Below are 110483 nucleotides of genomic sequence, written 5' to 3' on the forward strand. Positions count from 1 at the left end.
GATCTCCAAAATCAGCTTTGAATCCGATTTGCGCTCTTTTGGGAATCCCAATCCTTAAATCATCACCACGACCTAGGTCCAAATTTCGTGAGGTCTCAGGGTAACGGCATGCTCGACCTGCTCCCTCCCTTTGGAGGAGGGTCGGGGAGGGGATCTTGCAATCATGTTGTGTACTGTGGTTTCAGGATTTCGCCGTGCACCAATTGCATTGACCTTTCGGCAGGTTCCGGCTCTACACCTTTCTGCCCCTTGTTCTAAGTCCTGAGGGGTGGAGACATGGCATGGATCAGCAATCCCCTCACCAAACGGTGCCTGAAGATGATGAGCCGGAGCCAAGCGGTTGGCGGCAGATCCTTGGTGCGCCCTATGGTCTGCGCCTTCTGGCCATTTCAGCCGGCATCGGCCTGCATGCCTTCAACGAGGTAGCGATAGCGCCGGTTCTGCCCATTGCGCTGGAGGCGCTGGGCGGCATTGCCTATCTGCCTTTCGTCTATGCAGCGTTCTTTGCCTTTGTCATCGTCGGCGGATTGTCAGCATCGCCATTGCGGCGACGGTTCGGCGCGCGCCTGGCGCTCTCCGGAGCAGGGGTCATCTATCTGGTGGGAATCGTCATCCAGTTCACCGCCCTCAATGCGCCCATGCTGCTGGTGGGGCGTGTGGCACAGGGTCTGGCCGATGGCTGGATTGTGGCTCTGTCCTATTCGCTGATTGCCGATCTCTTTCCGCCAAAACTCGTGCCGCGCATCTTTGCCGTGGAGGCTGTGCTCTGGGCGGCCGCCGCCGTACTGGGGCCATTCGCGGGTGGGTTGACGGTGCAGCATGTCGGCTGGCGTGCAGCGCTCGCGGTCAGCGTTCCGGTCGTTGCCCTGTTCTTCATCGTCATGCCGTTTGCCTTGCCGAAGGAGAAGCGGGCCGAGAAGCCTGTGACGCCGCATCGGCTCATTCCGCCACGCCTGTTCACCGTCTCGTCCACGGTCGGCTGCGGCAGTTGGCTGCTGTTTCTGATGATGTGCGCGCAAAGCGTCTCGACCGTATTCCTCGCCTATACGCTGCATCATCGGTTGGGACTTATGCCGGTCAAGGTCGGACTGGTTCTCATCACGCTTTCACTGAGCTGGAGTGTGGCGGCCATACCCATTGGCGGCATCGATAATCTGGCTATACGCCAGCGTATCATGCGCATTGGGCCACTACTGCAGATCTGCGGCGCAGCACTTGTCTCCACTGGGCTTTACACTCTCGTCCTGCCTCTTGTTCTCGTCGGTCAGGTGTTCAACGGCGTAGGCTTTGCCATGGCTTTTGCCAGCGCCAGCCATGCCGTCATCGAAGATGCCGATCCCGAACACCGCATGACGACAAGTGCCCTTCTGCCCTCGCTGGAAACCAGCGGCTTCGTCTTCGGCTCCAGCGTCATCGGAGGGCTCGCATCCCTGTTTGGAGCGCAGGCCCAGCTTTCGGCACAGACCCCGACATCTGCGATCTTCTATCTCTGGGGTGCATCCGCCTGCCTGTCTGGCCTTGCTTTCTTTGCGGCCAGAGGCGTGACGGTGAAGCTGCGTCAGGACTGACAGTCCGCAATCGCCCTCCACATTTTCCCGGATTCCACCCCATGGACATCGGCTGAATTGCTGTTTATGAGCAAAGTAATTGTATAACATTTATGGTGACTCATGTTCAGAAACCTCATGGCAGGCGTTGCTGTCAGTCTTCTCTTGGCAAATTCATCGGTCTTCGCGGCAGAAGATCGCGTAGTGGATGTGGTCGCGCCCTTCGAGATCACCGGTCTCGATCCGGCGAAATCCGGCGATGTGTTCCTGCGGATGCGCATTGTGGAAACGCTGGTCGAGGCGGATGCGCAGGGTAATCCTGTTCCCGCACTGGCCAAGCAGTGGACTGTTTCGGAAGACGGAAAGACGTGGACTTTCACGCTTCAGCCGAATGTCCGCTTCCATGATGGGTCTGCGCTGATGGCAGAAGCGGTTGCCTCCGCGCTCAACATTGCCCGCGCCAAGCCGGGTCTTCTCAGCAAGGCGCCGATTGAGGCCATCACGGCAGAGGGCGAGGCGGTGGTGAAGATCACGCTTTCCAAGCCTTTCGCGCCGCTTCTGCCTTTCCTTGCCGAAAGCCGTGCCCAGATCCTCGCGCCCGCATCCTATGCTGGCGCGGATGTCAAATCCATCATCGGCAGTGGCCCCTTCAAGCTGACAAAGCTGGAAGCGCCGCAAAGCCTCGCGGTCGAGCGCTTCGATGGCTATTGGGGCGCAAAACCTGAGATCGAGCAGGCCCGCTATCTGTCCGTCAGCCGCGCTGAAACCCGCGCCCTGATGGCCGAAAGCGGTGATGCGGATTACGTCTTCAACCTCGATCCGGCCAGCCGTACCCGCCTTGCCAAGAGCGACAAGGTCAAGCTCATTTCGGTGTCCATTCCCCGCAGCGTGCTGATCAAGCTCAATGCCGGCCATGCTTTCCTGAGCGATGTGAAGGCGCGCGAGGCTTTGAGCCTTGCCATAGATCGTGAAGGTCTCGCCACCGCCATCCTGCGTTATCCGGCAGCGGCCACGCAGCTTTTCCCGCCAAGCCTTGGCATCTGGCATGATGCATCCCTTTCTCCGCTCAGCTACGATCCGGAAAAGGCTGAGGGCCTGCTCGCCAGCCTTGGCTGGAAAAAGGGCGCCGATGGCATTCTGGTCAAGGATGGCAAGCGTTTCGCGCTGACCCTCACCACCTATCCGGATCGCCCCGAACTGCCTCTGCTGGCGGCGGTCCTGCAGGAGCAGTGGAAGGAAATCGGCGTCGAGGTGACAATCAATTCCACCAATTCCAGCGAAATCCCCGCCAGGCACCAGAACGGCACGCTGGAACTGGGGCTGATGGCGCGCAACTTCGCCCTCGTGCCGGATCCGATCGGCACCATGCTCTCCGATTACGGCCCGACGGGTGGCGATTGGGGCGCGATGAACTGGACGAACGCAAGCTTCCAGCAGGCGCTCGACGGGCTGACGCGCATTGCCGATGCCAGCCAAGGCGAGACGCTTCGTCATCAGGCGGTTGCGGCGATCCAGGCAGACCTGCCGGTCATCCCCGTTGCCTGGTATCAGCAGACAGTTGCCGTCTCGCCAAAGCTGGAGAAGGCTGCCATCGATCCGTTCGAGCGCACCTTCGGTCTTGAAACCATGCGGTGGGGCAAGTGATGCGAATGATCCTCAACCGTCTGCTTCAGGCGGTTCTGGTTGCCTTCACGGTGGGGCTTCTGACCTTCATCATGATCCGGCTTCTGCCCGGCGATGTGGCGTATCGCATTGCTGCGGGGCGCTATGGCTATGATGTCGTGGATAGCGCGGCGGCAGCAAAAGTGGCCGCCGAACTGGATCTCAACAGACCTGCCATCGAGGCTTTCGGTCTGTGGCTGTATGATCTGGTGCGGCTCGATCTCGGCACCTCGCTGGTCAGCGGGGAGCCGGTTTGGGATGAGCTTGTGATGCAGCTTGGCCATACGCTGCAACTGGCTGTCTCGGCCATTCTGCTATCGCTGTTGATCGGTCCGCTACTTGGCATTCTTGCCGGTCTCAATCGCGGCGGCTTTCTGGATCGCGGCCTGATGCTGGTATCGACTGCATTGAGGGCGCTGCCGCAATTCGTGGTGGGTCTTGGGCTCATCGTCATCTTCGGGCTTATGCTCAACCTGTTGCCGACGGCTGGTCATGCCCATGGCAGCCATCTCGTCCTGCCTGCTTTCACGCTGGCGCTCGGGCTTGCGGCTGTGTCCGCTCAGGTGGCGCGGGATGCCATGGCAGAGGTGGCGCAATCGCAGTTCTACCGCTTTGCCCGCACCAAGGGCCTGCCGGAATGGCAGGTCTTTCGCCGCCATGGCCTGCGCAATGTGGCGGTGCCCATCGTCACCTATCTCGGCGTCCAGTTCATCTATCTGGTGGAAGGCGTCGTCGTGGTGGAAACCCTGTTCGCCTGGCCGGGCATCGGCCATGCCCTGGTGCATGCCATCTTCGGGCGCGATGTGCCTGTCATTCAGGGCGCCGCCCTGGTCATGGGGCTGATGTTCGTGGTTCTGAACGCGGCAGTCGACGGGTTTTGCTACATCATCGATCCGCGTAGGAGGGATGCATGAGCAGTCTCGTTTTCGCGCAAACTCCCGCCTTGCGGTTCTCCCTGCGCAAGTCGCTTGGCCTCTTCATACTCGCAGGTCTCGTGGTCTTTGCTTTCCTGCCGTTGATCATTGGCGGCGCCGATCCGCTGAAGCAGAGCCTGCGGCATTCGCTACAGCCGCCATCCTCTGCCGCATGGTTCGGTTACGATCATCTGGGCCGCTCCATGGCGGCACGGCTGGCTGCGGCTTTGCGTCTCTCGCTCGGGCTGGCGCTGCTTTCGGTCGTCACGGCCATGGTCCCGGGCATCCTGCTGGGCGTTCTGGCAGCATGGCGCGGCGGCTTCATCGATCGGGCCATCGGTGCCGTGTCGGAATCGCTTCTGGCACTCCCCGGCCTTCTGCTTGTCCTGATGCTCACGGCCATCGTGCCGGATAATCCGGCCATGCTCTACCTCGGCATCTCGCTGGTGCTGTGGATCGAATATTTCCGCGTGACGAGGGCACTGGCTCGGCCCATCCTCAATTCACCTGCGGTGGAAGCCTCGCGCCTTCTGGGCTTCGGTCCGGTCTACATTCTCAAGCGACACGTCTGGCCGGAAATCTCGGCTATCCTCCTGCGGCTCGGTGCATTCGGTGCTGCTTCCGCGATCATGGCCATTGCAGCCCTTGGATTCGTCAGCGTCGGCGTTCGTCCGCCCACGCCTGAACTCGGGCTCATGATGATCGAGCTTCTGCCCTATTACGAAGAGGCACCGCATGCGCTGTTGCAGCCCATCGCCGTAATTTTCCTGATGGTTCTGGCCCTGCAATTGCTGGCGGGCAGGCAAAATTCCGGAAAGGAAACGGCATGAGCACGCTGATGGAAGTGCGGGATGCAGCCGTCCATACGACAGAGGCGCAGTTGGTACAGCCCTTTTCCTTTTCGCTGGAAGCGGGCCGTCCCTTCACCATTCTGGGCGAAACCGGATCGGGCAAAAGCCTGCTGGCGCAGGCGGTCATGGGGCTGCTGCCAGAGGGTTTGATGGCGTCCGGCCAGCTCGGCATCGAGGGTGAGACGCTCGATCTTGGCCGTCCCGGCAGCCAGAAGCGGCTCTGGGGACGCAAGGTCAGCATCCTGCCGCAGGAGCCGTGGCTGGCGCTGGACCCCATCATGGCGGCGCAAGCGCAGGTGGAGGAAGGCTATCGTTTCCTGCGCAACGAAGAGAGTGATGTGGCCCGTCAGTCCGCCAATCGGGATCTTCAGCAACTGGGTGTCGCGGAGGCGAGGCGAAAGCTTCCGGGCCAATTGTCTGGCGGCATGGCTCAGCGCGTCGCCTTTGCCGCAGCCCGTGCGGGCGGTGCGCGCATCGTCATAGCCGATGAACCGACCAAGGGGCTGGATGTCGCCCGCCGCGATGAGGTGATCGAACTTCTGATGCGGGAGGTGAGGGCAGGCGGATGCGTTCTGGTGATCACCCATGATCTGGCCCTTGCCCGCCAGATGGGCGGCGATCTCGCCATCATGCTGGAAGGCCGGATCGTGGAGCAGGGGGAGGCGCTGGAGGTTCTGGCGAATCCGGCGCATGACTATACCAGGCGTCTGATCGCCGCCGATCCTGAAAACTGGCAGACACTGGATGTCGAAATATCCAGCGCAGGCGCGCCCGTTCTTGAGGCGACAGGCATAGGCAAGACACGTGGCGGCAAGCAGCTGTTTTCCGGCGTCGATCTCACGATCCGTCCGGGTGAGATCATCGGCGTCACGGGACCGAGCGGGTCCGGCAAAAGCTCGCTGGGTGACATTCTTCTTGGCCTCCTGAAGCCGGATGCGGGTCAGGTGCAGCGGGCAACCGGGATCTCGATCCATCGCTACCAGAAGCTCTATCAGGATCCACCAGCGGCCTTTCCGGCGCGGGCCACACTCAAGCAAAGCCTTGCCGATCTCGTGGCTCTGCACCAGTTGGAAGAGGTGCGCATCGCACCACTGATGCAGCGTTTGCGGCTTGCAGAACATCTGCTGGATCGCCGGCCGGATCAGGTCTCCGGCGGCGAATTGCAGCGTTTCGCCCTGCTGCGGGTGTTGCTGCTCGATCCCGTTTTCCTGTTTGCCGATGAACCAACGTCGCGGCTCGATCTCATCACCCAGCAGGAAACCGTGGAGCTTCTGGTGGAACTGGCGCGTGAACGCGGCTGCGCTCTGCTGCTCGTCAGCCACGATACGGCGCTGATCGAAAAGACCTGTGATCGCACCATCTCGATCGGCTGATAAAGTCATGGCCGCCGAACGCGTTCGCGGCGGCCATGGTTCGCCTTACGATCCGGCAGACACCAGCGAAAAATGCGCGCCTTGCGGGTCGATGGCATTAATGATGAAGCTGCCACCCGGCACTTCCTGTGGCCCGAAGATGACCTTGCCGCCAGACGCTTCGATGGTGGTCACGGCCTGCTGCACGGAAGGCACGTTAACGTAATAGGCCCAGCACGGCACCGGCACCTGCGGCGGCCTTGTCATCATCCCGCCGATCGGCTGGCCGTTATGGGCAAAGATCAGGTATTTGCCCATGTCGCCCATATCCATGGCGTGATCCAGCGTCCAGCCGAAAACCTTGCCATAGAAGGCGAGCGCCTCGTGCGCCTCGCCCGCATAAAGCTCGTGCCAGCCGAATGTCCCCGGCGTTCCCATGGCGGCCATGGGCGGCGGGTTGTCCATTGGCTTCGGTGTCATGATGCAGATCACCGCCCCGTGCGGATCCGCAACCACGGCGAAGCGACCGACATCGGGAATGTCTTCTGCTGGCCGGCGAACGGAACCGCCTTCGGCTTCGAATTGCCGGACAGTCTCATCCACGTCGTCCACGCCCACATAGCCGGTCCAGTTCGGCGGCATATGGCCTGCCATCTCGGGTGGGATTGTCATGAAGCCCGCAACACCGCAGTCCTTGTCACCTGCGCGTGTGTCGAATATGCCGTATTCGAAATTGTCCGCCCCCGGCATGGGCATGCGTTTGGCACTCCAGCCCACGACCTTTGCATAAAAATCGCTGGCGGCCTGCATGTCGGTGGTCATCAATTCGCACCAGATGAATTTTCCATGGGCTGTCGATGGCATGTTGGTCTCCTCCCGTATTCTGTTAATGGCAGCAGCCACCGGTTTTCGGCGCCGTCTCATATTCGTCATGGCGCTTGATGAAGTTCATCGTTTCGCTTTCATTGCGGCCAAGCGGCGCGGTATCGAGGATCATCATGGTCGCCAGCCATTCTTCGCCGCCGCGCGCATAGGACGAATAGGTATGGAAAATCTGGCCCTGGCCATCGCGATAGAAGGCGGATTGACCGGGCAGTTCGTCATGCGCCTGCGGCGTCGGGGTCTCACGGAAGTTGTAGAAGACAGAGCCTGATGCTAGCTGTTCGGGCGTGAACGAAACGCCGAAATCATAGTTGAAGCGTGACCCGAAGGATGAGACCCACGGAAATTTCCAGCCCATGCGGCGCTTGTAGGCTTCGATCTTCTCCAGCGGCGCGCGCGAGACGCACACCAGTGTCACATCGTGATGGTTGAGATGCGCAAGCGTGCCGTCCAGATGATCAGCGAGGAAGGAGCAGCCCTCGCACCCTGCCTCCCAGTCCGGCCCGAACATGAAGTGATAGGTGATGAGCTGGCTGCGTCCGTCGAACAGGTCGCTGAGGCTCTTCTCGCCCGTCGGGGTCTGAAAACGGTAATCCTCCTCCACCTTCACCCAGGGCAGCGCCATCCGCTCGCGGTTGATGGCATCCCGCAGACGCGTCATTTCCTTCTCGCGAACCAGAAGCTGCTTGCGCGCCTCCAGCCATTCCTCACGGCTTGCCACTGCATGCTCCATCGCTGCCTCCTCAGACTGGATCATCTTGACAAATAGGTTGATATCAACATATATAAGCCATGTCAAATGAAGTTGTGATTCCTTTTTCGACAACCATTCATGTTCGCGATACCTGCCTGTGTCTGCATGCACAGCGGGCAGCGCGTGCCCTGGCGCGCCGGTTCGATAATGCTCTGCGGCCCGTCGGTCTCACGAACGGGCAGTTTTCCATGCTGATGTCCCTGAACAGGCCGCAACCGGCAACGATGAGCTCAGTCGCCTCGGTGCTGGATATGGACCGCACGACCCTGACGGCAGCCTTGAAACCCCTGCAGAGGCGAGGGCTGATCGATGTCTTAACCGACCCTAAGGATGCCCGCAGCCGCCTGCTGAAATTGACGAAGGAGGGGCTGCTGCTTCTTCAGCGCGCTTTGCCGATCTGGACGGCAACTCATGCACAGGTGGATGAGGATCTGGGTGAGGGCGGCTCCGAGGCGCTGCGGCAGGGAATGGCAAGGATCAGGTGAGGCGGGTAGCGATCCGCGGATCCTGCGCGAAGTCATCCAGCCGAAAGCCGATGCGCTGGCGCGGGAAGTCGCAGAGCGCCTGCACATGGCGGGCGGAAAAATGAATGCGCCAGCTCTGGCGCTCCACTGGCTCGCGCTTCGCAAAGCCTTTGGCCGTCAGGAGCGCGATGTTCATGCCACGGGCCGGATCGCGAACCGAGCGGTACAAAAGAGCCTCGATGCCTGCCGTCCGCGCGCTATCCGCCAGCGTCTGACAGGCGCTGTATTCTGTCGGATGCGTCCAGAGCAGATCGTCATCGGACAATGGTGGCGCCGAAAGGTCGAGACCTGCCTGCGTGCTGATCTCAACTGCGAAGGCAGTATAGTCGGCAGCATTCGCCGGAAGTGGCGTCAGCGGAGATTCGGCAAAGAACAGCAGTCGGTAAAAGGCCATTTCTGCCACGGCGGTCGACACCGCTTTGGCCGCGTAGAATACGCCCGGAGTTCGGCCCGCACGGCGAAAGCGGGAGCCATGGGGGTAGATCGCACCATAGCGAAACGGCGTGGCCAGCAGATAGTCCAGTCCGATCGCGTCTGGCGGAAGAACAGGCTTTGTATCCTCCAGCAGGCTTTCCAGAAGCGCCTGTTCATCCACCGTATCCACCAGTTTCATGGTCGATACCTGATGCTGCGCCTCCACCACTCGCCAGAAGCGGCCCTCGATGGGCTGTGCTTCAGACGAGAGCGCGTCGGGCGTCCAGATAGGCAAGGACATCGGTCAAACCTGCAATCGTGAGAATACGGTCGATCGGCACGCCACCGAGCGCGCTGTTTTCGTTGCGCATCCAGGCTCGGGCAACGCCCTCGTCGCCCCCGGTGATGGCATCCAGCGAGCGGAAGAGACGGATGAACAACAGGGCCAGTTCGAACGATTTCTCTTCAGGAGAAAGTGTCAGGTCACCGTGCTTGAGGCGCGAGATGGAGGCCTCTGACAGGCCCAGAATGCGACCCAGTAGACGCCCCCGTATCTCCAGTCGCTCGCAGGCGCGCAGCACCGCTTTTGATACCACGACACTGGCGTTTGACGAGTTTGCTCTTTCTGGTGAAACCATTGTGCTCAATCCTTTCTAATGAAAGGTAGTGTGACTTCCAATCTTTGGCAAGTCCCATCGTCAGGGGCAATCACCTTGCAACGCCTTTCATCACCCTCTAATGCGGCGGGGTCATTCTTTAAGGAACTCCCATGCTGCGCAAACTCTACGCCTGGACCATGGCGCTCGCTGCCCGCAGGGCTGCCGCGTGGTGGCTCGCCATCATCGCCTTTGTGGAAAGTTCCTTCTTCCTCGTGCCCGCCGATGTGCTCTTCGTACCCATGGTACTGGCGAGGCCGAAGCGCGCCTATCTCTATGCGGCCATCGCAACGGCGGCATCGGTGCTGGGCGGAATCCTGGGCTGGATGATCGGCCATTATGCGTTCGAGACGATCGCGAAGCCGGTTCTCGTCCTCTACGGCAAGCTCGATACCTTTGATGAACTGGCCGCGTCCGTGAACTGGGAAACGATCCTGCTGCTGCTCGTCACCTCCGGTGCCGCGCATCTGCCACCCATCAAGGTGGTGACCATTCTTTCAGGCGTCGCAAATTTCAGCCTGTTCTGGTTCATCGTCTCGGCTATTGTCGCTCGTGGCGCGCGCTTCTTTGCGCTGGCCTGGCTTCTGAACCGCTATGGCGAGGAAATGCGCCACTTCATTGAAAAACGCCTCAGCCTCATCACTGGCATCGCGGCCGTTCTTCTCATCGCAGTGTATCTGGCCTACCACTTCCTGCGTTGACGTGTTGCCATAATATATGTACAGATTTATGTACATAAAAAGGTGACCTATGCCCCACGTTCGCTTCACGGAATTCCGACAGAACTTCGCCTCGCATTTTGATGCGGTGCTTGAATCGCGTGCGCCGCTTCTGGTGACGCGTCAGGGAGCGGAATCTGTGGTCGTCATCGCGGAAGGCGAGTTTGAGAGCATGCAGGAAACGCTACATCTTCTTTCCAACCCTGCGAACGCGGATCGTCTGCGTGAGAGCATGGAGCAGTTGGCTGGGGGCAAGGTGATCGAGCGGGATCCGGCCGGCGAATGAAACTGGTCTGGACCGAACATGCCTGGGCTGATTATGAATTCTGGGTAGAGAGTGATCAGGCAGTAGTCCTGCGCATCCATCAACTGATCAAGGACATGAAGCGGTCGCCATTTTCCGGCATAGGTAAGCCGGAACCCTTGAAAGGCAGTCTCTCCGGTTTCTGGTCCCGCCGCATCACTGCGGACCATCGCATTGTTTATAATGTTGCAGGCGCCGGAGAAGACCAGCGCCTGCAGATCATTCAGTGCCGATATCACTATGTGAAGTGAGATCGACTGCTCCCCCGCTCAATCCCAATGCGGCGGGCGCAGGTGACCGGGGTTGACGATGCGGCCGTCAGGCTTGGCAAGCTTTGAAATCTCGCCCATTTCCGCGTCCGTCAGATCGAAATCGAAGATGTCGAAATTCTCCTGAAGGCGCTCAACGGTTGCCGTCTTGGACAGCGCGATGACATCCTTCTGCTGTACGGCCCAGCGCAGCGCCACCTGTGCCGCCGTCTTGCCATGGCGCGAGCCGATGTCTTTCAGCACCTCGTCCTTCGGCACGCGGCCATCCGCCATCAGATAGTAAGCGGTCAGGGAAATACCGTGCTTGCGGGCCGCTTCCAGCAGTTTCGACTGGTTAAGATAGGGGTGGAGTTCCACCTGGTTGGTGGCGATCGGCGCATCCGAAAGCTTTGCCGCTTCCTCCATCATGGCGATGTTGAAGTTCGAAATGCCGATATTGCGCACCTTGCCCGCCTTTTTGACGGCGTTGAGGCTCTCCATGCGGCTGGCCAGCGGCACATCGCTTTGCGGCCAGTGCAGCAGAAGCAGGTCCACATAGTCCGTCTTCAGCTTCTTCAGGCTTTCATCCACGGATGCGGCAAAGGCGTCGGGTGCGAATTTGTCGACCCAGACCTTGGTGGTCAGGAAAATGTCGCCGCGGGCCACGCCGGATTGCTGAATGGCAGCGCCGACCTCGGCCTCGTTGCCATAGATCTGCGCCGTATCGATGTGACGGAAGCCAAGTTCGATCGCCTTGGGAACGACGCGCATGACATCTTCGCCCGGCATGCGGAAAGTGCCCAAGCCGAGCGCCGGGATATTGGCGCCATTGGCGGTAACGGTGGGAATCATGTGTACCTCGTGAAACATGGTGGTGAAAAAGGGCCTTTCGGAAAGGCGGGATTGGGACCAGTCATAACTTGGGTCCGCGCAAGGCCAGTTCAAGTCGTCGCACTTGTGTTCGCTGTTGCGGAATTGACGACAATTGATGCAGCGCATAGCGCCTACCGCATTTGAGCCTTATAAAAGTGTAGTGAGTAAATCTTCCTCGTGCTGCCCGGCGAACAAGAGAAGAGGTCTATGCGTATTACCTGGTTCCTGTTGCTTGTCGTTCTCATCGCCATTGTGCTGAGTATTCCGATGATCGACCGCCAGTTCAGTTCGGCAAGAGCGCCTGGCCATGGCTCCGGGCAGGATTCTCCGCTCCTGCCGCAGCCGCAACAGCATCAACGTCAACCATAGCGATGATTAATCACTCGGGCTGATAGGTTTATTTATGCGCCTGAATGATGGAGGCGGGAAATTTCCGGATTTTCCGCTTTGGCGCAATTTTCTTTCAATCAAAAAATCAGCGGCAAAAAATTCTTGACCCTCCCGTCTCACGGGCATTCAGTGGCGTGAAAACGGTATCCGAGGAGAAGAAAAATGTCCGTCAACACAGCGCCCCGCAGCACCACCTGGACCTTCGTCGATGGCGAATGGATCAGCGGCAACCCGCCGCTCATCGGCCCGACATCGCATGCCATGTGGCTGGGCTCCACGGTGTTTGACGGCGCGCGTTGGTTCGACGGCATCTCGCCGGATCTCGATCTGCATTGCCAGCGCGTCAACCGTTCCGCCATCAACATGGGCATGAAGCCCACCAAGACGCCGGGAGAAATCGAGCATCTGGCGCTGGAAGGCGTGAAGAAGTTCGATGGAAAGACCGCCATCTACATCAAGCCCATGTATTGGGCCGAGCATGGTTCGCCCTTCTCCGTCGTCGCTGCCGATCCGGAATCCACCCGCTTCGCGCTCTGCCTGTTCGAAGCACCCATGCACACCGCCCAGCCCAGTTCGCTGACGGTATCGCCCTTCCGCCGGCCGAACCCGGAAGTCGCCATGACATCCGCCAAGACCGGCAGCCTCTACCCCAATAGCGGGCGCGCCATCATCGAGGCAAAGAACCGCGGTTTCGACAATGCCTTGATGCGCGACATGAACGGGAACGTGGCGGAAACGGCGTCCTCCAACATCTTCATGGTCAAGGATGGTGTCATCATGACGCCGGTTGCCAATGGCACCTTCCTCTCAGGCATCACCCGTTCGCGCGTCATCGGCCTGTTGCGCGCCGCCGGTCACGATGTGCGCGAATGCACGCTCACGGTCGAGGATTTCAACGCCGCCGACGAGATCTTCACCTCCGGCAACTATTCCAAAATCGTGCCGATCAACCGCTTGGACGACCTGCAGTTCCAGGAAGGCCCCATCGCTCGCAAAGCGCTGGAGCTTTACATGGACTGGGCAAAGTCGGGCAAGAAAGCCGCGGCTTGAGCAAGAGTTTGGAGGCGCATGCGCGGCGCCTCCGATCCCTCTGTGGTCAGTAGTTCAACGCTCTGCGAGCGGCCGGCGGGTCATTGACCAGGAAGCCTGCAATTCCGGCATCCTTCATCTTGCGCAAGTGAGTGGCATCAAAATCGCCAACCTCGCGGTCCGTGCCCCACCCGCCGACTGTCATCCAGAGCGTGCGATGACCGGCCCGCAGCCGTGATATTCGTTCCAGCGAGGTCATGCTCTCCCAAAGACGCAGAATATCGCCACCTTCCTCAAAAAAGGGTATGTCGTCTTTTTCTTCACCGCTCAGAAGGCCAAGAATGGTTCCGGAAAATCTCGTCCGACAGCACCGGATCGCGTTGAGGCTATGGAGTCCGAGCGTTATGTTATCGCGGCTGCCATTCTTTATCTGCACCAGCAGATCATGAAGCGCGTCGGGACGTTCATCCTTGATATCAAGAAGTATTTCCGTCGTCTGCGGTATCATCTTGAATGCAAGATCGAGCTTCGGCGCCGCTGGCTCGCCTGCTGCCTGATACGCTTGGATCTGTTCTGAAGTCATATCGTTTATGAGGCCGGTGTAGCTCGCAAGTCTGAGATCTGGATCATGGGCGCAAACAAAGACGCCATCCCGGCTCCGTCGGACATCGATTTCAATCCCGTCTGCGCCCGCATCGACTGCCGCAATCCATGCCGAAGGGGAGTTCTCTCTGTAGAGAGCCGAATACCCACGATGTGACAGAAGACGGGTCATTCGTATACCTCCCCATGGATAGATGACGCTACCACGAGTCGCCTCCCTCGCTTTCAGCAATTGACACGCCCAAACATATCCATTAATCTGGATATATGGATGAAAAAAACGTAATTGATGCGCTTGGTGCGCTGGCGCAGTCCACGCGGCTGCAAACCTTCCGGCTCCTGGTTTCAAAAGAACCGGAGGGCATGGCGGCGGGTGAAATCGCCAAGGCGCTGGATGTGCCGCAAAACACCATGTCCGCCCATTTGTCCACGCTGTCGCAGGCTGGTCTGGTTCTGGCCGAGCGTCAGGGACGCTCCATCATCTATCGCGCCGATCTCGATGGATTGCGTGCCGTGACGCTGTTTCTGCTGAAGGATTGCTGCGGCGGAAACTCCCAGATCTGTGCTCCCATCATCGCCGAACTCACGCCCTGCTGCGCGCCGGGTGCAAACACCAAGACCTGCTAGGGACCGGATATCATGACCGAAAAAATCTATAGCGTGCTGTTTCTCTGCACGGGCAATTCCGCGCGCTCAATTTTGGGCGAGGCCATTCTCCAGAAAGAAGGGCAGGGGCGCTTCCGTGCCTTCTCAGCGGGCAGCCAGCCCAAGGGCGCGGTGCATCCGCTGGCTCTGAAAACACTTTCGGTGCTGGATTATCCGCATGAAGGGTTTCGCTCGAAAAGCTGGGATGAGTTCGCCGAACAGGGCGCGCCCGAATTCGATTTCATCTTCACTGTCTGTGATAATGCAGCAGGGGAAGCCTGCCCGGTCTGGCTTGGTCATCCGGCAACGGCCCATTGGGGCATCGAGGATCCGGCGGCCGTGGAAGGCACGGAGGCTGAGAAGCTGCAGGCCTTCGCCAAGGCCGCCCGTTTTCTGAAGAAACGCATTGCTGCCTTCATCAATCTGCCTCTGTCCTCTCTGGATAAGCTCGCGCTTCAGGCGAAGCTGAAGGAAATCGGTGCCTTGGAAGGCGCTACCTCCGGTAACGGCAAAGGCTGAGCATCGTGTCGACCTTCGAAAGATATCTCACCCTCTGGGTCGCCCTGTGCATTGTTGTCGGCGTGGCGCTCGGACATGCTTTTCCGGCAGTTTTCCAGTTAATCGGTGCGCTGGAAGTGGCAAAGGTCAATCTGCCGGTTGCGGTTCTCATCTGGCTGATGATCATCCCCATGCTGTTGAAAATCGATTTCGCCGCCTTGAGAGAGGTCGGCCAGCACTGGCGCGGTATCGGCGTTACGCTCTTCATCAACTGGGCGATCAAGCCCTTCTCGATGGCGCTGCTGGGCTGGTTCTTCATCGGCTGGCTGTTTCGGCCTCTGCTTCCGGAAACCCAGATAGACAGCTATATCGCGGGCCTCATCCTGCTGGCGGCGGCTCCCTGCACAGCCATGGTGTTCGTCTGGTCGAACCTCACCAAAGGTGAGCCGCATTTTACGCTGAGCCAGGTAGCGCTGAATGACGCGATCATGATTGTCGCCTTTGCGCCCATCGTCGCCCTGCTGCTGGGGCTTTCGGCCATTACCGTGCCGTGGGATACGCTGGTCCTGTCGGTCGCGCTCTACATCGTCATTCCGGTTGTCGTTGCGCAGGTTATCCGTCGTGCGCTGCTTGCCCGGGGTTCGGCGGATCCGCTGGACAGGCTGCTGGCACGTCTTGGCCCGCTGTCGCTGGTAGCGCTGCTCGCTACACTCATCCTGCTCTTCGGCTTTCAGGGAGAACAGATCATCGCGCAGCCGGGCGTCATCGCGCTGCTTGCCGTGCCGATCCTCATTCAGGTCTATCTGAACTCGGGTCTTGCTTATCTTCTCAACAGATGGTCGGGCGAGAAGCACTGCGTAGCCGGCCCCTCGGCGCTGATCGGGGCATCGAACTTCTTCGAACTGGCGGTCGCCGCCGCCATCAGCCTGTTCGGCTTCCACTCAGGCGCCGCACTTGCAACGGTCGTTGGTGTGCTGATCGAGGTGCCGGTCATGCTGACCATCGTCTGGATCGTCAACCGCTCCAAGGGCTGGTACGAAGCCTCGCCCCGCGTCGCGAGATGAATCTCTTTCCCCGTCTGCCGTCGTGACAGGCGGGGAAACGGTGTTCACTTAGCCGAGCGAGTTCTGGATCGTCTTCAGCATGGCAAGATGCGTTTCGATGGCCGGTACGGCCACCGTCGAAGCACCGCGCGCCATCTCGTCCTTGCCGGAGCGGGCGTAGTCCTTGTGGATCGCCATCAGCTCCTCATGGCCCGTAATCTGGCCTTCGATGTACATCTTGTCGAATTCCGCACCCTTGGCTGCCTGCAGCTTTTGCAGCATGGCCTTGTGCTTGTCGTCGAGGCTGACTGCACCGGGTTTCGAGCCGAACGCTTCGGCGACCGCCGCCTGTTCGCGAATCTCAAGCTGGGCGAAAGTCTTGACTGCCGGGGAAGAGGCGTTCTGAGCCGCCAGCTTGCTGGTTTCAGTGGCGAATTCGCCGCCCATCAGCGCCTTCATCTTGTCCTTGCCCATGGCGCTGCCCTTCGCGCCTGCTGCCTGACCTGCGCCCTGCGCAAGCACATGGGTCGCAAGCGGGAAGGCGCTGGCAACTGCCATTCCGGCCAGAATGTTGCGTCTGTTCATCATGTCTCTCCTGAGTTTTCCCGCTTGCGCAACAGGCAGCAGGCCCCAAGAGTTCCATCGGTTTCTGTACGGTAGCAGACGGTATGCCTACCGCTTCGGCGTAACCTTCATCTGGTCTGCGGAAAGCTCTGAGCCCACTTCTGCCTTCTTCGTCTTCTTGTCGAACACGCAGATGGTGGAAATGGTCTGCTTGGCTCCCTTGGCCTTGCCGCTGACGAGCGCCAGGCCATAGCTCTCGCTGCCATAGGGATCCACCACGCTCACCGGTTTCTCGATGAGCCGCGATGCCGCCTTGCCGCAGGCCGCCTCCACCTCCTTTGCAAAGCCCGCCCAGGCATCATCCGAGGAGGCATGAGCCGCAAGCGTCGACGCGCACAGCAGGAGGCCGGTTGCGAAGACGACGGTTGGTTTTGTCATAAGAATCTCCTGAAAATTTTCCGGCGTGACGAAGCCTGAGGAGGGAGCAAAACTTTGCTTGAGTCAAATGGCGGATGTGCCGAATTTTCCCCTCTGGCCGGTTGCCTATGGCCGCGCGGGAACCTATGTTCCCGCTCAACCTGATATCCAAAGGTTCTGCCGAAAAAGGAGTAAGATTATGGCCTTCGAACTTCCTGAACTCCCTTACGACTACGAAGCCCTGCAGCCCTTCATGTCGAAGGAGACGCTGGAATACCACCACGACAAGCACCACAAGGCCTATGTCGACAACGGCAACAAGCTGGCTGCTGAAGCCGGTATGGCAGACCTGTCTGTCGAGGAGGTCGTCAAGAAGTCCTTCGGCACCAATGCCGGTCTCTTCAACAATGCTGCCCAGCATTACAACCACATCCATTTCTGGAAGTGGATGAAGAAGGATGGCGGCGGCAACAAGCTTCCGGGCAAGCTGCAGGCTGCAATCGACAGCGATCTCGGCGGCTACGACAAGTTCAAGGCAGATTTCATCGCTGCCGGCACCACGCAGTTCGGCTCCGGCTGGGCATGGCTGTCGCTGAAGGATGGCAAGCTCGTCATCTCCAAGACACCGAACGGCGAAAACCCGCTGGTGCATGGCGCGTCCCCGATCCTCGGCGTCGACGTCTGGGAACACTCCTACTACATCGACTATCGCAATGCGCGTCCGAAGTATCTGGAAGCCTTCGTCGATAGCCTGATCAATTGGGATTATGTGCTGGAAATGTACGAAGCCGCTTCCAAGTAAGGGCTATCATTGAGAGTTCGAAGCCCGGTGAGAGCCATTGTTCTGCCGGGCTTTTCCATGGCCTGTGCGCGGATTGTCCATGGCGATTATATAAGATTTCGCTACATTTTGGCGCAGCGGTTCACAACTTTGTGTGCGCCGAAAAACGCCTTTCTTTCAACGTTCTGGCGTGTAATCTGCGGCTGTTGTCGAGACGCTTCGGGGATGGCCTGTCGCGTCACAAGCGAGAGGGAAAATTCATGAAGTTCCGCACAGCCATTGCCGCCACCATGGCCATCTGTCTTGGCGCCGCTGCAGCCATTGCAGCCGATGAACCGCAGGCCGTCCGCCAGGCGCAGATGAAGCAGATCGGTGCATCGGTCGGCGCGCTCGGTGCGATTGCCAAGGGTGAAAAGCCTTACGACGCCGAAACGGTGAAGAAGGCACTTTCCACCATTGCCGCTGACGCCAAGGATTTTCCAAACCACTTCCCGGCCGGTTCCGAAACCGGTGGCAACACGGCTGCAGCGCCTGCCATCTGGCAGAACATGGATGACTTCAAGGCGAAGTCTCTGAAGCTTGCCAAGGAAGCTGAAACAATCCTCGCTTCCATGCCGGCTGATCAGGCAGCGGTAGGTGCTGCTCTGAAGACGCTCGGCGGCGAGTGCAGCGCCTGCCACCAGACCTACCGTCTGAAGCGCTGATTGAGTTAATTCGCCATGGCCTGATCGTGATGTTCAGGCCGTGGCAAGCTTGCCTGGCTTTAACCAGGCCAGTTATCGGAAATTGAGAGAGCGTTCATGGCGTCCACCCTGACAAAGATTATTCTCGGCTGTCTGGTCGTGGTGGCAGGCGGCGGTGCCGCGGCCTACGCTCTCACCAAGCCAAAGCCGCATCCGGCCGAATATTGGGCCAATCTCGGCAGCCCGGATGTCGCCAATGGCGAGAAACTGTTCTGGGCAGGCGGCTGTGTCAGCTGTCATGCCGCAACGGGTGCCAAGGGCGAGGATCTCAAGGTCCTGTCCGGCGGTCACGCACTGCCGACGCCGTTTGGCACCTTCAATGTTCCTAATATTTCGCCGGACCCCAAGGCGGGCATCGGCAACTGGACGCTGGCACAGTTCGGCAACGCCATGACGCGCGGTGTCGGTCCGGAAGGTGAACATCTTTATCCGTCATTCCCCTACAGTTCCTATGCGCGCATGACGCGACAAGATATCAACGACCTCTTCGGCTATATCAAGACGCTGCCCGCCAGCGCCAATGTCGCGCCCGCGCATGATCTCGGCTTCCCCTTCAATATCCGCCTTTCGCTCGGCGGCTGGAAACTGCTGTTCCTCGATGACAGCCCACGCGTTCAGATCGCCAATGCCAGCGATCAGGTCAAGCGCGGGCAATATCTCGTGGAAGGCCCGGGCCATTGCGGCGAATGCCACACCCCGCGCAATGCGCTAGGTGGTCTGGAAACCGGCAAATGGCTGGCCGGTGGCCCGAACCCGGAAGGGCAGGGCAAGATCCCCAACATCACGCCCGGCTCCACCACCATGGGCAAATGGAGCGAGGATGAGATTGTCAGCTATCTGGAAACCGGCTTCACGCCGGAATTCGACAGCGTCGGCGGCTCCATGGCAGAAGTGCAGCAGAACATCGCGCATCTGCCCAAGCAGGATATTCAGGCCATCGCCGCCTATCTGAAGGCCGTGCCGAAGCAGCAATAGCCCTTCCGCCCGGTCTTCGGATAATCCGATGCAGACAAAGCCTGTTGTCGGAAGAATACGGTGCGACGAAAATCACGCCAAGGCCTGCATATAGCGCATGCCGGTCACCGGGCGCGGCACGAAGTCCATCTGCTCGTAGAAGCGATGGGCGGCGAAATTGCCGGTCGCCGCCGAAACGGAAAGATAATCGCAGCCCTGCGCAATGGCGCAATCGCGCGCGCGGCTCACAAGGTGCTGGCCGATGCCGTGGCCGCGATGCCCATCCCGCACGAAGAGGTGGTGCAGGTCCATGCCGCGTTTGCCTTCCTGTGCCCGGTAGAGCGGCACAAGAATGGCGTAGCCGATCAGTTCTTCGCCCGTATCAGCCACCAGCGCCTGGATCCAGGGCATGGGGCCGAAGAGATCGCGCCGCAGCTTGTCGGGCGTCATGGCCGCCGCATCGCCGTGATGGGCTGCGAGAAGCGCAATCATCTGATTGAGTTCGGGCAGATCACGCGGTTTGGCAACGCGGATGTTGACGACGGCGGGGCGGACGAGGGAAATTTCAGTATCTTCGGTCATTGCGGCATCCTCTTCTAGGGTGTGGTGCCGTCAGGTGCCGTTATCTTACAACAAAGCCGCCTGACGGCGGCTTGTTGACATTGTGATCTGTCGAGCCGCCCGTTACCGGTAGGCCCAAAAATAAATGGCAGCGATTTGTGCGTGTACGATCATCATGCCAGGATCAGTGCGATACAATCGGTTCAAAGTCAAGCGGCTTTCAGTCTTTCAATGCTCGTGATCGCAAAGACCGTGATCCGACAGAGAGCGAATGACATAGCATTCCTCCACCGTATGGCCGCCGCTGCAATGCGAGACGATGCGCTCCAGCTCGCTCTCCAGCTTTTTCAGCCGGGCAATCTTGTCACGCACATCGTCAAGATGTGCCGCGGCAATCCGGTCTGCCCCTTCGCACGGCGCCTTGGGATGCTCGCTGAGCGCAATCAACTCACGGATCATGGCAATCTCGAAGCCGAGATCGCGCGCATGGCGAATGAAGGCAAGCCGCTCCAGTTCGTCGCGCCTGTAGCGGCGCTGGTTGCCCTGTGTGCGTTCTCCTTCCGGCATCAGCCCCATCTGCTCATAGTAGCGGATGGTCGGAACCTTGACGCCCGTGCGTCTGGACAATTCGCCGATGGAATACATGAGCGCTCAAAACCTCTAGGGTGAAGACCCCATCATCTTGTTGAAATGGTGTGAGGCGATCCGGATGAGATACGAGGCGAAAAACGCAGGCGATACTGAAGTATCGGCGAGGCTTTTCACCGATGTAGATCGCCGGATCGACCACATTCGAAGAACGCGTGAACGGCTTCGATCTGCTGTGTCGAAGCCCTTGAATGGGTCTTGAACCCATCCATGCGTGCTTCTCCTTGCATATCTTTGCCGCTCATCGCGCCATTTCAAAAATATGATGAGGTCCTCACCCTGGTCTCTAGAGGATGCATAAATGCTTTCTCACGAAATGCAAGATCGCCCTCGCAAAGTGCATCATGACCTGATAGGGTACCCCCCTATCTTATGGGATCCATCATGTCGCATACCCATCGCAGCAAGGACAAACTGGTTGCCCGCATTCGTCGGCTGAAAGGTCAGATGGAGGCGGTGGAGCGGGCGTTGGAGAGCGAACAGCCCTGTGGGGATGTGTTGCAACTTCTCGCCTCCATTCGTGGCGCTTTATCCGGCCTGACGGTGGAACTGATGCAGGAGCATCTGAGCGAGCACGTGGTGCAGGCTGAAACGGATGCGGAGCGCCGTCAGGCGGCCAGCGAACTGGCGGAGGCACTGCGCACCTATATGCGCGGCGAATAGGAAACGAGAGGCGGACAATGGCTGTTCACTTTGAAGATGCGAAGCACGACCACGTGTTTCTGGGTCAGAACCATGCGCGCAACGAACGCAAGGTCTGGTGGGTCATTGCGCTCACCGCCAGCATGATGGTGGTCGAAATCGTGGCGGGCAGCTGGTACGGGTCGATGGCGCTGCTGGCCGATGGCTGGCACATGTCCACCCATGCCGGCGCCATGCTGATTGCGGCACTTGCCTATTGGTATGCGCGGCGCGAGGCGCGCAACAGCCGCTACACGTTCGGCACCGGCAAGCTGGGAGATCTCGCCGCCTTTGCAAGCGCCATTGTTCTGGCGCTGATTGCGCTGCTGATCGCTGCGGAGAGCCTCGTTCGACTTGCCAATCCGGTGGAAATCGAATTCACGCAGGCCATCCTGGTTGCTATCGTCGGCCTTGCCGTCAATCTGGCAAGCGCATGGCTGCTGCGCGACGAGCCGCACCACCATGGTCACAGCCATCATCACGATCACCACGATCACCATGGCGATCACGCCCATGATGGTAACTCGCATCACGGCCATGCGCATCACGGCCATGCGGAAGATCATAATCTGCGTGCCGCCTATCTGCATGTTCTGGCCGACGCCCTGACATCCGTCCTTGCCATCGGCGCACTTCTCTTCGGTCGTGCCTATGGCTGGATCTGGCTCGATCCGCTGATGGGAATTGTCGGCGGTCTGGTCATTGCCCGCTGGTCCTACGGGTTGATCCGCGATACCTCGCGTGTGCTGCTCGATGCCGTTCCGGAAAAGACCGAGCTTGCCGAGGAAATTCGCGAGCGGCTGGAAACGGACGGAAACCGCATTGCCGATCTGCATTTGTGGCAGGTGGGGCCGGGTCATCACGCGGCAATCCTTTCGATCGTCGCGCGGGAGCCGGAAGAGCCGATGACCTACAAGGAGCGCCTGCGCGATCTCACGACGCTCTCGCACGTCACGGTGGAAGTGGCGCGTGCCGCATGAACGCAAAATACCCGAACCACGCCGCCACGGTTCGGGTATTGAATATCTCCGATTCCGATAGGATCAGAATTCGGAATAGATGTCTTCGATCTGCGAAACCGTATGCGTGCCCGTCTGGACCAGTGGCGCCGCCGGTGCCTTTGGCGGCTCGTCGCCTGTCTTTGCACCCTCAACTGCCCAGAGTGCATTAGCAAGCGAAGATGAAAGCAGCGTGCTGCTGCCGGTGATGCCGCTCAGGGAAATCCGGCTCGTTTCCGTAGTTTGGGGGAGGGCTTCCTCGGCCTTCCGCTCTGCCTTGTAGGGGCGAGCTGAATAACCGTAGCCATTCATTCCGCTGTCGATCTGCATCGCGTTGACCTGAAATATGGTTAGCTAAGTTAACCACTTCTTAATACGCGAAGCTTGCGCGAGGCTTGCGTGGTGCGCGCGGAGCAGGTTTGGGCAGTTGACTTCACGCCAAGCTTGCCGGTTGGTGCTTCGGGTTTAGCGTCAACCCGCCAGACTTTTCCTGTCTGCATGACCCAGACCGGCATAGTCACCGAAGGTTACCATTCGGTTTCGACCGGCAGCCTTTGCCGCATAAAGTGCCATATCGGCAGCCTTCACGGCCTCCTCCATAGTCACTTCGTTCTTGAGCGCCATAAACAGGCCGCCGGAGAATGTCAGGGCCAGATCCGTCACGCCAGGAATCTCGGTCGCAGACAAGCGTTGTTGCCAGCGGGCGGCATGAGCCAGTGTCTCTCTTCGCGTACAATCCGGCAGAATGACCAGAAACTCCTCGCCACCCCAGCGGAATGCCTGACCTTGGGCGCCTAGATCTTCCGTCAGCATGGCGGCAAACAGCTTCAGCACGGTATCGCCGGTTTGATGACCATAACGGTCGTTGAACAGCTTGAAATGGTCGATATCGACTACGGCAACGGCCACACGCTCCCTGGCCAGATCACCCTGGAAGAGGGCCGGGAGAATGTCCTGCGCATGGCGGCGATTGTACAGCCCGGTCAGGTGGTCGCGAGATGCTTCTTCCTTCAGCAGGGTCTGCAACAGGACATTTTCGTGCAAGCGCGCTTCGAGATCGCGGGAGAGGGCGGCCATACGCTCTTCCGCCGCCTTGCGCATTGAAATGTTCCGCATCGCGATCATACGCCCGCCGCGGCGGCCCCACGGTGTCAGGGAGTGCGCTGAGATCTCAAAAATGCCGTAGCCGCCGAGTGTCAATTCACTGCGCTCGCCCTCGCCCTCGCTGGAAGCCAGTGCTTCAAGAATAGGCTGAAATTCCGGCTGTATGGACAGCGAGCTGCCAATCGCCTGGCGTGGCATGCCGGGCAGGGCGGAAGCGGCAGGGTTGAGTTCGAGAATACGATTTTCGGCATCGAGCACGATCACCGGATCGGGCAAGACCTCGAAAATCGCATCGCGGCCGATGGGCGGTAGCACGAACAACTGTCCGAACAGTTGCGCACCTAGCATGAAGGCACCGGTTGCCGCAAAGATGAAGGGCGTCGGATCATCGTTGAAGATGGTAAAGCCGTAAGCGGTATGCGAGACATTGCCGACGAGCGGAAAGAAGGCCGAGGTCAGAAGCGCCCACAATTGCCAGCGATGAATGCCGCGCGCGCGGATCGTCAGCGTCAGGCCCAGCACGAAGGCAATGGCCATGGCCGAATAGGCAAAGATCATGGCGGCCGGATAAAGCCAACCATGCTCGAACAGCATCGTCGTCTCGTCGATCAACCGGATGTACATCCAGTTGTGCCAGTCGTTGGTAAGCGCCAGGATGCCGAAGGCGGTACTGATCAGGCCGATGGCCAAAAGCTGCCATGCCTTTTCCACGCCGCGTCCGCGCGCATAGGTCAGGAAGCTGAGCGACCAGTAGAGCGGCGTGCCGATGATGCCGAACCAGGCAAACTTGCAGGCCCAGATCTTGAAGTCGAGATCGCTGGAAGAGTGCCGCGCAAGAACCGCCGCCGTCCAGGACAGTGCGAAGAGAATGGAGAGGGTAAACGCCTTGCGTCCCGGCGCATCCGGCGCACGGATGGCACCGAGAATAATGAGAACGGCCAGCACCATCACAGAGATGAGTAGCCAGATTGACGTCTCCAAGTGTCCACCTCATGTCGACCGGAGCCTCGGCTCCTGCCGAGGCTCATGATATCGGAACCAAAATATAACGTGTTTGCTTAACGACTCGTTGTTGATCGACCAGAATCGGAGCGTCGCATTACCAATCGAGGCCACATTTATTTACGTGCTGATAGGCTAACCAAAACCGATAGACACGAAAAATGTCAAAAATTGCTATTTATATTTGTTGGAAAATTAAATTAAATTTTACTTAATAATTAATATCTGGATATATTAGAATAATTTAATTAATACAGCGAGGCCCAACTGGGTTAGATCAGGTCCGATAACAACGAGACACCGCTCACCGGAAGCCAGGATGCCTGAGAACAAAGGTTATTCTCAGGCCGCCCAATGCCCTGCCAAAATGTCGCGGGGGAAACGTCTGAGCATTGGATGACAGCACGCAGAGCCTGTGGCAAAGCTGCACGCCATGAGGATTGAAGATAAAGCACCGGCGGGTCTGCTGGGCAGAAGCCTGACTGCGCTTCTGCTCGCCTATGCGCTCGTCCTGCAACTCTTCATCGGGGCCTATTTCCAGCAGAGCATGGTGGTACAGGCGCTGAACGGCGACTTTACCATCTGTTCCACCCATATCGGCTCCGCTGCCGGAGAAGATCCGGCAGGGTCCGAGGGGAAAGCGCAATGTCTGTCGCTCTGTCAGCTGGCCTGCGGCATCGCGCCCGGTCTGGCCAGCTTCCTGCGCATTCTTCCGCCGCATGAACCCACGGCTCAGGCCATCGTCTGGCAGACTCAGGCAGAAACACCGCTCTCTGCCAAGCCCTTCCATGCGCCGCATGCCAGAGGGCCACCGCAGCTTTCGTGATGCCTTGAACGCGGGGTTTTCCCGTCTCTTTTCAAGCTCATGGAGCAAATCATGTCATCTTTTCCGTCAGGCGGATGTGCCAGTCCGCGCGCGCAGTTCTGCGCCAGTCTCGTTGAAACCATCTTCCTTTCTGCTGGAGGTCAGCCATGACCGCAGCACAGTCAAGAAAGATTGCGCAGAAGCCCGTGGCATCTGCCACAGGAGGCGAGCTTCGCGCCTTCCTCACACGCCTGCATTTCTACATCGGGCTCTTCGTCGGGCCGTTCATTCTGGTCGCGGCCTTGTCGGGCACGGCCTATGTGCTGACGCCGCAGCTTGAGAACTACGTCTACAGAAACTACCTCAACGGCGTCTCCTCCGGCCAGCCGCAGAGCCTTGAGGCGCAAGTGAACGCGGCGCGTGCCTATCATGGCGCGGACAAATCCCTGTTCGCTGTTCGCCCTGCAACCGAAATGGGCAAAACGACCCGTGTGATGTTTGCTGATCCGACGCTCGGCGAATCCGAAACGCGCGCAGTCTTCGTCGATCCGGTCACGCTGGATGTGAAGGGCGATCTCGTCGTCTACGGTACCAGCGGCGTGCTACCCATTCGCTGGATCATTGATGTCTTCCATCGCAACATGCTGCTGGGGGATTTCGGTCGCAACTACAGCGAACTGGCGGCCTCCTGGCTCTGGATTGCGACCCTCGGCGGGTTCCTGCTCTGGTTCTGGCGCCGCAAGTCAGACACCGCGAAAACGCGGGCGAAGGAAGGCGCAACCGCCAGCCTCCGTCGGGTTCACTCCACTATCGGGATCTGGATCGGAATTGGTCTTCTGTTCATCTCCGCAACGGGTCTGACCTGGTCGAAATATGCGGGTGATAACATCGATGCGCTTCGCCAGTCGCTGAACTGGGTCACGCCATCGGTGTCGCTGAAGCTGGAAGCCGCTGCGGCGCCCGCCGCAACCCACGCAGATCATTCCGCCCATGCCGATCATGGCAAGGCAAGCACTGCGCCAGTAGGCGCGGGGCTGCCCGATCCTGCTACGCAGATCGATCAGGTTCTGGCAGTGGCAAGATCCTCCGGCATCATCGACAGTCCGCTGGTGGAAATACGGCCGTCCAAGTCCGCCGACAAGGCCTGGATGGTGCGCGAATATGATCGCTCCACGCCCACGCAGGTGGATACGGTTGCCGTGGATCCACGTTCGATGACAGTAACCAGCCGCGCCGACTTCGCCAGCTTCACCATCGTGCCGAAGCTCATCCGCTGGGGCATCGATCTGCACATGGGCATCAAGTTCGGACTGGTGAACCAGATCGCGATGGTGCTGATTGGCGCGGCCCTCTCGGTCTCCATCGTCTATGGTTACATCATGTGGTGGAAACGCCGTCCCGCCGCCGGTGCGCCAGCCCGCACGCTCGCGCAATCCTGGCTCTATCTCGGCTGGCCTGCAAAGCTCGGCGTGCTGGTCGTGGCTGTCGCGCTTGGCTTTGCCTTGCCGCTGATGGGGCTCAGCCTGCTCGCCTTCGTGGTGATCGATCTTCTGCGCTGGAAGCTTGATAAATCCCGCCGCGCGGGCCGCCGCCTGCAAGCTGCTCCTGCCGAGTAGGTTGAGGGAAGGGGCTTCATTGGACGGCTGAGGCCCTGAGACCCCCCTCTGGTCTGCCGACCATCTCCCCCTCAAGGGGGGGAGATTAGCAAGAGGAGCCCGCTCGACCTATCGCACCTTATACTTTCTCCACAATCGGCAGCTTCGCCAGATGCTGAAGGAGAGCCACGAGTCGATCTCCCCCCTTGAGGGGGAGATGTCCGGCAGGACAGAGGGGGGTGAAGCTCCTCGCTCCAAGTAAAAAAAGCGGCGGTACTCAAAGCTGAAAATAAAGAAAACCCGCACGGGCTGGATGGCTATCGTGCGGGTCACATTCTTTAACTAAGCGAAACTCTCCCGGCAGTTAGCGCTGTCGGGAGAACTCCTGAAGACTGGCGCGGAACGAGTAATTCCGCAAGATACTAGAGAATTCCCAGGAAAAGTGAATTTGCGGTTTTCCGTCCGGGAATTCGTAGAGAAAAGCCTCACATCTTGCCCGCAACCTTGATGGCGAAGGCATATTCGAAGGCGATTTCTTCCAGCCGCTGGAAACGGCCGGATTTGCCGCCATGGCCTGCCGCCATATTGGTTTTCAACAAATATGGCCCAGCCTCCGGAGCTGTCGCCCGCAGCCGCGCAACCCACTTCGTCGGTTCCCAGTAGGTCACGCGCGGATCGGTCAGGCCCGAGATTGCGAGGATTGGCGGGTAGGGCTTGTTCGCCACATTGTCGTAAGGGGAATAGGCGGCAATCCAGTTGTATTCCTCTTCCGATTCGATCGGGTTTCCCCATTCCGGCCATTCCGGCGGTGTCAGCGGCAGCGTGTCGTCCAGCATGGTGTTCAGCACATCCACGAAGGGAACGGCGGCAATGATGCCGGCGAACTTTTCCGGCGCCATATTGGCAATCGCCCCCATCAGCATGCCGCCAGCCGAACCACCTTCGGCGATGATGTTGTCGAAGCTGGTGAAACCCTCCTTCACCAGATGATCGGCAGCCGCAATGAAGTCCTTGAAGGTGTTCTGCTTCTTCTCCATCTTGCCGTCTTCGTACCAGGCAAAACCCTTGTCCTTGCCGCCACGAATATGCGCAATGGCATAGACGAAGCCGCGATCGGCAAGCGACAGCGCATTGGTGGAGAAGGAGGCGGGGATCGTCACGCCATAGGCGCCATAGCCGTAGAGAAGGCAGGGTGCGGAGCCATCCAGAACCGTATCCTTCCGGTAGAGAAGCGAAACCGGCACCAGTTCCCCATCATGGGCAGGCGCCATGACGCGGCGCGTCACATAATCATCCGGGTTGTGGCCGGAGGGAACCTCCTGCGTCTTCAGCAGCACCCGTTCACGCGTTGCCATGTTGTAGTCGAATAACTGGCTCGGCGTCGTCATGGAGGAATAGGAGAAGCGGATGACGTCGGTATCATATTCCGCCGCACCGTGCAGGCCCAGCGAATAGGCCTCTTCGTCGAAGGCAATGGCATGCTCTGCACCCGTTGCCCGCTCGCGCACCACGATGCGCGGCAGCCCGTCACGCCGTTCCAGCCAGATCAGATGACGCGCATAGGCGGCGTGGGAAAGGATGAGGCGACCCGGCTCATGCGGCACAACCTCGGTCCAGTTTTCCTTGCCCGGTGCCGTCACCGGCGCTTCCACGATCTTGAAATCCTTGGCATCGCCGTCATTGGTCAGGATGTAGAACACATCGCCGCCCTCGGTCATCGAATATTCTACGCCTTCCTCGCGCTCGGCCACCAGCATGGGTTCCGCGGTCAAATCCTTGGTGGAAAGCAGCCGGTATTCGGATGTCTCGTGGTCGTGAATGTCGATGAAAATGAAATCGTCGAGCAGCGAGCCGCCGACGCCCATGAAGAAGCCGGGATCTTTCTCTTCGTAAACGAGGCGATCTGCCGATTGTGGCTGGCCGATCATATGGTGGAACACCTTGGAGGGGCGGTGGTTTTCGTCCTGCAGCGTGTAGAAGAAGCTCTTGCCATCGGGCGCCCAGACCCCGCCGCCAGAGGTGTTTTCCACCACATCGGCAAGATCTTCCCCGGTTTCGAGATTGCGCACCCGCAGCGTGAAGTATTCGGAGCCCTTGTCGTCATAGCCCCAGATGCCGTGGCTGTGGTCGCGGTTTTGCCCAAGGCCGCCGAGCCGGAAGTAATCCTTGCCGGCTGCTTCCTTGTCGCCATCCAGCATCACATGGCGTTCGCCGCCATCGCGCGGGGTCCGGAAGTAATGCGGCTGCTCGCCGCCGGTGACGAACAGCGTACCATAGGCGTATGGCCCGTCCTTCACCGGAACTGAGCTATCGTCTTCCTTGATACGGCCCTTCATTTCGGCGAACAGCTGCTTCTGAAGCTCTGCGGTATCGCCCAGCGCCGCTTCCATATAGGCGTTCTCGGCCTCCAGATGCGAACGAATCTGCGGGTCGAGAATGGATGTATCCTTGAACATCGCCTGCCAGTTGTCGGCGCGAAACCAGGCATAATCATCCGTACGGGTCAGGCCGTGGCGCGTGTCGGTCTGCGGCTTCTTGGCGGCAACGGGGGCTTGCGGAAGGTTGGAAAAGGCTTTGCGGTTATAGGCCAAGGATCATCTCCGGCATCAATGTGAATGTGCCCCAGAGATAGGCGGAACATCGCGTCATAACAAGCGGGCATCCCGCGTGCTTTCAGCTGACGCCCGCGCCAAAACCTGATCACAATTTACATTTTTTCAGTCTGATGGGTAGCCAAGCGGGGGGCGCCTGCCTAGTTTCCGGCCCGTCCGAGTCATATTGGATGGAAACCGACATGATAAAAACCATGACTGCCGCGGCACTGGTTCTGACCGGTGCGGCGGTCCTGCCTGCCTATGCCCTGGATGACAGCATCATCCGCCAACTGGACCGCCTGACCCCGGAAGAGCGGCGGGAACAGCGCTGCGATATCGAAGCCATGAGCCGGATTGCGAAGCAAGGCGAGGGCTACAAGCCCGACAAGGTGATTGCCTATACCTTTGCCGATACCGAAGAAACCGAAGGCCTGCTGAGAGCCCCCGGTGCCGTGTTCCGCAGCGCAGGCGATTGGTATCGTCTGAAATACAAGTGTAAGACAGCGGAGGATGGTCTGACCATCCAGTCCTTCGATTACAAGGTCGGCTCCAAGGTCCCGCGCGAAGAATGGGGCGAGTATTATCTGTATAATTAGGAAAAGCCGGGGTTTGTGTGCCCCGGCATTCTCCCATTTACAAATTCATCCCGGCAGCTGCGGCACCGTTTTGCGTTCGGGGAAGAGTTCCTGCGCAATCGTCATCACGATCAGCGAAAGCGGCAGGGCCAGCATGGCGCCGATCGCGCCCCACATCCAGGTCCAGAACAGGATGGCGATGAAGACGAGGAAGGGGTTGATCTCCCATTGCCGACCCATGACGGCCGGAAACAGCAGGTTTTCCATGATCAGGTGAATGGTGAAGAAGGCAAAGGCCGGAAGAAGCCCGATCAGCAGTGTATCATGCGAAAGGACGCCCGCCACCGCAACGGAAAGCGTCATCAGCGTAATGCCGAGATAGGGCACGAAGCTGGAGAGGAAGGCGAAGATTCCCCACAGGATGGGCATGGATAGCCCGCCAAAATAGGCAATCAGCGTCATCACCACGCCGAGGCCGAGATAGATCAGGCTGGCTGTCGCGAAGTAATAGCCAAGCACTTCCTCCACCGCGTTGAGAATGCGGATCGTCAGCAAACGCTGGCGGCGCGAGGGAAAAGCCATGATGATGGCCCGGCGCAGTTTAAGTCGACCGTACAGAAACAGAAGAAGACCGGCGAAGAAGATGAGCGCCTGAATAATGGCCGGTGTGACGCTGGAAGACAGGACCCCTAATATATTGGTGCTGTTTTCCATCAGCTTTTCCATCGACATAGGACCGGTCTCGAAGGTCGCTGGTGTAATGTTCAGCCAGTGATGCTGCTCGAGAAAGGGCGTGATACGCGCCAGCGCCTGTTCCACGATCGTTGGGCCTGACTGGACGAAGGTGGCGACGGGTTCAGCCAGCGCATTGGCGATCAGGAAGATCGACACCATCACGAGGCTGGACAGAATGAGGGCGATGCCGAAGCGGGGAATGCCATATTGGCCCATGCGCTCGGCCACCATGCCGAGAATCATGCCGACCACGATGGCGAGCGTCACCGGCTTCAGAATGAGCGAGAGGTGCTGCACAACAGCAAAGCCGATGATCAGGAAAATGCCGATCACCGCCCAGGCCTTGGCCACTTCCAGCGCTTCGCGACCTAGCGGGGAAAACTCGGTCGTGTCATTGTTGTAGACCGCAAGCTCGTCCTGGCGCGCAGCCTCGTGTTCCAACACCTGACGCTTGTGCCTGGCATTCTGCCGGTTTTGACCGGCGATCGTCGTACCCATGGAAGACCCCCTGAATGATGGCCGACAACGCGCGAACAGGAGACAGGTTCCAACTTGTGGGTGAGGGAGGATTAGGGTGCGGTTTACCTCAATAATCCGCCGAATAACCCCCCTCTGCCCTGCCGGGCATCTCCCCCTTGAAGCGGGGGAGATTGGCAAGACGCACTCTCTCTTCCCCTCTCACAACCTCAAAGACTGCGCTTTTCTAATTCGTCGAGAAGGGCAGGTCGGTAACCGCGATTCGATCTCCCCCCTTGAGGGGGAGATGTCCGGCAGGACAGAGGGGGGTGTTGAAAGGGATCGATCAAGACCGGGACATGCCATGTCTTGCGGTTACCCTTAAGCCACGAGATTGAGCCCGATGCCCCAGGGGTCTTTCAGCGCCCAGCCGGAGGCCGTCTTGCGGGTGGCAATTTCCAGTTTCTCAAGCGCAGCCAGAGCATTTGTCAAAGCGGCCTCATCGGCAAAACGCAGGGTGTAATCGGAAAGGCCGCTCATCGCATCCTGTCGAGCCGCCGCACCCCGGCTGTTCCAGATATTGGCCGCCACATGATGGTGATAGCCACCCGTGGCAAAGAAGCTGGCGCCCTGATAGCGGGCCATGATCTTCAGGCCCAGAACGTCGCGGTAGAAGGCATCGGCTTCCGGAATATTGCCCACCTGCAGGTGAATGTGGCCAATGGCCGTGCCAGCCGCCATGCCGGCGAAACGCTCCTGCGGTGCGCTGTCGTAAAGCGCCTGGAGATCGAGCCGACCGGTTGCCATTTCGACCGTGCCATCGTCATGATAGGTCCATTCCATCGGCGAGCGATCCCGATAGATCTCGATGCCGTTGCCCTCCGGATCAGACAGATAGATTGCCTCGCTGACGAGATGGTCTGATGCGCCCTCTAAACGGATACCGCTATGAGCGGCATGTGCCAGCCAGGCGGCAAGCTCCCGGCGGTTGGGCACCAGAAAAGCGGTGTGAAAAAGCCCGGCTGCATTGCGGGGCGCGGCCTTCACCTGTCCACTGGTGGAAAGGGTGAGAAGCGGTGTGCCATGGGCACCGAGAACCATGCCGCTCGAGGTCTTCTCCAGCACCGACAGGCCGATTGCCTGCTGGTAGTAGCCGCTCACAAGGTCCAGATCGCGCACCACCAGATGCGCCGCATCCACATGCGCGGGTCGGGTCAATGCAAAGGGCAGGGTCGTATCGGACATCGGATAAGCCTTGGGCCGTGTTCAAGATGAACTGAATATGCGCGCACACGTTCGTTCAAGAAAGATGGTTGATTGGCGAAACTTCGTTCACCAATAGCGAACGATAGTCCGTAGAGCCGACTTTGATTTCCATCAAGGCGCCTTTCACTCTCAAGACGGAGAATGGCTTCATCAAATCTCGGGAGATCACGCACATGTACGCATCCATCGTCGTCGCCATCGATATCGCCCAGCTGGATCGTGGCGAACAAATTCTGAAGAAAGCCGTCGCGCTTCTCGATCAGGGTGGCAAGATCGCTCTCGTCAACGTGGTGGAAGAACTGCCGAGCTATCTGGCCATTGATGTTCCCACGGATCTTCTGGGGTCGGCACGGCAGGAAGCGATGACCAAGCTTCAGAACCTGCGCGAACGTGTGGGCACCTCAGCCAGCATCGATGTGCGCACGGGCGCACCGGCCCACGAAATTCTGGCCGCAGCGCAGGCTTATGGCGCAGATCTCATCGTGCTTGCCTCGCACAAGCCGGATTTCTCCAACTATCTCATCGGTGCGACGGCGGACCGCGTCGTGCGCCATGCCAAGTGCTCGGTTCTCGTAGACCGCTGATCAGGAGGACCCTAATGGATACGCAACATTACCAGCAGGTGCTCGAAGCGCGCCGCAACGAACTCGACCGCCGTCTGCACAAGATCGAGGCGGACCTCGATCAGCCCGGCAATCCCGATGATGACGACCGGGCAATCGAGCGCAGCAATGACGAGGTGCTCGAAGGTCTGGGCGAGGCGGGTCAGAAGGAGCTTGCCTCCATAGAGGCAGCCCTTGCCCGCATCGAGGCTGGAACCTTCGGTGCCTGCGCCAAATGCGGCGAGCCGATCAGCGAGGCGCGCCTTGCAGCGGTTCCGCATGCGGCGCTTTGCTGTACCTGCATGAAAGAGCAGTAAGGGAGAAACTGACGCTACCGTCAGTTTTGACGATGTTTGAACGCGCATGATACAAAGTGATGCGCGTCTTCATATTTCCTCCGTTGCATCATTTTATGCTCTTCGGCATCTTGAGGGCTGATTTGAAGAGTGTTGGGACGATATGACGGAACTGTTTGCCTTCGGGCGCAGATATGATTTTCATGAAATCGTGGCCGATGGCGTGGTGCACGGCATTGGCATCGTGCTGGCCCTGATCGGGGTCACCGCGCTGATTTTCTATGCAACGCTGTGGGCAAGCCATGGCGAACTGGCTGCCGCCTGGGTCTATGGCATCGGCCTGCTGCTCTGTCTTTCGGTCTCTTTCACCTACAATATCTGGCCGCACACGCGCACCAAATGGATATTGCGCCGGTTCGATCACTCGGCAATTTTCGTTCTGATTGCAGCCACTTACACGCCGTTCCTGCAAAAGGGCGCGAATGATCCGCTGATCTTCGGCATGCTGATCTTTGTCTGGGCCGTGGCGGCACTCGGCATAACGCTGAAATGCGTTTTTCCGGGGCGGTATGACCGGCTCGCCATCCTGCTCTATCTCGGCATGGGCTGGAGTGGCATCGTGGTCGTGGCACCCCTGTCTCAGCTTTTGCCGTCCATCACGCTATGGCTCATCGTCATCGGCGGTGTCATCTATTCGCTCGGCGTCATCTTCCATGTGTGGGAACGGCTGCGCTTCCAGAATGCCATCTGGCACGGCTTCGTCATCTCCGCCGCCATGGTGCATTATTCTGCTGTGCTCACCTGCTTCAGCCTCACGCCCGTAAGTGCGTGAGGCCTTTGCCAAATTTCATTTGATCAATAATTTTTTGTATGTACAATAATGTTCAAGATAGTTTGGGACGAGCGAAAGCGTCTGGTCAATCTCGAAAAACACGGTCTCGATTTCGAGGACGTTATCGATTTCGAGTGGAGTTCCGCCAAGATCCTGGAAGGGACAACGGACGATTTCGGTCGTCGTCGTCTTAAGGCAATCGGGCGTTTCAGAGACGGTACGACTGTAGTAATTTTTGCACATCTTGGCACGGAGGCGATTTCCATCATCAGCTTTCGGCACGCAGGTTCGCGGGAAAGGGTCTGGTATAATGGTTACGACACCTGATCGATCAAATCACTTCGTCGAAGGGCGAGGGTATAGCCAAGCTGACTGGGACAGTGTCGACTCCGCGCCTCTGACAGAAGAAGAGCTTGAGGCTATGCGTCCTGCACGCGAAGTTCTCCCTGCTCAGTTTTTTGAGGCGCTCGATGTTGAACGCAAACGCAGGGGCCGTCCTGTTTCTGATAGTCCCAAGATCGCAGTGACCCTTCGTGTCGATGCTGATGTTCTCGAAGAATATCGCAAGCAAGGGAAGGGGTGGCAGACGAAGATGAACGAAGTCCTTCGCAAAGCAGCAGGCCTCTGAGATCCGCTGGACGCGTCCCCATATCATCTGATAAGCGAGACGAAACGTTTATCATAGTGGACAATCCCATGAGTGTTGCGCCCGTCCTCCGACAGGCCACCGAGGCCGATCTTCCCGCCATCCTTGCTATCTATAACGATGCCGTGGCGAACACGACGGCCATCTGGAACGATAATCTGGTCGATCTCGAAAACCGGCGCCAGTGGTATGCGGTGCGCAAGGCCAGGGGCTTCCCTGTTCTGGTCGCAGACCGTGACGGCGAGGTCGCCGGTTACGCGGCCTATGGAGAATGGCGCGCCTTCGAAGGCTTCCGCCATACGGTCGAACACTCGGTCTATGTGCACAATCAGCATCGCGGCGCGGGCATCGGTCGGCTGCTGATGAGGGAACTGGTGGAACGCGCGAAAGCGGGTGGCATCCACGTCATGGTCGGCTGCATCGAGGCGGAAAACAAGGCCTCCATCCGCCTGCATGAGGCGCTGGGCTTCCGCCATGTCGGAACCTTTGCGCAGGTCGGCGTCAAGTTTGGCCGCTGGCTGGATCTCACTTGCATGGAACTGAGAACCGGCAGCGGCGATCCGGTCTGAGCGTTTGGAACTCGGTGCCGTGTATTAAGAGTTCCCCTCCCCAACCCTCCCCACAAGGGGGAGGGAGCAGGTTGAGTATGCCGCTACTTTGGTAACCAGTAATTTTCGCAATCGAATGCGAGAGTCGGCCGCATATGCCGGCGGACTACCTCCCCCTTGTGGGGAGGGTTGGGGAGGGGTCCTTCTAAGGCGAAGCCATCCGCATCGCGACATCCTGGACTCTGGAAATCGCGAGACGTTCTCATACTGACGGAACCGAAACTCGAAGCCGCAGCAAGCTGAAGTGTAGCCGAAACGCCTCAATCGACATCCTGCCGGTCAAGGATATCTCGCGCCCGCCGCAGCGCCTCTTCCGGGCTGCTGCCGCGATGATAGTCGTCCGTGATGATCCGGCGAAGCCGGGATTTCAGGTCTGATTGTCCGTCCTCGCCCTGGGGTGCTGTAGGCGCGGGAAGAGAGCGATTTCCGCCGGAACGCAACCCGCTCTGAAGATCGTTGCGCAGATCGATCAATGCGCCGAGCACCTGCTCGCCAACTGGCTCCCCCGGTGCATAGGCCGCAGGCGGTCGATGAATGGCACCTGTGCCCCTGTCTGTGCCCCTGTCTGTGCCCAAGCCTTTGACCTGAAGACGATACCACAGTTGAAGAGCAAGAATGCCAATCAAGCTTGCGGGCGGCGTGAGGATTGTCAGCGCCTTGATCCAGTCGGATGATGCCTGCCACGTATCCAGCAGGTCGCCCAGAAATTGTAATCAGGCATTCCCTCTATCTCCCCAAAGTCACCTCGCAAGACGAAGCGGCCACCGGAGGCGAGAGCCTCTGGTGGCCGGGGAGCTAGAAAAATCGCAACAGAAACGACCGCCCTGACCTTTAAGCCGAAGCTCTGGACATAGTCAGGACCTCCCCGACCATAGAGACTGGTGGGAAGTGGACCTTATAGACATAAGACCACCGCCTCAGCCACGAACCTATGGCTGAGGGGTGTCATTTTGACGATCGACACCGACCGTCTGTTGCGGAGGTTTCTAGGCTCCGGGAAAGGCCCGTTACTGCCCTTCCTGACACAACCATAGGATATACGCGCTCAGCGTGAAAATGAATTTTCCTGACAGCGGATGCTCGCCAGTTGCAGAACACACGGCGGCCTGAACACCTCGCAGTCATTTCAATTGCGCTGCTTGCTCCTTCAGGCGAGCCTGCATGGCGACGGTAAGGCGGCCGCCGATGATGGGGCGATTGTGTTGGTTCGAGAAATAGATCGGTGACCAGGGTAGGATCATGTTGTCTTGCAGATCGAAGACTGTATCGACAGTCAGCCCGCAGGCTTGCTTTTCTGCAATATCAGAAACGTGGAAGCCTTGGGGAGGATCAAACTTGTCGATCTGCTTGGTGCCGTAAACCACATTGACATAGCCTACAACGAAATGCGCCCCTTTGATGAGAGTGCTTCTTGTGAAGGCTTGCCGAACAAGGCAAGGCCGGGCAGCAGGTCCGGGTTCTTTACCGAGTTGGCGATATGGATACTTGCACCACACCATGTCGAAAGCGACCGGAAGACCGGTCGCCTCGATATCGAAAATGTCATTCGGCCCAAGTACAGGCAATGTTTACCAGCCAGCGTCACCGACTGGTCTGAGGTCGTCCGGCGCTGGGCCAAAACGCTCTTCAACATCCTTGTGCAAAGCAGATTTCCACTCAGACAGAGGCATGCCGTTGTAGTCATCGAAGTCTGAAACGGAGCCCGCGATCTGCCCTTCACCATTGCTCGAATTCTTCGGGCTCTGGTGCGTAGGTCCGTTTTTGCGTGCGGGAACTCCCATTCGAAACTCCAGTCGGTTTTTCAACCAAAACAATCCATGAACATACTATCTGTTCCGGACCTACGTGGCAATGGTCGCTCCCGGCACGACCGGCTCACACCGGCTCGAACACCATCGAGTGACCGTTGATGCAGTAGCGCAGGCCGGTCGGTGGCGGGCCATCGGGGAAGACATGGCCGAGGTGCCCGTCGCAAGATGCGCAGCGGATCTCGATCCGCACCATGCCATGCGAGGTGTCGCGCAGTTCACGCACGGCATCGGGCTTCACCGGCTCGAAATAGCTCGGCCAGCCGCAGCCGGAATCAAACTTGGTATCGGAGAGAAACAGCGGTTCATTACATCCGGCGCAGCGATAAAGTCCCTTGTCCTTGGAGTTCCAGTAGGGGCCGGTAAAGGCGCGTTCCGTACCCTGCTGCCGCAGAATGCGATATTGCTCAGGCGTCAGCTGCTCGCGCCATTCGGCATCGCTCTTTTCGACCTTTGTCTTGACGTCGCTCATGGGTTTCTCCTTCTCTTTGCCGCTAAGATAAGAATGTAAAGGGCGATCACAAAGACGCCAGACGGGTGTTTTTTGCCTAAAATCATTGAGCCAGCTGTTGTGTTGTCGTAAGAAGTCTGCTCCCGACCCAAGGGATTCTCGTCAATAGTGTGCCGTCCGGCGCATGCACAGCAGCACTTTCCAGAAAGGAAGCACACACAGTGATCACCCTGTTTTGTCTCCTGCTTCCCGTCCTGGCCGCCGTCGTTGCTTCGCCGTTGACCCGGAAGTTCGGACACAATTCTGCGTGGTTTCTGGCGCTGGCGCCCGCCTGTTCGTTTTTCTACTTCGCCTCCCATCTGCCGGAGATCGCCAATGGTGAGGTCGTCACGGGTGGCTATGCCTGGGTGCCGAGCCTCAACCTGTCCTTTTCGTGGTTCATCGATGGGCTTTCGCTCACCTTCGCGCTGCTGATCACCGGCATCGGCACGCTGATCGTGCTCTATGCGGGGGGGTATATGAAGGGCCATCCGCAGCAGGGGCGCTTCTTTGCCTTCATCCTGCTGTTCATGGGCTCCATGCTGGGCGTGGTCGTGTCGGATAGCTTCCTCATGCTGTTCGTCTATTGGGAGCTGACATCGATCACCTCCTTCCTGCTGATCGGCTTCGATCACACGCGGGAAGCGGCGCGGCGTTCAGCCCTGCAGGCACTGGTCATCACCGGCGGCGGCGGTCTTCTGCTGCTGGCGGGCCTGCTGTTTCTCTGGAACATCAGCGGCATTACCCAGCTTTCGCTCCTCATCCATGGCGGTGATCTGGTGCGCGAAAGTCCGTTCTATCTCGCGGCACTGCTGCTCATTCTGGGCGGCTGCTTCACGAAGTCGGCGCAGTTTCCGTTCCATGCCTGGCTTCCCAACGCAATGGAAGCGCCAACACCGGTTTCGGCCTATCTGCATTCGGCAACCATGGTAAAGGCGGGCGTCTATCTTCTGATGCGGCTCAACCCGGTTCTGGGACAAACGCCCGCCTGGGAAATCCTCTTGCCCTTCTTCGGCGGCATTACCTTGGTTGTGGGAACCTTCTTGTCGCTGCGGCAGACGGATCTGAAGCTGATGCTGGCCTATACCACCATGGCCTCGCTCGGCCTTCTGGTCATGCTGACGGGCTTTGATACGCAGCATGCCATTTCCGCCGCCGTGCTGTATCTGGTGGCGCATTCCCTGTTCAAGGGCGCACTGTTCATGGTGGCGGGCATTGTGGATCACGAGGCCGGGACGCGCGATGTCACGAGGCTTGGCGGTCTGGGCTCGGCCATGCCCATTACTTTTGGCGCCGCGCTTCTGGCTGCCCTTTCCATGGGTGGTTTGCCGCTGTTCTTCGGCTTTCTCGCCAAGGAAGAGATCTACTACGCACTTGCGGGCGGCAATCCTCGCGCCATCCTGTTCACCGCTGTTGCCGTTGTCGGCAATGCCCTGATGTTTGCCATTGCCTTCGCCGTGGCGCTGAAACCATTTCTCGGCAAGCCGGTGAAGACGCCGAAGCACGCGCATGAGGGTCCGGTTCTTCTGTGGCTTGGCCCAGTCGTGTTGGCGGGCCTTGGCCTTCTCGCGGGCCTGTTTTCCAGTGTCGCCCATCGCTTCATTTCGTCACCCATGGCCAGCGCCATTGAGGACAGGCCGGTGCAGGTGACGATGTCCACCGTGCCGCATCTGGGCGTGCCGCTTCTGCTCTCCGTCGTCACCGTGGCGCTCGGCGCTCTCGTCTTCTGGCGGCTGGCCCAGGCGCGCATGCTGATGACGAAATTCATCGATGCGCTGGGGCCGGGACCGGACCGCGCGTTTGATGCCTTCATCGCCGGTCTGGTGAAGTTCTCCGGTGCCGTTACCCGTTTCGTGCAGCCGGGCCGGATGGATGTCTACGTGACGGCCACCTTCGTTCTGGTTGCCGTAACCCTCCTTGTTCCGCCCATCGTCTATGGCGAGCTTCCGGCGCTGCCGGCATGGCCTGCCGATGTCATGCTGCATGAATGGGTCTTTCTTGCCATTGCTGCCATCGGTGTCGTTGCCGTGCTCACCGCCAGCAACCGCCTCACGGCCATCGTCGCGCTCGGCATTCAGGGCTTTGCCGTCGCCGTTCTCTTCCTGCTGTTCGGTGCGCCGGATCTTTCCTTCACCCAGTTCATGGTTGAAACGCTGTCGGTCGTCATCCTCGCACTCGTCATGACGCGACTGCGGTTGATGCCATCCGATCATCGCCCGCTTTTAGAAAAACTGGGAGATGGTACAGTCGCCGTCGCCTGCGGTCTGGGCTTCATGCTGTTGTTGCTGAAGGCAACGCAAGGCACGTTCAACAACAGCCTGACGGAATTCTTCAACGCCTATTCCAAGGTCATCGCTCATGGCGCCAATGTGGTGAACGTCATCATCGTCGATTTCCGCGGCACCGATACGCTGGGCGAAATCGCTGTAGTCATGATCACCGGCCTTGCCATCCTGGCGCTGATCCGCATCCGCTCCGGTTCCTCCACCCTCAAGCCTCGTGATAACGATCCCGATGCACCGGAAGGAGAGGGCGCATGAATACGCTGATTTTCCGTACTGTCGCCCCTTTCTTGACGGCGCTGATGATCGTCTTCTCGATCTTCGTGCTTCTTCGCGGCCATAACGAGCCGGGTGGCGGCTTCATCGGCGGGCTTATTGCGGCATCGGCTTTTGCGATCTATGGCATCGCCTATGGCGTGGCGGCGGTGCGCCGTGCGCTGTGGTTCCACCCGCTTTCAATTGCCGGGGCAGGGCTAATGCTGTCGGTCGTCTCCGGCCTGATTTCGGCTTTCGCTGGCGTGCCCTTCATGACAGGCTTGTGGATTTATCCGAAACTCTTCGGTGTGGAAGTGCCGCTCGCCACCGTCATTTCCTTTGATATCGGCGTCTATCTCGTGGTTGTTGGTTCCATCACTTCCATTGCGCTTGCTCTGGAAGAAAAGGATGATGCGTGATGGAAACACTTTTCGCGATTCTTGTCGGCATCCTGTTTTCCGCTGCCATCTATCTCCTGCTGTCAAAGCAGTCCGTGCGCGTGCTGCTCGGCATCGCTTTGCTCGGCAGTGCGGTCAACCTTCTGCTGTTCACCTCTGGCAGGCTCACGCGGGAAATACCGCCCATCATCGCGGCAGGGCTAGATGCGCTGCCCAATAATACGGCCAATCCGCTGCCGCAGGCGCTTATCCTTACGGCTATCGTGATTTCCTTTTCCTTCTTCGCCTTCCTGCTGGTGCTGACCTATCGCGCCTTTCAGGAACTCGGCACGGACAACACCGACGAAATGCGTCTGGCCGAACCGAAGAACGAACCCATGCCCCCAACCGGTTATTGAGGACGGACCATGGCCTCTCCATCCTCTTTGTCCGTCGATCTGTCGCAAGCCTTCGTCATGGCTCCTCCGGGCCTTGGCGAGTGGCTCGTCATCCTGCCGCCTGCGCTGATGATCACCGCAGGCGCTCTGCTGATGATGATGCGGCACCGCGTCGACCGTCACGGCTTTATCGCCATTCCGGCGCTTGTGGCTCTGGTGCTCATCGATGCAGCGCTCCTATGGAAGGTTTCGACCGGCGGTCCCGTAACCATGATGATGGGGCGCTGGCTGCCACCCTTCGGCATCGCTTTCACGGTGGATGTGCTGGGCGCGCTGATGGCGCTCGTCTCTGCCCTTGCGGGCCTGGCGGCGGGTATTGCGGCACTGACAGACATCAGCGATAGCGGCCGCCGCTACGGCTTCTTTCCGTTCCTGATGCTGCTGATGGCCGGTGTTTCCGGCGCCTTCCTGACCGGGGACATCTTCAACCTTTATGTCTGGTTCGAAGTGCTGCTCATCTCGTCCTTCGGTCTGCTGATCCTGGGGTCCGAAAAGCAGCAGATCGATGGTGCGCTGAAATACGCCGTACTCAACCTGATTGGCACCACGCTGTTCCTCATCTCGGTCGGCTATCTCTATGCCATCTTCGGCACGCTCAACATGGCGGATATCGCGCTGAAGGCGCGGGAGATCAACGGCGCGCCGCTGATGACTTTGTCGGCCCTGTTCATTCTCGCCTTCGCCATGAAGGCAGCGGCCTTCCCGGTCAATTTCTGGCTGCCCGCCTCCTATCACACGCCGCGCATCACGGTGTCGGCGCTTTTCGGCGGGCTGCTGACGAAGATCGGCATCTATGCGCTGCTGCGCGTCATAGTCATGCTGTTTCCGGTGCAGCGGGAAGAGTTAAGCCTTGTGCTGGCGATTGTTGCGGTCCTCACCATGGTCCTGTCCGGGCTTGGCATGCTGGCCCAGAACGATCTTCGCCGTATGGCGGGCTTTGCCGTCATCCTCGGTATTGGCAACATGCTGGCAGGCATAGCAACCGACACCATGGTCGGTCTGTCCGGTGCCGTGCTCTATGCGCTGCATTCCATTCTGGCCATGACCGCGCTCTACCTCGTAATCGGCCGGGTGAAGGCGCTGACTGGTTCCTGGACGCTGTCGGCGGGCGGCGGTATTTATAGCATGGCGCCCGGCTTTGCCTTCGTATCGCTGGCGTTGTTCCTGGCGGTGGCGGGCTTGCCGCCATTCTCCGGTCTCTGGCCGAAGATCATGCTGGTCAAGGCATCGGTTGATATCGGCGCCTGGTGGCTGGCGGCGGGCATTCTCATCTCCGGTTTTCTGGCCACCATCGCGCTTGGCCGCACCTTTCTTCTGGCCTACTGGCGGCCTGCTCCGGAGAGCGCTGCCTCTGTCATCGCTGGACCGCTCAAGCAGGACCGGCTGGCGGCTGTCGCCATTTTGGGGCTGGCAGCTCTCATCGTGCTGTTTGGCCTGTTTCCCGAAGCGCCATTGTCCCTGTCGCAACAGGCAGCGACCGGTCTACTCGACCCGCAGTCCTATGTCCGTTCGGTCTTCCCGCAAGGAGGTGCGCAATGACGGCCCTTGGCCTCAACCTGCTTCTTGCCGTATTGTGGATTGCCTTCAGCGGCAGCGCTACCTTCGTCAACTTCCTGTTCGGCTTTCTGGTGTCTGCGCTCGCTATCGGCTTGATCCGCGAACAGGCTGAAGGCGTCAGCTATCTGAGGCGTGTGCGCTTCATCCTGTCTTTGACGATCCTCTTCTTCAAGGAACTGGCGCTGTCCGCCTGGAAGGTCGCAACACTCGTCCTGCGGCGGGATATGGACCTGAAGCCCGGCATCTTCGCCTTTCCGCTGACAGTGGATCGCGATTTTGAGATCACCCTGCTTGCCAACCTCATCACACTGACGCCGGGAACATTGTCGGTGGATGTTTCCGAAGATCGCCGCACCCTCTATGTCCACGCGATCGATTGCTCCGATCCCGAAGGCACCAAGCGGGATATCGCCGAAGGGTTCGAGCGCAAGATCATGGAGGCGTTCCGCTGATGATGGCAGCAACTCTGTTCAATTTTGCAGTATGGCTGGGTCTGGCGATCCTGAGTGTCGCCTTTCTTATGACGGTCTATCGGGTGGTGAAGGGGCCGACGCTTGCCGACCGTGTTGTCGCTCTGGATATGCTGGTTGGCATCGTCATCGGCTTCATCGCCATCATTGCGGCGAAAACCGGCTTCACGCTTTACATCGATATTGCCATTGCGCTCGGGCTCGTGGGCTTTCTGGCAACAGTTGCCTTCGCGCGCTTCATCCTGTCGCGCCAGACGGCGGATGAAGAGGGCGGCAAGTCCAATGGCGAGCGAGCAGCAAAGAGAACTCATGCTACCGCGAGGAAGGTGCGTTGATGGCCGACCTTTTCAATTTCCTGTTTCTGTTGGTAATTGCGGTCCTCATTGTCGCAGGCAGCCTGTTTTCTCTGGTTGCAGCAATCGGTCTCAATCGCCTTCCCGATGTGTTCACGCGCATGCATGCCGCCTCCAAGGCGGGAACGGTGGGCTCCGGCCTTCTGCTGCTTGCGGCAGGCGTTCACGCAGGGGAACTGTCCATCCTCTTTCGGGCCCTTGCCGGGTTCCTGTTCTTCATTTTGACGGCACCCATTTCGGCGCATCTTCTGGCCCGCGCTGCGCATGAGGTGGGCTACAGGTTGAATGAAAAGACGGTCATAAACGAATTGCGACGGGACAGGCCTCTTGAATAAAGGGGGTAGCGTTCCAAATAGAGGGGCCATTTGCGCTGGATCGCATTGAACATGAAATACTATAACTTCTCTATTGGGTGAGATCAGAATAAACACATGCAAATTGTATTTGGACTTTGTTCGGATCGGTGTTATTCGCATTAACACAGAGTACGAATATTGACATCCGCTTCGCTCACCTGGCCATCTGCCCCTTCCAAGAACTGTATTCATGGTTGTGGCATTCTTGTCTTGGCTGAGTATTGCGTATGCTAAGTAATCCGATCTCGTTCTATGGTTGTCCCTGTCGAGCCTAGGGGTGGGTTCGGTTCATCTTCAAACAGGTTCAGCACATTGGGTGAGGTCGCTGTGAAAATGGCGGGCGGCTTGCCGTTTGCCGAGCCAACAAAAAAACAGGAGATCTAAGATGACTGAACTTGCAGCAGGCAAGGCGCCCGATTTTCTGGTGGAACTGACCGCCGATATCGTGGCCGCCTATGTCAGCAATCATGTCGTGCCGGTGGGTGATCTTTCCAACCTGATCGCCGACGTGCATTCCGCCCTCAGCAACACCACGTCGCCCGTGCCGCAGCCAGCCGCTGTCGAAAAGCCGAAGCCACCTGTTCCGATCCGCAAGTCGATTGAAGACGACTATCTGATTTGCCTGGAAGACGGCCAGAAGTTCAAGTCGCTGAAGCGCCATCTGATGACGCACTACAACATGACGCCGGAAGAATATCGTGAAAAGTGGGGTTTGCCCGCCGACTACCCTATGGTTGCTCCGGCCTATGCTGAAGCCCGCTCGCGCCTTGCCAAGGAAATGGGCCTCGGTCAGCGCCGCAAGCGCGCCAAGTAAGTGTCCTGTCCCCGGGCCCGATCCATCGGGCGCCGGGAGATATGCCTCGGCCCGCGCGACCTGCGCGTTCACAGCCGCCAGTTCCAAAGGGTGAAGATCCGACCATTGTGCGACCGCGCAGTAAGAGTGCGTCAGCTGCATACGGCGTGACCGGTTTCGCTTTCAAGCAGACCCCTCCCCAACCCTCCCCACAAGTGGGAGGGAGTTCCCTCTCATCTTTCCGCAACCGCCCGTTTCCTCGTTGATAGCTCTTGTAGGCTTGATGGTCGCGGTACGTTCCATCTGCAACCTTCCTCCTGTGGCGAGGGCGTTCGCCTGCATTCGCGATCAGGGTCGCTTTCTCTTTTCTGACTTTTGGGTTTTTGTGCTGGCGGCATGCTCGACCTGCTCCCTCCCCCTTGTGGGGAGGGTCGGGGAGGGGATCTTTGACGTTGCATGCACCGATATCCGGTGATCACTGTAACTCTGCGGTGGCGCGGGGCTCGCATATCGACTGCTAACCTCGAAATAGGAAAAAAATCGTATATCTTGCGCAGTGTTAGGCCTGAAATCCTAAAAAAAAGTGAAGGACCCCTTCCCAGTCCGGATTGGATGGCGCTATGGTGTATGAATTAATTCCTAATTTGAGGAGTTGTTCATGTTATTCGACGATTCAATTTCGGCCTCTGCCTCCGCATTTTTCAGCCACGATCGGTCACAGGCCTTTCATTCGGGCAAGAGGGCGCGTTCACATTTACCATCGCCATCGCGCTCCCGTCTTCTGCACCATTGCCTGCAGATGGAACATACGGTGCTCGCCATCGAGGATCTTCTGCCCATCATCAGCCGGTCCCGTCATAGCGTCCGCGAGCGCAACAGCCGACTGATCACGCTCTATCTCTGCCACGTCGTGCTGGGCCTGTCGCAGGTCACTGTCGCCCGCATCTTTGGCATCTCCCGAACGTCGGTGCGTGAGGCCTGCCAGGCAGTCGAGAACAGTCGCGATGATCACCATCTGGATGTGGTGCTTGAAATCGTCGGCCGTCTCGGCGCGCGTTTTGCGCAACAGCAAGAGATCCAGCCGGAGGTCGATGCAGATGAATGATGGCGTTCAATTACTCAGGCTGCTGCGCACTCTGCTGGCTGCACCGGTTGGGCTTGCCGCGGCGCTTGGTGCAGACGGACTTGTTTTGACTCTGGGGCAGGGCGGAAAACGCAGTTTTCCCGGAACGGTCTACGACCTTGCGCTTTCTTCCGGCCTCATTGGGTGGTCCGGATCCATGCTCCAGGCGCGACCCGAGGCTCGCGCCTATCTGCGCCGCGCCATGGCTGAACGGGAAGAGGAAAGCTTTGTCACCCAGCACCGGCAGGAGGTGTGCGGCGAGGTGGAGATCGGCGGCGAAAGACAGGCGGTGACCCGCAATCTGCTGGAGTCGCCGCTCGGACATCTTCGCCGTCTGAAGGATCGTACCGGCGCACCGTTCCTGCCGCAGGAGGCGGTGGATGCGGGCGATCGGCTGGCCGCGGATTTCGAGCGCGGACAATTACAGCCCAGCATCACCTCCACCTGGGAGCCTCGACTGGCAACGCGTAGCGCAGGGCAGGGCGGCGGCAAGCAGGATCTGACTGATAGCGCAATGATGGCGCGCGACCGCCTTTGGCGCGCGGTGGACGCCATCGGGCCGGAACTTGCCGGTGTGGCGCTGGATGTCTGCTGCTTCTACAAGGGGCTGGAACAGGTGGAACGCGAACGCGGCTGGCCCACCCGCTCCGCCAAGCTCATGCTGCGCACAGCGCTTCTGGCGCTTGCCCGTCACTACGCGCCGCCACCGGCCAATCCCCGCCGTCACCAGTGGGGCGCCCAGGACTACCGGCCCGCGATCGATCGCTGAAAAGTCATGCTGCCGCGCGGGCTGCCTCGTCGCGAATGCGCTTGACCATGGAGCGCAGTCCGTTAGCCCGCTGGGTGGATAGGTTCTCCACCAGACCGATGCGGTTGAAGATGTCGATCACATCGGTCGCGGCGATCTCGGAGGCGCGCTTGCCGGAATAGGCGGCAAGAACTATTGCCACCAGGCCGCGCACGATATGCGCGTCGGAATCGCCCTCGAATGTCATGAGAGGGTCCGAGCCTTCCTCTGTATGGGAGACGAGCCACACCTGGCTGGCACAACCGTTGACCTTGTTCTCGGCGGTCCGCTTGTCTTCGCTTAAGTCAGGCAGCGCTTTGCCGAGTTCGATCACATAGCGATAGCGATCTTCCCAATCGTCCATGAAGGCAAAATCGTCGATGATCTGGTCGATGCTGGTCATGCTGTCTCCGCCACGCGTGTGATACTTCCATATAGGAACTTCACCCGGCAACGGAAACGGAAAAAAAACGCCGCAGGAGCATGATTCTTGCGGCGTCAGCAAAGCTGAAAGTCAGGGGCAGTAACAACCTTTACCGGGATTGCCCGGTGCAGGGATCGGTGAAATTCACTCCGGTTAGTGGCTAGGCTTACCGGTCTGGCCGCTTCATTGGCAGGGGAACCACGGTTCCGGTCACGACGGCATCGGAGGAAGCGCTGGTTCTGTCGGCGCTGGGTTTTGGCGGCATTGGCTGCAGGTCAGGTTTGGCCACCGTGTTCGTCACGGTGTTTGCAGCGGCATTGGCGGCCAGTTTCGGCTGCGCCGCCTGTTCTTCCGCCAATTGCTTGTCCAGGAATTCGAAGGCAACGCGGGCACCTTCCTTGGCGCGGGCGGTCAGGGCAACGAAAGCCTCTCCGCCTTTCTCGCATACCTCGGGTTTTTCGGTGCAGAGCGAACTGATGTAGCTATAGGCGCCGCTCGCTGCCGAGATGGCTTCGGCCAGCTGGAGCTGGTTCGCTCCGGCTTCACCGGCGTCGGGCGTGTGGGTGCTGAAGTAGGATAGCACCACCAGCCCCATGCCGAAAACCACACTCGTCTTGAAGAGGAACCACATTGCTGTTCATCCGCCCGTTTGCTTGCCACCGGCTTGTTCTCGCCGGATCTGTTCTGACACCCACACTAGAACGCAGGCAGAAAAGTCCCGTTGCGGTAAAAGCCAGCATTTGGATCAATATTATCTCGAATTTTAGTGATCACGTCACAACGCACCGATTTCGCCAATTTGAAGCGCATTTTAGGCGTCGGTGTTAAGCATAAATGTGGCAAAGGCTCACAGTTATCGGGCATTCCACAGGTCATTGACGCCCCACTGGTTAACGAAACCGTGAAAATTGAGGGAATTCCGATGCTTACCCTCGGTTAACCACGACCGGAATTGCACCGTTCCGAGACATTCAAAACCGCTTTTCGAGCCTCTTAAAGGGGGTTTTCGGGGTCTGCTTTTATAGTTTCCTTAAACCCCCGAGGCCTATGGTCGCTCCATCGAGATTCGCGATTAGGTATTGGTGTGCGCGTATTCAGAAACATCGGCGGCAAGGCTCTCCAGACGGTAGACCGTGCGGCCCGGCATTGGCTGCATCTGGTGGCCGATCGCGATGACGTGCGCGCAGCCGATGTGGTCGCGCTCAGGCTTCTGGCGCTGGTGTGCCTGGTCAGTCTCTTCGTTCTGCCTGTTCTTTCGGTCCTGCTGTTCAGCCCCGCTCTCGCCTTGCCGGTAGCCGCGGCGCTGATGCTCGCCTGCCTCGTCTGCATCACCGCGGCGGGCCTGGTGCTCGTGCGCGACCGCACGCATTATAATGACACTGCCGAAGAAGCCCTGCCGGAATTCTCTGCTTTCGAATGTGGACCGGGCATTTCCTTCCTCTGCGATATGCAGGGCAGGATCAGCCGTACCGGTGGCCGCGACCGGCATCTTCTGCCCGCCTCGCGCGCGGAACCAAAGGGCCTGACCCTTGCCGAACTCGTGCATGTTTCGGATCGCATCGGCGTGGCCCAGGCGCTGGATCGCCTGCGTCAGGGTGCCGAGAGCGCGACCGTGGAAGCGCGGCTGGAGCATGGCCTGGATCAGCAGGGCGGTCGCCAGTTCCTGTCCACCATCCTCGATATGACGGCCATCTTCAATGGCGATGGCGAGTTGAGCCAGGTCTATGTCCAGATGCGCGATCAGACTGACGCGGTGACGCTGCGCGAACAGGTCGCCTTGCATTCGGCAGAGGCACAGTCGGCCAATGAGGCGAAGTCGCGTTTCCTCGCGGCCGTCAGCCATGAACTGCGCACGCCGCTCAACGCCATTCTCGGTTTCTCGGATGTTCTGATCGGCGAGTATTTCGGCAAGCTCGAAAACGATCGCCAGCGGGAATATGTCGGCCTCATCCGCCAGTCCGGTCACCATCTGCTCGGCGTCGTCAACGCCATGCTGGATATGAGCCGCATCGAGGCAGGACGCTATGAACTGCTGACGGAAAGCTTCGAACTCGCAGAGGTCGTGGAAAACTGCCGTGCCATGCTGGATCTTCAGGCCCGCAATCGCGGTGTCACGCTCGCAACCCGCGTTCCCCGCAATCTCGGCGAACTGGTGGCAGATCCGCGCGCCGTGCAGCAGATCCTCATCAATCTTGCCGGCAATGCCATCAAGTTCACCGAAGCAGGCGGCGTCGTCACCATCGATGCCCTGCGTGAAGGGCATGAGATCAAGCTCGTCGTCAGCGATACGGGCATCGGCATTCCGGCGGAAAAGATTTCGCTGCTGGGCCAGCCTTTCTGCCAGGTTCAGGATGGTTACACCCGCAACTTCGAAGGCACGGGTCTCGGGCTTTCGCTGGTCAAGGGGCTGGTTGGCCTGCACGGTGGACAATTTACCATTGAAAGTCGCCTGGGCGAAGGAACCGTGGTAACGGTGGTTTTCCCGGCAGAAGGTCCGTCGATGGACGCCAACGCGCCATCTCATGAAAATGCCGTCCGGGCTGCGGTAGAAGAAGCCGTCGAATTTCCTCCCCGTTTGCATGCAAAGGCAAACGTGGCTGTAACGAGTAGACAGGGAATTGCGCATGACCGCGCGGAAGCGAAAAGCGCCTGATCGCAGAAAGGCGCCGGTAAAACAGCCGGGCCTGCTGGTGCAGGCTCTCACGGCACTCAGCCGTGCGCTCACCCGGCATCCGCGTCGCGTGGCGGGTCTTCTCAGTGTCTGTGTGGCGTCCAGCTTCGTGGCGGCCAATGCGCTATGGTATCAGCCGGAAGGCCACCCCGCGCCCTTCTTCAGAACGCGCGATGCAACGGACCCGAGCGGCATTGCCGGTTATCGTCCGCTGTCCCGTCCGCACGATAGCGATGTGACGACCATCCGCATCCAGCGCGCGACGGATGAGGATCTGCGCCAGATCATCCGCGCAGAAGCGCCGGCTCCGGCAAAACAGTCTGCCCCCGCCCAGGCCGCTCAAGCTCCCGCAATACAGGCCCCAACCACGCAGCCTGTCGCGCAGCCCATGTCGATTGCCGCAGCCATCCACGCCGCCGAACCGCAGGCATCTGCCCAGAATGCACAGGCGAATGGAAGCCCAAATGTGGGGCATCCCGTTCCGGAACAGCCGGTCGGCTCCATCAAGGGCCCCATTGCGGTGCCGGTGCAGCGGCCTTCCGGCAGCCTGAAGGGTGAGGATCCCGTGGCCGCAGCCATTCGTACCGCAGAACGTGGCGCCCCTGCAGCGCAGGCCATGCCGCGACCACCGACGGACATTCCAGCTGCGTCAAAGGCTGCGAAGCCGGATCAGGCGCCGCTGAAGCCGCAACCGGTCTCAGCCACGCCGCGTGTACCGGCAGCCAACGGCCTGCCTCCGGCCACGGTGCAATCCCCGGCCAAGCAGGCGGCCAGCGCCCAAAGTCTCCCTGGCCAAAGTCAAGTAGGCCAGATGCCCGCTTCACTGCCTGCGGGCGAAAACGCCAATCTTATCATGCAGATCCAGCGTGGGTTGCTGAACATCGCCTATACGGATGTCACGGTGGATGGCGTAGCGGGAGCGCAGACGAAAGCTGCCATCCGGCACTTCCAGAAGCACTACCGCCTGCCGGAAAATGGCGAGCCCTCCGAGCTTGTCCTGCGCAAGCTCAAATCCATCGGCGCGCTTTAAAGTATTTCGTCCAAACTTTCCGGTGATCAGGTCGCGAGATCCGGTCTTACTTCGGATGCTCCTGCGCAAACACCAGCAGGTTCCAGGTCACGGGGCCTAGTACGATGTGTTCATGATGGTGGGTCGGAATAGCTTGTCCCTTGCCAAGAGCAATCTCGTTGCCGCAGGCCTTGCAGCGATAGATGCCACTGTTGAACACGATTTGTCCGGGCTTGTAGGTCTGGTCAAACGCCCCGACATCGCTCTGGCACATGTGGTGGGCATATTTGTACTTCGCCATTGGATCTCCGTCATGGATTGCGCTCGCCGGTGACAGAAGCTTAGGCGTTTATTTCTTAAGCCTTTTCAAAATCATCCGCTCAATTGCCCCGGATTGGTGCGAATTTACGCGTCCTGAAGCGAAAACCGCCGCGCATTGTCTCATTCCGCGTCGGTGGGTCATGATCCGATCAAAAATTTCCCCTCCCCAACCCTCCCCACAAGGGGGAGGGAGTTTGCTCGCATTCTTGGTAACCGCCTGTGTTCCCGTTCAGGCGAGCAAGGTAGCGGCGTACTCGACCGGCTCCCTCCCCCTTGTGGGGAGGGTTGGGGAGGGGAGGAATTTCGTGCAAAAGCTTCAGGTCCTGGATATCCCGCGATTTCCTTCCAGCCGGATGTGTTAGAAAGCACCCATGAGACTGAAATCGGAAATCTTCATCGCGGCCTTGACCCGGCGCGTCTTCGGGCAGGGCGGTTTTGCCGCCATCGAGCAGCGCGGCGCGGACGAGGCAGGCGCCATCTTCATTCGCCAGCGCCATCGCGATGGCCGGGAAACGCTTTATGCACCCGCACCACAGATGATGGTGGAAGAGCCGGGCGAGCGCCGGTTCGAAAAGCGTCTGGAAAAGGTTGATCCCGCGACGGTCGACGAAGCGCTCGCCCGCGAGCGCCGCTTCGACAGCGATCTCTGGCTGGTAGAGCTTGAAATAGACGAGATCGGCGATCTCATTTCGGTTGTCGAGGGTTAGTAGAACCGTTTATGCCGCGTCCTTCTTCTCATCGAGATAGGGCTTGGCGAGAATGGCCTGCGGTGCGGTGGTGCTTTCACCAGTCTCCTGTTGAGCGCCATCCAGAACCAGCGTTTTCACCACATCTGCCATGGCCTTCAGCTTCACCGCTTCCGGGTCTGGCGTCTCCGCCGCTTCTTTTGCGGCAACGGCATCGTCATAGGCCTTCTGCTTGGCTGCGACATCCTCGGCAAAGCGCGCGAGCTTTACATCCTCGGCGGAAGGTATTGGGTTGATCAATGCGCCGCCACCCGGAAGGTCCGTCCGAATTGTAAATGCTTCGGGCGGGAAGGCGTCCCGGTTGGTCATAATCACTTCAACAAGCGCATTATGACTTGCATTGTTGGGATGCACACGAGAGCCGTCCGGGGCAGTCCGCTCCATGACCTTTTTATACTCTTTGTTGAATTGCTCAACAAAGTTGGGGTTTTCGGCAAAGGCAGTGAGAATGCCTTTGAACACAGCGGGCGAACTCGCCTTGAAATTCGATGAGCCGAGAAACCCCTCGACGGAGGATGCATTCTGCCCTGATCGCAAAACAGTCAGCGCAGCAGTATTATTGACAGTTGAAATGGATGTCATTCTTGTCCCTCCCGGAAGCGCCATGCGCCATTCATGGCAAGACGCCCGAGCTGGGGGAGCGAGCCTCATGCCTCTCCGGTTTTAACCAGACGAGAGTAATAGAGATTCGGATTCGATACAACCAATGAGATGCATCAATAAATTTGAATACTCTATAAGTAGAAACTCATCAAGCGCGGAATGCAAGACACCGCGCGTCAGGCTCGTCTGACTTTGGCAGTCACCTGTTCGGCACCATCGTTGGCGGCTGCCGTTGTCTGTTCGGTCTCCGACATCTCATGCTTGTCCGCATAGGTGTAGCGGTCGGCGCGGCACCAGGCTTCCAGACGGCGAATGCATTCGTCGTCCTGCAGACTGTCCCACAGGATTTCGCCGCGGGAAACGCCACCGACGGATTCCTTCAGGTGTCCATAAAGCCGTTCGAGAATGAAGAAGGCCTCCTGCGCATCCATGCCCAGCGCCTTCAGCGTCGTCGCCAGTTGCAGGCCGGAAATATCCATCATGATGCGCTCTGCCAGCCACCGACTGGCGCTCAGCGTATCGGCAAGGCAGGTGGCGAAGGCATCCGCATCCCGGCTGCGGGCAAAGCGCACCATCAGCGCCTCCTGCACATCGGTTGCCGTGCGAAGCCCCAGCCTATCGCTCGTCGGGCGCGCCTGCATGGCCGCCAGCTGCTTGATCTTCTGGCGCAGCGCCTCATCGCGCTGTGCCGCTTCCGCCGCCTCTGTGGAAAGCGGTTGCTGCGTCGAAGGCACAGCAGCGGGCGTCGCGGGCTGCTCTGCGATCGGTGTCTTGTCCACCGGTGCCTTGTCCGCTTTCGCAGGCAGGCGGGCATGGCGCATGCTGACCAGCGCATCGATCACGGCGGGCGAAAGGGCAGGGCGGCGCACGATGGCGCGCGCGTGTTCGGCACCCTGGCAGCGGGCGATCGCGATCAACTGGTCATCGTCGAGACAGGGCGATGCCATCAGAAAGGGCGCGGCAATCGCAATCGGCTGGCTGGCGATGAAAAAGGCAACGCTGGACGGCACCTGCTCGCACTGCGAAAGGGCTGCAACTGCCTGGCGCCGTGCCTCTTCGCTGGAGGCGGTGTAGAGCGGCGAGAAAAGCTCGGCGAACTGGCGCAGCTCCGATTTCGTCGGATGTTTCAGGTCCTCGAAACTGGTGACCGTAGCCATCAGCACCACATCCTTTTTACGCAAAGCCTGCGGCTTCTCAAGTTCCCGATAGCGGTCCACGCTCATATCCACCGACGCATGACTAACAACAGACGTTTCAAGCTTATGCCGCAGCGCTTCATGCGCCGGGAAAGTCTCAGGAAGGGCAGGGAAAGGCCGTCGCTCCACCCGCTTCATGGTTAAGGCATCGTAGGGCCAACGGGGTTAATGGCTGGTGAAGATTAGCAAACTGTGCCGAACTGTTGCACATCTGTCTCGCGTGCTCTATGCGCGAGCGGACACAAGGTCTTGCAGCCTGTGGAGGGAAAGTTTCGCACAAGCTGGGTGCCAAATTCTTGCATCTGCTTGTGTATTAACGGAACGTCAACAATCTTATGTCTGAAATGAGACTAGACCGCATGAACCGCCCCTCGGTTGCAGGGAATCGAGAATGTAATTCCGGTTTGAACCCGGCCTTGGCATTTCGGAAAGGTGAAGAAAACCACCTGCGGATTTCCTGCGTAACAAATGTGTCGGCGCCCAATGAATGTGCCAGGCCGACACTGAACAGCTTTGCCGGACGGACCGGCCAAACGGCTCTTTCCGGCAGAACAGAGAACGGCGCAAATGCCTCGCAAGAGGTTGCGTCAGCCCCGATCAGGGGCAGGGTGAAACTGTCTGGTCCTTCATCCGTCTCATCCCCTCAATGGAGACGAGCATGGCAGAGATAGTCGTATTGAAGAAATGGCGTGAAACCCATCCGGGCAAGGCCCCGCTGCGCATGCAGCCGACGGGTCTGGCTCAAAACCCGGCACAACTGGTCTTCTTCATGGGCGTGCGTTACGAGCGCATCGAAGACCTGACCCACCGCAAGATGGACGAGATGGCGCTGGCCTTCGAAAAACATTGAAGCGGTGTTTAAAGCATGGCGCGCAAAAGTGTGCAGCGGTTTTGCGATAACGGCATGCGACAAGAAAACTCAAAGCGTCAGGAGCGAATCTGAAAAATCGCGACACGCTTTAAGCCAGCATGCGCCACCTCCTGCCTGAGGATGGTCATGCCATGTGTGGCAAAAAGAGAAACGATCTATTCCCATTCCATCGGGCTGCAATCAGCCTTCGTCAGGAATTGAAGGGCCGCCTCGCGAAAACTCTGCTGAGGCACAAGTGCGCGCAGCACGGCATAGCCCTCCACCTGCGCCGTCTCCACAATGATTGGCTGAACCTGCGTCGACGCAAGCGCCTTTCGAAGCGCCGTCGCCTGTACGGGCGTTGCCAGGATCACATCCAGCGTCCGGTCGGCCGCCGTACGGTCATTGATGCTGAAGGTCTCGTTGGAGGCACTGTCGAAGGTCGCCATGGACCAGAACGGCACGCCATTGGCGGAGGTCAGGCGCACCGGCTGATCCGTGATGTCGAAAGCGCAGACGGCGATTTCCAGAAACGGATCCTGTTTGGCAAGGCCTGCCCGATCCGGCTTGGCACCCACGATGTGAAAGCGAAATTCCGGCCCCTCGTTCATCACCTGGCTATGGGCATCCCGCTCGCTGAAACTGGGCAGCGAAAAGATGATGACGAGGTGCAGCAATGCCGCACCGACAAGTCCGGTCAGGATCGCCAGGAGAACTCTAAGCATGGCTGCAACCGGTCTTTGTCAGCTTCGGCATGGTGAGGTCGATCAAGCCCGAGCTTCCCGCCGTTGGCGTGTCCAGAAGCGTCAGCACCAGGCGAAACGGCTGGTTGGGCGTGGTGGAAAGCCAGTTGCCGGGAAAGGCGGATGGTGCAACCGTGACCTCGAAACTGCCATCGGCCCGTCTCAGAACGATGCGCGAATTCAGCGCCTGCGGCCGCTCGGCATCCGGGGAGGGTGGCAGACGGTCCTCGCCGGTCACGAAAAGCGTCCAGGCGCGGGTGGGCGGCGTCTGGCCGGAAATCACGTAGGTGCAGTTACCGTCCAGGCGCGCGCCTGCATCATCCACGCTGGCCGTAAAGCTCAGGCCCTCGGCGCTGCCCAGAAGCAGCTTGCCACCATTGGCCCGATGCGCCTTGGCGTAAGGGTCGGCATCGATGGTCTGCGCCTGCGGAAAGGCTTCCCACGCGCCAAGCTTGATTGCGCCGAAGCCAACCGTCGCATCCAGCGCGACAAGGGTTGACCATATTCCGCCGCCGAAGGCGATCAAAAGGCTCAATGCGACAAGGAGAGGGAGGCGGAACAAGCGGAAGGTAACCTTTGAATTTCAGGCCTGCATCCTACCACCCATCGCCGGTGAACAAAATGCCTTTTTGGCCGCTGCCCAGGAAGGGATGCTGACCCGATCACAAAATATTGAATGCTACACATTGCCGCCGTTCGAGTGAAAGAGGGGCGTCAAGCAAGAGACAGTCATACATTTTAACGCGCGTATAAAGTGCATTTCTTATGAGCTCAAGTATAATTCCTGTGCATGTGATCGCGACCCATTTTTCTCAATCCCTTGGTTCCAAGGGTTTGCACGAAACATCTAACGTCAAATATAAAAATATGCTTTTGGATATAATTGATACATAACCGTTTTTATGAAAAATATAACCGTCTATATTTTGGTATACAGATCGTTCACTTTGCGCCTATTGTGCGATTAATACTTATACGATTAGCAAATTTTATTTTTAAAAAGATCTTGAGGAGAAAGTAATGGCAGACCTTATGTCGCATTCTGCTGCCCCAGAAGTTGTATTCGAGGGCCTTCCGCCCATTCTTGGTCAGGGCGATGTTTTAAGCACCTCGCTTCTGGCCTCCCTCAATTGGCAAGATCGGCAGCGTTTCCTGTCCTTTGGCTGGGGCGAGGCGGCATCCCCGCGTTTTCCTACGGTGCTGGACGCCATCGCATTCCAGTTCGCCCACCAGCCGCATGAACGTGCCGTGATGTGGCAGGGACGCGCCATGACCTATGGCGAGCTGGATCACGCCTCGAACAAACTGGCTGCGGCGCTGCAGGCAAAGGGCGTCGGTCCCGGCAGTGTTGTCGGTCTCTATCTCAAGCGCTCCATTCCCATGGTGGTCGGCATCGTGGCTGTGATGAAGCTGGGAGCGGCCTATGCTCCGCAGCATGTTGGCGTGGCACCAGACGAAATCCTCACCCACGTCGCAGCCGTTTCGGCAGCCCCGGTCGTACTGACCATGCGCGATTGCTTCGCGGCACTTCCCGCCTTCGAGACGGCAAGCGTCCTTGTCATCGAGGATGTTCTCGAGGCGGAAGCTCTCACATCTGTTCCGGATCTGGCGCTTCGTCCGAAGCCCGAGGACCGTTGCATCCTCCTGTTTACCTCCGGCACGACGGGGCAGCCGAACGGCGTGCAGGTTACCCATGCCAATCTGGCCAATGTTCTGTTCACGGCTCCGGGCGATCTCGGCATCCGTCCGGGCCAGAAGGTCGGGCAGATCCTGTCCATCGCCTTCGATATGGCGGCCTGGGAAACGCTGGGCGCGTTGGGCAATGGCGCAACGCTGGTCATTCGCGGCTCTTCCATTCAGGAAACGGCGGAACAGGTGGATGTGCTCATCGCAACGCCCTCCATCCTCGGCAAGCTGGATGTGGACCGCTGCCGCCAGATCAAGACAGTGGCCGTGGCCGGTGAGCCATGCCCGCGTCCGCTGGCCGATCTCTGGGGCAGCTTCTGCACCTTCATCAACAGCTGCGGCCCGACGGAAACGACCATCATCAATACCGCCGCCGTGCATCGCCCGGAAAAGCCGGTGCTTTCCATCGGCAAGCCCACGCCCAACAACACGGTCTATGTTCTCGATGAAAATCTGATGCCGCTGCCGATTGGCGAGGTGGGCGAAATGTGGGCAGGCGGCGAGTGCGTCAGCCTCGGCTATCTTGCAAACGAGGCCCTGACGGAAGAGCGCTATCGGCCGGATCCCTTCCGTCCCGGCCATATGATGTTTCGCACCCGCGATCTGGGACGCTGGACGGAAGATGGAGAGCTGGAGCATTTCGGCCGCGTGGATGACATGGTGAAGATCCGCGGCTTCCGGGTGGAGCTGGACGGTGTTTCCCGCACCATCGAAACGACGCAAGGCTGCCAGCAGGCCGTTACCCTCAAATATGATGACCGCAGCCTGGTCGCCTTTGTCACGCCCGCCAGCGTGGATGTCGAGGCCGCGTCCCGCGCGGTGGGCGATCATCTGCCTTACTACTGCGTGCCCGCCGCCATTCTCCCGCTTCCCTCGCTGCCGCTCACCCCTCGCGGCAAGCTCGACAAGCGCCTGCTGCTCTCCATGGCACGGGATCATATCGAAGCACAGGCCTCGGAGCTGAATTCATGACACTCGAAATTACTGAAACTCCCCAGGCCAGCTTCAACCTGCGCCGCATCACCCGCCATCCGCTGGCCATGGAATACCACCGCCTCTATGCGCTGGTTGCCATCGTCAATCTCGTCCTCGCCGTTTTGTGGTGGCAGGATGGAAGCCTCCTGCAGAACGGGGTGGCCAACCTCGAACTGCTGGCGAATATGGCGCTGATCAACTTCAGCCTCGGTATTCTCATTCGCCAGCAGCGCCTGGTGAATTTCCTCTTCTGGCTCGCCACCCGCATTCCCACCAGCTGGCCGCTGTGGATCCGCTGGCGTGCCGCCAAGGTGTTCCACTTCGGCGGTCTGCATTCCGGTGGCAACACGGCAGGCAGCCTGTGGTTCACCCTGCTTCTGGCGGGCATGGCGTATAATCGCTGGCAGGGTCAAAGCCTGCCTTCGGATCTGACGCTCGGCCTCACTGGTGTCATGCTGGCGCTCATCGCGCTGATCGTCACCTGCGCATTGCCATCCATGCGCGCCCGCTATCACAACCTGTTTGAGAAGACGCATCGCTTTGCCGGCTGGACGCTTCTGGCCTTCTTCTGGGCGCAGACGCTCTCGCTCATCCATGATCAGGGGCAGCCGGTTCTTCAGCAGCCGTCCATCTGGGCGCTCGCCGTCATCACACTGTCGGTCGTTTCGCCCTGGCTCACACTGAAACGGGTGAAGATCGAGGTGGTGAAGCCCTCGAACCATGCCGTCACGGCGCGCTTTGATTATGGCGATACACCTTTCCCGGGCTCATCGAATGCCATCAGCCACACGCCCTTTGGTGAGTATCATGCCTTCGCAAACGCACCGAAACCGGGTGAGAGCGGTTATCGCCTCGTCATCAGCCGCGCCGGCGACTGGACGGGCCGGTTCATCGATAATCCGCCGAGCCATGTCTGGGTCAAGGGGATCACCACCTCCGGCGTGGCGCGCATCGAAGTGCTGTTCAAGAAGGTCGTCTATGTCGGCACCGGGTCCGGCATCGGGCCCATCCTGCCGCATCTTTTCGCAGGAGAGGTTCCGAACCGGCTGATCTGGTCCACCCGCTCGCCGCGCAAGACCTATGGTGCGCTGGTGGATGAGGTGGAGGCCTCGACCGAAAACCCGCTGATATGGGATACGGACCTGCGCGGTAAACCCGATCTCGCAGCGCTCGCCCTGCAGGCTGTGCAGGAAACCGGTGCCGAAGCCGTCATCGTCATCGCCAACCAGAAGGTTACCAGACAGGTTGTCTATGCCATGGAATGCCAGGGCATTCCGGCCTACGGTGCCATCTGGGATAGCTGACAGGAGAGAATGCGACTACGGCCGCCGGAGCCAGAACTCCGGCGGATTTTTCAAATCAATCCATTTTTCTCAGGAGAAGCCCATGAATGCCCCCCATGCGCCTAACCATGCTTTGAAACTTAATGGCCAGACGGAACAGCAGCCGGAAGACGACCTGATCGTTTCCGTGGAAGGCCGTGTTGCCACCATTCGCATCAACCGTCCGCAAGTCTTGAACGCCCTGAACAGCCGGTTGATGCACCGCATTCTGGAGCTTGCCACAGGCTTCGACCGCGATCCGGAAATCCGCGCCCTCATCATTGCTGGCAGTCGCAAGGCCTTTGCCGCCGGGGCCGATATCGCCGAACTATCCGAACACACCCACGCAACCATGTATGAGGCCGATTTCTTCCACGAATGGGACCGTTTCGCGGAACTGCGCCTTCCCAAGATCGCAGCCGTCAGCGGCTATGCGCTGGGCGGCGGCTGCGAGCTGGCCATGATGTGCGATATCGTTCTGGCTTCGGAAACCGCGAAGTTCGGTCAGCCGGAAGTCAAGATCGGCTGCATTCCGGGCATGGGCGGCTCCCAGCGTCTGACCCGTCTGGTGGGCCGTGCCTGCGCCATGGACATGATCCTCACCGGCCGCATGGTGGATGCGAACGAGGCGCTGCGCATGGGGTTGGTCAGCCGCGTTCTGCCGGTTGATGAGTTGGAACGGGAAGCAGCGACCGTTGCCGCCACCATAGCGTCTTACGCCCATGACATCGTGATGATGGCCCGTCAGGCAGTAAACGCCGCCGAGGAAACCACGCTGTCGGCGGGACTGCGTTACGAGCGGCAGATCTATCACGGGCTCTATGGCAGCGCCGCCCAGCGCGAAGGCATGGCCGCTTTCCGCGAGAAGCGTTCTCCGAATTTTTGAGGCAACCCCTTCAAAATAAAAGTTCCCCTTCCCAGCCCTCTCCACAAAGGGGGAGGGAGCAGGTCGAGCAAGCCGCAAGCAGCCTAACTCGCCAAATTGATAATGGGGAAACAAGTGGTTGCCGAGAATGCTGACGAACTCCCTCCCCCTTGTGGGGAGGGCTGGGGAGGGGATCTTTTAATTGAGTTGTGTATTTGACATCTCAACTTTTGATCGAAAATTCAAGAGGCGGTGTGCCTGAAGCGGCGTGCCTTACGGCAGTCTCTTTGCCGTCTGGTTCGGCTTGTCCTCTATACTTCCGCGAACGCTCACTTCTGCCACTTTCTGCGCGGAGGGCAGGGGTGCGGCGTCACTCAAATCCTTCGAGATCCGTCGCAGGATACGGGTGCTGTCGGCAGAAAGCGAACGGGGCCGCACCAGCTGCGCCATGCCGTTCGGCGTGGCGTTCGTGCCGTCCTTGGCACTCGCCAGCGGCAGGCCAGGGGCATGGTTGCCACGCGGAAGCGGGTTTTCGATGCCGGGAATAGGCTTCAACTCGATGCCCTGATGGGCATAATCCATCAGCTTCTTGAAGGTCATGGCCGGAAGCGATCCGCCGGTCATGTTGTTCATGGAGGTGAAGTCGTCGTTTCCGAACCAGACAGCAGCCGTGTAATTGCCGGTGAACCCGATGAACCAGGCATCGCGATAGCTCTGGGATGTTCCAGTCTTGCCGCCGGTCACGATGCCGCCCTCAAGAGCGGCGCGCTTGGCGGTGCCGATGACCGGGATCTGCGTCAGGATGCGGTTCATGGAAGAGACCGCCTGTTCCGAAACAATGCGCTTTGCGGCAGGCTCGTCGCGGTTGAAATCATAGAGGATTTCGCCCTCGTAGTCGCTGACCTGCGCAATGGCATGGCGGCGGGCTTCCACGCCCCCGGCGGGCATCACTGCATAGCCGGTTGCCTGGTCGAGTACCGTGACTTCCGATGTGCCGAGCGGCACGGTCTTGTCGCTGCGCAGGGGCGTTGCAACACCCATGGTTCTCGCCAGTTCGACAATGGGTTTCACGCCCAGCTTCTCCTTGGCAAGGCGAACGGGCACGGTGTTTAAGGATTGCGCCATGGCAGAGAGCATGGTCACGCGGCCCTTGTAGGAGCGGGCATAGTTCTGCGGCGACCAGTTGTTCCAGGTAATCGGCGCATCCGAAATCATGGTGTCGGGCGTGAAACCGTTCTCCATGGCCAGCGTGTAGGTGTAGAGCTTGAACGAGGAGCCGGGCTGGCGCAGTGCCTTGGTGGCGCGGTTGAACTGGCTTTCGCCATAGTCACGTCCGCCGACCATGGCGCGCACATCGCCGCCATTCTCGATCATCACCAGCGCGCCCTGCTTGACCTTGTAGCTCTCGCCATATTCGCGAAGCGAACTCTCCACCGCCTCCTGCGCCGCCTGTTGCAAGCCCATGTCGATGGTGGTGCGCACAATCAGTGAGCGCTTCTTGATCTTGCCTTCATCCGCCAGCCGCTGCACTTCGTCAAACGCCCAGTCGAGGAAATAGTCAGGTGCGGCCAGTTCCGCGCGGTCGATCACGCTTGCCGGGTTGCGCCGTGCCGCCACCACCTGTCCTTCGGTCATCATGCCGCTCTGCACCAGATTGGTCAGAACTTCGTTTGCACGGCCGCGGGCGGCAGGCAGGTTCACATGCGGGGCATATTTGGCAGGTGCCTTGAAGAGGCCCGCCAGCATGGCCGCTTCCGCAAGGTTCACATCGGTGATGTTCTTGCCGAAATAGAACTGGGCAGCCGCCGCCGCACCAAACGTACCAGCGCCCATATAGGCGCGGTCCAGATACAGCCGAAGGATCTCCTTCTTGGAAAGGTTCGCCTCCAGCCAGAGCGCCAGGAAGGCTTCCTTGATCTTGCGTTCCAGCGAGCGCTCATTGGTGAGAAACAGGTTTTTCGCCAGCTGCTGCGTCAGCGTGGAGCCGCCCTGAACCACGCCGCCTGCACGGGCATTTTCGCTCATGGCACGGGCGAGACCAAAGAAATCGATGCCGAAATGGTCGAAGAAGCGCCGGTCTTCGGTGGCCAGAACCGCCTTCACCAGATGGTCCGGTAACTGGTCTATCGGAACCGCGTCTTCGTGAATGATGCCGCGATGGCCCACAACATTGCCGTAGCGATCAAGAAAGGTGACGGCGAAATCGCCGCGCGAGCGCCAGTCTTCCTTGGTTTCCTCGAAGGCGGGCATGGCCAGCGCCAGAAGCAGCACAAAGCCCGCAGTGCCGAAGGTCAGGCCCTCATCGGCAATCTCGACAACGACGCGCTTCCAGCCGCGAACCCGGAAACGGCGCGAAAAGATGGTGATCTCTTCCCAGATTTCGCCAAGCTTGAAGCCCAGGTTCCAGACAGTGGAATCGATCCAGCTGTCTATGCGCAGCAGAAGGTGGCGTCTGCGGCGACGCTTCTCTTCTCGCACATCTGGCTGTCTCGGATCGGGATCGTCCTGCACGTCGGAATTCCTGTTGAGCAACCGTTTTGCTTGACGCCTTCCTCATGAAGGACCAAAAGCCAAGGGCAATGCCTTTCGCCAGCAATGGCCGACAAATGGTGAATGCACCCTTAACTCGACTGTCAAACCGATCCTTATCGGCTAAATTATGCCCGTCGTGGCCAAGAAAAGACAAGATGGAAAATCCGTTCTGGAAAGTGAAATCGCTGGATCAGTTAACGCAAGGCGAGTGGGAAAGCCTGTGCGATGGCTGTGGCCTCTGTTGCCTCAACAAGCTGGAGGACTGGGACACCGGCGAGGTGGCCTTCACCTCCGTTGCCTGCCGCCTGCTGGATGGCGACAGCTGTCGTTGCTCGGACTATGAGAACCGTCAGGCCACGGTGCCGGACTGTATTCAGCTCACACCCCAGAGCGTACGCGAAATCCACTGGCTGCCACCCACCTGCGGCTATCGGCTGGTGCGCGATGGGCTGGATCTCTACTGGTGGCATCCGCTCGTCTCCGGCGATCCGGAAACGGTGCATCAGGCCGGTATCTCCGCGCAGGGCCGTACCATTTCCGAGGAGGAGGTGGATGTGGACGATTTCGAGGACTACCTCGTCGAATGGCCGCTGACCGTGGGCGAACACGCCAAGACGAATTGATGGGGTGGGCCGGGAATATGCAGGAGCTTACAGACACTGATACGTCGAAGCGTCGCGAAGTTCGAGTGCTGCATGCCAGTGAGATTGATGACGATCTTCTGGCGGAAATTGAAACCGCTCAATACGGTGTGATCTCAGCTTACACAAACACCCCCGCCACAACTTCGCCAAGAAATCTGATCACTGCTCCCATCGCAAATGGGAGTAATGAAACATGCATAAATGTCGTCTGGCGTCGGTCACTCTTGCCGTGGCCTTTACCTCGGCGTCCCTCGTAAAGGCCGATGACTTCAAGGCAAAGGCGGCAGCAGCGTTCCAGCCGGTCGTGAAGCAGTATGATATCCCCGGCCTCATCGTCGGGATTACCCGCAACGGCACCCACGAATTCTACGCGACCGGTCTTGCCTCCAAGGCCGACCGCCGCGAGGTGACGCCGGAAACACTGTTCGAGCTCGGCTCCATCAGCAAGCTGTTCAATGTCACGCTGGCGGCTCTGGCGGAGCAGCGCGGCACGCTGAAGCTGGAGGATAAGGTCGCGCATCACCTCTGCGCCGATAAATGCCGGATCGGCGATGATCTGACGCTGATGGATCTTGCCACGCACCACACCGGCGGCATGCCCTTGCAGGTGCCGGATTCTGTTTCCGATGTGAACGGCCTTGTGGATTGGATGAAGGACTGGAAGCCAACCAACCCCGGCGCGCGCAGCTATTCCAATGTCAGCATCGGCATGCTGGGCCATATCAGCGCGAAAGCCATGGGCATGCCCTATGCGAAAGCCGCCGAAGGTACGCTATTCCCGGCTCTCGGGCTGAAGAACACCTTCGTCACTGTTCCGCAAAGTGAGATGAAGCGTTACGCCTACGGTTACAACAAGGCAAATGAAGCGATCCGGGTCGGCAAGGGCGTGCTTGATGCAGAGGCCTATGGCGTGAAGTCGAGCGCGAGCGACATGCTGGCCTTTCTGGATGCGGAACTCGGCACCCGCTCCGTTTCCGGCGAGCTGCAAAAGGCGTTCGAGCGCACCAGGACTGGACAGTTCAAGACAGCCTATTTCTCTCAGGCCATGGTCTGGGAAGAGTATCCCTGGCCGGTGAAGCTCGATCAGATGGTGGCGGGCAACAGCCCGGATTTCATCCTGAAGCCGCAGCCGGTCGAGAAGATCGCTGAGCCCGCAAAGCCGGGTGAAAGCACGATCCTCAACAAGACCGGTTCCACCAATGGCTTTGGCGGCTATGTGGCCATGATCCCGGAGAAGAAGCTCGGCATCGTGGTGCTCGCCAACCGCAACTATCCGAACGAGGCCCGGATCCGTGCAACCTATGCGCTGATCAAGTCGCTGGGCGAGTAGCCGCACTCTCGGCAGCGGGCACCGCAATCCTTAAGGACCGCAAGGCGTTGAGGATTGTCGCAACATCGATTGCCTCCTGCAACAGCGCACCCTGAACCGGCTGGAGATAGCCGAAACCGGCGGCCAGCATGGCCAGAACGGAAAGGCCAATGCCCACCACCACGCTTTGCAGCGCAATGGTGCGGGCGCTTTTTGCAATCACAAGGCCGGTGCGCAAGCGGTCTATCCGGTCCACCAGCAGCACCACGTCCGCGGCTTCGGCAGAGGCTGCGGCACCCCGCGCGCCCATAGCAACGCCCACATCCGCAACGGCAAGGGCGGGCGCATCGTTCACGCCATCGCCCACCATCATCACCGGACCCAGCTTGCGCTCTTCCAGCACCACGTGAACCTTCCGGTCGGGCGAAAGCTCCGCGTGAATGGCGTCGAGCCCCAATCCGCCTGCAATGCGCTCCGCCACGGCGGCGCGGTCTCCGGTCGCGAGAACCAGCCGCTTCACGCCGTCGTGCCGAAGTCCCGCCAGCATCTCGCCCACATCGGCCCGCACCGGATCGGCCATCAGAATAGATCCTGCGAACTGTTTTTCCACACCCACGGCCACCAGCACGGAACCCGCTTCCGCAGCCGCAATGGCAGAGCCCGCATTCCCCGTTCGCGCCGTCACGAAACCATGGCCGCCCACGAAAACGGTTTTGCCCTCCAGCTTGCCGGCTACGCCTTCGCCCGGCACTTCTTCTGTCTGCGCGGGTAGGGGCAGCGCCAGTCCGCGCGCCTCAGCGGCCGCCACCAGCGCCTGCGCCATCGGGTGTTTTGAAAGCTGATCCACCGAGGCGGCAAGCTCAAGGACCTCGGCCTCGCTGAACCCCGGTTCTGCATGAATACGCGTAATCTGCGGCCGCCCGTCGGTCAGCGTGCCGGTCTTGTCCAGCACCAGCGTGTGAATGCGCGCCATGCTCTCCAAGGGTTTCGCGCCCTTGATGAGGACGCCGAACTGCGCCGCGCGCGAAAGCCCCGCCACCAGCGCCACGGGAACCGCCAGAATGAGCGGGCAGGGCGTGGCGACAACCAGCACGGCGACGGCGCGAATGGGATCTCCCGTGACCCACCAGGCGGCAAACGCAATCAGAACCGTGATGGCCAGAAAGCCGATCGAGAACCGGTCGGCCAGACGCGACATCGGCGCCTTCGAGCGCTGGGCCTGTTCCACCAGCCGCACAATACCCGCATAGGTGCTGTCCTTCGCGGCCTCTGTCGCTACCATGTCAAAGGCGTGGCCCGCATTGGTGGAACCGCTCAGGATCTCGGCTCCGGTTTCAATCGAAACAGGCAGCGATTCCCCGGTCAGCGCCGCCATGTTGAGATAAGCCGAGCCTGCCTCCAGCCGTCCGTCCACGGGCACCACATCCCCCTGACGGATCAGCAGCCGGTCTCCGGGGATCACCTCCTCGACGGGAATCTCCTGCAGGCCGCCATCGCGGTGGCGCGTGGCCGTGCGGGGGGCGCGTGAGAGAAGATCGCGCATCTCGCGCCGCGCCCGTCCTTCTGCAAAAGCCTCCAGAAACGTGCCGCCCGTATACATGATGGCGACAATAGTGGCCGCCAGCGCCTCATCGAACAAAAGCGCCGCCGACATGGAAAGCGCGGCCACCACATCCAGCCCCACTTCGCCGCGGACAAGGCTGCGGATGATTTCCACCACAAGCGCCGCCAGCACCGGAAGCGTGGCGGCGCTCCAACAGAGCCGCGCCAGATCCGCTTGGTCCAGCAGGAACTGCAAGGCCAACCCGCCAATCAGACCCGCCACCGCCACACACAGCAGCAACACCTTCATGCGGTCTTCGGTTGTGCTCTCCATGCGCCTTGGTCTCCCTGTATCCTGAGGAACACCCTAGCGGATGAACAGACGCGGCGACATTGATTTCCGTCATGGGGCGGGGCGATGGAGATTGCGGTCTCTTCGCGAAAAATAGCAATTGTTTTCATCTGTTTACTACCTATGGTGAAGCCCGAAGGGGAATCAGATGCCAGCAATCTCATTGGATAGTGTCGTTTCGGCCTTTGGCCATGCGGTCTCGAAGAAGCTGTCGAGCCCGGTGGTCAGCGGCGCGCCGGAGGATCAGCTTCGGGGACCCTTGGAAGTGATGATCGGCGGGCTGGTTGAACTTCTCGGCTATCCTGAAAATGCGGTTTCCCTCATCGGCGAAACCAGCCTGTCCGACATCATGACGAGGCCTGATTATGCTGTCACTTTCGGCAAGGCGCTCACCGGCTTCATAGAGGTCAAGGCACCCGGCAAGGGCGCTGACCCACGCCGCTTTCAGGGCCATGACAAGGAGCAGTGGAACCGGCTGAAATCCCTGCCGAACCTGCTTTATACCGACGGCATGAGTTTTTCCCTCTGGCGCGATGGAGAGCTTCAGGGCTCAATCGTGCGGCTGGAGGGCGATCTGGAAACGGATGGCAAGGCGGTGCGCGCATCCGGCGCTTTGCTGACGCTCTTCTCAGACTTTTTCACTTGGACGCCGCAGGCGCCGAAGAACCCGCGCCGCCTCGCGGAGGTCAGCGCAAGGCTCTGCCGCCTCCTGCGCGACGAGGTGAGCGAACAGCTGGCGCGGGGCAACGTCGCGCTCAGCGGTCTGGCGCAGGACTGGCGAAAGCTTCTGTTTCCGCAGGCCGATGATGCGCAGTTTGCCGATGGATATGCGCAGGCCGTGACCTTTGGCCTGCTGATTGCCCGCACCCGCGAAATTCCGCTCAATCAGGGCATTGAACACGCGGCATCGGATCTGAAGAAATCCAATTCGCTGATCGGCACGGCGCTGGGGCTTTTAACCGACAATCCGGATAATCGTACAGCACTGAAAACCTCGCTGGATACCATGGCGCGGGTGCTGGACGCCGTGAACTGGCGGGAGGTCGGCAAACGAGACCCGGATGCCTGGCTTTATTTTTACGAGCACTTCCTTGAAGTCTACGATAATACACTGCGCAAGCGGACCGGTTCCTATTACACCCCGCCGGAAGTGGTGAATGCCATGGTGCGCATGGTGGATGAGGTGCTGCGCGGCCCTCTGTTCGAGCGCACCAGCGGCCTTGCCTCGCCGGATGTGACCGTTGCGGACCCTGCCGTCGGCACCGGCACATTCCTGCTGGGTGTGCTGCGCAAGATTGCCGAAACGGTGGCGACCGATATGGGCGAGGGGGCGGTGCCGGCTGCCATCAGTGCCGCCGCCCAGCGGTTGATCGGCTTTGAACTGCAGTTCGGCCCCTTTGCCGTGGCGCAGCTTCGGCTGATCGCCGAATTTCAGGAGCTGATGGTCGTGGGCGATGGCAAATCCGCCAGCCTGCCGCCGCTCAAGCTGTTCATTACCGATACGCTGGGCAATCCTTATGTGGAGGATGAATGGTTGCCGCAGGTCATGCAGCCCATTGCCACCTCGCGCAAGGAGGCAAACGCCATCAAGAAGGGCCAGCCGATCACGGTTGTCATCGGCAATCCGCCCTATAAGGAAAAGGCGGAAGGGCGCGGCGGCTGGATCGAGGCAGGCTCCGGCGGCAGCATGAAAGCGCCGATGGACTGGTGGCGTCCGCCTGTCGAATGGGGGGTCTCAGCCCATGCCAAGCACCTGAAAAACCTCTATGTCTATTTCTGGCGCTGGGCCACCTGGAAGGTCTTCGGCACGGGCAATTATGCCGCGACCGGCATGCCGGATAGGGATGAGGAAGGCGTGATCTGCTACATCACGGTGGCCGGTTTCCTCAATGGTCCGGGCTTCCAGAAAATGCGCGAGGATCTGCGCCGCACCGCCACCAACATCTGGGTCATCGATTGTTCGCCGGAAGGCCATCAGCCGGAAGTGGCGACGCGTATCTTTCAGGGTGTGCAGCAGCCGGTCTGCATTGTCATTGCCGCCAAGAAACTTGGCAAGGATTTAACAAAACCCGCCGATGTGCGCTACATGCCGCTGCCAGCGGGGCGGCGTGAGGGCAAGTTCAAGGCACTGGAAAGCCTGTCATTGGAGGGGCCGGACTGGGTGGAATGTCCGGATGGCTGGCGCGATGCCTATCTTCCGGCAGCGACCGGCGCCTGGGCGGATATGCCGCCGCTGAAAAGCTTCTTTGTCTATGATGGCTCCGGTGTCCAACCGGGGCGCACCTGGCTGATTGCGCCGGACAGGGAAACCCTTGCCCGCCGCTGGGATGCGCTGGTGGCCGAGAAGGACGAGGCGCGCAAGGAAGTGCTGTTTCATCCGCATCTGAGAAACGGTCAGCCGGGTGACAAGCACATTCGGAAAGAGCTGAAGGCGGGATTGCGCGGCCACCCGGAGCGACTGAGCCCGATCATTGCAGAGACCGGGCAGATGGTGCAGCCGATACGCTATGCTTTTCGCACCTATGATCGGCAATGGATCATTCCCGATTCACGCCTGATCAACCAATCCAACCCCGCACTCTGGGACGGCTACTCCAGTGAGCAAATCTTCCTGACAGCACTCGAACGTGCAGCTCCGTCGTGTGGACCAGCGATCTCCCTGACATCAAACATTCCTGATTACGACCACTACAAAGGTTCGTTCGGCGGTCGCGTCATGCCGCTGTGGCGCGATGCCGGGGCCAGCCAGTCCAATATCCGCCCGCAGCTTCTGGCTTTCCTGGCCGATGCCTATGGGCAGGAGGTCACGCCCGCCGATGTCATGGCCTATATTGCCGCCACGCTTGCGCACCCGGCTTTCATCGCCCGTTTTAAGGACGATCTCGTTCAACCGGGTCTGCGCGTTCCGCTGACGGCGGATGTAGAGCTGTTTTTCGAGGCTGTGGCGCTGGGCCGCGAGGTGATCTGGCTGCATTGCTATGGCGAGCGCTTTGCCGATCCGGCAGCGGGCCGACCCAAGGGGCCGCCGCGTTTGCCGCCTGCGGACGCGCCGCGCATTCCCGCCGGTGGCGCCATTCCCGGCGCGCCGGAGCCGCTGCCGGACGTGATCGATTACCAGCCGGAACACCGCAGGCTCATCATCGGCAAGGGCTTTATCGACAATGTGCCGCCGGACGTCTGGAGTTACGAGGTTTCCGGCAAGCAGGTGCTGCGCCAATGGTTCAGCTATCGCAAGCTGGACCGCTCCCGCCCCATCATCGGCGACCGCCGTCCGCCATCGCCTCTGGATAAAATTCAGCCGGATCACTGGCTCGCCGAGTATACGACCGACCTCATGAACCTGCTGCACGTGCTCGGCAGGCTGGTTCGGCTGGAGCCCGCCCAGGCCGACCTTCTGCAACGGATACTGGATAAGCCAATGCTCGGCCTTGAAAACGCCGGGGCGGAGGAGGACAATGATGCTTCGGCAGAGACTGAAACGGCATGAGTGATGAGCAGAACGCAACTTGACTTGTTCGGTACGCAGACGGACCTGCTTCCGCAGGAGCCCGCCTCCTACAAACCCAATCCGGATAGGGTTCGCAGCAAGTTGAACGCTGTTCTGGCAGAAATGCGGGCAGCGCAATCCATGCCATGGGACCGTAAAAAGCGCGCCTATCACCAGATGCTTTTCCCGCAGATGACCCGTTCATTGCCGGATGACGAGGCGGCTGAACTGCGCTTTGCCTTCGACACCGAATGGCAAAGATTGACAGGCGGCTGATCCAGCCATTCCATTTCCGCTCGCCACACCCTATCTCTGTCCCCGCATATCAGCGGAGGAATACTTATGGGCAAGCGGATCATCTTCACCGGCGGCAGCGGCAAGGCGGGGCGTCACGCCATTCCCTACCTGCTTGAACAGGGCCACACGGTTCTCAATCTCGATCTGAAGCCGTTTCCGGATCAATCCGTGCCGACGTTGATCACCGATCTCACCAATTCCGGCGAGGTGTTCAATGCGCTATCCCAGCATTTCGGCTTCGAAGGTCTGGAAACCGGCGAGGGGGTGCCGAAGGTGGATGCGGTGGTGCATTTCGCCGCGGTGCCTCGCATTCTCATCCAGCCGGATAATACCACTTTCGCGGCCAATACCGTTTCCACCTACAATGTCATTGAGGCGGCCATGAAGCTCGGCATTCGCAAGGTCGTGGTCGCCTCCAGCGAAACCACCTATGGCGTCTGCTTTGCGGAAGGCGATAAGGACTACCACGAATTTCCGCTGACCGAAGACTATGACGTGGACCCGATGGATAGTTACGGCCTTTCCAAGGTGGTGAACGAAAAGACGGCCCGCGCCTTTGCCATGCGTTTCAAGGCCGATGTCTATGCGCTTCGTATCGGCAATGTCGTCTCACCGGAAGACTACGCGAATTTCCCGGAATATCTCGCCAATCCGCCCATGCGCAAACGCAATGCCTGGAGCTATATCGATGCGCGCGATCTCGGCCAGATCGTGCATCTGTGTATCGAGAAGGACGGCCTGGGCTTTCAGGTCTTCAACGCCGTCAATGATACCATCACCGCCAATGAGCCGACGCGGGAATTCTTGCGCAAATATGCGCCGGGAACGCCCATTACCGGCGAGTTGGAAGAATTCGGCGCGCCGATCAGCAATAAAAAGATCCGCGATCTGCTGGGCTTCCAGGAGCAACACGACTGGCGCAAGTATGTGAAGGTCTAGCCTTACCGCCTCACGCCGCACTCCCGCTCCAGAACCTGCCATCTTTTCTCATCCGCCATCTGCGCCACGTTGAAGCGCATGAAGCGGCTGGCGGTCTGGGCGGCGCTGAACACATTGCCCGGCGCCAGCACCACGCCTTCAGCCATCGCTGCCTGCGCGAGGGCCGTGGAGGATGTGCCGTCGGGCAACTGGCACCAGAGGTAAAAGCCGCCGCGTGGTTCAAGCCATGGCTCGATGCCGAGCGTCGTCAGTCTCGCGCTGACACCACGGCGGGTGCGGTTCAGGCGGCGGCGCACTTCTTCCATGTGTTTGCGATAGCTTCCGCCGGTCAGAACCTCACCGATGACATGGGTGACGATGGGGCTCGGGCCGCCAAATTGCGCCGCGATCTGCAGGTCCACCAGCCCTTCGATCCACTCAGCACGCGCCGCAATGTAACCGCAACGCAGGGAGGCAGACAGCGTCTTCGAAAAGCTGCCGATGCGGATGACCCGGTTCAACCCGTCCAGCGCCGCCAGCCGTACGGAAGGTTCCGGTTCGAAATCGGTGAAGATGTCGTCTTCCAGAATGAGCAGATCATGGGCTTCCGCCAGCTTCAGCAGCCTGTGCGCCACGGGCGGCGAAAGCGTGGCCCCGGTTGGATTGTGCAAGGCGGAATTGGTGAGGTAGAGGCGCGGCGCGCTTGCCTGTAGTGCATGTTCGAACGCGGTGAGATCCGGCCCCGTGGGTGTCATGGCAACGCTGATCACCTGCACCTGATGCGCCTTCAGCAGGGCGCGGAAATTGAAATAGCAGGGATCGTCGACGAGAACCGTATCGCCGGGCTTCAGCAGCAACCGGCAGATAAGATCGATCGACTGGCTGCCGGAGCCGGTCAGCATGATATTGGCGGGATCGAGCGCCAGCCCTTCCTCCGCCGCACGCCGTGCCAGAAGCCGCCGCAGATCGAAATCACCCTGCGTGCGGCCATAGTTCAGGAGAACGGCATCCTCGGCGCGCGCCACATTGCGAAGGGCACGCCGCAGCGCCGCCTGCGGCATCCAGTCGGCAGGCAGCCAGCCGCAGCCGGGCTTCGGGCTTTCGTCATCGGCATCGAGAGACTGGCGCGAAACCCAGAAAGGGTCCACCTCCCGCAGTTCAGGCGATTCACCACGGGTCGAAAGCGCAACAGGCGTCAGCGTATTGGCCGTCACGAAAAAGCCGGACCCGGCACGGGCGCGGATCAGCCCCTCAGCCGCCAGCCGGTCATAGGCTTCCACCACGGTAGATGGCGATACGCCAAGGCTTGCGGCAAACCCGCGAATGGAGGGCAGGCGGTCGCCATGGGTGAGCGCGCCAGAGGCGATACGGCTGCGGATCTGCGCCATCACCTGCGCGGTGCGGCCTGAAGCGCGGGCGTTTGTTTCATCGGTCATCGGTTCATCCGTATGGGTGATGCATGCAGTACAGTTTGGTTGAATTGTATGGCTGTGTGCCTGTCTGCGCCAGCCCCGCCGACCTATGATCCAAGCAAAAAGGATGAGACGATGAAAGCAGCAGCGCAGACAATTCGAACTGGAACCATGGATGGCTTGATCAGCGGGCTGATCGGCGTCATCATTTTCAGCGGCTCTCTGCCTGCCACCCGTCTTGCAGTGCTGGGCCTGCCGCCGCTCTTCGTCACCTCGGCGCGTGCCGCCATGGCAGCCGTGCTGGCGGCGATACTTTTGCTGATGTTGCGGCAGAAGCGGCCGCACCGTTCCGATCTCCTGTCGCTTGCCGTCATCGCGCTCGGTGTCGTGATCGGCTTTCCGCTGCTGACCGCGCTGGCACTGCGCTCCATTTCCTCGGCCCATTCCATTGTCTTCATTGGCCTTCTGCCGCTCGCCACCGCCGCCTTCGGCGTGCTGCGCGGGGGAGAAAGGCCAAAGCCTCTGTTCTGGCTGTTCTCCGTTCTCGGCAGTCTGCTTGTTGTGGGCTTTGCCCTGTCGAATGGCGGGCAGGCCTCGCTGCACGGCGATCTTCTGATGATCGCCGCCGTCATTGTCTGTGGCCTTGGCTATGCGGAAGGCGGCAAGCTGGCCCGCAGCCTGGGCGGCTGGCAGGTCATCTGCTGGGCGCTGGTGCTATCCATGCCGCCTATGGCTGTGCTTTGCCTTTTCACCTGGCCGCAGGATCTGGCAGCCGTGCCTGTCACGGCCTGGGCTGGGCTCTCCTATGTCACCGTGTTCAGCATGCTGGTTGGCTTTATCTTCTGGTATCACGGGCTGGCGAAAGGCGGCACAGCCTCCGTCGGGCAGTTGCAACTTCTACAACCCTTCTTCGGGCTTCTTCTGGCGGCACTGCTGCTGGGCGAGGCGGTTTCCTGGTCCATGCTGGGTGTAACCTTCGGCGTCGTTGCATCCGTCACACTCGCGCGCCGCTTTGCCACCTGATGACGGGCGGGAGATTGCAATCACACACCTATATGGCGGATGACGATGAAATTCATCGCCGCATGGAAGAAGATGGGCAGCCCGATGCCGCCGCTGAAATAGCGGATGAGGCTGAAAGCGAATGCCATGAACAAGTAGTTTGTGAGGGCATCGAGGCTGTTTGGCAAATGCACCGCTGCAAACAGCAACGCGGTGCAGATGGTGATTAGACCATCACCATATCCTCGCGCCTTAAGCCTTGCCCAGAGATAGCCGCGCCAGAAGGTTTCCTCTGCAATGGGAGCAAGAGCACACCCAGCCAAAACGCGCAAAATTGCGCTCAAAGACGTATCGAGGTCTACATCGGGCTTGCCATATTGCCCCAAGAGGTTCACCGCTAGCCATAAAGCTCCGATCGCAACGGCAGCAATCATCGAGCGTGGAGAGCGAAGGGATTGCTTGATTGCCTCAAGGCGTATCAGGCATGCTGCCAGCATCGCAAAATAGGCTACAACCCCGGCCGTTACATGGGCGCCCCGTTGACTGACGATGAGGCTGAAGTTTTCACCGGACAGGATAATGCCCATGAATACACCCAGCGTTTCAGCGACAACCGTGACGATAACGATGAATACAATCGGCACAGCGCAATCGATGACGATCATACGCAGAAGCAGGATAGCATTCTCTGCGGCCTTCTGAATTTGAATTATCATTGCCGCCGACATCCCCCATTTTTAGATATTCAGAATGAATAAAATAAAAGTTCAGTGATCCGAATTTTTATTTTTAATTTTCTTTAAAAGGAAAATCAAAAAGTCCCATAATGCAAATGATATAATTGGAGATATAAATGAAATATATGAAATATCATAGTAATCTGAAGATTTTCCAAATGGTAAAGTGAATAATATAATTGGATTAATGATAGCTAAAGGAACGATTAAGTTTATGATTTTCAACGTTATTCTCCTGTATTTGACCACAGACCTAAACTTAATTAAGGTCTGTGGGTTGGTTAATCAAATGTAGGTTAAAAATTTACCGATCGTCAGCGCGTTGGCCGCCGTTGTAATCCCCCATTGCATTAAAGTTGTCGTAGTCCGCGCTGCCATTGATTATGTTGCTTTCAACAGCGTCGCCGGCGTAATAGCCGACAAACCCGCCAATTGCTCCACCAGCTCGCGAGCCTACAGGACCTCCCAGCGCACCAATAGATGCTCCGGCAAAGCCCCCTACCGCCGCACCTATGCGTCCGCCAACGCCGCTAGTTTCAGAATTGCTAGAACCACCCATAAAACACTCCTATTGATTGAAAAAATAAACTGCGGTAGACCGCGAGCTGCATTTACGCAAAAATTTTCATTGACGCAATTTAAAAGTGTATATTAGATGAAAAATCCATCTGTGGGTGAAAAGCCCGCTGCTTTTTCGTGGTTTACCCAGACAACAGGCCGGTACACCGGGCATATTGCCGAAATCGCAGTCATATCAGTGGTTCTGCGTCTTCTTGGTTTGGTGCAGCCTTTCGTTTTTCAAGCACTCATAGATCGAATCCTGCCATATCAACGACAGGAAAGTCTATATATTGTTGTCGGGCTTCTGACTCTGGTCGCTATATTTCAAGGATCTTTCAAAGCTATTTCAGTTTATCTTGGAGGCGATCTGGTAAACCGGCTGACCCGCGAGTTCAGCAATCGAATATATCAGCATGTACTTCACCTGCCTCTGCGTACATTGCAGACATGGCAGGCTGGCGAATTGTTCGCACGCATGCGAGAAATCGAAGTGGTTCGGCGGTTCCTGACCGGTACGGTTTCCGGCGTCGTGATTGATATCCTGTTTTCATTCATTTATCTCGCCGCGCTCTTTTCGATCAGCCCGTCACTGACGTTGATTATCATTATTCTACTACCCAGCCAGATGGCGGCCATGGCTGTTGTCGGCCCCTTTCTGCGCCGCAGCCTCAAGCAGTCTTTTGTAGCAAATTCGGCGCATCAATCGCGAATGATCGAGACCTTCCGCAACGTGGAAACCGTGAAGGCGCAAGCCGGAGAGCATCGCTATGTCCGAAGGCTGGACGCCACTATGGCCGCCTCATTGGCCCTGAGTTTCAAGATTACCAGACTGCATGTCGTCAATGGCTTGATTCGCGATGTGTTCAGTAATGCCTTCGACATCATGATTCTGTTCTTCGGCGCGATGCTGGTTCTCGAAAACAGCATCACGCTTGGCCAGTTGGTGGCTTTTCATCTTCTGGCAGGCCATGTTTCGGGGCCTATTCTGGGCCTTGCATCCCTGTGGGAGCATTGGCAGGGCATTCAGGTATCCCGCATGCGGCTTGGCGATGTGCTGAATGCGACGTCGGAAAACGAAATGGGCAAGCAGAAGCTCTCACTGATTAAGCCAGCCGTTCTGCGCATGGAGGCCGTGTCCTTTGGATATTCCGCTGACCGACAGGTCATCGATAAGTTGAGCCTGACGGTTTCCCCCGGTCAGCCTACGGTGATTGTCGGGCGATCCGGCTTCGGCAAGTCCACGGTCGCTAAGGTTTTGGCAGGACTTTATCCACCGGATGCCGGAAGCGTTCTGATCGATGATCAGCCGATGACGAATTTTTCACCTGGCAGTGTCAGGGCCGCCATTTGCTATCTTCCGCAGGAGCCTGCTCTTTTTAGCGGGACGATCCGGGAAAATCTCCTTCTGGCTAATGAGAATGCGACAGAAGACGAGATAGAACGGGCGCTGGAGAATAGTGCCAGCGTCGACATCATCAAGCGCCTTCCAGAGGGCCTGGATACGCAAATCGGTGAACACGGCTCATCCCTTTCGGGCGGCCAAAGACAGAGATTGGCTCTCGCTCGTCTGCTACTTTGCAACCCGAATGTTCTGATTGTCGATGAACCGACAAGCGCACTGGATGAGGTTTCTGCATCTATCGTCACGCACACATTGATGCGGCTTGCTCAGTCCCGGGCCGTTGCGATCATCACGCACCGACCAGACGTGTTCGGCCCTGACGCGCGCATTTTTGATCTTGAACAACTGCAGGGACAGAAATGACCTCTACAATACCTGCGAATGAAAGCGCGGTTTCGCCCACACTACGCATCACTGTCTGGCTTCTCCTGCTTCTCTTTGCTGCCATTCTTGGCGGTAGCATTCTAGCCAAGACTGAGGTGGTTGCTCGCGGTGCCGGAAAGTTGGTGCCGGTCGCGCGCGTTCAAATCGTGCAGCCGCTTGCTGATGGCAAAGTCGTCGAGTTGGCCGTAGCCGAGGGGCAGTCTGTGGCCAAAGGCGACATTCTGGTGCGCCTTGACCCCACATCTGCGCAGAGCGACATCCAGCGTATACAGGCCGAAATTGATCAGCAATCACTCGATGCCAACGTTGCAGCAGCCGTTTTCTCGTCGCTGATGGCGCGTGATCCTGCTGCGGCAGGGTTCATGGAGTATGGGATCGCGGAGTTCCGGGGAAGACGCGGTATCAATCCGGACGGAAGTGCAGTCGGCGAAGATCTGGTGCGCGCTGCGCTAGCATCCCTGCGCGACCAGGTGCTGCAGCTCGACGCCAAGCAAAAGCAACTGGAGTTTCAGCAGCAGGCACAAGGAGCGCGGGTAGACAAGGCAAAAGTTGACCGCGATATCGTTTCGCAAAACCTCGCAACTGCTGAAAGTCTGATGAGCCAAGGCATTCTCAGTCGAACCGCTCATCTTGAAAGGCTGCGCGAGCTTAGATCCATTGATGGAGACGCGGAGGTCAGCGCGCGCGAATTGTCGGCACTTGTAGCGTCGGGAGAAGCCACCAGGCGCCAACGTATCTCAATCATTTCCGACAACCTTGCAACACAAAGTCGGCGGCTGCGTGAGGCGGAGATTGCCTTGAGTAGTTCACATGCTTCGCTGAGAGCGGCAGAAGACAAGTTGCGGAATCTCACGCTCCGTTCTCCTGTCCATGGTCGGATCGAAAACCTCAGCATTCACACCATTGGTGGATTCGTATCAGCAGGAGCAAGTCTGATGACTGTTGTCCCGACCAACGGAGGTCTGGAGATCGAAGCATTTTTCGATAATCGAGATATAGGCTTCCTCAGAAACGGACAAAGCGCCTACGTGAAGCTAGACGCGTTTCCCTCTGAGCGTTTCGGGGTTATTCCCGCTACCGTGATAAATTTGGGAGCGGACGCGCGCCAAAGCGGCGGCACGAACTGGGTATATGCGGTTCGGCTGAAGGCAAACAGATCCCACATGCTGGTTGATGAAGCGCCGGTGCCATTTTCTCCCGGCATGACTGCCACAGTTGACGTGGTTACATCCGAGCGACGCCTAATATCATACTTTTTTGAACCGATCACCAAAGCATTTCAAAATGGTCTCAAGGAGCGATGAAGCATTATGAACGACACATTGGCCGTAAAGAAGCTCGGTGCCATGGAGGCCCTCGGGAGCATGACAGCTCTAGCGCTCCAGTCTCCGCTGCATCGATATTGGCGCATTAGTGATATCCAAGCTAATTTTCTGCCTGCGCTAAAATCGGGGCAGTGCAAAATCTACTTTGATGGACCGAATGACCCAATTGCCTTCGTCACCTGGGCGCTTCTGGATGATGCTGCACATGAGAAATTACTAAGCGATGGGGTAACCCCCAATGCCGGGCAATGGTCATCGGGGAGTTATCTTTGGTTCATTGATATCGTAGCGCCATACGGTGACGCAGCTAAGGTGATCAGAGATATGCGGAAGAACTACTTTAGCGGGAAAAATGGCTACTCTATAAAGCGTAATCTCGATGGCTCGATCAACCGTGTTAAGCAATGGCGAAACATCCGCTGATTGGGCCTGCCCGCTTCAAGCGGATGGAAGCAAAATAACCGTGGCTCACCTCTTGACCTTCCCATGATGGGAAGCCCTATCTGTGGATGGAAGACAAGGATTCCATCCCATGAACCAGACCGTCAGAACCGACCATCTCCATGAGCCGCTCATCATTCCGGTGGAGGGCATGAGCTGCGCATCCTGCGTGAAGCGCGTGGAAAAGGCTGCGGCAAAGGTGCCGGGCGTGGCGACGAGCGCGGTGAACTTCGCGACTGAAAGCCTGACGGTGGAGCCGTCCGAGGGCTTTTCCGCGGCCACGCTGGCCGAGGCAATCCGCAAGGCAGGCTATGAGCCGAAGGCGGAGACGCTTGTGTTTGCGCTGGAAAAGCCACTGAAGGAAGGGGATGCGGAGCGCCTCAACGCGGCGCTCTCACATGTTGCCGGGGTCGTGTCCGTCACGACAAGTGAGGGCGAACGGCATGTGAGCGTGGAAGCCTTCGGACGCGATGCGAAGCGGCTGGTTTCCGCTGCCATCCGCTCCGCAGGCTTTGCACTGGAAAAGCAGAAAGCTTCCACGGGGCATGATCATGAGGGTCACGAAACCCATAACCATCATGAGGAGGATGCGGGCGTTCTAGAGCGTCGGGCGACTGATCGGAAACGGCCCGCCGCTCTAAATTCTTTGTTGACGCATCGGTTTAGCGAAAAACCAGATTCCACTTTTTCGCCCGATGCTCTGAAGCGCGATCTGGCGATTGCCGCCGTGTTGACGCTGCCGCTTTTCGTGCTGGAAATGGGTGGTCACCTCTACGCTCCCTTCCATCATTGGCTGATGGGCGCGGTGGATATGCAGTGGCTTTACTACGGATATTTTGCGCTCGCGACGGCGGTGATCTTCGGCCCCGGTTTCCGCTTCCTGAAAACGGGTATTCCTGCGCTTTTGCGCGGCCATCCGGAAATGAATGCGCTGGTCGCCATCGGCGTTCTGGCCGCCTATTCCTATTCCACCGTCACCACCTTTGCGCCGCAGCTTTTGCCGGAAGCCGCCCGCTTCGTCTACTTCGAAGCCGCCACGGTGATCGTCACATTGATCCTGCTGGGCCGCCTGCTGGAAGCCCGCGCACGGGGGCGAACGGGGGCTGCCATTCGCCGCCTGCTGAACCTTCAGGCCAAGACCGCACGGGTGGAGCGCGGCGGCCAAGCCATTGATATTCCAACCGATGAGGTGGAAGTGGGTGATGTGCTGATCGTGCGTCCCGGCGAGCGTATCGCAGTGGATGGTGTGGTGCTCGACGGCTCTTCCAACGTGGATGAATCGATGATGTCCGGTGAGCCTCTGCCCGTGGAAAAGCATGCGGGGTCTCAGGTCGTGGGCGGTACCATCAATGGCAGCGGCAGCTTCCGGTTCCGGGCGGAGAAGGTGGGTGCCGATACCATGCTCTCGCAGATCATCCGGCTGGTGGAACAGGCGCAAGGCGCGAAACTGCCCATTCAGGCCGTGGTGGATCGGGTTACCTGCTGGTTCGTGCCCGCCGTGATGGGCGTTGCACTGCTCACTTTCCTCATCTGGCTTCTTGTCGGGCCGGAGCCGGTTCTGCCGCACGCGCTGGTGGCGGCGGTTGCGGTTCTCATCATTGCCTGCCCCTGCGCCATGGGGCTGGCAACGCCCACCTCCATCATGGTCGGCACCGGTCGTGCCGCAGATATGGGCGTGCTGTTTCGGAAAGGCGATGCGCTGCAGGCCCTTCGCGATGTGAAGACGGTGGTGCTGGACAAAACCGGCACCGTGACCAAGGGCCAGCCGGAACTCACCGATGTGCTGACCGCGCAAGGCGTTGACGAAACGCAGCTTCTGCCGCTCGTAGCCGCCCTGGAGGCGCGCTCGGAACACCCGGTGGCGGAAGCCATCGTGAAGTCCGTGAAGGCGCGGGGGCTTTCCATTCCCGCTGCCGAAAGCTTTGCGGCTCGCGTGGGTTATGGCATCCAAGGCAAGGTGAACGGTAAGTCGATTGCTGTCGGCGCAGACCGGCTGATGGCGGAACTTGGCCTGTCGGTCGAAACCTTCGCGAGCGATGCGGCACGGCTGGCGGATGAGGGCAAGACCCCGCTTTACGTGGCACTCGATGGCAGACTTTCAGCCATCCTGGCTGTCGCCGATCCGCTGAAGGAAACGAGCCGGGACGCGATCCGGCAGCTGAAGGCCATGGGCCTCAAAGTGGCCATGGTAACGGGCGATAATGCCCGCACGGCAAAAGCCATCGCCGCGCAGGTTGGCATTGATGAAGTGGTGGCCGAAGTGCTGCCGCACGGCAAGGTGGAAGCGCTGGAACGGTTGAGAGCGGCTGGACCGGTAGCCTTTGTTGGCGATGGCATCAATGATGCACCGGCACTGGCAAGCGCCGATATTGGCATCGCCATTGGCACGGGCACCGATGTGGCGATTGAAAGCGCCGATGTGGTTCTCTCTTCGGGCGCGCTGACAGGCGTTGCAGATGCCATCGCGGTTAGCCATGCGACAATGAACAATATCCGCCAGAACCTGTTCTGGGCCTTCGGCTATAACGTGGCGCTGATCCCGCTGGCGGCCGGCGCGCTTTATCCCGCATTTGGCATTCAGCTTTCGCCAATGATCGGGGCGGGCGCCATGGCGTTGTCCAGTGTCTTCGTTCTGACCAATGCGCTGCGGCTGCGCAGCATGAAGCTGGGAGCAGTCCGATGAACATTGGCGAAGCGTCCAAGGCGTCCGGCGTTTCATCCAAGATGATCCGCTACTATGAGCAGATCGGCCTGATCCATCCGACCGCCCGTTCGGAAAATAATTACCGGCTTTACACGGAGGACGAGGTGCATGTGCTGCGCTTCATCCGCCGTGCCCGTTCACTCGGCTTTTCGCTGGAGGAAACGCAAAAACTGCTGGCGCTCTGGCAGGACAAGGCGCGCGAGAGTGCTGCCGTGAAGGAGGTGGCCACCCAGCACATCGCGGATCTTGAGCGACGCATTGCCGAAATGCAGGGCATGGTGAAGACGCTGAAGCATCTTTCCCATTGCTGTTCCGGCGATGGCAGGCCCGATTGCCCCATTCTGGAGGATCTGGCGGCAAGCGCCGCGCCGCCGGTGAAACCCACTCGTCGAAAACACTGACTTATCAGCATAAGGAGACTGACCATGACCACATTCTACGTTCCCGACATGACCTGCGGCCATTGCGAAAAGACCGTGAGTTCCGCGCTTAGCAAAGCGCTGCCCGGTGTGCCGGTCGCCATCGATCTTGCCAACCACCGCGTCACGCTGGATGGCGGCAACGCGGCCAAGGCGGAAGAGGCCATTCGCGATGCAGGCTATTCGCCGGAGAAGATCGGCCTGGCGTGAGGGCTTGCATTGGCGGCGATGATTACCCCACCCGATGCTGCCGCATCGACCTCCCCCTCAAGGGGAGGTGGGAATCCATATTTCTATCGTCTTCCCATCCTCTTCTATTGCCAGCAGAATGATCGGCAAGGGGGCGGCAAGCTCCCACCTCCCCCGGGGGAGGTGGGAGCGAAGCTGCGGGTGGGGTGAAGCTTCTCTCGTGAATATCATGGCATCAAAAACAAAAACCCCCTCCCGTTGGCGGGGGAGGGTTTCCTGAGACAGCCGAAACTGTCGATGATCAGAACTTTACGCCGATGCCGACATTGACGACATGCTGGTCGAAATCGGCATTGATGCCGCCGATCGTCTTGTCGCCGTAATCGTTGTAGCGATATTCCAGACGGCCAAACACGTTATCAGTGAAGGCATAGTCTACGCCAGCGCCGAGCGTCCAGCCGTTGAAGGTCTTGCTGTTATCACCAATCGGCGTATCAACGTAACCATTGGTGCCGGTATAACCGCCTGCCGCAAACAGCAGGGCGCGGTCGAAGGCATAGCCGACGCGGCCACGAACGGAACCAGACCAATCTGTTCCGGCATCGATGCCACCCGCATAGGAATTCTCATTCCAGTCATAGTTTACATCGCCTTCGATACCGACGACGAAACCGCTGGCCATGGCCCAGTTATAGCCGACGAAGGCGCCCATACGGCCGCCATCGAAATCGTCGCTGGCGCTGATGCCCGGTGCGGACGCATCCGCATTGCCCCAGCCGTAACCGCCGAGCAGACCGACATAACCACCCGTCCAGGTGAAGGACGGTACGGCAGCCTCAACAGCCATGGGCGCTTCCGGAATTTGCTCCACGGCATCTGCAGCAAGCGCCGCAGAAGAGCCTGCGAAGCCCAGAGCGGCGGCGAGAAGAAGAACTTTTTTCATGGATGCACTCCTTTAATTCAGTAGAAGCTCAGTTAGGTAGTGCGCCGCGCTGGGAAGGCTGTAGCGGAAATGCAACAAAGTATCGCATTTTCAGGAGCGCTTGCCGGTGACACGTCAGACTGCGCCCATAACGCACGAGACCGGTTCTGGTTCATCCCTTGCGAATAAAGCTTTTCACCCCATTTGCGATGGAAGACATTGGGTGCAGCGCAGCGTCTGCCGCCGACACGATTTCGGGAGTTAAGATATTGTTTCCATTTGATAACAGTTATGCGCGTCTGCCGGAGCGATTCCATGCGTCCGTCTACCCGGAAGCGGTGTCGGGGCCTGTTCTCATCAAATTCAACGAGGCGCTTGCGAAAAATTTATCCCTCGACCTTGACCCGAAGGACACCAATCGGCTGGCCGCGATCTTTGCAGGCAATGTTTTGCCACCGGGAGCGGAGCCGCTGGCCATGGCCTATGCCGGTCATCAGTTCGGCAACTTCGTTCCGCAACTGGGTGATGGTCGCGCCATTCTGCTGGGCGAGGTGGTGGATGTGGCAGGTGTGCGCCGGGATATCCAGCTGAAAGGGGCAGGGCCGACACCGTTTTCAAGGCGGGGCGATGGGCGTGCCGCCCTCGGGCCGGTTCTGCGCGAATACATTATCTCGGAAGCCTTTGCCGCACTTGGCATTCCCGCCACACGGGCGCTGGCTGCCGTGCTGAGCGGCGAGCCGGTCTATCGCGAGCAACCGGTGCCCGGTGCCGTGTTTACCCGCGTCGCTGCAAGCCATGTGCGCGTCGGCACTTTTCAATATTTCGCGGCACGCGAAGACCAGGAGGCGATCCGCATACTGGCGGATTACGTGATCGACCGGCACTATCCGGATCTGAAGCAGGAGCCAGAACCCTATCTGGCGCTGCTGCAGCGGGTTTCCGACCGGCAGGCTGCGCTGATTGCCCGCTGGTTGAGCATCGGCTTCATCCATGGCGTGATGAACACCGATAACATGACGATCTCGGGCGAAAGCATCGATTTCGGCCCTTGCGCTTTCCTTGATGAGTATGACCCGATGAAGGTGTTTTCCTCCATCGACCGGCAGGGTCGCTATGCCTATCGCAACCAGCCTGGCATCGGCCAGTGGAACATCGCGCGTCTGGCGGAATGCCTTCTGCCGCTTTTGGATGCGGACGAGGAAAAGGCCGTCGGCAAGGCGAACACGGTTCTGAAGAGCTTCGGCGAAACTTTCCAGACCCACTGGATCGCCGCATTCCGCCGCAAGCTGGGGCTTGCCACAGACGAGACGGGTGACGCGGAACTGGTGCAGGATCTGCTGACGGCCATGCACGAGGGCAGGGCGGACTTTACACTGACCTTCCGGCGTCTGACGGATCTGGCCGGGGCGGAAGAGGGGCCGAAGGCGGTTGCTGCAGAGGCCGCGTTTACGGAAGGTTTCATGCCATGGGAAAAGGCGGAACAATGGCTGCCGCGCTGGCGCGCAAGGCTGACGCGCGAGCCGGAGCGCCATGATGCAGCATCGCTCATGCGCAGCGTCAACCCGGCGATCATTCCGCGCAACCACCGCATCGAGCAGGTGATCCGCGCCGCCATGGAAGGCGACCTTAAACCCTTCGAGCGCCTGCTGGAGGCTCTGGCCGAGCCCTATGCAGACCGCGCCGAATTTGATGAGTATCGCGAAGCACCACTGGACGAGCAGAAGGTGCGGCTGACGTTTTGCGGAACGTGAGCGATTTCAATCCGGGAAAAGTGGAAGCCGGTTTTAGGCAAACCCGATGCGCTGGGAACCTTCTCTTGTGAGGATATTCTTTCGAGGATATATTCATATTCAACAAAGGATATCCCATGGCGCTCTACATCAAAGACCCCGAAGTCGATAGGCTCGCAAATGAGCTTGTCAGCCTGACAAAGACCTCCAAAGTCGACGCGGTAAAGGCCGCTTTGAAGCGGGAAATCGCTACCCGAAAGGGTAGCTTGCCCATTCGTGAGCGACTTGCAAAATCCCTCAAGATGGCACGCGAGGCAGGTCCCTACGCGCCAGGCGACCACAAGCAGGAAGCAGACGAAATGTGGGGCGAGGCCTGATGCTGTTCATCGATGCCTCTGTGGTTGTTGCCATCCTTGCGGGGGAAGAGGATCGTGATGACTTGCTGGACCTTCTTGCCGAGCATGAAGGCCCATTCTACGTGTCACCGATAGTACGTCTTGAAGCATGCTTTGCACTGACGCGCCGCAGAGCAGAAGCGACCGGCCGCGACAAGCCGGCAACACCTGAAATGCTGGAAGAGTCGCGGCGGGTGGTCGATCAGTTTTTCCTGGATCTGGAGGCGAAGGAGATCCTGATTTCGGCGGATGTGGGGGCAAAGGCACTGGATGCAGCGCAACAATTCGGCAAGATCGTCAATCATCCGGCCAAGCTGAACATGGGTGACTGCCTGTCTTACGCATGCGCCAAAGCCTATCAAGCGCAACTGGCCTATAAAGGCAACGATTTCGCTTTTACCGATATCGGTTGGTAGGATTTGACCTTATGGCCGATCTATATTGAGCTTGATAAGGACATACGAAAATAATTTGAAGTAGAGCGCAATAAACTTAACTCCATTATTATCGTGCTCCTTAATCGGCCCGCACCGCTGCGCCCTTCCGTACAGCAGGAATGACATAAGGGGCAAAAGATCTTCAAAGATTATTTAAAAGGACCGGTTTGAGTGATCAATGAAGTCGCTCAAATGCTTGATGCCGATCTCCCTGCCCGATACGTCAAGGAGACTTCTGCCAGAGCCGTGTTATTTTCCCGGTGCTGTCTAACTCGTCAAAGTGATGAGTTAGGGCAGTAGCCATTTCTTGTATGTCGTTGCGACCGTACCCTTTGAACATCAGTGAGCCATTGGGGTCAAACGCTAAGATGGGTTTTCTTATCTCGCCGTTGTTTTGCTTCATCTGCCGAAACCCCTCGTAGGCAACAATATCCGCACATTGAAGAGGCGGGAAATCTTTCTTTGAAGCAAATGAAAATGAAGTGTCCATCTCCGCTACAAGCGCGACTTTACGCTTGACATAGTCATAAGTGTCTAATGCCTGCGAGCGGTATTGGTTTTGTTCGTGCAAGAACGCAACGCGATTGTGGCCTTCTGCCTGGGCTCTTTCGCAAACTGCTGGGATAATCCAGTGTAAGCATGCCAAGTACGGATGACCGAACCAGTGCAAAATTTCGGGTCTGTGAACGAGAGAATCTCTCAGGCCTTTCCAGTCGATACCGGAAAGAAGCAGTCCAATTTCGTGCTTTGGAATGATTGGAAGGAGTGCCTTCACCAAGTCAGTACGCTTGTCGACGCTCCATCCCTCAAACTCGCCAGCGCAATTGTGGACATCCACCGCGTGGAATATTTTGACCTGACCTTTCGTTCGGTTCCAATCTTTAGTCCACCTATGCCAAACAGTTGGTTTCGCAAAAACTGCCGAGACTGTCACTACTGGTGAGTCTTCGTGGGTGCCGGATTCGTCTAAGAAAACCTTCAGCATACCGAGAATTTCCTCGCCGCTGAACAAGAACTCACACTGTGCAACAACTCCATCTACTCTGACATCCTGAAAGAGGGTTGATTCGTGGGCTTCATCGTCCAGCACGTTATCGCTACTTTGATCGGTGCGCAAAAAATAATAATAGGAAAATAATCCTTGACGGCGTTACGGTCGTTTGATAGGGTTTGGGCATAGTCGAAGAATTGCGACTGGCGCGATGGTTTACAGAGGCTCGTTAAAGAGCGCTGGGAACGGCTGAGGCGCTGGGTCGCACTATCAGTTTTATGAAGAGCTTCCAGTCGGCGGCCTCGGTTTTACAAAAACCGGGGCCGTTTCTTTTTGGCTGGCAGCATGAAGGATTTTCGCGAGGTGGCGGATATGGACGCGCTGGAAGATATCGATCTTTCGCTCTTCGGTTTTCCAGGGGCGGGCAGCGGCCTGCCGGACGCAATGCGCGCGCAGGCAGATGCGGTTTTGCTGGAGCTGAAAAGCGCCGATGCGGCAGCGGGGGCAGAGGAGCAGCGCGCACTTCTGGCCGAGATGATGCGCGAGATGCGGGCGCAATTCATTGCCTTTCGCGATCTTCGTGCCAAGGCGGCAGAGCTTTGCGAGGGTGGCGACGAGGCAGTCCAGAAGCTGGCGCGAGCCGACCTGAAGGCCGCCACCGATGCCATGAGCCTGATTGTCCGCACGATCGAGAAGGTGGACAGCCTTCAACGTCAGCTGATGCTCGACCTGGAGCGCGAAGAGGAGCGGGCGGCGACCGAAAACGGCTATCCGGAGGCAGTTCATGAGGTTTCAAAGCTTATCGAAGACCGCGCCCGCGAACTGTTTGACGACTGGAAGCGCCGCGAATGCGCTGGCACTGGCGAGGGGAGTGCGGCTGGGGCAGATCCGCCCGCCGATGACGCAGGAGGCAGTGGAGATTGCGCAGACATTCGAGCAGGACATGAACCGCATTCTGGATGAGCGCATGGCGGGTCTTGCTTCTGGCCGCCACCTGTTTGGACACATGCAGGCTTCGCAGGCTGCGATCGTGAACCAATCCATGCCGGACCGGCGCGGCGATGAGATGGTGGCAGATGGACCCTTATGGCAGCGGCACGCCCTTCGTATGCGCCAAAGCTGGGCTCTGCAGGGGCGGCTGGACCAGCAGCCGCCGACGGGTGACTGGCGCACCTGGCTGATCATGGGCGGACGAGGGTCCGGCAAGACAAGGGCCGGAGCCGAATGGGTGCATGCGCTGGCCAGTGCCGGGCAGCGAAGCGAGCTTCGGATTGCGCTGGTGGCGGAAACGCTGGGCGATGCCCGTGAGGTTATGATTGATGGCGTTTCCGGCATCTGCCGGATTGCCCGAAGACAAAGGCCTAATTTCGAACCATCGCGGCGTCGGTTGGTCTGGCCGAACGGCGCGATGGCGCAGATCTTCTCCTCCGAGGATCCGGAAAGCCTGCGCGGGCCACAGTTTCATTTTGCCTGGTGCGACGAGTTGGCCAAGTGGAAATATGCCGAGGACACGTTTGACATGCTGCAATTCGGTCTGCGACTGGGCGATGATCCGCGCCAGCTGGTGACGACGACGCCAAGGCCGGTGCCGATTTTGAAGCGATTGATTGCTGAGGAAGGCACGCGACTGGTGAAGATTTCCACCCGCGACAATGCGGCCAATCTTGCGCCCGCTTTCGTGAAAGGGCTGGAAGCGCGCTATGGCGGCAGCCGTCTGGGGCGCCAGGAACTCGACGGCGAGCTGATCGACGACAGGCCAGACGCGCTGTGGAAGCGGGCCGACCTCGACGCGCTGCGCATTCGTTTCACCGGCGCTCTGCGGCGGATCGTCGTGGCGGTGGACCCGCCGAGCGGTTCCGGTCCCAACTCCGTCTGCGGCATCGTGGTCGCAGGGCTAGAACAGACAGGCCGCGCCGTGGTGCTGGCCGATTGTTCTGCCGAGGGCCTGAGCCCCGCCGGATGGGCGCAGGAGGTGGTGAGGGCCTACCGCCGCTTTTCCGCCGACCGGGTGGTGGCGGAGGTGAACCAGGGCGGTGAGATGGTGGCGGCCATGCTGAGAAGCATAGACCAGACACTGCCGCTGACTGAGGTGCGGGCAACGCGAGGCAAGTTTACACGCGCCGAACCGGTGGCCGCACTCTATGAACAGGGGCGGGTGGCCCATGCCGGACGGTTTTCTGCGCTCGAGGACCAGATGTGCGATTTCGGCCCGGACGGACTTTCCGGCGGGCGCTCTCCCGACCGGCTGGATGCATTGGTCTGGGCGCTGACGGCGCTGATGTTGGAGGGAAGCAGCGAGCCAAGGGTGCGGGGGTTGTGAGGGGGAGGATTGCATCAGGGCATGATCATTCTACAACTACTTTTCTCGGTCTGGATTTCCCGGTAGCGTGAGTGACTTTCTGATTTCGTCTCAATAAGACTTGCTATTATATCTTTAAATATATATTTTTTTCAGATAGCCAGTGTCATACAAGGTGAAATTCCATGCGGATTTCGTTCCGGAATGGAAAGAAATGCAGATGGGCTTGAAAGAACTGGTTGGCGAGGTGCTGGACCACCTTGAAGACGACGGCCCATTTCTGGGTCGTCCAGAGGTCGATACGCTATCAGGTTCCCGGCACGCCAATATGAAAGAGATCCGGGTCAAGTTTGGAAGGCAGGTCTGGCGTTTCGCCTTTGCATTCGATCCCGATCAGGCTGCCATCGTCCTTTGCGGCGGCGAGAAGCAGGGAATGAGCCAGACGCTTTTTTATAAGAAACTGATCGCTAAGGCTGATCTACGCTTCGATGCATGGTTGAAGGAACACGGATATGGACACTGACTGGAAGACCTTGAGAGCGGAACTTCCGGAGGACGTGCGCGCGCGCCTCGACGAAAAGCGCGGTACACGGCGCTTGGGCAAGGCACTTGCTGAAGTTCGCAAATCCATGAACGCGACACAAAACGATGTCGCCGCCCGCGCCGCCATGACGCAGAACACTGTTTCAAAGATAGAGAACGCCGAGGACGTGCTCGTTTCCTCCATCGTGCGTTACATGCACTCCATCGGCGGGGGCGTTGAGCTTGTGCTCAAGACCCCGGACGGCAAGGCAAAACGCATAGACTTCGACCCGGAGATTTACGTGAAATGATCAAGACAAGCGCTCCTCTGGGCGCTGATGCTGCACGATGTAAACGCCGTGCCTGACGTTTTGAACGAAGCGGATTATGCGGCTTCGCACAGCGAGGGGCGCAGGCTCCGTGATGCGGGCAGTGACGGCCTGTTGTGGGATAGCGTGCGGATGCCGGGCGGTCGCTGCATCGGCCTATTCTGGCCCGATGTCATTCCCATTCCGACCCAAGGGCGGCATTATTGCTACCACTGGAACGGTGCGCGGGTGGATTTCGTGCGGCAATACGATACCGGCCAGGTACTGGCGGTGAGTTGAGGTGAGGGGGCATCTTGCCGATGGTGAAGGTTGGGATTATATTGAGACCTGGAGTGGAGACAGGGCGCTAACCCCGCCTCCGTTGCTCTTAGATTATGAAGTTAACCCGCACGTCAGCCTGCCAGCCCGTGCGGGTTTTTCGTATTCTAAGAGTGATGCTAAATGGAAGAAACCACATAGCTCATCTCCAGTTGATGACGAGGCCCTCGCCAAGGCCGAAGTGGCCCATTCCCTTCGGTGCGTATGGCAGTACGCGTCTGCTTTCGTCATCAAACCGTTTCCCTGCATCTTTGAAATCGCAGGGTATCAAAAAAGCCGCGCCTCCGAGGTCGGGGAGGCAGCGGCTTAAAATCTGGATGAGGTGCATCAGTCTGCCTTGAAAGCCAGCTTTCTTCTCAAAGCGGCGCAGCCGATGTTCTTGATGTAAAAGGGATTAGCGCTTGACCGGGATAGAGATGACCGGCGCGGAAGCGGTTTCGCGCATCTGGCGCCATTCGGATTCCAGGCGATCGACCAGATGCTGCGGAATCTGCTGCTTTGGTGTGGTGACAGCGGGTTGAACCGGTGCTGGCTGCTGCATGATCATGATCTCCTTGCGATACTCGCAGGCCCAATAACTGCGTTGTGAACCGTTGGTTCCATACAGCTAACGCGAAGTAAATAGGGGGCTAACCATCTAAACCGATTAGCAATTTTTAAAATCGATTGAAACATTTGCATAAGTTCTGCCAAGAAGATGCCGTTACGGTTAATCCCGGTGCTGCAGCTTCAACGCGCAGACGCTGACGGAGAGATTCGCATGAGAGTTGAACGGGCCCGCTATTTCGATCAGGTGCGGGCAAGGCTGCATGAGGGTAGGCTGACGGATGGGGCGAGGGCGGGGCACGAGGTGCTCTTAAGCGCCTGGGAGGCCAGGTATGCAAAGCACGATCCGCGCTTTCTGGCCTATTGCCTCGCCACCGCCTTTCACGAGACCGGCGGGGCCATGCAGCCGGTGGAGGAGAACCTCAACTATTCCGCCGAGGGTCTTCGGAAAGTCTTTCCGAAATACTTCCTGCCGGGTGAGGAACATGAGTTTGCCAGGAAGCCGGAGCGCATTGCCAACCGTGTCTACTCAAACCGCATGGGCAATGGACGCGGCGAGAGCGGCGATGGCTGGCGCTTTCGCGGGCGAGGTCTTGTGCAGATTACCGGGCGCGACAACTACCGCACCTATGGCATAGACGATGCGCCGGAAAAGGCCATGGAGCCGGAGAGGGCAGTGAAGATCCTGTTCGACGGCATGATTGCCGGGAAGTTTACCGGCCACGCTCTGTGCGATTTCTTCAACGATCACGCCAGCGACTGGGTGGGCGCACGGCGTGTGGTGAACGGCCTGAACCGTGCGGAAGAGATCGGCCTGTTCGGCGTGATCTTCGCGACCGCCATCGGTCTGCGCCTGGGTTGATTTCCCATTGGGCTGATTTCCCACTGAACTGAATTTAGGGAGACATCGATGAATCTGTTTCGATGGCCGTGGGCTTCCACGGACAAAGGCAAAGCCGTGGCCGCTTCCGAGCGGAAGGCGCAAGGATCGGGGGCGGGGCTGGGAGCAGGCGGGGGTCTGGCGCTGCTGACCGGCGAGAGGGGACATCCGGGTGGTGGGCGAAGCTATGCGAGCCTTGCCCGCCATGGCCTGATGAGAAACCCCGTGGCCTATCGCGCCGTGCGCATGGTGGCGGAGGCGGCGGCAAGCGCCCCGTGGCTTGTCTATTCCGGGGAGCGGGAGCTGAAGGAGCATCCCGTACTGACCCTGCTGGCGCGCCCCAATGCGCGACAGGCGGGCCCAGAATTTCTGGAAATGCTGTTCGGGCACCTGCTTCTGTCCGGCAGTTCCTACCTGGAACCGCTGATGCTGGCAGGAACGCCGCGCGAACTGCATCTACTGCGGCCGGACCGGGTGAGCGTGGTGGCAGGAAGCGATGGCTGGCCGGTCGCCTATGACTACCGGGTGGGGCCACGGGCGCGTCGCATTCCCGCCTTCTCGGAGGACGGAGCAGGGCTTCTGCACCTCAAGCTGTTTCATCCGCTGGACGATTACGGCGGGCTTTCGCCGCTGGGTTCCGCAGGCTCTGCCATCGACCTGCACAATGCCTGCGCCCGCTGGAGCAAGGGGCTGCTGGACAATTCGGCGCGGCCATCCGGTGCGCTGGTCTATCAGCCCAAGGAGGGCGGCAATCTTTCGCCCGACGCCTATGACCGGCTGAAGGCGGAACTGGAGGCGGGCTATCAGGGAGCTGTGAATGCCGGGCGTCCGCTGCTTCTGGAGGGTGGGCTGGACTGGAAGGCCATGGGGCTTTCGCCGAAAGACATGGATTTCGAGGCCGCTCGCAACGGGGCCGCGCGCGACATTGCCTTGGCACTGGGCGTGCCACCGATGCTGATGGGCATTCCCGGTGACATCACCTATGCCAATTATCAGGAGGCGAACCGTTCGCTCTTCCGCCTGACGGTGGTGCCGCTGCTGACGCGAACCGCGGCGAGCCTTTCCGCCTGGTTCTCCGATCTCTATGGCGAGCTGCTGCGACTGCAGCCGGACCTCGACCAGTTGCCGGGTCTTTCTGCCGAGCGCGATGCGCTGTGGAGCCGGGTCGGCTCTGCGAGCTTCCTCAGCGACGAGGAAAAGCGCCAGGCCGTCGGCTATTGAATCAATCTGTGAAGCGGCTGAATCAGAGTGCGAGGCTCTGGGGGTAAGGGGTTGGCTCGACTGAGGTTTCGCCAACGTCTGTGGCCGCTTTACCCCCTCTGTCCTGCCGGACATCTCCCCCTCAAGGGGGGAGATCGACTCGTGGCTCGCTCTTTGCACCTGACGAAGCTACCGATCGCGGTGCGCGTAGAGATGAGAGAGGTCGAGCGCTTGCCTCCTGCCAATCTCCCCCCTTGAGGGGGAGATGGTCGGTAGACCAGAGGGGGGTGCTTATCCTCCAATATCCAATCCCAAAAATTCCAACTGAGGTGAACGACGATGGCTGACCTTGGCCACGATGGCGGCATGCTGGCCGCGCGCATGGTGGGAGCGACGGCGGGGGCCTGGGTGTCGCTCGTCTATCTTCTGCCCGAAAGCTGGAAGGAGGCGGTGAGCCGCTTTCTGACCGGTGCCTGCTGCGGCGTGATGTTTGGCGCGCCGGTCGGCATATGGCTTTCCGAACGGCTGGGACTGGTGGGCCAGCTGACCGCGCTGGAAACCGCCCTTTCCGGTTCTGCCGCGGCCAGCCTTTCCGCCTGGTGGGTGCTGGGTGCCTTGGTGCGCGTGGCCGGACGGTTCGGTGCGAAGCCGGACGGCGAAAAACAATCCTGAAGCAATTTCATTTTTGCAGGAGACCTTCATGCACGCTTATCGCGGGCCACGCCCGACCGTGCGCAAATTTGCGAGCCTGACGCTGTCCGAACTCGGCGGTGATGGCAGCTTTTCCGGCTATGCCAGCGTGTTTGGCGAGGTGGACCTCGGCAAGGACGTGATCGAGCGCGGAGCCTTTCTCAACAGTCTTGTGGAGCGGGGGCCGAAGGGTGTGCGCATGCTCTACCAGCACGACCCGAACGAGCCGATCGGCGCGTGGGAAAGCATTCGCGAGGACAGTCGAGGCCTTTACGTGGAGGGCAAGCTTGCCCCCGGCGTGGCCCGCGCTCGCGAGGTGCACGCGCTGATGAAGACCGGCGCACTGGACGGGCTTTCCATCGGCTTTCGCACCATACGCGCGAGACAGGACGCGAAGACGGGCGTTCGCCGTATTCTGGAGGCGGACCTCTGGGAAATTTCCGTTGTGACCTTTCCGATGCTGCCATCGGCCAGGATTTCCAACGTGAAGCAGGCGCGGTTCTTCCGCGACCGTGACACCGAGCTTGTGCGCGCCCTGCGCCGGGCCAGCAAGACCATGTTGACCAGCCATATGAGAGGACGAATTTGATGCAGGATATTGCCCTTAACGCTTCACTGAGCGCTTCACCGGAAACCAAGGCGCTGCCGGAGGTGAAAGCCGTGCCAGATACGATGATGGCGGCCTTCGACGAGTTCATGGAGGCCTTCGAAAGCTTCAAGGACGTGAACGACCGCCGCCTTTCGGAAATCGAGCAGAAACTGACCGCCGATGTGGTGACGCGGGAGAAGCTGGAGCGCATCAACCGCAGCATGGACGAGCAGAAGCGGGTGATCGACCAGCTGGCGCTGAAGAAGGCGCGACCGGCGCTGGGTGGCGCCCGTGAGGCGGGGCCTGAAGTTGCCGAGCACAAGGCGGCCTTCGAGGCCTATGTGCGCCGTGGCGACGAGGGTGCGTTGCGCGAGCTGGAGGCTAAGGCGATGAGCGCAGGCTCGACCAGCGATGGCGGCTATCTGGTGCCGGACGAGACGGACACCGAGATTGGCCGCCGCCTGAGCGTGGTTTCCCCCATGCGTGCGCTCTCCACCGTACGCACCGTTTCCACCACGGTGCTGAAGAAGCCGTTTGCGCTGAGCGGCCCGGCGACGGGCTGGGTTTCCGAAACGGCGGCACGGCCGCAGACGACATCGCCGCAGCTGGCGGAACTGAGCTTTCCCACCATGGAGCTCTACGCCATGCCCGCCGCCAGCCAGACGCTGCTGGACGATGCGGCGGTGGACATCGAGAGCTGGCTGGCGAGCGAGGTGGACACAGTGTTTGCCGAGCAGGAGGGCGATGCCTTCATTCGCGGCGAGGGTGTGAACAAGCCGAAGGGCTTTCTGGCCTATGACACCGCAGCCGACAGCGCCTGGGCCTGGGGGAAGCTGGGTTATGTGGCGACGGGTCAGGCGGGAGCTTTTGCCTCATCCGGTGCATCGGATGTTCTTGTGAATTCGATCTATGCGCTGAAGGCCGGACACCGCCAGAACGCGACCTTTCTGATGAACCGGCGCACTCAGGGCGAAATTCGCAAGCTGAAGGATGCCGATGGTAACTATCTGTGGCGTCCGCCGGCAACGGCAGGCCAGGCTGCGACGCTGATGGGATTTCCGGTGGCGGAGGGCGAGGAAATGCCGGACATTGCCGCCGGCTCGCTTTCCATCGCCATCGGTGATTTCAAAGCCGGATATCTGGTGGTGGACCGCGCGGGCGTGCGCATTCTTCGCGATCCCTATTCCGCCAAACCCTATGTGCTGTTCTACACCACCAAGCGCGTGGGCGGCGGCGTGCAGAACTTCGAGGCGATCAAGCTGGTGAAGTTTTCCGCGAGTTAAGACGGGGTGAGGGAGCTTCTTCCGCTTCCACAGTACACGAAGCGGTGAAAAGATCCCCTCCCCAACCCTCCCCACAAGGGGGAGGGAGTTCGTCGGCATTCTCGGCAGCCACCTGATTCCCCATTATAAATTTGGCGAGCTAAGCTGTTAGCGGCTTGCTCGACCTGCTCCCTCCCCCTTGTGGGGAGGGTTGGGGAGGGGTCTGTCAAGGGCGGAATCATTCGCGTTGTGTCCTGTGTTCCGCTTCAATCCTTGACTTGCCCTCTTGACGCGTCGGACGGCTCTTACCTTTCCCAAAAAGGAATTTTCCATGACCTATGCATTGATCGATCCGCCAGCCGCGGAGGCGCTGACGCTTGCCGAGGTAAAGGCGCATCTGCGGCTGGATGGAGCGCAAGAGGATGCGCTTCTGGCGCAGCTGATTGCCATTGCCCGCGAGCATCTGGAGCGGGAAACAGGGCTTTGCCTGATCGAGCAGACGCTTCGGCTCTACCTCGACCAATGGCCGAAGGACGGCGTGATTCAGATTGCGAGAGGACCGGTGCAAGCCATTGAGGCAGCAACGGTTTACGCCGAAGACGGAACGGCATCTCATCCATCGCTTGAAGACCATCTGCTGGATGGGCAGGCACGCCCGGCCAGACTGTGGCTGCGTGATCCGCCAAAGCCTGGTCGAGCAATCAATGGCATCGAGATCGATTTCACCGCCGGTTTCGGCGAGGCGGGCACGGATGTGCCGGACCCGCTGAAGCGCGCCATGCTGATCCATATCGCGCTGATGTTTGCCCATCGTGGTGTCCTGTCCCCCGATCAGCAGCCGGGGGCAATGCCGGACGGCTATGACCGGCTGGTGGCGTCCTTCCGCATGAGGAGGCTTTGAAATGAGCACCCTGCCGCTGGACCCCGGCCAGTTGACCCACCGCCTGACACTGGAAGCGCCGAACGACGAGAGCGACGGACAGGGCGGCAGCCTTGGCGGCTGGGTTCAGGCGGGTGAGGTATGGGCGCGCATCGAACCGGTTGCGAGCCCCTCCTTCACCGACATGGCAGGGGGCGAACGGGCCGTGGTGACCCACCGGATTCTCCTTCGTCATCGCCAGGGCATCGGCGCCGGTCAGCGGTTTCGGGAAGGCGAACGGGTCTTCCGAATTCGACTTGTGCGCGATCCAGACGAGACCAAATGCATGCTTTCGTGCCTCTGTGAGGAGGAAGCACAATGAGAGGTGGACAGGAACTTCTGAAGGCAATCCACGAGCGTCTCGCAAACGATGTGCAACTGCGTTCAACCGTAGGAATCCAAGGCTTCAGGGACCGGATTGCAGGGCGTGTAAGCCTTCCTGCAATTACCTACGGGACACTGGAGAGCCGAGACTATTCCACCGGGACCGAAGTTGCGGAGGAGCACCTCCTGACGGTGGAAATCTGGTCTGATGGGAAGGGACGCGCTGAAGCACAAAGGCTGGCCGCTCAGGTGGCGATATTGCTGGACCGCACGGAACTGGCGCTGGGGGAGAACCAGCATCTGGTAAACCTGACGGTGACGGGTATCCGCTACAGGCAGGACGCGAAAACACAGGCTCAGGTTGCGGAGGTGAACCTGCGAGGCGTGACGGAAGAGACGTGAGACTTTTTTCAGAACCAGATCGTTCAAAAGGGATTTATTACAATGGTGGCACAGGCAGGACGTGACCTTCTGTTGAAGGTGGAAAATGGCGCAGGCTGGCAGACGGTGGCGGGTTTGCGTTCCAAACGCTTGGCATTCAATGCCGAAACTGTGGACATTACAGATGCCGAAAGCGCCGGACGCTGGCGTGAACTTCTGGGTGGGGCAGGCATTCAGCGCGCCTCGTTGAACGGGGCGGGCCTCTTCAAGGACCAGACCTCCGATGCAATGATCCGCAGCGCCTTCTTCGCCGGCAGTATTCTGAATTTTCAGGTGGTGATCCCGTCCTTCGGCACGATCAGCGGACCCTTCCAGATGACCTCGCTGGAATATTCCGGGGAGCACAATGGAGAAGTGCGCTTCGAGATCGCGCTGGAATCCGCCGGTCAACTGACGTTCGGAGCGATCTGATGCAGACGACAGAGACGACGGGCAAGGGACTGGGATTGCATCGCCGTGCCAACCGGCAACGCGGCGAGGTGGAGGCGATGATCGATGGCGAGCGGCGCATTCTGTGCCTGACGCTGGGCGCGCTGGCCGAGCTGGAAACCGCTTTCGGCGTGGCTGATCTTTCCGAACTGGCCGCCTATTTCGCCAAGGGACGATTGAAGGCGGTCGATCTGGTGCGGGTGATCGGCGCCGGACTGCGCGGCGGCGGCAATCTGTTTCCCGACGAGGAAGTGGCCGACATGAATGTGGAAGGCGGCGTGACCGCCTGCGCCCGCATTGCCACGGAACTGCTGGAGGCGGCCTTTAGTGACGGAATGACGACTGGCGCGCGAGGGAACCCGATTCCCCGCCCTTGAGCGCCGCAACGGGCGCCCCGCATGACGGCGCGACGGCTGGATGGCCGGGCGTGCTGCATGTGGGGCTGTGCCTGTTGCGGCTTCCTCCCGACATCTTCTGGCAGCTTTCGCCACGCGAGTTCATGGGGATGGCAGGGGCCTTTCGTCCCCGCCCGCCCGGACTGGACCGCGCAGGGCTTGCTGCGCTGATGGCCGCCTTTCCCGACTTGCCACTTTCTTCCGACTGAGGTGACCGATGACCGATACTGTTTCCACAGGCCGTGGACTGGATGACGCGCTTTCTACCAGCGAGGCGCTGTCACGTTCGATGCAGGATCTGCAGGCACGTTCGCAAAGCTTCGGCTCGGCGCTTTCAAGCGCTTTACAGGGAGCGGCTCTCAACGGCAAAGGCCTGGACACTGTGCTGCGTGGACTGGGGCGACGCCTGAGCGACATTGCCCTTGCCGCTGCGCTGAAGCCGCTGGAGAACGCAATGTCCGGCATTGCGGGAAGCCTGCTCGGCTCCCTCGGTTCGGGCGTGGTCGGAAAGGTGACGCCCTTTGCCGATGGTGGCGTGGTGCGAAGTCCGAGCTTCTTCTCCATGGGGGGAAGTGCGACCGGCCTGATGGGCGAGGCGGGGGCAGAGGCCATTCTGCCGCTGAAGCGCGGCGCCGATGGCGCGTTGGGCGTGGCGACGTCCGGCGGCTCTGGGGGAGCCTCAGGGCAGATCGTGTTCAACGTGACGGCGACGGATGCGGCCAGCTTCAAGCGCAGCGAGGGCCAGATTACCGCCATGCTTGCTCGCAGCGTGGCGCGCGGACGGCGGGGTGTGTGAGGGTCGTTTTGACGTTGAAAATGTTACCCCCCTCTGGTCTGCCGACCATCTCCCCCTCAAGGGGGGAGATCGACTCGTGGCGGGCTCTCGGTCCCCAGTAGGGTTACCCTTTGCGGCAACCGCTATTGGTAAGGAATGCGAGCGGATGCGTCTTGCCGATCTCCCCCCTTGAGGGGGAGATGGTCGGCAGACCAGAGGGGGGTGAGTTCCCGCATGAAGCTTTTCAAGAATAGAAGAGACTTAAACCATGACCGGATTTCATGAGGTGCGCTTTCCGCTGCGGCTGGCGCTGGGCACGAGTGGTGGGCCGGTGCGGCGTACCGACATCGTGAACCTGTCCAACGGGCGCGAGAACCGCAATGCCCGCTGGCGCAATGCAAGGCGGGTCTACGATGCCGGTTCCGGTGTCCGCTCGATTGCCGATCTCTATGAGGTGCTGGAATTCTTCGAGGCGCGGATGGGCGAGCTTTACGGCTTTCGCTTTCGCGATCCGCTGGACTGGAAATCCTGCGGGCCGACGGGAAATGTCAGCGCCGAGGACCAATGGATCGGCACCGGCGATGGGGTGACGCGCACATTCCAACTGATCAAGACCTATGGCGACAACGGCGGTGAAACGCGACGGACCATTGCCAAGCCGGTAGCTGGAACCGTGCGGGTGAGCGTGGACGGCGAAGAGATCTCCTCTGACCGCTTCACGCTGGAAGCGGCCACGGGGATCGTGACCTTCCACGCTGCCCATGTGCCGCCGGAGGGAGCCGAAATCCGCGCCGGATTCGAGTTCGATGTGCCGGTGCGCTTCGACACCGACCGGATCGACGTAAACCTTTCCGCCTTCAATGCCGGTCGAATTCCGGCCATTCCGATCAAGGAGATCCTGCCGTGAGACACATACCGGCGGAACTGGCGGCCCATCTGGCGGGCGATGCCACGACGACCTGTCATGCCTGGCGGGTGACGCGCGCCGATGGCGTGGTGCTGGGCTTTACCGACCATGACGAAGACCTGGAGGTGGATGGTACGTTCTGCCGTGCGGCAAGCGGCTTTTCCGCCAGCGACAACGAGGCCGAAAGCGGCATGGCGGCCAATGCAGGCGAGGTGCAGGGCGGCTTTTCCAGCGACACCATTGCTGCAGAAGAGCTTGCCGCAGGCCGGTTCGACCATGCGCTGGTGGAGCTGTTTCTGGTGAACTGGGCAGACCCTTCGCAGTTCACGCGGCTCGATGTGCGGGAAATCGGTGAGGTGACGCGGGCAGGCGGTGCCTTTACCGCAGAACTGCGCAGCATGGCGCATCGTCTCGACCAGCCGCAGGGCCGTGTCTATGGCCGTCGCTGCGATGCAAGCCTTGGCGACGGACGCTGCCGGGTGTCTCTTGATGCGTTCCAGTCTGCTGCGACGGTGAGCGCACAGCGCGACCGCAGCCATCTGACCGTGACGGGGTTGGTCGAGCGCGAGAGCGGCTTCTTCGATCAGGGGAGTTTGCGTTTTGCCGATGGCTCGACCGCCATGATCGAGCGGCATGTGGCGGAGGCAGGCGGCACTGGGCGGCTGACGTTGTGGCTGCCGCTGGAGCGCGACGTGGCCGAGAGCGAGGCGGTGGTGCTGACGGCTGGCTGCGACAAGAGCTTTACGACCTGCCGCGCCCGCTTCGCCAACGGCCTGAACTTTCGCGGCTTTCCGCATATGCCCGGAAGCGATTTCAGCTATTCCTATGCTGATGGAGAAGGCCAGCACGATGGCGGCGTGCTGTTTCCATGATGGGGCCGCGCGTGGTGGCGCTGGCGGAAGGCTGGATCGGCACGCCCTACCGGCATCAGGGCGCGACGAAGGGTGTGGCCTGCGATTGCATCGGTCTCATCCGCGGGGTCTGGTGCGAGCTTTACGGATGTGAACCGCCATTGGCCGTGCCGCCCTATGCGCCGGACTGGGCCGAGCGGGCGGACGAGGAGCGGCTGCTCAAGGCGGCGTTGGCGCTGTTCGGTGCCCCGGTGCCGGTCAGCGACATGCAGGCAGGCGATGTGCTGCTGTTTCGCTGGCAGGCGGGCTGCGCGGCCAAACATGCGGGCATCCTTGCCGATGCGACGAGTTTCATCCACGCATATGAACAGGCGGCGGTGACGCGTTCCACTCTCGTGGCAGCCTGGCGACGGCGGATCGTGGCCGTGCATCGGTTTGGGGTGGGTGATTAGGGACCTGTCACCCCGGCCAAGCGTGCCAGGCGTGAAGCACCCCCCTCTGCCTTGCCAGGCATCTCCCCCTCAAGGGGGGAGATCGGCAGGAAACATTCGCTCGCCTTCTCTCAGCTGCAGTGATTGCCGCGATCTGTCACCCCACCCGGCGCTCTGCGCCGACCTCCCCCTCAAGGGGAGGTGGGTGAGCGCGGCATCTGCTTGTCTATCTCCTGTCCACTGCGGCTGGTGGAAAAGACGGCAAAGGAGCGGCCAGTTCCCACCTCCCCTTGAGGGGGAGGTCGATGCGTTAGCATCGGGTGGGGTGATACTGACATTCTCAGAAGCCTCCCAATAAACCCAAGGACTTCACAACCATGGCTACCATTCTGTTTCAGGCGGCGGGGGCGGCGCTCGGCTCCGTCTTCGGTCCTGTGGGCGCGATGCTGGGCCGTGCGGCAGGCGGGCTGGCGGGGGCAGCTGTGGACCGGGCGCTTCTCGGTTCGCCCACTGTCACGGGCCCACGCCTTGCCATCGCGCGACTGGCCGGAGCCGATGAGGGAACCGGCATCCCCCGGCTCTATGGCACGATGAGGATTGGCGGCACGCTGATCTGGGCAACGCGCTTCGAGGAAGAGGTGCGAAGTGAGCGCAGCGGCGGCAAGGCGACCGGCGGTCAGAAGGTGAAGAGCTTCGCCTACTATGCCAACATCGCGCTTGGGCTCTGTGAGGGCGAGGTGGCGCATGTGCGGCGCGTGTGGGCCGATGGTCGCGAACTGGATCTGACCACGATCCAGATGCGGTTCTACCGTGGCAGCGAGGATCAGCTGCCCGATCCGCTGATCGAGGCGAAGCAGGGAGCAGGAAACGCGCCTGCCTTCCGGGGGCTTGCCTATGTGGTATTCGAGCGGTTGCCGCTTGGCGATTTCGGCAATCGTATTCCGCTACTGCAGTTCGAGGTGGTGCGACCCATCGGCACGCTGGAAGCGCAAATCCGGGCCGTGACGATCATTCCCGGCTCCAGCGAGCATGGCTATGCAACGGTGCAGGTGACGCAAGACACCGGTGAGGGCAGTGCCCGAATTCTCAACCGCAACAACCGCATGGCGGCGACCGATTGGGAAGCATCCCTCGACGAATTGCAGGCGCTTTGCCCCAACCTTGAACGCGTGGCGCTGGTCGTCAGCTGGTTCGGCACCGATCTTCGGGCTGGCGAATGCCGGATCGTGCCCGGCGTCGAATTCCTCTCGCGTGACGGGGAGACCTTGCCCTGGAACGTGGCGGGCATCGAGCGGGCCGATGCACATCTGGTGAGCCGCAGGAACGATGCGCCCGCCTATGGCGGCACGCCTTCCGACGAGAGCGTGAAACAGGCCATCGCCGATCTGAAGGCGCGGGGCATCGAGGTTTTTCTCTACCCGTTCGTGATGATGGATGTGGCGGAAGACAACGTGCTGCCGGACCCTTATGGCGGATCGAAACAGGCGGCTTACCCCTGGCGAGGGCGCATAACCTGTCATCCGGGACCGGGGCAGGCAGGCTCTCCGGACAAGACGGAGGCGGCGGCGAGCGAGATCGACCAGTTCTGCAATCGCGCCGAGGGCTATCGCCGCATGGTGCTGCATTACGCCGATCTGGCCGTTACGGCGGGTGGCGTGGACGGCTTCATCATCGGTTCGGAATTTCGCGGGCTGACGACGGTGCGCGGGGCGGGAAACAGCTTTCCCTTCGTGGCGGAACTGGTTCGACTGGCAGGCGATTGCCGTGCGAGGCTCGGACCATCCGTCAAGCTGACCTATGGTGCCGATTGGAGCGAATATTTCGGCTATCACCCGAATGACGGGACCGGCGACGTGTTCTTCCACCTCGACCCGCTCTGGGCCTCGCCTGCCATCGATGCGGTGGCGATCGACAACTACATGCCGCTTTCCGATTGGCGCGATGACGACCTGATGGGCACAAACCCGGATGGTATGACAAGCGCCGAGGATGTGGCGGCAATGCAAGCTGCGATCACGCGCGGCGAAGGCTTCGACTGGTATTATGCCAGCGATGAGGACCGCAAGGCGCGGCTGCGCTCGCCCGTTACCGATGGGCTGGCGGGCAAGCCCTGGGTATTCCGCTACAAGGATCTCTCCGGCTGGTGGGGGAACCATCACTTCGACCGGACAGGCGGCGCGGAGAGCGCCAGCCCGACCGCCTGGGTGCCGGGTTCGAAACCGATCTGGTTTACCGAACTGGGCTGCCCCGCCATCGACAAGGGCGCGAACCAGCCGAACCTGTTCGTGGACCCGAAATCTTCCGAGAGCGGTTGGCCCTACTTCTCCAGCGGCGGACGGTCTAACGCGATGCAGCGGCGTTTTCTCGACGCGCATCACGCCCATTGGCAGGGCGATGAGGCACCCGTTGGCATGGTGGATGCGGGGCATATCTTCGTCTGGAGCTGGGATGCGCGGCCTTACCCTGCCTTTCCACAGGCGACATCCATCTGGAACGATGGCGAGAACTGGCGGCTGGGCCACTGGCTGACGGGTCGGCTGGGGGCGGGGACGCTTGCCGACACGATTGCCGCGATCCTGACCGATCACGGGTTTAGCGATTTCGATGTGCGCCAAGTCTGCGGCGACCTGACCGGTTATGTGCAGGCTGACATTGCCTCTGCGCGCCAGATGCTGACGCCGCTGGTGGAAGGTTTTCTGCTGGATGTGACGGAAGTGGAGGGGCGGCTGATTTTCCGCTCGCGCAGCAAGGCCAGCTTGGCCGTAACGGCAATCGATGTGCTGGCCGAGCGTGAGGGCGAGGCGGCCTGGAGCGAGACGCGCGGCCACGACAGCGATTTTGCCGCGGAAGCGGTGCTGGGTTTCGCCAACCCGGATCTCGACTACGAGCAGGCAGCCACGCGCTCCCGCCGCATTCCGGGGGCGACGAACCGCGTGTTGCGGGCAGATATTCCGGGCGCAATGGCCGATGAGGCGGCGCAGGCAGCCACGGAAGCGCTGCTGCGTGACAACCACCTGTCCCGCCGGACCATTCGATTCTCGCTTGCGCCGACCGATGTGGCGCTGACGCCGGGGGATGGGGTTCAGATAACCGATGGGCCGGACGGCATCTACCGTGTGATGCGGATCGAGGATGGCGACATGCGGCGGGTGGAGGCACGCAGGCACGAATCGGTTGCGAGTGTCGCAAACCGCCCCGCGCCCCTGGAACGGGTGAGCGCGGTCGCCGCATCCGACGCATTTGCACCGCTGATCGCTTTTCTCGATCTGCCACGCTTCGACAGTGGCGAGGCGGAGAGCTTTGCCCGTGTTGCGGCCTATGCGAAGCCCTGGACGCGCATGCTGGTTTCAAGCTCTGCCACCACGGAAGGATATCGCAGCCGGGTGCTGATCGATCGGCCGGCCCGCATTGGACGGCTGAACGCGCCTTTGGTAGCGGGTGTCTGGGGCCGGTTCGACAGGGTATCGGTGATCGAGGTGGATCTGCCGTTCGGCGGGCTTTCTTCCGCAAGCGAGATTGCCGTACAGGCTGGTGAAAATCGGCTGGCGGTGATGGCTGATAACGGCGTCTGGGAAGTGCTGGCCTTTGCCACAACGCAGGAAGTGGCACCGGGACGCTTTCGGCTTTCCAACCTGCTGCGCGGTCTCGCCGGGACCGAGGATGCCATGGCGGCAGGCGCGGCAAGCGGAGCGCAGGTGGTTGTGCTGGATGAAGCCGTGGTGCCGCTGGGGCTGACGCAGAGCGAACGCGGACTGGCGCTGAACTGGATCGTCGAACCGGTTGGCGCGAAGGCCGGTCGTTACGGGCCGCGTCAGACTGTCGCAGGACTGCGAGCTGAGACGCCGCTGGCGCCTGTTCACCTGAAAGCTGAACGGCGGGCGGCCGGCGTGTCCTTCAGCTGGGTGCGCCGGAGCCGCATCAATGCCGATGACTGGGACGCATCCGACATAGCCCTCGATGAACCGGAAGAACGCTATCGGCTCGAACTGCTGCATGCTTCAACCGGCGCCGTGGTGGCCCAGGCCGAGGTCGATGCCTGCCTTCATCAGTATGATCTTTCTCAGGAATTGAGCGATTTCGGATTTATTCAAACAAGTTTCCGTGTGCGCCTGGCGCAGCTGGGGCGCGCGGTACCGCGGGGCATTGCCCGAGATCAGGTTATTATCGTGAAAAACCAGGGAGTTAATTGAAATGGATAATGCAAAGACATGGTACGAATCCAAGGCTGTCTGGGGCGGGCTGATTGCGCTTTTCGCCTCAATTCTTCAGGCGCGGGGACATCTGTTTCCCTATGAGCAACAGGCGGCACTCGTTGATGCACTGACCAGCGCAGGCGGCGCTTTCGGCGCGCTTCTGGCCATTTACGGGCGGCTCGCGGCCACCAAACCCATTGTCGGAAGCTGACGTATAAGCATTGTCTGCATGACGGCTGAGGGGCACATTCATTTGCCATTCAGCCGTCATTCGATACATAATTTGCCAGTTGGTTTGGGTTATCGGGCCTAGCATTTTGTAATCGGAAGTCGTCGTCATGGCATCACTCAAGGTAATCGCGATGGTCGCGGCAGGTTTGTTCAGCCTGTCTGCTGATCATGCCTTCGCCCGCGACTACCTGATTCTGGTTGCCGGAGATTGTGGCGACGCCGCATCCAAGGTTGTGCGGGAGACCGGCGGCGAACTTCTGTCGGCGCAACCGTCGAAGGACGGAGCGACCTGCATTGTGACCGTTCTCGTGCAGGGTAGCGGAGAGCGCCCGCGCAAGGTGACTGTTCGGGTGCCGATGTAGTAGAAGGCGACGAGCCGCTTCTCGTATTTCATCGAATCAAGGATTTCCATGCGCATTCTCGTGGTCGAAGACGACAGCAACCTGAACCGCCAGCTGACCGATGCGTTGAAGGAGGTCGGCTATGTGGTCGATCAGGCCTTCGACGGCGAGGAAGGGCATTTTCTGGGCGAGACCGAACCCTATGACGCGGTCATTCTCGACATCGGCCTGCCAGAGATGGACGGCATCACGGTGGTGGAAAAATGGCGTGCGGCAGGCAAGGCCATGCCGGTGCTGATGCTGACGGCGCGCGACCGCTGGAGCGACAAGGTGGCCGGTATCGATGCCGGTGCCGATGATTATGTGGCCAAACCCTTCCACGTGGAGGAAGTGCTGGCGCGCGTTCGCGCCCTCATTCGCCGTGCCGCAGGACATGCCTCTTCTGAAATCACCTGCGGACCTGTGAAGCTCGACACCAAGGCGTCCAAGGCGACGGTCAACGGCGTGGCGATGAAGCTGACCTCGCACGAGTTTCGCCTGCTGTCCTATCTCATGCACCATATGGGCGAGGTCGTCTCCCGTACCGAACTGATCGAACATATGTACGATCAGGATTTTGACCGCGATTCCAACACGATCGAGGTGTTTGTCGGACGCCTTCGCAAGAAGATCGGTGTCGACCTGATCGAGACCGTTCGCGGTCTTGGCTACCGCATGCAAGCACCATCCGATGTACGTTAGATCGGTCACGGCGCGCGTTCTGCTGCTGGCGACTGCCTGGTCGGGCGTGGCGCTGGTGGTGATCGCGCTCGTGATCTCGGCGCTCTACACGAAATCCGCCGAACGCGCCTTTACCGATCTGCTGCGTGCGCAGCTCTACAACGTGGTGAACTCCATCACCATTGGCGACGACAACGCGCTTGCGGGCAATCCGCAACTGGGCGACCTGCGCTTCTCCCAGCCCGAAACCGGCTGGTACTGGATCGTCGAGCCGCTTGGCACCTTTGCCGCGACGCCGCTGTCATCTTCGTCGCTCGGCACGTCGAATATCAAGGTGCCGTCTATCCTCAACGTACCCTTCAACAATCGCTATGAGCGCTTCTATCCTGCCATCGACGCCTTCGGGAACAATGTTCTGGTGGCGGAAACAGAGGTGGTGCTGGACAGCGAGGGCAGGGCGGCGCGCTTTCGCGTGACAGGCAACCTGACCGTGGTAACGGAGGATGTGCAGGCCTTTACCCAGAGCCTCTACATCGCGCTGGTGGTCTTCGGCCTCGGCAGCCTTGTGGTCAACGGTCTTGCCATTCTCTTCGGTCTGCGGCCGCTGGACGAAGCGCGCCGAGCGCTGGAAAAGGTGCGACGCGGCGAGGCGGAGCGTCTGGAAGGCGAGTTTCCCCGTGAGGTGCATGCGCTGACCATCGAGATGAATGCGCTGATCGACAGCAACCGCCGCATTGTCGAGCGTGCCCGTTCGCAGGTGGGAAATCTGGCGCATTCACTGAAGACGCCGATTGCTGTGCTTCTCAACGAATCACGCCTCATCGACAAGGGCCATGGCGAAGTGGTACGCGGGCAGGCGGAAGCCATGCAGAGCCAGGTGCAGAGCTATCTGAACCGCGCCCGCATTGCTGCCCAGCGCGAATCCATGCTGGCGCGAACCGATGCCGAGCCGGTGCTGGAGCGCCTGATGCGCGTGATGCGGCGCCTCAATCCCGAGAAGACATTCGAACTGATCGCGACACAGGCCAATCTGGCGCTTGCCATGGAGCAGCAGGATGTCGAGGAAACGGTCGGCAATCTTCTGGAGAATGCGGCGCGCCATTCCAAGAGTGGCGTCTGGCTGACCATCATGCCGTCACTGGCACCCGAGGGGGAAGATCCGGCCCGGCGCAACTGGGTGGAAATTGCTGTTGAAGATGATGGGCCGGGCCTTAACCCCGACGAAATCAAGGAAGCCATGAAGCGTGGCCGCAGGCTGGATGAAAGCAAGCCCGGCACGGGCCTTGGACTTTCGATCGTTGGCGAAATCGCCCGCGAATATCAGGGTCGTTTCCGCCTTTCGCGCGGGCGTCGCGGGGGCTTGCGCGCTGTGCTGACACTGCCGGGAATTTCACGCGACGCAGCATGAGTTGGAGCCTGGGACTGACGCAGTGCGATATAAATGGCACAGTGATCGCTTTCCGGCTCGACACTTTGTGCCTACACGCTACAAACAGAGTTCAAACCTTCGCGTGGTTTCGCCACAGTTGACGGCTCGGCCGACGACGTAAGGGGCAAAGTTCAGGTTTGAAAATCAGGTGCGTAGATACCAGATATCTGTCTACGCAAGCACGAAACGGTTGGAGTAGAATGGAAGTCCGCGCTGTGAAATTCGTCGTTTGGCCTGTTATTGCTGCAAGCCTGCTTTCGGCCTGCACATCGACTGGCAGCAATCGTGGCGGGCTCTTTGCCAAGGCTCCGCCAAACAATTTCATCGTGGCGCTTCAGGGCGGTATCGTCAGCCGTGCCGGGACCCAGCTCAGTGAAAGCGACCGACAAAGGGCGCTGGAAGCGGAATATCGCGCGCTGGAGTTTTCCGAGGTCGGACAAGCGACTGAATGGAAGGGCCGCAATATCAGCGGCGAGGTGGTGGCAGCAGCGCCCTATCAGGTGGGTTCACAGAACTGCCGCAGCTACACCCACACGCTGACGATCAACGAACGCGAGCTGAAGGCGCGCGGCACGGCCTGCCGCAATGCCGATGGAGCCTGGACTCCGCTGAGCTGAGTGGCCTCGGCTCCCTCATTGAACCAATTCTGTTTCGCGCCCTTGCTTGACGCAAATCAAGGCCCGTGTCAGGCAGTCCGTCCATAGGAGAGAGGAGACTGTTCACGAACTTGCGGCCAAACGCCTCAAATTCGTGTCATCGTCCCCGATCCGATTGGAATAGTGGTGCGCTTGACGTAATTGGCTTCAATGATTTTCTGGATTCTTATCGCAGTACTGACGGCTGGAGTGGCAGGTCTTCTGATCGCGCCGCTGATGAAGCCAAGGCCGCAACCGACAACGGCCCGTGAAGACGAGGCTGCGGTCTACCGTGACCAGATGAAGGAGATCGATCGCGATCTCGCGCTCGGTCTTCTCGGCGAGAAGGAGGCCGACTACGCGCGGGCCGAAATCGGACGCCGTTTGCTGGCCGCCACCGACGCGCCGCAGCGGGGCCTGACGCCCGCGGCTTTGCCGCGCCCGCATCGCATCACCACGCTGCTGGTCATTCTCTGTCCGCCTATCGTGGGACTTGCAGGCTATCTGATGCTGGGAAGCCCCGGCATGCCCGACCAGCCGCTGGCGGCACGCCTTGCCAATCCGGGTAACAATATCGAACTTCTGATCGCCAAGGCCGAACGGCATCTGGCCCAGAACCCCAATGACGGAGCCGGTTGGGATCTGCTGGCGCCGATCTACATGCGATCCGGCCGCTTTGCCGATGCGGATCAGGCGTTTCGCAACTCGATCCGTATTCTGGGCGCGACACCGCAACGACTGGCGGGCCTGGGCGAAACCATGGTCGCCGCCAATCAGGGCATCGTGACCGACGAGGCACGCGGCTTCTTCGAGAAGGCTGTGGAGCTGGAACCCGGCAATATGCGCTCGCGCTTCTATGTGGCACTTGGGCTGGAGCAGGCGGGCCGCAAGCCGGAAGCGCTGGCCGCGTTCAATGCCATCAAGCGCGACTCGCCTCCCGGCGCCGCATGGGAAAGCCTCGTGAACCAGCACATTGCCGCCAATAGCGAGAATGCGCCCGGGAATCCGAGCGCTGCCGATGTTGCCGCCGCCCAGAACCTTTCCGGGCAGGACCGGCAGGCAATGATTGCGGGCATGGTGGAAAGCCTTGCCGAGCGGCTGAAGTCTGACCCGAAAAACATCGAGGGCTGGCTGCGGCTGGTGCGCTCCTACATGGTGCTGGGCCGCGAGCAGGACGCCCGCAATGCTCTCCAGACAGGGCTGAAGACATTTCCAGCCGAAACGGACGAGGGTCAGCGGCTTGTGGCGCTGGCGCGTGAGATTGGACTGGGCGAGGGGATCGTGCAATGACGCGCAAACAGAAACGCATGGCGGTGATTGCTGGCGGCATGAGCTTCATCCTGATTGCCGTGCTGCTCGTGATGTTCGCCTTCAGCCAGTCGGTCGCCTATTTCTTCATGCCGAGCGATCTTGCCAAGAACGAGGTATCGCCGGGAACGCGCATCCGTCTGGGGGGGCTGGTCGAGGCTGGTTCCGTTCAGCGTGGGGCCGGATCGACCGTGAGCTTCAAGGTGACCGATGGCTCGGCGAGCGTACCTGTGAGCTATACCGGAATTCTGCCGGACCTGTTCCGCGAGGGCCAGGGCGTGGTGACCGAAGGCGTGTTCACGTCTTCCCGTGCCTTCGTTGCAGATTCGGTGCTGGCCAAGCATGATGAAAACTACATGCCGAAGGAAGTGGCGGATCGCCTGAAAGCGGACGGCGTCTGGAAGGAAGGCGAAGGCAGCCCGACCACCGGCGCCAAGGGGAGTGTGACGCGATGATTGTCGAGATCGGCCATTATGCGCTGGTTCTGGCGCTTGCGATTGCCTTGATCGTCTCCATCGCGCCTCTTGTGGGTGCGCGGCGAAACGATGCGGCGCTGATGGCGCTGGCACCCTCCGGCTCCATCATCCTCTTTGGCATGGTGACGCTCTCATTTCTGGCGCTGACCTGGGCCTATGCGGTTTCCGATTTTTCGGTGCGCAATGTCTGGGAAAACTCCCATTCGCTGATGCCCATGGTTTACAAGCTTTCCGGTGTCTGGGGGAACCACGAAGGTTCCATGATGCTGTGGCTGCTGATTCTGACGCTGTTCAGCGCACTCGTTGCATTCTTCGGGCGCAACCTGCCGGAGACATTGCGGGCCAACGTGCTGGCCGTGCAGGCCTGGGTGGCGGTCGCCTTCCTGCTGTTCATTCTGCTGACCTCCAACCCCTTCATCCGCCTGATGCCGGCACCCGCCGAAGGGCAGGATCTGAACCCTATTCTGCAGGATCCCGGTCTCGCAGTGCATCCGCCGTTGCTCTATCTCGGCTATGTCGGCTTCTCCGTCTGCTTCTCCTTTGCGGTGGCGGCCCTCATCGAGGGGCGTATCGATGCGGCATGGGCGCGCTGGGTTCGCCCCTGGACGCTGGCCGCCTGGACCTTCCTGACGGCTGGCATCGCTATGGGGTCCTACTGGGCCTATTACGAGCTTGGCTGGGGCGGCTGGTGGTTCTGGGATCCGGTGGAAAACGCTTCCTTCATGCCGTGGCTTGCGGGAACAGCACTTCTGCACTCGGCGCTGGTGATGGAAAAGCGCGAGGCGCTGAAGATCTGGACCGTGCTTCTGGCGATCATCACCTTCTCGCTGTCGCTGCTCGGAACCTTCCTCGTCCGCTCCGGCGTTCTCACATCCGTGCATGCCTTCGCGACAGACCCGACGCGCGGCACCTTCATTCTGGCCATCCTTTCGATCTTCGTCGGCGGAGCTTTTGCACTGTTTGCCTGGCGCGCACCGCAGTTGAAAAGCGGCGGCATCTTTGCGCCAATTTCCCGCGAAG

121 protein-coding genes and 1 pseudogene (1 of these 122 running past the window's edge) are annotated in these 110483 nt (G+C 59.7%); 89 read left to right on the forward strand and 33 right to left on the reverse strand.

Annotated elements, in window-relative coordinates; all coding sequences use genetic code 11:
* Window positions 1–281 precede the first annotated feature (281 nt).
* The 5 genes from MUU53_RS06100 to MUU53_RS06120 all read left to right on the forward strand — a co-directional run bounded on the left by MUU53_RS06100 (window position 282) and on the right by MUU53_RS06120 (window position 6347).
* The gene (locus MUU53_RS06100; protein ID WP_247260102.1) at window positions 282–1568 is read left to right on the forward strand and encodes an MFS transporter; all 1287 of its coding nucleotides are present in this window, start codon (window positions 282–284) and stop codon (window positions 1566–1568) included.
* A gap of 102 nt (window positions 1569–1670) precedes the next feature.
* Window positions 1671–3191 carry an ABC transporter substrate-binding protein gene (locus MUU53_RS06105; RefSeq protein WP_247260103.1) on the forward strand — a complete coding sequence of 507 codons (1521 nt, stop codon included), beginning with the start codon at window positions 1671–1673 and terminating at the stop codon, window positions 3189–3191.
* Window positions 3192–3196: 5 nt separating this feature from the next.
* A complete protein-coding gene (locus MUU53_RS06110; RefSeq protein ID WP_281435014.1) occupies window positions 3197–4123 on the forward strand; it encodes an ABC transporter permease in 927 nt (308 codons plus the stop codon).
* Window positions 4120–4953, forward strand: a complete 834-nt coding sequence (locus MUU53_RS06115; RefSeq protein ID WP_247260105.1) for an ABC transporter permease — start codon at window positions 4120–4122, stop codon at window positions 4951–4953. Before MUU53_RS06110 ends, MUU53_RS06115 begins: the two co-directional genes overlap by 4 nt.
* Window positions 4950–6347, forward strand: coding sequence for an ABC transporter ATP-binding protein (locus tag MUU53_RS06120; protein ID WP_247260106.1), 1398 nt, complete (start codon window positions 4950–4952; stop codon window positions 6345–6347). Before MUU53_RS06115 ends, MUU53_RS06120 begins: the two co-directional genes overlap by 4 nt.
* A 45-nt stretch (window positions 6348–6392) precedes the next feature.
* On the opposite strand, the gene MUU53_RS06125 is transcribed toward MUU53_RS06120, so the two are convergent.
* Both MUU53_RS06125 and MUU53_RS06130 read right to left on the reverse strand, forming a co-directional pair.
* The gene (locus tag MUU53_RS06125; RefSeq protein ID WP_247260107.1) at window positions 6393–7190 is read right to left on the reverse strand and encodes a VOC family protein; all 798 of its coding nucleotides are present in this window, start codon (window positions 7188–7190) and stop codon (window positions 6393–6395) included.
* 22 nt (window positions 7191–7212) lie between these two features.
* Window positions 7213–7941 carry a DUF899 domain-containing protein gene (locus MUU53_RS06130; RefSeq protein ID WP_062553231.1) on the reverse strand — a complete coding sequence of 243 codons (729 nt, stop codon included), beginning with the start codon at window positions 7939–7941 and terminating at the stop codon, window positions 7213–7215.
* Between the two features lie 59 nt (window positions 7942–8000).
* Between MUU53_RS06130 and MUU53_RS06135 the strand changes: the two genes are divergently transcribed.
* Window positions 8001–8447, forward strand: a complete 447-nt coding sequence (locus MUU53_RS06135; protein WP_247260108.1) for a MarR family winged helix-turn-helix transcriptional regulator — start codon at window positions 8001–8003, stop codon at window positions 8445–8447.
* Here MUU53_RS06135 and MUU53_RS06140 read toward each other — a convergent pair.
* Both MUU53_RS06140 and MUU53_RS06145 read right to left on the reverse strand, forming a co-directional pair.
* Window positions 8440–9201: an RES family NAD+ phosphorylase gene (locus MUU53_RS06140; RefSeq protein WP_247260109.1), complete on the reverse strand. Its 762-nt coding sequence runs from the start codon at window positions 9199–9201 to the stop codon at window positions 8440–8442. The two genes, MUU53_RS06135 and MUU53_RS06140, sit on opposite strands and share 8 nt — an antisense overlap.
* Window positions 9161–9538 carry an MbcA/ParS/Xre antitoxin family protein gene (locus MUU53_RS06145; protein ID WP_247260110.1) on the reverse strand — a complete coding sequence of 126 codons (378 nt, stop codon included), beginning with the start codon at window positions 9536–9538 and terminating at the stop codon, window positions 9161–9163. The genes MUU53_RS06140 and MUU53_RS06145 overlap by 41 nt, the downstream gene beginning before the upstream one ends.
* Before the next feature lie 131 nt (window positions 9539–9669).
* Here MUU53_RS06145 and MUU53_RS06150 point away from each other — a divergent pair, with 131 nt between their 5' ends.
* From MUU53_RS06150 to MUU53_RS06160, 3 genes are read left to right on the forward strand one after another with little or no spacing between them, the layout of a single operon-like run.
* Entirely contained in the window at window positions 9670–10257 is a 588-nt protein-coding gene (locus tag MUU53_RS06150) for a YqaA family protein (RefSeq protein ID WP_247260111.1), read from the forward strand.
* A 49-nt stretch (window positions 10258–10306) separates the two neighbouring features.
* Window positions 10307–10561 (forward strand): type II toxin-antitoxin system Phd/YefM family antitoxin, encoded by a 255-nt coding sequence (locus MUU53_RS06155; RefSeq protein WP_247260112.1) that lies wholly within the window; start codon window positions 10307–10309, stop codon window positions 10559–10561.
* A complete protein-coding gene (locus MUU53_RS06160) occupies window positions 10558–10830 on the forward strand; it encodes a Txe/YoeB family addiction module toxin (RefSeq protein WP_247260113.1) in 273 nt (90 codons plus the stop codon). Before MUU53_RS06155 ends, MUU53_RS06160 begins: the two co-directional genes overlap by 4 nt.
* Before the next feature lie 18 nt (window positions 10831–10848).
* Here MUU53_RS06160 and MUU53_RS06165 read toward each other — a convergent pair whose 3' ends face one another.
* Complete coding sequence (locus MUU53_RS06165) at window positions 10849–11676, reverse strand: aldo/keto reductase (protein ID WP_247260241.1); 828 nt, start codon at window positions 11674–11676, stop codon at window positions 10849–10851.
* Between the two features lie 231 nt (window positions 11677–11907).
* Between MUU53_RS06165 and MUU53_RS06170 the strand changes: the two genes are divergently transcribed.
* Window positions 11908–12069, forward strand: coding sequence for a hypothetical protein (locus MUU53_RS06170; protein ID WP_247260114.1), 162 nt, complete (start codon window positions 11908–11910; stop codon window positions 12067–12069).
* 183 nt (window positions 12070–12252) lie between these two features.
* On the forward strand, window positions 12253–13140 hold the full coding sequence (locus tag MUU53_RS06175) for a branched-chain amino acid aminotransferase (protein ID WP_247260115.1): 888 nt from the start codon (window positions 12253–12255) through the stop codon (window positions 13138–13140).
* Window positions 13141–13186: 46 nt separating this feature from the next.
* Here MUU53_RS06175 and MUU53_RS06180 read toward each other — a convergent pair whose 3' ends face one another.
* Window positions 13187–13894 carry a glycerophosphodiester phosphodiesterase gene (locus MUU53_RS06180; protein ID WP_247260116.1) on the reverse strand — a complete coding sequence of 236 codons (708 nt, stop codon included), beginning with the start codon at window positions 13892–13894 and terminating at the stop codon, window positions 13187–13189.
* A 95-nt stretch (window positions 13895–13989) separates the two neighbouring features.
* Here MUU53_RS06180 and MUU53_RS06185 point away from each other — a divergent pair, with 95 nt between their 5' ends.
* Genes MUU53_RS06185 through arsB form a run of 3 tightly spaced genes read left to right on the forward strand, consistent with a single transcriptional unit; the run spans window position 13990 to window position 15929 of the window.
* Window positions 13990–14349, forward strand: a complete 360-nt coding sequence (locus tag MUU53_RS06185) for an ArsR/SmtB family transcription factor (RefSeq protein WP_247260117.1) — start codon at window positions 13990–13992, stop codon at window positions 14347–14349.
* Window positions 14350–14361: 12 nt separating this feature from the next.
* A complete protein-coding gene (locus tag MUU53_RS06190; protein ID WP_247260118.1) occupies window positions 14362–14886 on the forward strand; it encodes an arsenate reductase ArsC in 525 nt (174 codons plus the stop codon).
* Window positions 14887–14891: 5 nt separating this feature from the next.
* Window positions 14892–15929 carry an ACR3 family arsenite efflux transporter gene (gene arsB / locus MUU53_RS06195; RefSeq protein ID WP_247260119.1) on the forward strand — a complete coding sequence of 346 codons (1038 nt, stop codon included), beginning with the start codon at window positions 14892–14894 and terminating at the stop codon, window positions 15927–15929.
* A 48-nt stretch (window positions 15930–15977) separates the two neighbouring features.
* Here the strand turns inward: arsB and MUU53_RS06200 are convergent, their stop codons facing one another.
* Both MUU53_RS06200 and MUU53_RS06205 read right to left on the reverse strand, forming a co-directional pair.
* Entirely contained in the window at window positions 15978–16496 is a 519-nt protein-coding gene (locus MUU53_RS06200; RefSeq protein ID WP_247260120.1) for a DUF4142 domain-containing protein, read from the reverse strand.
* A gap of 84 nt (window positions 16497–16580) precedes the next feature.
* Entirely contained in the window at window positions 16581–16910 is a 330-nt protein-coding gene (locus MUU53_RS06205) for a hypothetical protein (protein WP_247260121.1), read from the reverse strand.
* Window positions 16911–17088: 178 nt separating this feature from the next.
* Here MUU53_RS06205 and MUU53_RS06210 point away from each other — a divergent pair, with 178 nt between their 5' ends.
* The 3 genes from MUU53_RS06210 to MUU53_RS06220 all read left to right on the forward strand — a co-directional run bounded on the left by MUU53_RS06210 (window position 17089) and on the right by MUU53_RS06220 (window position 19388).
* A complete protein-coding gene (locus tag MUU53_RS06210) occupies window positions 17089–17691 on the forward strand; it encodes a superoxide dismutase (RefSeq protein ID WP_062552906.1) in 603 nt (200 codons plus the stop codon).
* 239 nt (window positions 17692–17930) lie between these two features.
* A complete protein-coding gene (locus MUU53_RS06215; RefSeq protein WP_247260122.1) occupies window positions 17931–18374 on the forward strand; it encodes a c-type cytochrome in 444 nt (147 codons plus the stop codon).
* Window positions 18375–18470: 96 nt separating this feature from the next.
* The gene (locus tag MUU53_RS06220) at window positions 18471–19388 is read left to right on the forward strand and encodes a c-type cytochrome (protein ID WP_247260123.1); all 918 of its coding nucleotides are present in this window, start codon (window positions 18471–18473) and stop codon (window positions 19386–19388) included.
* 72 nt (window positions 19389–19460) lie between these two features.
* On the opposite strand, the gene MUU53_RS06225 is transcribed toward MUU53_RS06220, so the two are convergent.
* A complete protein-coding gene (locus MUU53_RS06225; RefSeq protein WP_247260124.1) occupies window positions 19461–19949 on the reverse strand; it encodes a GNAT family N-acetyltransferase in 489 nt (162 codons plus the stop codon).
* Window positions 19950–20156: 207 nt separating this feature from the next.
* Window positions 20157–20573 carry a MerR family transcriptional regulator gene (locus MUU53_RS06230; RefSeq protein WP_062552901.1) on the reverse strand — a complete coding sequence of 139 codons (417 nt, stop codon included), beginning with the start codon at window positions 20571–20573 and terminating at the stop codon, window positions 20157–20159.
* Window positions 20574–20960: 387 nt separating this feature from the next.
* Between MUU53_RS06230 and dmeR the strand changes: the two genes are divergently transcribed.
* Both dmeR and dmeF read left to right on the forward strand, forming a co-directional pair.
* Window positions 20961–21239 (forward strand): Ni(II)/Co(II)-sensing transcriptional repressor DmeR, encoded by a 279-nt coding sequence (dmeR, locus tag MUU53_RS06235; RefSeq protein ID WP_165136783.1) that lies wholly within the window; start codon window positions 20961–20963, stop codon window positions 21237–21239.
* A 17-nt stretch (window positions 21240–21256) separates the two neighbouring features.
* Window positions 21257–22237: a CDF family Co(II)/Ni(II) efflux transporter DmeF gene (gene dmeF / locus MUU53_RS06240; RefSeq protein ID WP_247260125.1), complete on the forward strand. Its 981-nt coding sequence runs from the start codon at window positions 21257–21259 to the stop codon at window positions 22235–22237.
* 63 nt (window positions 22238–22300) lie between these two features.
* Here the strand turns inward: dmeF and MUU53_RS06245 are convergent, their stop codons facing one another.
* Entirely contained in the window at window positions 22301–22585 is a 285-nt protein-coding gene (locus tag MUU53_RS06245; protein ID WP_247260126.1) for a hypothetical protein, read from the reverse strand.
* A gap of 141 nt (window positions 22586–22726) precedes the next feature.
* Window positions 22727–24340, reverse strand: a complete 1614-nt coding sequence (locus MUU53_RS06250) for a diguanylate cyclase (protein WP_247260127.1) — start codon at window positions 24338–24340, stop codon at window positions 22727–22729.
* A gap of 454 nt (window positions 24341–24794) precedes the next feature.
* Here MUU53_RS06250 and MUU53_RS06255 point away from each other — a divergent pair, with 454 nt between their 5' ends.
* Together MUU53_RS06255 and MUU53_RS06260 are read left to right on the forward strand one after the other, a co-directional pair.
* Window positions 24795–25187 carry a hypothetical protein gene (locus MUU53_RS06255; protein ID WP_247260128.1) on the forward strand — a complete coding sequence of 131 codons (393 nt, stop codon included), beginning with the start codon at window positions 24795–24797 and terminating at the stop codon, window positions 25185–25187.
* 146 nt (window positions 25188–25333) lie between these two features.
* Complete coding sequence (locus tag MUU53_RS06260; protein WP_247260129.1) at window positions 25334–26782, forward strand: PepSY-associated TM helix domain-containing protein; 1449 nt, start codon at window positions 25334–25336, stop codon at window positions 26780–26782.
* Window positions 26783–27246: 464 nt separating this feature from the next.
* On the opposite strand, the gene MUU53_RS06265 is transcribed toward MUU53_RS06260, so the two are convergent.
* Window positions 27247–29352: a S9 family peptidase gene (locus tag MUU53_RS06265; RefSeq protein WP_247260130.1), complete on the reverse strand. Its 2106-nt coding sequence runs from the start codon at window positions 29350–29352 to the stop codon at window positions 27247–27249.
* A 203-nt stretch (window positions 29353–29555) separates the two neighbouring features.
* Between MUU53_RS06265 and MUU53_RS06270 the strand changes: the two genes are divergently transcribed.
* Window positions 29556–29951: a DUF930 domain-containing protein gene (locus MUU53_RS06270; RefSeq protein ID WP_062552890.1), complete on the forward strand. Its 396-nt coding sequence runs from the start codon at window positions 29556–29558 to the stop codon at window positions 29949–29951.
* A gap of 45 nt (window positions 29952–29996) precedes the next feature.
* Here MUU53_RS06270 and MUU53_RS06275 read toward each other — a convergent pair whose 3' ends face one another.
* Both MUU53_RS06275 and MUU53_RS06280 read right to left on the reverse strand, forming a co-directional pair.
* Window positions 29997–31163 (reverse strand): AI-2E family transporter, encoded by a 1167-nt coding sequence (locus MUU53_RS06275; RefSeq protein ID WP_247260131.1) that lies wholly within the window; start codon window positions 31161–31163, stop codon window positions 29997–29999.
* 339 nt (window positions 31164–31502) lie between these two features.
* Window positions 31503–32366, reverse strand: a complete 864-nt coding sequence (locus MUU53_RS06280) for a VOC family protein (protein WP_247260132.1) — start codon at window positions 32364–32366, stop codon at window positions 31503–31505.
* A 194-nt stretch (window positions 32367–32560) separates the two neighbouring features.
* Between MUU53_RS06280 and MUU53_RS06285 the strand changes: the two genes are divergently transcribed.
* From MUU53_RS06285 to MUU53_RS06310, 6 genes are all read left to right on the forward strand, one after another.
* Window positions 32561–32971: a universal stress protein gene (locus MUU53_RS06285; RefSeq protein ID WP_247260133.1), complete on the forward strand. Its 411-nt coding sequence runs from the start codon at window positions 32561–32563 to the stop codon at window positions 32969–32971.
* Between the two features lie 14 nt (window positions 32972–32985).
* Complete coding sequence (locus tag MUU53_RS06290) at window positions 32986–33306, forward strand: TraR/DksA family transcriptional regulator (protein WP_247260134.1); 321 nt, start codon at window positions 32986–32988, stop codon at window positions 33304–33306.
* A gap of 142 nt (window positions 33307–33448) precedes the next feature.
* Entirely contained in the window at window positions 33449–34117 is a 669-nt protein-coding gene (gene trhA, locus MUU53_RS06295) for a PAQR family membrane homeostasis protein TrhA (RefSeq protein WP_247260135.1), read from the forward strand.
* A 48-nt stretch (window positions 34118–34165) separates the two neighbouring features.
* Entirely contained in the window at window positions 34166–34444 is a 279-nt protein-coding gene (locus MUU53_RS06300; RefSeq protein WP_247260136.1) for a BrnT family toxin, read from the forward strand.
* Complete coding sequence (locus MUU53_RS06305; protein WP_247260137.1) at window positions 34428–34745, forward strand: BrnA antitoxin family protein; 318 nt, start codon at window positions 34428–34430, stop codon at window positions 34743–34745. Before MUU53_RS06300 ends, MUU53_RS06305 begins: the two co-directional genes overlap by 17 nt.
* A gap of 68 nt (window positions 34746–34813) precedes the next feature.
* Window positions 34814–35332 (forward strand): GNAT family N-acetyltransferase, encoded by a 519-nt coding sequence (locus MUU53_RS06310; RefSeq protein ID WP_247260138.1) that lies wholly within the window; start codon window positions 34814–34816, stop codon window positions 35330–35332.
* A 299-nt stretch (window positions 35333–35631) separates the two neighbouring features.
* Here the strand turns inward: MUU53_RS06310 and MUU53_RS06315 are convergent, their stop codons facing one another.
* From MUU53_RS06315 to msrB, 4 genes are all read right to left on the reverse strand, one after another.
* Window positions 35632–35946: a hypothetical protein gene (locus tag MUU53_RS06315; RefSeq protein WP_247260139.1), complete on the reverse strand. Its 315-nt coding sequence runs from the start codon at window positions 35944–35946 to the stop codon at window positions 35632–35634.
* Window positions 35947–36492: 546 nt separating this feature from the next.
* Complete coding sequence (locus MUU53_RS06320) at window positions 36493–36936, reverse strand: hypothetical protein (RefSeq protein ID WP_247260140.1); 444 nt, start codon at window positions 36934–36936, stop codon at window positions 36493–36495.
* Window positions 36937–36939: 3 nt separating this feature from the next.
* Window positions 36940–37152 carry a hypothetical protein gene (locus tag MUU53_RS06325; RefSeq protein ID WP_247260141.1) on the reverse strand — a complete coding sequence of 71 codons (213 nt, stop codon included), beginning with the start codon at window positions 37150–37152 and terminating at the stop codon, window positions 36940–36942.
* A 94-nt stretch (window positions 37153–37246) separates the two neighbouring features.
* Window positions 37247–37651, reverse strand: coding sequence for a peptide-methionine (R)-S-oxide reductase MsrB (gene msrB / locus MUU53_RS06330; RefSeq protein ID WP_247260142.1), 405 nt, complete (start codon window positions 37649–37651; stop codon window positions 37247–37249).
* A 203-nt stretch (window positions 37652–37854) separates the two neighbouring features.
* On the opposite strand from msrB, the gene MUU53_RS06335 reads away from it, so the two are divergent.
* The 10 genes from MUU53_RS06335 to MUU53_RS06380 all read left to right on the forward strand — a co-directional run bounded on the left by MUU53_RS06335 (window position 37855) and on the right by MUU53_RS06380 (window position 46462).
* Window positions 37855–40209, forward strand: a complete 2355-nt coding sequence (locus MUU53_RS06335) for a putative monovalent cation/H+ antiporter subunit A (RefSeq protein WP_377307102.1) — start codon at window positions 37855–37857, stop codon at window positions 40207–40209.
* Window positions 40206–40625, forward strand: coding sequence for a Na+/H+ antiporter subunit B (locus MUU53_RS06340; RefSeq protein WP_247260144.1), 420 nt, complete (start codon window positions 40206–40208; stop codon window positions 40623–40625). Before MUU53_RS06335 ends, MUU53_RS06340 begins: the two co-directional genes overlap by 4 nt.
* Window positions 40625–41002: a Na+/H+ antiporter subunit C gene (locus MUU53_RS06345; RefSeq protein ID WP_247260145.1), complete on the forward strand. Its 378-nt coding sequence runs from the start codon at window positions 40625–40627 to the stop codon at window positions 41000–41002. The genes MUU53_RS06340 and MUU53_RS06345 overlap by 1 nt, the downstream gene beginning before the upstream one ends.
* 9 nt (window positions 41003–41011) lie before the next feature.
* A complete protein-coding gene (locus MUU53_RS06350; protein ID WP_247260146.1) occupies window positions 41012–42580 on the forward strand; it encodes a Na+/H+ antiporter subunit D in 1569 nt (522 codons plus the stop codon).
* Window positions 42577–43050 carry a Na+/H+ antiporter subunit E gene (locus MUU53_RS06355; RefSeq protein ID WP_247260147.1) on the forward strand — a complete coding sequence of 158 codons (474 nt, stop codon included), beginning with the start codon at window positions 42577–42579 and terminating at the stop codon, window positions 43048–43050. Before MUU53_RS06350 ends, MUU53_RS06355 begins: the two co-directional genes overlap by 4 nt.
* Entirely contained in the window at window positions 43050–43403 is a 354-nt protein-coding gene (locus MUU53_RS06360; RefSeq protein ID WP_247260148.1) for a cation:proton antiporter, read from the forward strand. The genes MUU53_RS06355 and MUU53_RS06360 overlap by 1 nt, the downstream gene beginning before the upstream one ends.
* Window positions 43403–43756: a monovalent cation/H(+) antiporter subunit G gene (mnhG, locus tag MUU53_RS06365; protein WP_247260149.1), complete on the forward strand. Its 354-nt coding sequence runs from the start codon at window positions 43403–43405 to the stop codon at window positions 43754–43756. Before MUU53_RS06360 ends, mnhG begins: the two co-directional genes overlap by 1 nt.
* 406 nt (window positions 43757–44162) lie before the next feature.
* Complete coding sequence (locus tag MUU53_RS06370; RefSeq protein WP_062552876.1) at window positions 44163–44591, forward strand: Ros/MucR family transcriptional regulator; 429 nt, start codon at window positions 44163–44165, stop codon at window positions 44589–44591.
* Window positions 44592–45228: 637 nt separating this feature from the next.
* Window positions 45229–45675 carry a hypothetical protein gene (locus tag MUU53_RS06375; protein WP_247260150.1) on the forward strand — a complete coding sequence of 149 codons (447 nt, stop codon included), beginning with the start codon at window positions 45229–45231 and terminating at the stop codon, window positions 45673–45675.
* Window positions 45662–46462 carry a DUF6456 domain-containing protein gene (locus MUU53_RS06380; protein ID WP_247260151.1) on the forward strand — a complete coding sequence of 267 codons (801 nt, stop codon included), beginning with the start codon at window positions 45662–45664 and terminating at the stop codon, window positions 46460–46462. Before MUU53_RS06375 ends, MUU53_RS06380 begins: the two co-directional genes overlap by 14 nt.
* Window positions 46463–46466: 4 nt before the next feature.
* Here the strand turns inward: MUU53_RS06380 and MUU53_RS06385 are convergent, their stop codons facing one another.
* Both MUU53_RS06385 and MUU53_RS06390 read right to left on the reverse strand, forming a co-directional pair.
* Window positions 46467–46883, reverse strand: coding sequence for a SufE family protein (locus MUU53_RS06385; RefSeq protein ID WP_247260152.1), 417 nt, complete (start codon window positions 46881–46883; stop codon window positions 46467–46469).
* A 187-nt stretch (window positions 46884–47070) separates the two neighbouring features.
* Entirely contained in the window at window positions 47071–47535 is a 465-nt protein-coding gene (locus MUU53_RS06390; RefSeq protein WP_247260153.1) for a DUF5330 domain-containing protein, read from the reverse strand.
* A gap of 453 nt (window positions 47536–47988) precedes the next feature.
* Here MUU53_RS06390 and MUU53_RS23290 point away from each other — a divergent pair, with 453 nt between their 5' ends.
* On the forward strand, window positions 47989–49557 hold the full coding sequence (locus tag MUU53_RS23290; protein WP_247260154.1) for a sensor histidine kinase: 1569 nt from the start codon (window positions 47989–47991) through the stop codon (window positions 49555–49557).
* Entirely contained in the window at window positions 49529–50605 is a 1077-nt protein-coding gene (locus MUU53_RS06400; RefSeq protein WP_247260155.1) for a peptidoglycan-binding domain-containing protein, read from the forward strand. Before MUU53_RS23290 ends, MUU53_RS06400 begins: the two co-directional genes overlap by 29 nt.
* A 46-nt stretch (window positions 50606–50651) precedes the next feature.
* Here the strand turns inward: MUU53_RS06400 and MUU53_RS06405 are convergent, their stop codons facing one another.
* Entirely contained in the window at window positions 50652–50885 is a 234-nt protein-coding gene (locus MUU53_RS06405) for a hypothetical protein (protein ID WP_247260156.1), read from the reverse strand.
* 391 nt (window positions 50886–51276) lie between these two features.
* On the opposite strand from MUU53_RS06405, the gene MUU53_RS06410 reads away from it, so the two are divergent.
* Window positions 51277–51612 (forward strand): DUF1491 family protein, encoded by a 336-nt coding sequence (locus MUU53_RS06410; protein ID WP_247260157.1) that lies wholly within the window; start codon window positions 51277–51279, stop codon window positions 51610–51612.
* Between the two features lie 9 nt (window positions 51613–51621).
* On the opposite strand, the gene MUU53_RS06415 is transcribed toward MUU53_RS06410, so the two are convergent.
* Window positions 51622–52233, reverse strand: coding sequence for a hypothetical protein (locus tag MUU53_RS06415; protein WP_247260158.1), 612 nt, complete (start codon window positions 52231–52233; stop codon window positions 51622–51624).
* 197 nt (window positions 52234–52430) lie between these two features.
* The gene (locus MUU53_RS06420; protein ID WP_377307091.1) at window positions 52431–53477 is read right to left on the reverse strand and encodes a DUF2336 domain-containing protein; all 1047 of its coding nucleotides are present in this window, start codon (window positions 53475–53477) and stop codon (window positions 52431–52433) included.
* Between the two features lie 631 nt (window positions 53478–54108).
* Here MUU53_RS06420 and MUU53_RS06425 point away from each other — a divergent pair.
* Window positions 54109–54300, forward strand: coding sequence for a hypothetical protein (locus MUU53_RS06425; RefSeq protein ID WP_247260159.1), 192 nt, complete (start codon window positions 54109–54111; stop codon window positions 54298–54300).
* A gap of 176 nt (window positions 54301–54476) precedes the next feature.
* Here MUU53_RS06425 and MUU53_RS06430 read toward each other — a convergent pair whose 3' ends face one another.
* Together MUU53_RS06430 and MUU53_RS06435 are read right to left on the reverse strand one after the other, a co-directional pair.
* Window positions 54477–55025: a DUF1254 domain-containing protein gene (locus tag MUU53_RS06430; RefSeq protein WP_247260160.1), complete on the reverse strand. Its 549-nt coding sequence runs from the start codon at window positions 55023–55025 to the stop codon at window positions 54477–54479.
* Entirely contained in the window at window positions 55018–55605 is a 588-nt protein-coding gene (locus MUU53_RS06435) for a DUF1214 domain-containing protein (protein WP_247260161.1), read from the reverse strand. The genes MUU53_RS06430 and MUU53_RS06435 overlap by 8 nt, the downstream gene beginning before the upstream one ends.
* 458 nt (window positions 55606–56063) lie before the next feature.
* Here MUU53_RS06435 and MUU53_RS06440 point away from each other — a divergent pair, with 458 nt between their 5' ends.
* The 3 genes from MUU53_RS06440 (at window position 56064) to MUU53_RS06450 (ending at window position 59912) form a co-directional block, all read left to right on the forward strand.
* On the forward strand, window positions 56064–57701 hold the full coding sequence (locus MUU53_RS06440) for an AMP-binding protein (protein ID WP_247260162.1): 1638 nt from the start codon (window positions 56064–56066) through the stop codon (window positions 57699–57701).
* A complete protein-coding gene (locus tag MUU53_RS06445; protein ID WP_247260163.1) occupies window positions 57698–59008 on the forward strand; it encodes a ferric reductase-like transmembrane domain-containing protein in 1311 nt (436 codons plus the stop codon). The genes MUU53_RS06440 and MUU53_RS06445 overlap by 4 nt, the downstream gene beginning before the upstream one ends.
* 82 nt (window positions 59009–59090) lie before the next feature.
* Window positions 59091–59912, forward strand: coding sequence for an enoyl-CoA hydratase-related protein (locus tag MUU53_RS06450; protein ID WP_247260164.1), 822 nt, complete (start codon window positions 59091–59093; stop codon window positions 59910–59912).
* Between the two features lie 252 nt (window positions 59913–60164).
* Here MUU53_RS06450 and MUU53_RS06455 read toward each other — a convergent pair whose 3' ends face one another.
* Complete coding sequence (locus tag MUU53_RS06455) at window positions 60165–62402, reverse strand: transglycosylase domain-containing protein (RefSeq protein WP_247260165.1); 2238 nt, start codon at window positions 62400–62402, stop codon at window positions 60165–60167.
* 176 nt (window positions 62403–62578) lie between these two features.
* Here MUU53_RS06455 and MUU53_RS06460 point away from each other — a divergent pair, with 176 nt between their 5' ends.
* Together MUU53_RS06460 and ampC are read left to right on the forward strand one after the other, a co-directional pair.
* Window positions 62579–63046, forward strand: coding sequence for a YcgN family cysteine cluster protein (locus MUU53_RS06460; protein WP_247260166.1), 468 nt, complete (start codon window positions 62579–62581; stop codon window positions 63044–63046).
* 214 nt (window positions 63047–63260) lie between these two features.
* Window positions 63261–64397, forward strand: a complete 1137-nt coding sequence (ampC, locus tag MUU53_RS06465) for a class C beta-lactamase (RefSeq protein WP_247260167.1) — start codon at window positions 63261–63263, stop codon at window positions 64395–64397.
* On the opposite strand, the gene MUU53_RS06470 is transcribed toward ampC, so the two are convergent.
* Entirely contained in the window at window positions 64378–66252 is a 1875-nt protein-coding gene (locus tag MUU53_RS06470) for a heavy metal translocating P-type ATPase (RefSeq protein WP_247260168.1), read from the reverse strand. The genes ampC and MUU53_RS06470 overlap by 20 nt on opposite strands.
* A gap of 166 nt (window positions 66253–66418) precedes the next feature.
* On the opposite strand from MUU53_RS06470, the gene MUU53_RS06475 reads away from it, so the two are divergent.
* From MUU53_RS06475 to MUU53_RS06485, 3 genes are all read left to right on the forward strand, one after another.
* Window positions 66419–69757 carry a type ISP restriction/modification enzyme gene (locus MUU53_RS06475; protein WP_247260169.1) on the forward strand — a complete coding sequence of 1113 codons (3339 nt, stop codon included), beginning with the start codon at window positions 66419–66421 and terminating at the stop codon, window positions 69755–69757.
* Window positions 69758–69760: 3 nt separating this feature from the next.
* The gene (locus MUU53_RS06480) at window positions 69761–70033 is read left to right on the forward strand and encodes a hypothetical protein (RefSeq protein WP_247260170.1); all 273 of its coding nucleotides are present in this window, start codon (window positions 69761–69763) and stop codon (window positions 70031–70033) included.
* Between the two features lie 66 nt (window positions 70034–70099).
* The gene (locus MUU53_RS06485; RefSeq protein WP_247260171.1) at window positions 70100–70993 is read left to right on the forward strand and encodes an NAD-dependent epimerase/dehydratase family protein; all 894 of its coding nucleotides are present in this window, start codon (window positions 70100–70102) and stop codon (window positions 70991–70993) included.
* Window positions 70994–70995: 2 nt separating this feature from the next.
* Here the strand turns inward: MUU53_RS06485 and MUU53_RS06490 are convergent, their stop codons facing one another.
* On the reverse strand, window positions 70996–72408 hold the full coding sequence (locus tag MUU53_RS06490; protein WP_247260172.1) for an aminotransferase-like domain-containing protein: 1413 nt from the start codon (window positions 72406–72408) through the stop codon (window positions 70996–70998).
* A gap of 111 nt (window positions 72409–72519) precedes the next feature.
* On the opposite strand from MUU53_RS06490, the gene MUU53_RS06495 reads away from it, so the two are divergent.
* Window positions 72520–73407 carry a DMT family transporter gene (locus MUU53_RS06495; RefSeq protein WP_247260173.1) on the forward strand — a complete coding sequence of 296 codons (888 nt, stop codon included), beginning with the start codon at window positions 72520–72522 and terminating at the stop codon, window positions 73405–73407.
* 20 nt (window positions 73408–73427) lie between these two features.
* Here the strand turns inward: MUU53_RS06495 and MUU53_RS06500 are convergent, their stop codons facing one another.
* Window positions 73428–74102 (reverse strand): CPBP family intramembrane glutamic endopeptidase, encoded by a 675-nt coding sequence (locus tag MUU53_RS06500; protein ID WP_247260174.1) that lies wholly within the window; start codon window positions 74100–74102, stop codon window positions 73428–73430.
* A 772-nt stretch (window positions 74103–74874) separates the two neighbouring features.
* On the opposite strand from MUU53_RS06500, the gene MUU53_RS06505 reads away from it, so the two are divergent.
* From MUU53_RS06505 to MUU53_RS06530, 6 genes are all read left to right on the forward strand, one after another.
* Entirely contained in the window at window positions 74875–76449 is a 1575-nt protein-coding gene (locus tag MUU53_RS06505) for a peptidase domain-containing ABC transporter (RefSeq protein WP_343229100.1), read from the forward strand.
* Window positions 76446–77774 carry an HlyD family type I secretion periplasmic adaptor subunit gene (locus MUU53_RS06510; RefSeq protein WP_247260176.1) on the forward strand — a complete coding sequence of 443 codons (1329 nt, stop codon included), beginning with the start codon at window positions 76446–76448 and terminating at the stop codon, window positions 77772–77774. The genes MUU53_RS06505 and MUU53_RS06510 overlap by 4 nt, the downstream gene beginning before the upstream one ends.
* A 6-nt stretch (window positions 77775–77780) precedes the next feature.
* Window positions 77781–78218 carry a toxin-activating lysine-acyltransferase gene (locus MUU53_RS06515; protein ID WP_247260177.1) on the forward strand — a complete coding sequence of 146 codons (438 nt, stop codon included), beginning with the start codon at window positions 77781–77783 and terminating at the stop codon, window positions 78216–78218.
* 109 nt (window positions 78219–78327) lie between these two features.
* Window positions 78328–80919: a heavy metal translocating P-type ATPase gene (locus MUU53_RS06520; protein WP_247260178.1), complete on the forward strand. Its 2592-nt coding sequence runs from the start codon at window positions 78328–78330 to the stop codon at window positions 80917–80919.
* Window positions 80916–81341, forward strand: coding sequence for a Cu(I)-responsive transcriptional regulator (gene cueR, locus MUU53_RS06525; protein ID WP_247260179.1), 426 nt, complete (start codon window positions 80916–80918; stop codon window positions 81339–81341). Before MUU53_RS06520 ends, cueR begins: the two co-directional genes overlap by 4 nt.
* Window positions 81342–81365: 24 nt before the next feature.
* Complete coding sequence (locus MUU53_RS06530; RefSeq protein WP_247260180.1) at window positions 81366–81569, forward strand: heavy-metal-associated domain-containing protein; 204 nt, start codon at window positions 81366–81368, stop codon at window positions 81567–81569.
* A 280-nt stretch (window positions 81570–81849) separates the two neighbouring features.
* Here MUU53_RS06530 and MUU53_RS06535 read toward each other — a convergent pair whose 3' ends face one another.
* Complete coding sequence (locus MUU53_RS06535; RefSeq protein WP_247260181.1) at window positions 81850–82491, reverse strand: outer membrane protein; 642 nt, start codon at window positions 82489–82491, stop codon at window positions 81850–81852.
* Between the two features lie 248 nt (window positions 82492–82739).
* Between MUU53_RS06535 and MUU53_RS06540 the strand changes: the two genes are divergently transcribed.
* From MUU53_RS06540 to MUU53_RS06550, 3 genes are all read left to right on the forward strand, one after another.
* A complete protein-coding gene (locus MUU53_RS06540; protein ID WP_247260182.1) occupies window positions 82740–84221 on the forward strand; it encodes a protein adenylyltransferase SelO in 1482 nt (493 codons plus the stop codon).
* A gap of 116 nt (window positions 84222–84337) precedes the next feature.
* Window positions 84338–84577 (forward strand): type II toxin-antitoxin system VapB family antitoxin, encoded by a 240-nt coding sequence (locus MUU53_RS06545; protein WP_062552838.1) that lies wholly within the window; start codon window positions 84338–84340, stop codon window positions 84575–84577.
* On the forward strand, window positions 84577–85011 hold the full coding sequence (locus tag MUU53_RS06550) for a type II toxin-antitoxin system VapC family toxin (RefSeq protein ID WP_247260183.1): 435 nt from the start codon (window positions 84577–84579) through the stop codon (window positions 85009–85011). Before MUU53_RS06545 ends, MUU53_RS06550 begins: the two co-directional genes overlap by 1 nt.
* A 244-nt stretch (window positions 85012–85255) precedes the next feature.
* Here the strand turns inward: MUU53_RS06550 and MUU53_RS06555 are convergent, their stop codons facing one another.
* The gene (locus MUU53_RS06555) at window positions 85256–86122 is read right to left on the reverse strand and encodes a DUF3800 domain-containing protein (RefSeq protein WP_247260184.1); all 867 of its coding nucleotides are present in this window, start codon (window positions 86120–86122) and stop codon (window positions 85256–85258) included.
* Window positions 86123–86368: 246 nt separating this feature from the next.
* Between MUU53_RS06555 and MUU53_RS06560 the strand changes: the two genes are divergently transcribed.
* From MUU53_RS06560 to MUU53_RS06580, 5 genes and pseudogenes are all read left to right on the forward strand, one after another.
* Window positions 86369–86986 carry a hypothetical protein gene (locus tag MUU53_RS06560; RefSeq protein ID WP_247260185.1) on the forward strand — a complete coding sequence of 206 codons (618 nt, stop codon included), beginning with the start codon at window positions 86369–86371 and terminating at the stop codon, window positions 86984–86986.
* A gap of 145 nt (window positions 86987–87131) precedes the next feature.
* Window positions 87132–88343, forward strand: a complete 1212-nt coding sequence (locus tag MUU53_RS06565; protein WP_247260243.1) for a DNA-packaging protein — start codon at window positions 87132–87134, stop codon at window positions 88341–88343.
* A gap of 142 nt (window positions 88344–88485) precedes the next feature.
* On the forward strand, window positions 88486–88845 hold the full coding sequence (locus MUU53_RS06570; RefSeq protein WP_247260186.1) for a type II toxin-antitoxin system RelE/ParE family toxin: 360 nt from the start codon (window positions 88486–88488) through the stop codon (window positions 88843–88845).
* The gene (locus tag MUU53_RS06575; protein ID WP_247260187.1) at window positions 88835–89155 is read left to right on the forward strand and encodes a helix-turn-helix domain-containing protein; all 321 of its coding nucleotides are present in this window, start codon (window positions 88835–88837) and stop codon (window positions 89153–89155) included. Before MUU53_RS06570 ends, MUU53_RS06575 begins: the two co-directional genes overlap by 11 nt.
* Window positions 89156–89185: 30 nt before the next feature.
* Window positions 89186–89452, forward strand: a pseudogene (locus tag MUU53_RS06580) (RES family NAD+ phosphorylase); the annotation flags it as partial.
* 433 nt (window positions 89453–89885) lie between these two features.
* Here the strand turns inward: MUU53_RS06580 and MUU53_RS06585 are convergent.
* Entirely contained in the window at window positions 89886–90032 is a 147-nt protein-coding gene (locus tag MUU53_RS06585; RefSeq protein ID WP_247260188.1) for a hypothetical protein, read from the reverse strand.
* Between the two features lie 219 nt (window positions 90033–90251).
* Between MUU53_RS06585 and MUU53_RS06590 the strand changes: the two genes are divergently transcribed.
* From MUU53_RS06590 to MUU53_RS06705, 24 genes are all read left to right on the forward strand, one after another.
* Window positions 90252–90899, forward strand: coding sequence for a hypothetical protein (locus MUU53_RS06590; protein ID WP_247260189.1), 648 nt, complete (start codon window positions 90252–90254; stop codon window positions 90897–90899).
* Window positions 90900–90947: 48 nt separating this feature from the next.
* Complete coding sequence (locus MUU53_RS06595; protein ID WP_247260190.1) at window positions 90948–92138, forward strand: phage portal protein; 1191 nt, start codon at window positions 90948–90950, stop codon at window positions 92136–92138.
* A 318-nt stretch (window positions 92139–92456) separates the two neighbouring features.
* Window positions 92457–92789, forward strand: a complete 333-nt coding sequence (locus MUU53_RS06600) for a DUF6107 family protein (protein WP_062552831.1) — start codon at window positions 92457–92459, stop codon at window positions 92787–92789.
* 28 nt (window positions 92790–92817) lie between these two features.
* Window positions 92818–93396, forward strand: coding sequence for an HK97 family phage prohead protease (locus MUU53_RS06605; protein ID WP_247260191.1), 579 nt, complete (start codon window positions 92818–92820; stop codon window positions 93394–93396).
* Window positions 93396–94679 (forward strand): phage major capsid protein, encoded by a 1284-nt coding sequence (locus tag MUU53_RS06610; protein ID WP_247260192.1) that lies wholly within the window; start codon window positions 93396–93398, stop codon window positions 94677–94679. The genes MUU53_RS06605 and MUU53_RS06610 overlap by 1 nt, the downstream gene beginning before the upstream one ends.
* A gap of 310 nt (window positions 94680–94989) precedes the next feature.
* On the forward strand, window positions 94990–95559 hold the full coding sequence (locus MUU53_RS06615) for a head-tail connector protein (RefSeq protein ID WP_247260193.1): 570 nt from the start codon (window positions 94990–94992) through the stop codon (window positions 95557–95559).
* Between the two features lies 1 nt (window position 95560).
* A complete protein-coding gene (locus tag MUU53_RS06620) occupies window positions 95561–95899 on the forward strand; it encodes a phage head closure protein (RefSeq protein WP_247260194.1) in 339 nt (112 codons plus the stop codon).
* The gene (locus tag MUU53_RS06625; protein ID WP_247260195.1) at window positions 95896–96303 is read left to right on the forward strand and encodes a DUF3168 domain-containing protein; all 408 of its coding nucleotides are present in this window, start codon (window positions 95896–95898) and stop codon (window positions 96301–96303) included. The genes MUU53_RS06620 and MUU53_RS06625 overlap by 4 nt, the downstream gene beginning before the upstream one ends.
* Before the next feature lie 42 nt (window positions 96304–96345).
* Window positions 96346–96753 carry a phage major tail protein, TP901-1 family gene (locus tag MUU53_RS06630; protein WP_247260196.1) on the forward strand — a complete coding sequence of 136 codons (408 nt, stop codon included), beginning with the start codon at window positions 96346–96348 and terminating at the stop codon, window positions 96751–96753.
* Window positions 96753–97148 (forward strand): gene transfer agent family protein, encoded by a 396-nt coding sequence (locus tag MUU53_RS06635; RefSeq protein WP_247260197.1) that lies wholly within the window; start codon window positions 96753–96755, stop codon window positions 97146–97148. Before MUU53_RS06630 ends, MUU53_RS06635 begins: the two co-directional genes overlap by 1 nt.
* Entirely contained in the window at window positions 97145–97375 is a 231-nt protein-coding gene (locus MUU53_RS06640) for a rcc01693 family protein (RefSeq protein ID WP_247260198.1), read from the forward strand. The genes MUU53_RS06635 and MUU53_RS06640 overlap by 4 nt, the downstream gene beginning before the upstream one ends.
* Window positions 97376–97383: 8 nt before the next feature.
* Window positions 97384–97962 (forward strand): phage tail tape measure protein, encoded by a 579-nt coding sequence (locus tag MUU53_RS06645; RefSeq protein ID WP_247260199.1) that lies wholly within the window; start codon window positions 97384–97386, stop codon window positions 97960–97962.
* A 247-nt stretch (window positions 97963–98209) separates the two neighbouring features.
* Complete coding sequence (locus tag MUU53_RS06650) at window positions 98210–98848, forward strand: DUF2460 domain-containing protein (RefSeq protein ID WP_247260200.1); 639 nt, start codon at window positions 98210–98212, stop codon at window positions 98846–98848.
* Window positions 98845–99720, forward strand: a complete 876-nt coding sequence (locus tag MUU53_RS06655; protein WP_247260201.1) for a DUF2163 domain-containing protein — start codon at window positions 98845–98847, stop codon at window positions 99718–99720. The genes MUU53_RS06650 and MUU53_RS06655 overlap by 4 nt, the downstream gene beginning before the upstream one ends.
* Window positions 99717–100151 carry an NlpC/P60 family protein gene (locus MUU53_RS06660; protein ID WP_247260202.1) on the forward strand — a complete coding sequence of 145 codons (435 nt, stop codon included), beginning with the start codon at window positions 99717–99719 and terminating at the stop codon, window positions 100149–100151. The genes MUU53_RS06655 and MUU53_RS06660 overlap by 4 nt, the downstream gene beginning before the upstream one ends.
* Window positions 100152–100507: 356 nt before the next feature.
* A complete protein-coding gene (locus MUU53_RS06665; protein ID WP_247260203.1) occupies window positions 100508–104320 on the forward strand; it encodes a baseplate multidomain protein megatron in 3813 nt (1270 codons plus the stop codon).
* A 1-nt stretch (window position 104321) separates the two neighbouring features.
* A complete protein-coding gene (locus MUU53_RS06670; RefSeq protein ID WP_247260204.1) occupies window positions 104322–104534 on the forward strand; it encodes a hypothetical protein in 213 nt (70 codons plus the stop codon).
* 127 nt (window positions 104535–104661) lie between these two features.
* Window positions 104662–104916 (forward strand): hypothetical protein, encoded by a 255-nt coding sequence (locus MUU53_RS06675; protein WP_247260205.1) that lies wholly within the window; start codon window positions 104662–104664, stop codon window positions 104914–104916.
* Between the two features lie 48 nt (window positions 104917–104964).
* Complete coding sequence (locus MUU53_RS06680; RefSeq protein WP_247260206.1) at window positions 104965–105636, forward strand: response regulator transcription factor; 672 nt, start codon at window positions 104965–104967, stop codon at window positions 105634–105636.
* Complete coding sequence (locus MUU53_RS06685) at window positions 105626–107023, forward strand: sensor histidine kinase (protein ID WP_247260207.1); 1398 nt, start codon at window positions 105626–105628, stop codon at window positions 107021–107023. The genes MUU53_RS06680 and MUU53_RS06685 overlap by 11 nt, the downstream gene beginning before the upstream one ends.
* Before the next feature lie 221 nt (window positions 107024–107244).
* The gene (locus MUU53_RS06690) at window positions 107245–107661 is read left to right on the forward strand and encodes a hypothetical protein (RefSeq protein WP_247260208.1); all 417 of its coding nucleotides are present in this window, start codon (window positions 107245–107247) and stop codon (window positions 107659–107661) included.
* A 189-nt stretch (window positions 107662–107850) separates the two neighbouring features.
* Window positions 107851–108969: a c-type cytochrome biogenesis protein CcmI gene (gene ccmI, locus MUU53_RS06695; RefSeq protein WP_247260209.1), complete on the forward strand. Its 1119-nt coding sequence runs from the start codon at window positions 107851–107853 to the stop codon at window positions 108967–108969.
* Window positions 108966–109442, forward strand: coding sequence for a cytochrome c maturation protein CcmE (gene ccmE / locus MUU53_RS06700; RefSeq protein WP_062552812.1), 477 nt, complete (start codon window positions 108966–108968; stop codon window positions 109440–109442). The genes ccmI and ccmE overlap by 4 nt, the downstream gene beginning before the upstream one ends.
* Window positions 109439–110483: the 5' portion of a heme lyase CcmF/NrfE family subunit gene (locus MUU53_RS06705; RefSeq protein WP_247260210.1), read on the forward strand. Its footprint extends 953 nt past the window's final position; only the first 1045 of its 1998 coding nucleotides appear in the window; the start codon lies at window positions 109439–109441; the stop codon falls past the right edge of the window. The genes ccmE and MUU53_RS06705 overlap by 4 nt, the downstream gene beginning before the upstream one ends.

The sequence above is a fragment of the Affinirhizobium lemnae genome, from assembly GCF_022968395.1.
GTDB lineage: Bacteria > Pseudomonadota > Alphaproteobacteria > Rhizobiales > Rhizobiaceae > Neorhizobium > Neorhizobium lemnae.

Excerpts from the sequence above, each read along its gene's own strand:
- MUU53_RS06100 (WP_247260102.1), top strand. The coding sequence starts at position 282 with ATGGATCAGCAATCCCCTCACCAAACGGTGCCTGAAGATGATGAGCCG.
- MUU53_RS06105 (WP_247260103.1), top strand. The coding sequence starts at position 1,671 with ATGTTCAGAAACCTCATGGCAGGCGTTGCTGTCAGTCTTCTCTTGGCA.
- MUU53_RS06110 (WP_281435014.1), top strand. The coding sequence starts at position 3,197 with ATGATCCTCAACCGTCTGCTTCAGGCGGTTCTGGTTGCCTTCACGGTG.
- MUU53_RS06115 (WP_247260105.1), top strand. The coding sequence starts at position 4,120 with ATGAGCAGTCTCGTTTTCGCGCAAACTCCCGCCTTGCGGTTCTCCCTG.
- MUU53_RS06120 (WP_247260106.1), top strand. The coding sequence starts at position 4,950 with ATGAGCACGCTGATGGAAGTGCGGGATGCAGCCGTCCATACGACAGAG.
- MUU53_RS06125 (WP_247260107.1), bottom strand. The coding sequence starts at position 7,190 with ATGCCATCGACAGCCCATGGAAAATTCATCTGGTGCGAATTGATGACC.
- MUU53_RS06130 (WP_062553231.1), bottom strand. The coding sequence starts at position 7,941 with ATGGAGCATGCAGTGGCAAGCCGTGAGGAATGGCTGGAGGCGCGCAAG.
- MUU53_RS06135 (WP_247260108.1), top strand. The coding sequence starts at position 8,001 with ATGTCAAATGAAGTTGTGATTCCTTTTTCGACAACCATTCATGTTCGC.
- MUU53_RS06140 (WP_247260109.1), bottom strand. The coding sequence starts at position 9,201 with ATGTCCTTGCCTATCTGGACGCCCGACGCGCTCTCGTCTGAAGCACAG.
- MUU53_RS06145 (WP_247260110.1), bottom strand. The coding sequence starts at position 9,538 with ATGGTTTCACCAGAAAGAGCAAACTCGTCAAACGCCAGTGTCGTGGTA.
- MUU53_RS06150 (WP_247260111.1), top strand. The coding sequence starts at position 9,670 with ATGCTGCGCAAACTCTACGCCTGGACCATGGCGCTCGCTGCCCGCAGG.
- MUU53_RS06155 (WP_247260112.1), top strand. The coding sequence starts at position 10,307 with ATGCCCCACGTTCGCTTCACGGAATTCCGACAGAACTTCGCCTCGCAT.
- MUU53_RS06160 (WP_247260113.1), top strand. The coding sequence starts at position 10,558 with ATGAAACTGGTCTGGACCGAACATGCCTGGGCTGATTATGAATTCTGG.
- MUU53_RS06170 (WP_247260114.1), top strand. The coding sequence starts at position 11,908 with ATGCGTATTACCTGGTTCCTGTTGCTTGTCGTTCTCATCGCCATTGTG.
- MUU53_RS06175 (WP_247260115.1), top strand. The coding sequence starts at position 12,253 with ATGTCCGTCAACACAGCGCCCCGCAGCACCACCTGGACCTTCGTCGAT.
- MUU53_RS06180 (WP_247260116.1), bottom strand. The coding sequence starts at position 13,894 with ATGACCCGTCTTCTGTCACATCGTGGGTATTCGGCTCTCTACAGAGAG.
- MUU53_RS06185 (WP_247260117.1), top strand. The coding sequence starts at position 13,990 with ATGGATGAAAAAAACGTAATTGATGCGCTTGGTGCGCTGGCGCAGTCC.
- MUU53_RS06190 (WP_247260118.1), top strand. The coding sequence starts at position 14,362 with ATGACCGAAAAAATCTATAGCGTGCTGTTTCTCTGCACGGGCAATTCC.
- MUU53_RS06200 (WP_247260120.1), bottom strand. The coding sequence starts at position 16,496 with ATGATGAACAGACGCAACATTCTGGCCGGAATGGCAGTTGCCAGCGCC.
- MUU53_RS06205 (WP_247260121.1), bottom strand. The coding sequence starts at position 16,910 with ATGACAAAACCAACCGTCGTCTTCGCAACCGGCCTCCTGCTGTGCGCG.
- MUU53_RS06210 (WP_062552906.1), top strand. The coding sequence starts at position 17,089 with ATGGCCTTCGAACTTCCTGAACTCCCTTACGACTACGAAGCCCTGCAG.
- MUU53_RS06215 (WP_247260122.1), top strand. The coding sequence starts at position 17,931 with ATGAAGTTCCGCACAGCCATTGCCGCCACCATGGCCATCTGTCTTGGC.
- MUU53_RS06220 (WP_247260123.1), top strand. The coding sequence starts at position 18,471 with ATGGCGTCCACCCTGACAAAGATTATTCTCGGCTGTCTGGTCGTGGTG.
- MUU53_RS06225 (WP_247260124.1), bottom strand. The coding sequence starts at position 19,949 with ATGACCGAAGATACTGAAATTTCCCTCGTCCGCCCCGCCGTCGTCAAC.
- MUU53_RS06230 (WP_062552901.1), bottom strand. The coding sequence starts at position 20,573 with ATGTATTCCATCGGCGAATTGTCCAGACGCACGGGCGTCAAGGTTCCG.
- dmeR (WP_165136783.1), top strand. The coding sequence starts at position 20,961 with ATGTCGCATACCCATCGCAGCAAGGACAAACTGGTTGCCCGCATTCGT.
- dmeF (WP_247260125.1), top strand. The coding sequence starts at position 21,257 with ATGGCTGTTCACTTTGAAGATGCGAAGCACGACCACGTGTTTCTGGGT.
- MUU53_RS06245 (WP_247260126.1), bottom strand. The coding sequence starts at position 22,585 with ATGCAGATCGACAGCGGAATGAATGGCTACGGTTATTCAGCTCGCCCC.
- MUU53_RS06255 (WP_247260128.1), top strand. The coding sequence starts at position 24,795 with ATGAGGATTGAAGATAAAGCACCGGCGGGTCTGCTGGGCAGAAGCCTG.
- MUU53_RS06260 (WP_247260129.1), top strand. The coding sequence starts at position 25,334 with ATGACCGCAGCACAGTCAAGAAAGATTGCGCAGAAGCCCGTGGCATCT.
- MUU53_RS06270 (WP_062552890.1), top strand. The coding sequence starts at position 29,556 with ATGATAAAAACCATGACTGCCGCGGCACTGGTTCTGACCGGTGCGGCG.
- MUU53_RS06275 (WP_247260131.1), bottom strand. The coding sequence starts at position 31,163 with ATGGGTACGACGATCGCCGGTCAAAACCGGCAGAATGCCAGGCACAAG.
- MUU53_RS06280 (WP_247260132.1), bottom strand. The coding sequence starts at position 32,366 with ATGTCCGATACGACCCTGCCCTTTGCATTGACCCGACCCGCGCATGTG.
- MUU53_RS06285 (WP_247260133.1), top strand. The coding sequence starts at position 32,561 with ATGTACGCATCCATCGTCGTCGCCATCGATATCGCCCAGCTGGATCGT.
- MUU53_RS06290 (WP_247260134.1), top strand. The coding sequence starts at position 32,986 with ATGGATACGCAACATTACCAGCAGGTGCTCGAAGCGCGCCGCAACGAA.
- trhA (WP_247260135.1), top strand. The coding sequence starts at position 33,449 with ATGACGGAACTGTTTGCCTTCGGGCGCAGATATGATTTTCATGAAATC.
- MUU53_RS06300 (WP_247260136.1), top strand. The coding sequence starts at position 34,166 with ATGTTCAAGATAGTTTGGGACGAGCGAAAGCGTCTGGTCAATCTCGAA.
- MUU53_RS06305 (WP_247260137.1), top strand. The coding sequence starts at position 34,428 with ATGGTTACGACACCTGATCGATCAAATCACTTCGTCGAAGGGCGAGGG.
- MUU53_RS06310 (WP_247260138.1), top strand. The coding sequence starts at position 34,814 with ATGAGTGTTGCGCCCGTCCTCCGACAGGCCACCGAGGCCGATCTTCCC.
- MUU53_RS06325 (WP_247260141.1), bottom strand. The coding sequence starts at position 37,152 with ATGGGAGTTCCCGCACGCAAAAACGGACCTACGCACCAGAGCCCGAAG.
- msrB (WP_247260142.1), bottom strand. The coding sequence starts at position 37,651 with ATGAGCGACGTCAAGACAAAGGTCGAAAAGAGCGATGCCGAATGGCGC.
- MUU53_RS06340 (WP_247260144.1), top strand. The coding sequence starts at position 40,206 with ATGAATACGCTGATTTTCCGTACTGTCGCCCCTTTCTTGACGGCGCTG.
- MUU53_RS06345 (WP_247260145.1), top strand. The coding sequence starts at position 40,625 with ATGGAAACACTTTTCGCGATTCTTGTCGGCATCCTGTTTTCCGCTGCC.
- MUU53_RS06350 (WP_247260146.1), top strand. The coding sequence starts at position 41,012 with ATGGCCTCTCCATCCTCTTTGTCCGTCGATCTGTCGCAAGCCTTCGTC.
- MUU53_RS06355 (WP_247260147.1), top strand. The coding sequence starts at position 42,577 with ATGACGGCCCTTGGCCTCAACCTGCTTCTTGCCGTATTGTGGATTGCC.
- MUU53_RS06360 (WP_247260148.1), top strand. The coding sequence starts at position 43,050 with ATGATGGCAGCAACTCTGTTCAATTTTGCAGTATGGCTGGGTCTGGCG.
- mnhG (WP_247260149.1), top strand. The coding sequence starts at position 43,403 with ATGGCCGACCTTTTCAATTTCCTGTTTCTGTTGGTAATTGCGGTCCTC.
- MUU53_RS06370 (WP_062552876.1), top strand. The coding sequence starts at position 44,163 with ATGACTGAACTTGCAGCAGGCAAGGCGCCCGATTTTCTGGTGGAACTG.
- MUU53_RS06375 (WP_247260150.1), top strand. The coding sequence starts at position 45,229 with ATGTTATTCGACGATTCAATTTCGGCCTCTGCCTCCGCATTTTTCAGC.
- MUU53_RS06380 (WP_247260151.1), top strand. The coding sequence starts at position 45,662 with ATGCAGATGAATGATGGCGTTCAATTACTCAGGCTGCTGCGCACTCTG.
- MUU53_RS06385 (WP_247260152.1), bottom strand. The coding sequence starts at position 46,883 with ATGACCAGCATCGACCAGATCATCGACGATTTTGCCTTCATGGACGAT.
- MUU53_RS06390 (WP_247260153.1), bottom strand. The coding sequence starts at position 47,535 with ATGTGGTTCCTCTTCAAGACGAGTGTGGTTTTCGGCATGGGGCTGGTG.
- MUU53_RS06400 (WP_247260155.1), top strand. The coding sequence starts at position 49,529 with ATGACCGCGCGGAAGCGAAAAGCGCCTGATCGCAGAAAGGCGCCGGTA.
- MUU53_RS06405 (WP_247260156.1), bottom strand. The coding sequence starts at position 50,885 with ATGGCGAAGTACAAATATGCCCACCACATGTGCCAGAGCGATGTCGGG.
- MUU53_RS06410 (WP_247260157.1), top strand. The coding sequence starts at position 51,277 with ATGAGACTGAAATCGGAAATCTTCATCGCGGCCTTGACCCGGCGCGTC.
- MUU53_RS06415 (WP_247260158.1), bottom strand. The coding sequence starts at position 52,233 with ATGACATCCATTTCAACTGTCAATAATACTGCTGCGCTGACTGTTTTG.
- MUU53_RS06420 (WP_377307091.1), bottom strand. The coding sequence starts at position 53,477 with ATGAGCGTGGACCGCTATCGGGAACTTGAGAAGCCGCAGGCTTTGCGT.
- MUU53_RS06425 (WP_247260159.1), top strand. The coding sequence starts at position 54,109 with ATGGCAGAGATAGTCGTATTGAAGAAATGGCGTGAAACCCATCCGGGC.
- MUU53_RS06430 (WP_247260160.1), bottom strand. The coding sequence starts at position 55,025 with ATGCTTAGAGTTCTCCTGGCGATCCTGACCGGACTTGTCGGTGCGGCA.
- MUU53_RS06440 (WP_247260162.1), top strand. The coding sequence starts at position 56,064 with ATGGCAGACCTTATGTCGCATTCTGCTGCCCCAGAAGTTGTATTCGAG.
- MUU53_RS06445 (WP_247260163.1), top strand. The coding sequence starts at position 57,698 with ATGACACTCGAAATTACTGAAACTCCCCAGGCCAGCTTCAACCTGCGC.
- MUU53_RS06450 (WP_247260164.1), top strand. The coding sequence starts at position 59,091 with ATGAATGCCCCCCATGCGCCTAACCATGCTTTGAAACTTAATGGCCAG.
- MUU53_RS06460 (WP_247260166.1), top strand. The coding sequence starts at position 62,579 with ATGGAAAATCCGTTCTGGAAAGTGAAATCGCTGGATCAGTTAACGCAA.
- ampC (WP_247260167.1), top strand. The coding sequence starts at position 63,261 with ATGCATAAATGTCGTCTGGCGTCGGTCACTCTTGCCGTGGCCTTTACC.
- MUU53_RS06470 (WP_247260168.1), bottom strand. The coding sequence starts at position 66,252 with ATGGAGAGCACAACCGAAGACCGCATGAAGGTGTTGCTGCTGTGTGTG.
- MUU53_RS06475 (WP_247260169.1), top strand. The coding sequence starts at position 66,419 with ATGCCAGCAATCTCATTGGATAGTGTCGTTTCGGCCTTTGGCCATGCG.
- MUU53_RS06480 (WP_247260170.1), top strand. The coding sequence starts at position 69,761 with ATGAGCAGAACGCAACTTGACTTGTTCGGTACGCAGACGGACCTGCTT.
- MUU53_RS06485 (WP_247260171.1), top strand. The coding sequence starts at position 70,100 with ATGGGCAAGCGGATCATCTTCACCGGCGGCAGCGGCAAGGCGGGGCGT.
- MUU53_RS06490 (WP_247260172.1), bottom strand. The coding sequence starts at position 72,408 with ATGACCGATGAAACAAACGCCCGCGCTTCAGGCCGCACCGCGCAGGTG.
- MUU53_RS06495 (WP_247260173.1), top strand. The coding sequence starts at position 72,520 with ATGAAAGCAGCAGCGCAGACAATTCGAACTGGAACCATGGATGGCTTG.
- MUU53_RS06500 (WP_247260174.1), bottom strand. The coding sequence starts at position 74,102 with ATGATAATTCAAATTCAGAAGGCCGCAGAGAATGCTATCCTGCTTCTG.
- MUU53_RS06510 (WP_247260176.1), top strand. The coding sequence starts at position 76,446 with ATGACCTCTACAATACCTGCGAATGAAAGCGCGGTTTCGCCCACACTA.
- MUU53_RS06515 (WP_247260177.1), top strand. The coding sequence starts at position 77,781 with ATGAACGACACATTGGCCGTAAAGAAGCTCGGTGCCATGGAGGCCCTC.
- MUU53_RS06520 (WP_247260178.1), top strand. The coding sequence starts at position 78,328 with ATGAACCAGACCGTCAGAACCGACCATCTCCATGAGCCGCTCATCATT.
- cueR (WP_247260179.1), top strand. The coding sequence starts at position 80,916 with ATGAACATTGGCGAAGCGTCCAAGGCGTCCGGCGTTTCATCCAAGATG.
- MUU53_RS06530 (WP_247260180.1), top strand. The coding sequence starts at position 81,366 with ATGACCACATTCTACGTTCCCGACATGACCTGCGGCCATTGCGAAAAG.
- MUU53_RS06535 (WP_247260181.1), bottom strand. The coding sequence starts at position 82,491 with ATGAAAAAAGTTCTTCTTCTCGCCGCCGCTCTGGGCTTCGCAGGCTCT.
- MUU53_RS06545 (WP_062552838.1), top strand. The coding sequence starts at position 84,338 with ATGGCGCTCTACATCAAAGACCCCGAAGTCGATAGGCTCGCAAATGAG.
- MUU53_RS06550 (WP_247260183.1), top strand. The coding sequence starts at position 84,577 with ATGCTGTTCATCGATGCCTCTGTGGTTGTTGCCATCCTTGCGGGGGAA.
- MUU53_RS06560 (WP_247260185.1), top strand. The coding sequence starts at position 86,369 with ATGAAGGATTTTCGCGAGGTGGCGGATATGGACGCGCTGGAAGATATC.
- MUU53_RS06565 (WP_247260243.1), top strand. The coding sequence starts at position 87,132 with ATGCGCCAAAGCTGGGCTCTGCAGGGGCGGCTGGACCAGCAGCCGCCG.
- MUU53_RS06575 (WP_247260187.1), top strand. The coding sequence starts at position 88,835 with ATGGACACTGACTGGAAGACCTTGAGAGCGGAACTTCCGGAGGACGTG.
- MUU53_RS06585 (WP_247260188.1), bottom strand. The coding sequence starts at position 90,032 with ATGCAGCAGCCAGCACCGGTTCAACCCGCTGTCACCACACCAAAGCAG.
- MUU53_RS06590 (WP_247260189.1), top strand. The coding sequence starts at position 90,252 with ATGAGAGTTGAACGGGCCCGCTATTTCGATCAGGTGCGGGCAAGGCTG.
- MUU53_RS06595 (WP_247260190.1), top strand. The coding sequence starts at position 90,948 with ATGAATCTGTTTCGATGGCCGTGGGCTTCCACGGACAAAGGCAAAGCC.
- MUU53_RS06600 (WP_062552831.1), top strand. The coding sequence starts at position 92,457 with ATGGCTGACCTTGGCCACGATGGCGGCATGCTGGCCGCGCGCATGGTG.
- MUU53_RS06605 (WP_247260191.1), top strand. The coding sequence starts at position 92,818 with ATGCACGCTTATCGCGGGCCACGCCCGACCGTGCGCAAATTTGCGAGC.
- MUU53_RS06610 (WP_247260192.1), top strand. The coding sequence starts at position 93,396 with ATGCAGGATATTGCCCTTAACGCTTCACTGAGCGCTTCACCGGAAACC.
- MUU53_RS06615 (WP_247260193.1), top strand. The coding sequence starts at position 94,990 with ATGACCTATGCATTGATCGATCCGCCAGCCGCGGAGGCGCTGACGCTT.
- MUU53_RS06620 (WP_247260194.1), top strand. The coding sequence starts at position 95,561 with ATGAGCACCCTGCCGCTGGACCCCGGCCAGTTGACCCACCGCCTGACA.
- MUU53_RS06625 (WP_247260195.1), top strand. The coding sequence starts at position 95,896 with ATGAGAGGTGGACAGGAACTTCTGAAGGCAATCCACGAGCGTCTCGCA.
- MUU53_RS06630 (WP_247260196.1), top strand. The coding sequence starts at position 96,346 with ATGGTGGCACAGGCAGGACGTGACCTTCTGTTGAAGGTGGAAAATGGC.
- MUU53_RS06635 (WP_247260197.1), top strand. The coding sequence starts at position 96,753 with ATGCAGACGACAGAGACGACGGGCAAGGGACTGGGATTGCATCGCCGT.
- MUU53_RS06645 (WP_247260199.1), top strand. The coding sequence starts at position 97,384 with ATGACCGATACTGTTTCCACAGGCCGTGGACTGGATGACGCGCTTTCT.
- MUU53_RS06650 (WP_247260200.1), top strand. The coding sequence starts at position 98,210 with ATGACCGGATTTCATGAGGTGCGCTTTCCGCTGCGGCTGGCGCTGGGC.
- MUU53_RS06660 (WP_247260202.1), top strand. The coding sequence starts at position 99,717 with ATGATGGGGCCGCGCGTGGTGGCGCTGGCGGAAGGCTGGATCGGCACG.
- MUU53_RS06665 (WP_247260203.1), top strand. The coding sequence starts at position 100,508 with ATGGCTACCATTCTGTTTCAGGCGGCGGGGGCGGCGCTCGGCTCCGTC.
- MUU53_RS06670 (WP_247260204.1), top strand. The coding sequence starts at position 104,322 with ATGGATAATGCAAAGACATGGTACGAATCCAAGGCTGTCTGGGGCGGG.
- MUU53_RS06675 (WP_247260205.1), top strand. The coding sequence starts at position 104,662 with ATGGCATCACTCAAGGTAATCGCGATGGTCGCGGCAGGTTTGTTCAGC.
- MUU53_RS06680 (WP_247260206.1), top strand. The coding sequence starts at position 104,965 with ATGCGCATTCTCGTGGTCGAAGACGACAGCAACCTGAACCGCCAGCTG.
- MUU53_RS06685 (WP_247260207.1), top strand. The coding sequence starts at position 105,626 with ATGTACGTTAGATCGGTCACGGCGCGCGTTCTGCTGCTGGCGACTGCC.
- MUU53_RS06690 (WP_247260208.1), top strand. The coding sequence starts at position 107,245 with ATGGAAGTCCGCGCTGTGAAATTCGTCGTTTGGCCTGTTATTGCTGCA.
- ccmI (WP_247260209.1), top strand. The coding sequence starts at position 107,851 with ATGATTTTCTGGATTCTTATCGCAGTACTGACGGCTGGAGTGGCAGGT.
- ccmE (WP_062552812.1), top strand. The coding sequence starts at position 108,966 with ATGACGCGCAAACAGAAACGCATGGCGGTGATTGCTGGCGGCATGAGC.